This window comes from Providencia sp. PROV114 (assembly GCF_032704305.1).
GTDB lineage: Bacteria > Pseudomonadota > Gammaproteobacteria > Enterobacterales > Enterobacteriaceae > Providencia > Providencia rettgeri.
In genome coordinates this window covers 1,384,112-1,499,454 of sequence record NZ_CP120528.1, presented here as the reverse complement: position 1 = coordinate 1,499,454, position 115,343 = coordinate 1,384,112, and the positions used below count along the sequence as shown (strand labels likewise).

Here is a 115,343-nt window from a genome sequence, read left to right as displayed (position 1 = left end):
CAAAACAAAGGACATATAAGCCATTGAATCGACAAATATTAGCTTGAAATCCCGTTTGCTCGTCATTTAATAATTCCGCATTAATTCCGAGATCATAAATATCTTTATTACTTAATTTTTCAATACCCTGTATATTCCGCCAATTTTTATGATAAGCGCCTTGTGCTAGTAGAGCTAATATATAATCTTTTGATTGTGCCTGAGTGCCTAAAAAATCTTTTCTTAATACATCTTTAGGCCATAGCTCTGTTATACATGATTTAATATCTTGATGTTGGTGCCGTAGATAAATATTTAAATTTTCTCTAACAAAAATATACTCATCTTTTTTTGATAGTATTTGTTGTGTAGATAATGACATGATTTCTCCCTAACAAGTGTATTTGTTGGAAGAATATTGAAATACAAATAACCAAGGTGGGAAATAATCAACTTTATTAGTAACAAATAAAAAGCCATTGATAACAATGGCTTTAGAATTTAATATATATTACTAGATGTAATTATGTCTAATATTTATTACAGACTTTCAGTGAAAGTACGGGTAATAACATCACGTTGTTGTTCAGGCGTTAATGAATTAAAACGCACGGCATAACCAGAAACACGAATTGTTAATTGCGGATATTTTTCTGGATTTTTAACTGCATCTTCTAATGTTTCACGGCTTAATACGTTAACATTTAAGTGCTGACCGCCTTCAACACGTACGGTAGGTTTCATTTCTAAAGGAACTTCGCGATACTCAAAAGCACCTAATTCATCTTTAGCAACAATTTGCCCTTCGTTGTAATCGGCTTTCGCACAAACACAACGAGCTTCATTTTTTTCATCATCCAGTAACCAAAACGAATTCAACAATGCTGCATTATCAGTTTTAGTAATTTGAATACCTGTAATCATGTCGACCTCCACGTTCGAGCTAGATTGCATTCGATTTGTGTAATAAATCGAAGCTACATTAACCATCAATCTTATGAAAACTTGTAATTGGATATTTGGTCTAACCAATGTATATAGTTATTTTATACCAGCTAGATCCCCTACTTTCTTTGATATTTATCAATTATTCCACTTAGCAACTAATTCAATCACCCCAACTTTATGATTTAAATCAAAATTAACAATTCATTTTTTTAACTATTTGTATAAATTTTCAATTTTTTTTAAAATTAATAGTCAATATCAGGGCTTTATCTCTCTCTCATGAACCAGTAAGCTTATAGCTATCAACTGGTTCATATAATTGTTCCTTCCTAAATTCATTGTTATGGAATATTTCATGTCAAACTCCATTACGTGGCACGATGTTATTGGCCCTGAAAAATCAAAACCCTATTTCAAAGAGACACTCGCTTATGTAGCAGAACAGCGCAAAAATGGTAAAATTATCTACCCTGCTCAAGACGACGTTTTTAATGCATTTAGGTATACCGAACTTGCCGATATTAAAGTCGTTATCCTAGGACAAGACCCTTATCATGGCCCAGGACAAGCCCACGGCCTCTCTTTTTCCGTACTCCCTGGTATTAAGCCACCACCGTCATTAGTGAATATGTATAAAGAATTAGAAAAGGATATCGCTGGCTTTCAAAGACCTAATCATGGATATTTGCTCAGTTGGGCTCAACAGGGTGTTTTACTCCTTAACACCGTTCTCACCGTAGAACAAGGCAATGCTCACTCCCATGCCCATTTAGGTTGGGAAACCTTCACGGACAAAGTTATTGAAGCAATCAATGAAAATACACAAGGCGTTATTTTTCTACTGTGGGGTTCCCATGCACAGAAAAAAGGTAAAATAATTGATACAAAGCGCCACCATGTACTCAAGGCTCCTCACCCTTCCCCACTTTCTGCTCATCGAGGATTTTTAGGTTGTGGCCATTTCTCACAAACTAATACTATTTTAGAACAACAAGGTAAAACACCTATTGATTGGAACCCTGTAATAGATGAGCCAAATCTGCAACCATAGATGATTTTTTGGCACTAAGTCATAAAAAAGGGAAATCAATTGATAGATTTCCCTTTAGTAATATTCTCTTGGGGGCATTTGCCTCCATTTAAATAACGATGCTCTTTATTTAGAGACAATCACCATTGCAGGTCTTAGTAAACGGTTGTTTAATGTATACCCTTTCTGCATAACTTCAATCACATGATTAGCTTGGTGATCTGGTGACTCAATCATCGTTATCGCTTGATGAACGTCAGGGTTAAATGGCACATTGATATCACTGACAGGCTCGATCCCAAACTTAGCCACTGCATCTAAAAAAGTTTTTAGCGTTAAATTTAGCCCTTCTAACATCGCTTTAGACTCTTCACTTTCGTGATCTGCTGCATCTATCGCACGTTCTAAGTTATCAATCACTGGTAGTAATTCATTTGAGAATTTTTCCAGTGCGAACTTATGTGCTTTTTCGATATCTTGCTCAGTTCTGCGGCGAATATTTTCAATTTCTGCGTGTGCACGCAACATCGCTTCACGTTCAGTTTTTTGTGAGGCTTCTAACTGTTGTTCAAGCTCAGCAATACGCGTGGCTAACGCTTGTTCGTCTGCTTGTAATTCATCAGCTTGTTGAACGCTGGCTTCTTGCTCAGCTTGCACTTTTTGTGATTCATTTTGTTCAAAAGCTTGCTCATCATGCATGTTTTGGTCTTTACTACTCATGAATATCTCCGCGTATTTAGCATTAATCCCATATATGAGAGTATTATGGGGATCTAATACAGGGATTCAAGGGAAGTCATACAATCAGAGGCCAAAAAAGTATGCGAAAGGACAATAATACACCACTACTACATTTTAAAACGATAGGCATTGTCGGGCACCCTAGGCACCCTGAAGCATTGGCAACTCATGAATTAATATACCATTGGTTAATTTCAAAAAACTATCAGGCCATTATCGATAAACAAGTTGCTAAAGATTTAAAATTAGTCAATGCCAACACTGGAACATTAACTGAAATAGGCCAACAGGCTGATTTAGTTGTTGTTGTTGGGGGAGATGGCAATATGCTCGGCGCTGCTCGTATATTATCTCGGTATAATAATAAAGTTATTGGTGTAAATCGTGGTAATCTCGGTTTTCTTACCGATTTAGACCCGGATAATGCATTACAACAACTTTCACGTGTTCTTGAAGGTGAATACCGCGAAGAAAGGCGTTTTTTACTAGAAGCACAAGTCATTAAAGCTAACCAAAAAGCACGTAAAAGCACCGCAATTAATGAAATTGTTCTACACCCTGGTAAAGTTGCTCATATGATCGAGTTCGAGGTCTATATTGATGAAAAATTTGCCTTTTCTCAACGTTCTGATGGTTTAATCATTGCCACACCAACAGGTTCTACAGCTTATTCACTTTCCGCTGGAGGCCCTATTTTAACCCCGAATTTGGATGCTATTGTATTGGTTCCAATGTTTCCACATACCTTATCCTCTAGACCTCTGGTGATTAGCAGTGACAGCAGTATTCGGCTGAAGTTTTTACGAACAAATATTGATTATGAAGTCAGCTGTGATAGCCAAATCATGCTCCCTATTCAGGACGGTGAAGAAGTCATTGTCAAACGTAGTAATAAAAATCTTAATTTGGTTCATCCACAAGATTATAATTATTTCAACACGTTAAGTTCAAAATTAGGATGGGCTAAAAAAACTTTTTAATTTTTTCAATCTGCCTCTTTACTGTATAAAAAAACAGTCATACACTGTATTAAAACACAGGTGTGTATTTTTACAGGAGAGCGCCGATGCTTACCCAACTAACAATCAATAATTTTGCAATCGTACGTGAATTAGAAATTGATTTCCGTAATGGCATGACAACCATAACCGGTGAAACAGGTGCGGGTAAGTCCATTGCTATTGATGCACTTGGCCTGTGTTTAGGCAATCGGGGTGAAGCCAATATGGTGCGCCCCGGTGCACAACGTGCCGACCTCTGTGCTCGCTTTTCCTTAATGGATGCTCAACTGGCTGCCAATTGGCTTACTGAGCACCAACTCGATAACCAAAATGAATGCCTATTACGCCGCACTATCTCTCCTGATGGCCGTTCACGTGGTTTCATTAATGGCGTTTCAGTTCCTTTATCGCAACTTAGAGAGTTAGGAACATTACTGATCCAAATCCATGGTCAGCACGCACACCAACTCTTACTAGATAGCGCCCATCAAAAATCCCTGCTTGATGCCTATTCAAACCAGCAAGAGCTAATTGCTCAAATGAAAAAAGCATGGCAAACATGGCACGATTCCTGCCAACAATTAGCTGTATTTCAAAAACAAATGCAAGAACGTGAATCTCGACAACAGTTGCTAGAATATCATCTAAAAGAACTGAACGAATTCCTCCCTGTTCAAGGGGAATTTGAAGAGATAGACCAAGAATATAAACAACTCGCTAATCATGGGCAATTTTTAGCTATTGGCCAAACAACAACGCAAATACTATCTGAAAATGATGATTCGAATGTTATTAGCTTATTAAATATGGCAAAAAATGAATTATCTGATCTAGTCGCTCTCAACCCTAAATTTTCAGAGCTACTTGATATGCTTGAAGAAGCATCGATACAAGTCAGCGAAGTCAGTGATGAAATAAAGCATTATTGTGACCAATATGAGCTTGACCCTAATCGCTTGTTTGAACTAGAAAAACGCATTTCTAAACAAATTAACTTAGCGCGTAAACACCATGTCACTCCCGAAGCTTTACCCGAATTATTTCAGCAATTACTGAGCGAACAAGAACTAATAGCCAGCCAAAATGAAGACTCTGAAACGTTAAATGCGCAAGTACAAGTAAATCATCATATTGCTCTCGAATGTGCGGAACGTTTACACCATGTACGTTTACATTATGCTCAAGAATTAAGTACATTAATTACCAATAGCATGCACCAACTTTCAATGCCTCATGGTCTGTTTACTATTGATGTAAAATTTACTCCAGATCAACTACAAATTGATGGTGCCTGTAAAGTAGAGTTCAATGTGACGACTAACCCAGGGCAGCCACACCAAGCACTTGCGAAAGTGGCATCGGGCGGTGAGTTATCACGTATAGCACTAGCAATCCAAGTGATTACAGCTAAAAAAATGGATACGCCCGCATTAATATTTGATGAAGTCGATGTCGGTATTAGTGGACCAACAGCAGCAATTGTAGGGAAGTTACTACGTGAATTAGGTGAATCAACGCAAGTTATGTGCGTTACACATTTACCCCAAGTGGCAGGGTGCGGTCATCACCACTTTTATGTCAGTAAAGAGACAAATGGTGTAGAAACAGAAACTCGTATGCAATTATTGGATAAAAAATCTAGATTACAAGAGCTTGCGCGTCTTCTTGCTGGATCTGCGGTAACAAAAAATACGCTAGCCAATGCAAAAGAGTTGCTTGCAGCATAATTTTTGACAACTTTTTTACGCTCATGTGGTCTTAGAGTCGATAAGGAAGGTTTTAAATTGTATCAATGTCGATTATCATTGATGTTCTGACTCCAAAAGGAATGAGATATCCATGCGTTATAAATTGTTAACTGCTGCCGCGCTATCACTCGCATTAATGTCTACGGGCTGTTCAATGATGGAACGTCTTGTCTATCACCCAGACATTAACCAAGGTAATTACCTCACAGCGAAAGATGTCGCTAAGATCCAAAAAGGAATGACACAGCAACAGGTTGCTTATACTTTGGGCACCCCAATGTTATCTGACCCGTTTGGTACTCAGACTTGGTATTATGTTTTCCGCCAAGAACTTGGGCATGACCCAGTTCAGCAAGAAACTTTGACTCTTATCTTTGATCGTAATGGTATTCTTACTGACATCAAAAATGAGAAAAATCTTGCCGCGCAGGAATCAATGGAAGCTGCTGAAACAAAAGCATCAGAAACTAAAACAGCTGACTAACCATAAACACTAAGAACCACCTAGTGTGACAATAACAACCTGTTTTCTGAAGGACTTATTCAGGCAGGTTGTTATTATGAGTATCTTTATTAAAAATTTATTAAAAGCATTTTGCACAAATAAATTTAAAGACAAAAACCGAGCTTTTGCTCGGTTCGCTACATAAAATTAATTTACTTATTTTTAACTTCTTTAGATTTTTCAGCTCTTTTACGCCGTAACTCTTTTGGGTCTGCAATCAAAGGTCGATAAATCTCAACTCGATCTCCATCTTGCACTAAATCTGTCAATTTAGCGGGGCGACTATAAATACCAATCTTATTTTTTTTAAGATCAATATCATCCCTAAGGGCAAGGATACCAGAAGCAAGTATCGCTTCTTCTATTGTCGTCCCCTCTTTCACTTTGACTGATAGCAAAAATTGCTTTTCAGGAAGCGCATATGTCACTTCAATATTCAGCTCAGACACTGTATACATCCTTTGCTCTTAAAGTGAAAGCTTGAACCATATTATTTGCTAGTTCCTTGAAAACTTTGCCAAACGCAAGCTCTATCAATTTATTTGTAAACTCAAAATCAAGATGAAACTCGATTTTACAAGCGTCTGCACTTAAAGGAATAAATTTCCAACCACCAGCTAATTTACTAAATGGCCCTTCAACAAGTTGCATGTGTATGCATTTATTATCCTCTAGCACATTTTTTGTGACAAAAGTTTTGCTAATACCTGCTTTTGACACTTCAACAGAAGCGGTCATTTCTTCAGAGCTATGACTAATAATTCGGCTACCTACACACCCCGGCAAAAAGCTTGGATATGAAATAACGTCATTAACGAGTTTATACATTTGTTCTGCGCTAAAAGGGACCAACGCAGAGCGACTAATCTGTGGCATATCAATTCCTATCCCCAAAAACTGAGCGTATAATACCATCTTTGATTGGTTAAACAAAAAACAAAACCCACATAGGGCAAGATTTGCACAATCAAAAAAATATCAGCTTAGAAAGATTTCTTTCAACTCAGCTTACAGTATAATGATTGCACTATGACAAAGAAAAAACCATATAAACCCGGTTCAGCAACAATTGCTATGAACAAGCGTGCTCGCCACGAATATTCTATCGAAGAGGAGTTCGAGGCGGGTCTATCCCTACAAGGTTGGGAAGTTAAATCACTCCGTGCAGGCAAAGCCAACATTGGAGATAGCTACGTTCTATTACGGGACGGTGAAGCTTATTTATTCGGTGCAAACTTCACACCACTGACTGTTGCATCATCGCATGTTGTATGCGACCCAACGCGTAGCCGTAAATTACTTTTAAATCAACGCGAATTAGATACACTCTACGGTAAAGTTAATCGTGAAGGTTATACCGTTATTGCACTTTCTCTCTACTGGAAAAATGCATGGTGTAAAGTTAAAATTGGTGTTGCCAGAGGTAAAAAATCTCACGACAAACGTTCTGATATTAAAGAACGTGAATGGCAACTCGATAAAGCACGTATAATGAAACATTCTAACCGCTAACCTCTAGCTTTATAGAGTATTTTTCTGTTATACTGAGCTCAACAACTTGGGGCTGATTCTGGATTCGACGGGATTTGCGAAACCCAAGGTGCATGCCGAGGGGCGGTTGGCCTCGTAAAAAGCCGCAAAAAAATAGTCGCAAACGACGAAAACTACGCTTTAGCAGCTTAATAACCTGCTTAGAGCCCTCTCTCCCTAGCCTCCGCTCTTAGGACGGGGATCAAGAGAGGTCAAACCCAAAAGAGATCGCGTGGATGCCTTGCCTGGGGTTGAAGCGTTAAATTTAATCAGGATAGTTTGTTAGTGGCGTGTCTGTCCGCAGCTGGCAAATGAATTTAAAGACTAGACTAAGCATGTAGTACCGAGGATGTAGAAATTTCGGACGCGGGTTCAACTCCCGCCAGCGCAGGAACGTACCGCATGACGACATTAAAACTCTCCCATTACCTTTACCAACGTGCTAATACGTGGTGGTTTCGTAAAACCATCCCGACCACAAACACTCGCTATGACATGCGTTTAAGCCTCAAACTAAGCAACTGCATACAGCTCGATCATTAGCCTTAATCCTCAATAGTCAATATAATCACTGGCAAGTCCAATATTCAGGAAGCCCGAAAATGACCAAGGAACACATTGCCTTTTTTCAGCAGCAACTCAAGTTATTAGTCAACAGATGGTGGCAGCGTGAAATGGATGATTTTCATGGCAACCTTGATAAGGGAATTGATGAGCTCAATGATTTACAGCACGTCGCAACGGGGCTTATTGAGTTTCATCACAAACGTATTATTAAAAAAGAGTATAGAGATAATGCCAAAAACCAGAGAATAGCTACCACGTTATTAGATGAAATCCAAGAGCAACAATCGGATGTCACCTCTAACTTAACCAAAACAAGACTATCAGCAACTGGCTCTTATGGTTGACCAAGCGTCTTTGCAGCACTATCAACGACTCAATACGTATTTATCAAACCCAACACCTGACTGGCTAACCACCCCCGTAACCTTTGAGGCTGAATCAATCATTGATGATAAGCCACGTTACCCCTTATCTAAACTGATTAGCGACTATCAAGAAGAAAGCCAACAAAAAGGACACAGCCAAAAGACCAAAAACAAGTATGCTCAATGCCTCGCCTTAGCAATTATTTTCCATTGCACGTTTTGTGTTGCGCATCGTCCATTGGGACACCTGATGAAAATCCCTATCATCACCTCGCTCAATGGCGTTACGAACTTCATTCATAAGCGTTACCGAACGGACTAGCAATGCTCTTACAATACGCATTTTCGATAAGTCTGACTGAGCCGACTTTATCTTTTCAAGCTGCTTTTCATGTTTAATTTGCCTAGCTGAAATCATGCCTGCGATAATGATTGCCAAAATACTGCCAATCGCTTGAATCCAAGCAGGAATAATTGACTTAACCAGATCTTTTTCCGCAAAGTCAATATAGGTAACAGCCTTAGTAACAAGTAATAAAATAACAGCGAAAGAAAACAGATAAATGATTTTTTTCATAATGATTGTTTGCTAAATCTCCACACTATCCAGTACCCCTAAATTTAATCATACATACAACTTTAGTTAATTTGTCATACTCAACTATCCTGTCAGCAACATCTGAATGAAATGCAAGGAATGAAACTCAACGTAAGTGTAGATGAATTCAGATAAATCTCTTTTATGCTAAACACTTCAAGATTATTTCACATTCAATTTGCTTTTGTTTGTGATAATTCGTTATCTTAACGCAAATTACTTAACATTGAAGTGGGTAACCTCACTCGCGGCTTATTGTACCTTCGGTTACCACGGTGGACACAAAGGAAATAAGATGAGCTTAATGGATAATGCACTACGACCTTTTTTATCCCATAATCGCTACCAGCTTGCTGTACAAGGTTGCCAGACCCACTTAGATGTTGAGCACTTCACGGGACGTGAAGCCATTAGCGAAACGTACCGTTATCAGATTACTTTTACTTCCACAGAGAAAAACCTGCAAGCGCCACAATTTCTACGCCGCAGTGCTGATTTTACCTTTTCATCGCCTACCCTGCCATTGGCTATGCTGAACACATTGAATGAGCCGCAAAAACGTGTTCATGGCGTGATCACCCACTTCAAGCGGCTGTCTGGCTCCGCTGATGAAGCACAATACCAAATTGTGATTGAGCCGTTTGTTGCGTTGCTGCGTCATCAGATGCGCTCCCATCGCTTTTTCCTCAATAAATCCGTGCCCGATGTCATTGACCTTATCTTGCGTGAACACAAAATGCAGGGCTGGGAGTTTGAGTTTCATTTGCAGCGCCAATACCCTAAGCGGGAGCAAATTAACCAAATCAATGAGAGTGATTGGCAGTTTATTGAACGCCTGCTAAGTGAAGTGGGGATTTTCTATTCGTTCAGTTTGCAACCGGATACCAAAACCGAAGTTATTCATTTTGGGGATAGCCAACGAGCCTATGTGTATGACCTCAAGCTACCTCTCAATAGCCCATCAGGGATGAATGACGAGGGTGTAGAAAGTGTCTGGGGGTTATCACTACGTCATCAAGTGGTTGAGCGCAGTGTCACCACCAAAGATTATAATCACCGCCAAGCGATGCAAACCTTGCAATCCATTGAAACGGATATGACTCGAGGTGAGGGAGAGGACATCCACTACGGTGATGTCTATCATTATAAACCTCGTCATCTTGAGCGCGGTGAGAAGTACCAACCAGAAACGGAAACCGCTCACTTTTGGTCACGCCTTGACCATGAGCGTTTTCTGGCTCGTCAAACTCAGCTGCACGGTAAAAGTAATTCACCGATGCTAACGCCATTATTGGTGCTCAAAATTACCGATAACCAACTGCCTTCAACATTACCGTCTGACTTTCAATCTGAAATACTGATTACTCGATTGCGATTTTCAGGTAGCCGCAGCAGTGCCTTAGTCGTGCAATTTGAAGCAACGTCGTACACCGAAGCTCTGTGCTGGCGTCCGACCTTGAAGCCTCGCCCTGTGATTGCAGGGACATTGATGGCACGCGTCACCAGTGCTAAACCTCACGATATCTACGCCCACCAGAATGAGCATGGCTTTTATTGGGTTAAATTCGATGCGGATCGTGATGAAAAACCGACGGGGTATGAAAGTATGCCTGTGCGGCTAGCGAAACCGTACGCGGGCGATACCTACGGGATGCACTTTCCGTTAATCCAAGGGACAGAAGTTGCCATTGCCTTCCATGAGGGTGACCCAGACCGACCGTACATTGCCCATGCCTTGCATGACTCGCATCGTCCCGACCACATCACCGACAAAAATAATACCCGCAATGTCATTCGTACTCCGGCAAATAATAAGCTACGCATGGAAGACAAACGCGGGGAAGAACACATCAAATTCAGCACCGAATACGGGGGGAAATCGCAACTCAATTTAGGGCATCTGGTTAATCAAGGGCGTGAAAAGCGCGGTGATGGCTTTGAGCTGCGAACCGACAGCTGGGGCGCTATTCGAGCAGGAAAAGGGCTGTTTATCAGCACAGATTTACGCACGAAAGCCTCGTCTGAACAACTGGATATGCGCGAAGCCAAGCAACAGCTTGATGATGCGCTGAATTTAGTCAGTTCGCTACGCGAAGCGGCAGAGGTGGCAAAAGCTGAATTGGCCGATTTAAATGCCCAACAAACTTTACTGACCCAATCAATTAATGAACTGCAACAAGCGGCAATGTTGCTCAGTGCGCCTGCGGGTATCGCATTAACCTCCCCGAAAACCGTACAGGCGAGCAGTGGTGAAAATATCACCCTAACCGCTAATAAACAGGCAGATATCTCAGTCGGTAAAAAAATCACCTTAGCGGCAGGCAAGGCAATCAGCTTATTTGCTCACACCCTAGGAATTAAGGCCTTTGCCGCAAAAGGCAAAGTGGAAATTCAAGCGCAAAGTGATGAGATGCACCTGACCTCACTCAAAGACATGACCGTCACCAGTACGGGTGGAAAAACCGTGGTCGCCGCTAAAGACGAACTGCTACTGACCTGTGGCGGTGCCTATATTCGCTTAAAAGGTGGGCAGATTGAGTACGGCAGCCCCAGCAACCAAACCGTCAAAGCAACTAACTGGGTGGTTGAAGGACCTGCCTCCATGGATGTGACCCATCCGCAATTCCCACAATCGATGCCAAAACAGACCTTGCGCTTTCAACTGAGTTCATCACCACAGAGTCCGATGAAGGCACGCGCTTTTGAGCCGTATGAGCTGTATGCCAATGGAGCACTGATTTTAAAAGGTATGAGTGATGCGCAAGGTAATGTCCAAATTGACCATGATATTCCCACAGATAGCTATCAACTATACCTACTCAGTGGCGATCGTTATGACATTACAGTGCCACCACCTGCTGAAGATGATGACAGTAACGAGCCTACAGTCAATATTGGATTTAGACCAAGCGCACCTAGCCAAGAGCGTGAAAATGCACGTATTGGCGATGTTTGGGGTCAAAACCTTTCAGAGTTTTTAACCGCATTCAAAAAGGATAAGTAATATGTCTGGAGGTAATTGGAGTCAATTCCCGCTAGGAGTTCAACTCCCAACATCAGCAACGCCACCGATGATTGATATACCAGTATCAAGTTGCATGGTGGCACATATGACGCCAAGCTGGATACCTGAACGCACGAAATACCCCATGAGTTTATTTACCTATGCACCATTAATTAATGGACAACAAACCTTTGCCGCCGTTGCGGAAGCCATTCGAAAATCGAAAAAAAGTATTGATATTATTACATGGGGCTTTCAACCCTCTATGTATTTTGAACGTAGTTCGAATGCCCGAGAAGGTCAATATCCGATGATTGGCGAGTTGTTAGAGCAAAAGGCCAATGAAGGTGTGCAAGTGCGTGTACTTGTGTGGTTTGATCATGTGGGAAAACATTTTGAGAAAAGCTTTCCCGGTTGGGGGAAACAAGTGATATCGCCATCCCAACTCAATGATTTTCTTGTCTTTGGTGCAAAGCTCGATTATCAAACCCAAAAACAATATCAGTTTGATATCGCTTGGAACCGTAAAGTTCATATGGGCCTTGTCAAAAACTTGTCAGTACGGACTCGTGATATTGCAATGAGTATACCTAATTCGCGATTAAAAGATGTTACGGCGCGAACCAATCATCAATTTTCGAGTCAAGAAACTGAGCTAAGTGCTCGCTGGGCTGCTTTAGCGGCTGGTTCAACGCATCATCAAAAAGCGGTTTTAATCGATTATGAAGAGCCTGAAAATGCGATTGGTTTTGTGATGGGGCACAATATGCACTCGGAATATTGGGATCAAGATGCACATGCCATCACTCGTCATAAGGAAGAGTCATGGCTTGGTCGCGATGGCGTAACGGCGTGGCAGGATACCTCAAACTGTGTGTATGGTGAGCTACTGTATGATTTAAATGATAACTTTGTTTCAGCGTGGAAAAAAACAGACGGGTTCTTCGCCAGTAAAGGTGACGATGTAGATCAGCTTGCACAGAGAGAAGGCCGTTCACGATGTGACTATATCCCGACACCTGAGCATATCAAAAAACTCAACGCCCATTACACCTTTTTAGCGAATAATCCTTTAGTTCCTACGGGCGGGAAAATTTGCCGTACCCAGCCACAACACGATGAATACGATATACTAAAAGCCTATGATCATGGTGTTAAACATGCCCGTAACTACATCTATTTTGAGAACCAATATTTTCGTTTGTCATCTATCGCGACCAATTTACGGGATATGGTTGAAGAACGAAACCGACGTTTTTTACAAGCTGCCGAAACTGACAGCAAATTACAAGGCATTAAACCGCCTCCGTTCTATCTTTTTGTTGTCACTAATTCAACGGAAAAACCCTCTGTAGGGAGTTCGAATGAGGTAGGCGGCTATCAAACTTATAAGATGCTAGAACAACTTGGTCGTCGAGATTTAATGAAAGAGCACGTTTACGATCAATCGTACAAACCTAAATCGGGTTATTGGGGGGTCTATATCCCAGATGAAAACATCAAAAGCCCTGATGATATCCAACCCGAAAAAATAGAGGGACTAGAGACAATGATCTGTACCCTTGTTTCTCCTGATTCGGATAGATGGCAGCAAGTGTATGTCCACAGTAAATTAACCTTAGTCGATGATACTTTTTTAATCCAAGGCTCTGCTAATATTAATTTACGTAGTATGGCATTTGACAGTGAAATAGCCGTGATATTGCAAGATACCGATGATTTTCCAATTGTAAGACCGTTAAGAGAAAAGTTATGGGGATTACACAAAAGAACAGGGGGTGTTTCAAGTGATCTGACGAGCGAATTTGAATCATGGAATGATCTTATAACCAAAAATAAATTAAATAAAAAAAACGAAAAAAAGCCAAAAGGCTCAATAATTTCTTTTGAAGATAAAACTATCAGCCTAAAAAATGCGGATTAATGGATGAGTGTAGAGATAAAAATCACTTTATTATTGGGATTTATTTTGCTAATGGGCTGTAAGCCTATTGATAAAAAGGACGTTACTGTGACTCAAAAAAACGAACCCGATTTAACCTTTATCTGTGTGTATGAAAAAGACACGCTACCGCCCGTTGATCCAGAAGCCGATATTTGGTTTAAACAAGCCCGTGAACTTGAAAAAGTGAATAAATATCAACGCGATTATGCCAAGATTGGTGAGCTCTACCGTAAAGCCGCAGAGCGAAACCATCCTAAAGCCATGCTGAACTTAAGTAACTTAATCAGTTATGGCAAAATCCCCCCAATTGGAGGGAAAGGCCCTGCTCAGGAGGTATGGAACATTATCCGAAAAATGGCTAAATTAAACATCAGCTATGGTTATTACCAAATGGGGCATTATCTGGACACTGGTTATGGTGTAGCCGCAGACAGAACAAAAGCATTAGCTTATTTTAGGCAGGCTGCCGATTTAGGCAGCCCAGAAGGACAATATGTTATTGGTGATATTTTCCTTTCAAAAAGATTGGACAATATGCAAATTAATCCAGCGTATCATCCTGAAATAGGTAAAAAAATGCTAGACTGTGCCGCTAAACAAGGGAATGGAGAAGCCGCATATCAATTAGCTACATATTACCAAGACGTAGACAATAACTTAAGTACAGCTTTGAGCTATTATCAGATAGCGGTAAAAAATGGATCTAGAACATCAGCATCGACTTTTATGGAGGCATTTAAGCCGGATATAAAAGAAAGTTCTATTTACTATCTACCAATAACCCCAGATCTTAATCGTTCAGTTCGTTATGAAGCTATTGTAAGTGAAATTAGAAATAACCCCGAGGCACGCTTTCCCGATATCGATAAAATCGTTCCACTTCCCCCTGCCGAACTCCCTGAATGGGATGGCACGTTTGAATATAAAAAACAGGCAGAGGGGCAATAACCAAGATGAATCTCTCCTTTTTATCTCATCATCAATCCGTTGCTCGCGGCATATTTAAATGCGGTGCATTGATTTGTAGCATGTTGATGCTGAGTGCTTGCAACCCAATGGATAAAAATGAAGAGCCGCCAATTCAAAAAACCGAACCCGATTTAACCTTCACCTGCGTGTATGAAAAAGACACATTACCACCCGTTGATCCGGAAGCGGATATTTGGTTTAAACAAGCCCGTGAGCTTGAAAAAGTGAATAAACATCAACGAGATTATACCAAAATTGGTGATCTCTACCGCAAAGCCGCGGAGCGTAATCACCCCAAAGCCATGCTTAACTTAAGCAATTTAATCAGTTATGGCAAAGTGCCACCAATAGCAGGAAAAGGTCCCGCACAAGAGGTGTGGGATATTATTCAAAAAATGGCTAAATTGAATATCAGCTATGGTTATTACCAAATGGGGCATTATCTAGACACGGGTTATGGTGTAGCTGCTGATAGAACGAAAGCGTTAGCGTATTTTCGTCAAGCTGCGGATTTGGGTAATCCAGAGGCTCAATATGTGATTGGAGATATACTTGTTTCTCAACGCTTATCGGACAGAGATAACCCTGCCTATCAACCCGAAATAGGAAAAAGTATGTTGGATTGCGCAGCTAAACAAGGCAATGGGGAAGCTGCGCGTCGATTTGCTACATACTCTTTTAATGTGGAAAATAATGTTGATACTACCTTAATATACTATCAACTAGCAGTTAAAAATGGTTTGCGTAGTGCTGCATCTAGGTTAAATCAAGTTTTTGACCCAAATACAACTCCAAAAGATTATTACTATCTAGGTGTAAAACCAGATCTTGAACGTTCTTCTCGTTATGAAGCTATTGCTGATGAGATTAGAAATAACCCCGAAGCACGCTTTCCTGATATCGATAAAATTGTTCCTCTTCCGCCAGCTGAACTCCCTGAATGGGATGGTACGTTTGAATATAAAAAACAGGCAGAGGGGCAATAACCAAGATGAATCTCTCCTTTTTATCTCATCATCAATCCGTTGCTCGCGGCATATTTAAATGCGGTGCATTGATTTGTAGCATGTTGATGCTGAGTGCTTGCAACCCAATGGATAAAAATGAAGAGCCGCCAATTCAAAAAACCGAACCCGATTTAACCTTCACCTGTGTATATGAAAAAGACACATTGCCTCCCGTTGACCCTGAAGCGGATGTTTGGTTTAAACAAGCCCGTGAGCTTGAGAAAATTAATAAATATCAACGTGATTATGCCAAAATTGGCGAGCTTTACCGCAAAGCGGCCGAGCGTAATCACCCCAAAGCCATGCTTAACTTAAGCAATTTAATCAGTTACGGCAAAGTCCCACCGATTAAAGGTAAAGGAGCAGCTCAAGAGGTTTGGGATATTATTCAAAAAATGGCCAAATTAGACATCAGCTATGGTTATTACCAAATGGGACACTACCTCGATACAGGCTATGGAGTCGTCGCTGATCGTACTAAAGCTTTAGCATATTTTCGTCAAGCTGCGGATTTGGGTAGCCCCGAGGCTCAAAATGCCATTGGAAATATTTTTATCTCGAAGCGTTTATCAGACAGAGATAACCCAGCTTATCGCCCTGAAATTGGAAAAAAAATGCTTGAATGTGCAAGCAAGCAAGGAAATGGAGAAGCTGCGTATAATTTAGCGTTTTACTTACATACAGTTGACAGAGATTTCAATGGAGCTTTAAAAAACTATCAGATATCCATTCAAAATGGATACTGGATGGGAGCATCTATATTAAGCCAGTCATTTGATCCTAGCACAACTCAAAAAGATTATTATTATCTTGGTGTTAAACCTGATGCCGCTCGCTCAGCCCGTTATGAAGCAATTGTCAAAGAAATGGATGCTTCTGACGAAACCGCCAAGTTCCCCGATATCGATAAAATCGTTCCACTTCCCCCTGCCGAACTCCCTGAATGGGATGGTACGTTTGAATATAAAAAACAACAGGATAACCAATAAAAGGATCTTAACATGCGCGCACTTGTTCGATTAGGTGACAAAACTACTCATTGCGGCGAAGTGATTTCCGCTTCTGGCTCGATGATGTACGGTAAACCGATAGCTTTAGTGGGTGACAAAGTCAGTTGTCCTAAAAAAGGACATGGTGTCAATGCCATTTTACCCGGCTCAACGCGTATTTTAATATCCGGTCGCCAAGCGGCATTGAATGGCTTTCAAACCGAATGTGGCTGTACCCTCATTGCGAGCCTTTCCTCGTCAGGTGAACAGTCATGATGAGTTGGAAAATCCCCTCTTTAGAGCATCCACCAGAGCCTCCATTACCGCGTGTGGGGCTTTGGTTGTTTTTGGTTGTTCTCATTGGTATTGCTGGATTTGGTATTGGCGTGTATTTATCTTCAATTACCGTATTGTCTAGCGAAATCAGTAACAATCAAATAATCGCTTTATTTGTTGTTCTTCCGGTGATCATTATCTTGTTCATCCGATTACTTATTTATTCAATCACGGCTTATCGTCATCAACTTTTTACGAATATGTTAGATGACGCCCACAATGAATGGCGTTATTGGGCGGGTAAGCACCTTGGATTATTAACGCATTCACGATTAACTCAAATCGATGAAGAGAAACAAGAGGGTGTGCCGTTATCTTCTTTACCAATTAATAAAGATAATATATTGACACTAAACGCCTTGAAATCCCTTTCGTTATGGGAAAAACAAGAAACAGCGATACAAAAATTGCTTACCCCAATCGCGACGTTTTATCATCAACACGCCCTCACCCAGCCGATAACACTGTATTGGCAAGCAAAAGAAAGTGGGGCTAATTGGACGGAACTTATTGAGCAGGAAGCGGCTCGCCTATCATTGCCACTTGAATCTGTTGAAATATTGCCATACAAATCACTCAGTGAATGGCTGTTAGCGCTGTATGAAAACGCCTTTGAACCCAAATTATACGCTATTTTAGCATTTCAGTTAGATTCCACGGCAAGTGAAGAAGCTGCTAGCCTATTACTCGCCCCTCAAGGATTCTACGAGAGTCTAAGAGCACCTATCAAAGCGAAGCTATTACGCCCGATATCCACCGAGGAAAAATCCTTCGCTGATGCCTTGAAAACACAATGTGAATTTCAATTACCGGGTCACCAATTAAATTCAGTGTGGCATAGCGGGATCACAGATAAAAACAAGAGCCAATGTATTGAAAGCTATGTACAGCAAGATATTCATTGTCTCTTAAACCAGTTTTATGATGTCGATAACTTTTTCGGTAAGGGTGGGGTTGCTCGGCATAGTACCATCTTGTCCTTGGTCAGCGATAATCCCGAAAACCAACTAATAGTCAGCCAAGAACACGATAACTTATTGTTACAACAAATAATATGTTAATAAGCTAATAAGAGGTGATTGTTATGAGTGATAAAATTCGTCATGCCATTGAGTACTGGGCTAGCCGCCCGACATGGTTTAGTTCCCATCCCATGGATGTCAAAGAGCTTAGACAAGCTATCAGGAACCTAAAAAAAAATATCACCGCCTCCGACTTTACTAGAAATAAAAGAAGCGATTCATTTTTATGTCGATGATGCACCGACTCTATTAGGCACCCCCTCAGATTTATCACAAGCAGTCCATGAATTTGCTGTCAAGATCTACAATAAGCTTTAAAGGTATAATTCTATTTTCGACATAATTAACTATGCTGTTCCACCTCGTCACCATATTGGTTCTAGCATTCTACTAGAACCTGCTAACATAAATCATTATCACCACAGTAAAAAAAATCTCAGATATATATTATCCCCTTGAATAGCTATCATTTTCTTTTATTTCAAGGAGTAACATGCATCAGATCTCTCACTTTAAAACCCTTCAATCGACTCTACCGGCTTCATGAGCAATAACGCTCAATAGATAACTCATCTACTCTAGCGCCACCTAGATTTGCCCAAAATGCTATTGTTGAAAGTACATCTTTTTCGCTTGTTGCGACAAAAAGAGTTATGAAAGATGTTTGGTTCCATAAACCACTTGCTTTATAAACCGATTTTTTCATTTTCACCCCAACTAACTACATCTAATAACCTTATGAATAAACGGCCTTATCTCCGCTATAAAATATGTAGTTATATGATGGGAACGATTTTATTTTTTCCAAGTGTGTACGTTTCATACTTTCATCACCTCACACCAATGATTTAATTTATCTCTAAAAAATTCCCGATGTGCTTCAGGTACTTTTTCAATTTCAACCTGTACTCGCTCTCTGTAGATTTTTCGATTTTTCAGTTGCCTAATTAGACTGTTAGCGAATAAATCAAGCTGCTCCAGTTCGCGATATTCTTCTGGCCATAAAGCAGAATTCTGGGGAAGTCCATTAGGTAAATATTTACCTGACATAAACTTGTTTTAAAGTAGCGAGGGATACAACCTCTGTTATTAGAAGATGAAATACTCATTTCATGAAGAATGCGGTAATCCAAGTAACATCTATATCATTTTGTTGAAATAAATTGAACATATCAATCAAATAACTCCCCTTTACTAATAACCACTACCTGCAATAATCCCATCTCGATATAATACACAAAGGAAACTATAACATGACTAAATTACACTTATTATTAGTAATTGCTGTATTTGGAAGTGCAGCTGGAAATGCCTTAGCCTCTACGAATGATGAGGGCTATTATGGTGCTGCAAGGCTCTCGAAGGTATGGCAAAAAGCAGATAATATGGATACCAGTAGTAGACCTGGTATTGGTCAATTTGTCTCGGGTGATGATAAAGATGATTTTTATAATGGCTCTTTAGCTGCTGGCTATCAATTTGGTAATGGTTGGCGTACAGAAGCAGAATATACTTTCAATAAAAAGGCAGAATATACAAGTGGATCAACCACTTTTCCGACCAGCTTGAATCACCATAAAACAGAGTCCCAACGATTAATGCTAAATGCTTACCGTGATTATGAAATTTATCAGGGAGTTTCTATTTATGGAACCGTTGGTGTTGGTATCGCAAAAGTAAAATCGTCTGGATGGCAAGGAAATGTTTCACGTCAATACGCAAGTAACACTGATACAAACTTGGTATATTCTCTCGGTGGCGGCGTCAGCTATGAACCTATTAATAAACTCAATTTTGACTTAGGCTACCGTTATGTGGATCTAGGTAAAATCGAAAGTGGCATGAACCGATTTGCTAATGCTCGAGGCTTACAAGACGAGCAAATGAAAGCACACCTTAAATCTCAAGAAGTTGTATTTGGTGTCAGATACTTATTTTAGTATTTTTATAGTGTTATCTCATTGGTATTGTCTCAAAAATAGCTAACTCTTGTTAGCTATTTTTAATTGTGGTGGACACGCTCAATTTTTGCCATTATTGCTCGGCTACTGCTTTATATAACGTAGGTATCTTTCACGAATAGCTGTCTATGAAAACAACAAGCCGTGTTTTTCTTTTTAAGAAATTCAGATTAGGTGCGCTATTGGCTTTTTCTAGACGCGTAATGTTCATTGAAGTACCTACAGCGCCGAACTCAGAATAAAATAAAAAGTGTCTAAAAATACAGGAAAAAATATAATAATAGCTATACCTCAAGATATCATTTTGATATTTTTTGAAAAGAGAAATGATGTAGACCTTTTCGCATTAAGATAAGGCCAAACATAACTTTATGATGCATAACCTGAAATAAACTATGAAAACATCTTTACTATCAAATAAGACCACGTTAATCGTAATAATAGGATGGCTATTACTTTATTACGTAACAGGTGAAATCTCCGAAATACTGACACCAGAGAACTCAGATATTTCTGTTGTTTGGTTTCCTGCGGGGGTCGCAACAACCGCTTTTTTATGTATGCACAAACGCCAATGGCTACCATTACTGATTGGCTTCATTGTATTAAACTTAATTCTGAATGGCTTTGATAGTGAGCAAATCACCCTTTCACTTATATACGCCGCTCTGGCAGTACTTTCTTGTATTGCTATTGCTTGGATTGTCCGTAGGTATGCTCAACGAGGAGATGATCTGCAACTAATATTGTTATGGCTATCGGCAACAATAATTGTCAGTTTTGCAGATGCAGTTCTATTTTCTATCAGTTTGTATTGGCTTGATAATACATCACTTAATGATATTTTTTGGGATGGTTTTATTGCTGATATTACTGGCAACATCTTTGCCACAACAGTGATTATGGGGCTAATTAATACCCATTTCAAAAGGGTGGTGCCTTCTTTCAAAATTAATATAGTTTGGGGAAGTATTGTTTTTATTCTTCTTATTATTAGCACTATATTAATATTCAATGATACTGCGATACAGATATACCATTCCTATTTTCATCATCATCGTAATACTGCTAAATTATCGCTACTCTGTATCCCTATTTTGCTTGCTGTTACCCTGTCTATGCTGTGGGGAAACAGAGGGGGATCAATAGCACTATTAATACTTGCCACTATTACAATCTATTACACTCGTAATCAGCATGGGCCTTTTTATCTTCATGGCCTATTTCGCCATGAGTCACTGTGGTTAATACAGGGATATTTGACCGTCATATCATTATTAATGGTTTTTTTACGAGTTGTCGCTCGAAGTACTCATAGAATTGATGACACACAAGGAGCTTATAAACCGCAGCACCTAGTATATCAACTTAATCTAGATAATGGTGCTATAGAATGGGGAAATACAGATTGTTCATATCCGAAGGCTGATTTAACAACCCTTTCCGATCTAAGGCAAATTATGGAATCTATTCATCCTGACGACCGAGAAAAACTCGCTCGACATTGGGAGCAAGAGCAAGCTCATACCACTCTTCCAATAATAACCTTTTGTCTGAAAGATAAAGAAGGTCGTTGGTGGAATATAGAAGATCGTGGAAGTGTTATTTTTAGTCATAACAAGCCAGTAATGATTGTTGGGAATTGGTTTATTTTGGGTGAAGTATCCTAAAATTGATGTAATAACAAAGGATAAGTGATGCTACAAATTGCATTATTACTTTTCGGTGCCGAATTTATCAGAGGAAAAGCACATTACCTCTGGGGGATTGGGCTCCTTTGGTGTTTTATTGGTATATTTATTTTCATTGATGGTGTTGATGGTATTCTTTTTTTTCCAATACATTTGTTTGGTATTCTATTGTTACTTGAAAGTCTGATCACATTAAGTGTCGCTTCAAGCGGAATTGGAACACAAAAAACGATACTTTTCTTTAAAGGTGGTCTATTTTTGTTCTGTGCATTGGTTATCTTGATTAATCAAACATATAGCAATGTATTATTGTCAGCAATGTTCGGTTTTGTTTTTTTTATTACCGGATTATTTGTTGTTGCATCAGCTTGGATCGTACGTTTTCCTGGATGGCAATTAATCCTATTATGGGGCGTAATTGAAATGCTGTTTGCCTTTTTTCTGTTTACCCATCACCAAGCAACAATTTCTTTTTTTATCGGTTTTTTGATGATAGGAAGTGGATTTGGATGCCTGAAGTTAGCATTTCGAGCCCGTCATATCCAACGAGGAACATCCATATTTGAACTGATGCGTCCTTTACCTGTGTCGTTTAAGAAAAAAGGGGCAATGCGACCCATAACAGAGACCCCACAATCTTCCACTATAAGTAGAGAAACTGAACAAGATACTATTTTGACTGTTCATATCTGGACCCCCGAAGGCTCCGCAAACCAACGCCCTGTACCACGGCCAATTATTAATCGTTATATTGCGGCTGTTGATTCTGAAGGAGTAATCTCGACGGGGCATGCATCTCTAGAACTCTACCCGCACCTCTATATCAGCTTATACCCTGAAGAAGATATTGATCGTTCTCCATCAGAGTTTTTCAGGCTACTAAAAGCAACCGCTGATAATAATGTTCCGGGGCGTTTCTTGCCTAATTATCAAACTGAAGCATCCGAATGGTGTGAATCTGACAGACAGATTGTTTTCAATGTTTATAACTATGCTTCTTTATTGAGTTTTTGGGAAAAATATCGCCAATACCCTATTTATAACCTAACATACCAAAACTGCTCCAGCAGTGTTGCATATGGTTTGGAGGCTGCATTAGATGGTGTTTTGTCTATGCAAAAGAGAAGTGATTTTATCGGGATTTTAAATGTACTTTGCATGCCAGAGTTATGGATTGCGGCTCAAATTCGTCGGCGTGCACTGATGATGGCATGGACCCCTGGATTAATTATGGATTATGCACGTGCTTTGCGGGCTATTGTACACCCAGTTCCAGTCCCTTGGTATAAACGCTTACTTAGGCGTTGAGTTTCATAGCCATTAGACATTTTTATCTCAAACATAGTTTAAAATTGTCATTTTGGAATGTTTGCTAAATAAGTTAAAGAGGTTTTTATGCTGAAAGTGTACGCAATCTTAATGGTGTCTATCATAGCTGAAACAACCGCGACAACCATGATGAAGGCGTCTGATGGGTTTACTAAGTTGGTACCCAGTATTATTGTCGTTATTGGTTATGCCATTTCTTTTTATGGATTATCCCAAGTTGTAAAAAGTATGAATATTGGTATCGCCTATGCGATATGGGCTGGAGCGGGAATATTTCTTGTTTCAGCATTATCATTTTTTGTTTATAAACAGAAACTTGATTTTCCAGCATTAATTGGTCTAGCATGCATTGCGCTGGGAATTGTTATTATCCAGCTGTTCTCTAAATCAATTACTCATTGAGTGTCGAAATTATTCAACAAGAATGGATTAAATAACGACATTAAGTTGCACACGTAACAAGATACATACCGACATTGAAACATTTTTTGTTACACCACGCTGGTGGTGTAACATCACTAGGAGAGGTATCCTCTCCTTTTAACTGATTCTATCAAGCAGTATAGCTTTCCGGTTCACTCCCCCTCGTCGCTTTTGCTTATCCGTATTACAAAGAAAAAATCATTATTACAGCCTCTGTGCCGAAATATATTTCATAAAGGTTATAGATTATACCAACTCATTAACCTCAGACCATCCATCGCAGAGATTATGATGAGCAACGATATTGCGTAAAATCAATCCATTGACCGCAGCTATCATGGCTACGTTTTGCGGCATCAATAAATGCCATCCCCTGTAGGCCAGTTTCAATACCTGGTAATAACGGTGATGCACGGCTTCCCTCGCGTAAACGAGTTGCCGCCTCACGATAAACCTGAGCAAAACCCTCTAAATATCCTTCGGGATGCCCGGCTGGAACCCTTGACATCGCACGGTTTTCCTCCCATTGAGACATTGATCCCCGTGTCACACAATACATTGGCGAATCAAACGGTTTTAACCATAACTGGTTAGGATTTTCTTGGGAAAATGAAAGACTCCCTTGGCTGCCATATATGCGTAGTCGCAGCCTGTTTTCTTCACCACAGGCCACTTGGCTCGCCCATAGACGCCCTTTTGCTCCGTTGTGATAACGCATTTGCACACGCACATCATCATCTAGCACTCTTTCAGGGATCATTGATGTGAGTTCCGCACAAATGGCCTCTGGCAACATCCCTGTGACAAATGAAGCTAACTGCCACGCATGAGTACCGATATCGCCGATACAGCCCGCTCCCGCTTTTTGTGGATCGGTACGCCAACTCGCTTGCTTGTTTTCAGTTTCCTCTAATCGTGTTGCTAGCCATTGCTGCAAATACTCCACTTCAATATAACGAATTTCGCCTAGTTCCCCTGCTAATATCCGGCTGCGCGCTTCGCGAATTAGCGGATAAGCACTGTAATTATGCGTGAGAATCAGTTGCCTACCCGTTTCTCTCACAACATCGGCAAGCTGCAAAGCTTCTGAGTATGATGTACACAATGGCTTATCACAGATCACGTCGATACCTGAGCGCAAAAATTCAACGGCAATAGGGGCATGCAAGTGATTAGGCGTGACAATCGCAACCACATCAATGCCATTACCACGTGCCGCCTCGCTTTGCGCCATTTGCTGATAGCTAGCGTAGCATCGTTCAGGCGCAAGGTGCAGCCGTTGCCCTGTACGTTGACAATTTTGCTCGTTCGAAGAAAATGCGCCTGCGACTAACTCAAACTCATCATCCATACGAGCCGCTAATCGATGCACTGCACCAATAAATGCACCTTCCCCACCTCCAACCATTCCCAGCTTTAGTCTCATCGCCTTATCCTTTATTTATCACTCACGATCCCAAGTAACGCTCTGATTTGTTGAAGATTAGTATCTACCGCTGCAAAATCATCAAAGGCATGATCAACCGCTGGAATAATATGATTGGCGATAAAATCAGCTCCCTCTTTCGCCCCGACATCTGGAGATTTAAGGCAACACTCCCATTCCATTGTGGCGATACCGGAAAAACCGTACTGGGTTAATTTGCTGAAAATAGAGACAAAATCAATCTGGCCATCCCCTAACGAACGAAAACGCCCTGCGCGCTCAACCCATGATTGATAGCCACCATAGACACCGCTACGGCCATTTGGTGAATATTCCGCATCTTTGACATGAAATGCGCGAATGCGTTGGTGATAGCAATCAATAAACGCGAGATAATCCATTTGCTGGAGCAATAAATGGCTTGGGTCGTAGAGAATATGGCAACGCGGGTGGTTATCGACAAGGCCGAGAAAACGCTCAAATGTCACGCCATCGTGTAAGTCTTCCCCTGGATGCAACTCGTAACACACATCAACGCCACACTCGTCAAACACATTCAGAATAGGCAACCAACGCAGCGCAAGTTCAGCAAATGCTTCATCAAACAGTTGTGCATTGTGAGGGGGCCAAGGGTAAAAATAAGGCCACGCCAGCGCGCCTGAGAAAGTCACGTGCGTAGTTAGCTTTAGGTGCTGCGAGGCTTTTGCCGCTTTGATGAGTTGCTCTACCGCCCACTGCTGGCGCTTTTGAGGATTACCTCTAACACTCGCTGGGGCAAAACCATCAAAAACCGTGTCATACGCTGGATGTACCGCAATTAATTGGCCTTGTATATGGGTCGATAACTCACTGACCTGAATACCATATTGCTGTAACATGGCAACCAGCTCATCGCAATAAGTTTGGCTTGTGGCGGCCAAATCTAAATCAAAGATATGTGGGTCGATCGTTGGCACTTGGATATGGGTAAAACCTAGGCTTGATGCCCATTCAGCGAGGCCTTCTAATGAGTTAAAAGGGGCTTTTTCGCCAATAAATTGTGCCAAAAAGATACCGGGGCCTTGGATTGTTTTCATGACTCACTCCCTAAAATCACGGTGCGCTGTGTACGCACAGCTTCATCCGCAGCAAGAACAATTCGCAAGCTATTGAGTGCGTCTTGTAAATGCTGTTCTAATGAAAATTGTTCCGTAATCGCTTGAACAAAATAACGTTGTTCACTTAGGCATAGCGCCAAATGGCCTGGCTCGTCTTGGCAGTCAACCCAACGGTCGGGATGCTTAAAGGCATTGTTTTTATCAAGCTCTGCATAGTGAATACGTAAAGAGTCAGTGCGCGTGTGCCCATCGACATTATCACTATTTCCCTCTCCATGGCGAGCCATTATCGAAACCGCACCTCGAGGGCCTATGACATCTTTGATAAAATACGCCGTTTCGCTGATCATTGGCCCCCAAGCCGCCTCATACCAACCCACTGAGCCATCATCAAAACGAACCTGTAATTGACCATAGTTATACATGTTGTCTGGTAATTCATCGGTCAATCTTGCGCCAATAGCGCTGACACTCACTGGTTGAGCTTGTGTCATTTGGCACATCACATCTAAATAATGAACGCCGCAGTCAACTATCGGTGATAGTGATTGCATCAAGTTACGGTGTACATTCCACATCTGACCATGGCTTTGTTGATTCAAATTCATTCTCATCACTAATGGCTTACCCAGCTCATGAGCTAGATGAATGAATTGTTGCCACGATGGGTGATGACGCAAAATATAACCGACCACCACTTGTCGATGGGCTTGTTTAGCCGCAGCAATGACACGCTTAGCCCCTTCAACCGTAGTGGCTAATGGCTTTTCAATAAACACATGACAGCCTGCCTTGAGTGCTAGCAATGCATAAGCTTCATGAGTATCAGGGTATGTGGTTAAGCAAACCGCATCTGGTTGCGTTGCTTTTAATGCCTGTTCGTAATTATCAAACGTGGCATATTCACCACCTAAATGTTCATTGAGAATGTCTTTTGAATGACCACGAGCCACCAGCCCGCAGATATCAACCCCTTCCATTCGGTGGTAAGCCTCTGCATGAGAGGCTCCCATATTGCCGCAACCAACGACTAAGACGCGTAAATTAGCCATCTTATTTCCCCTCCACTGGCTTTTCTTTATAGTTGAACGCGAAGAAGAACAATGCGGCAATCAGTAACGCACCTATCGCTGGGTACCACCAGAAACTTTGCCATTGTGGCAGAGCCGCTGCGCCTTCCGTTGTAACAATGCTATTGAACAGCATGCCACTGATTTGTGAACCAATTAACATCCCCACGCCATAGGTAAACAAAACCAACAAGCTCTGCGCCTGCCCTTTTACTTTCTCGCCAGCAACTTTGTCTGTATAGATAAAACCAATAACAAAGAAGAAGTCATAGCACATACCATGTAAGAAAATGCCGATATAAATCATCCAGCGCAGTTCTTCAGCGATCCCTAAGGCAAACATGACATAACGTAAGCACCAAGACAGCATCCCAATGAGTAACATCACTTTAATGCCAAGACGCGCAAAGAAGAAGGGTATCAATAACATAAAGAACAGTTCTGACATCTGCCCTAAAGACATCACGCCACCAACGTTAGTAAACCCTGTCGCTGCAACAAATGGCGCCGCATAGGCATAGTAAGCCGCCAATGGGATGGAGATCAGCATTGCACAAATGATGAAAACTAAGAAATGACGTTGCTTAAGCATGGCAAACGCATCCGCACATAACAAGTCGCGCATTGCTACAGGCTTACCCCGTTCTGGTGCTGGCGTGTGTGGTAATGTAAAGCTGTAAATCGCTAATACCAACGAAGCCGCTGCCGCCAAGGTAAAAATTTCTGTACTATCTGATAACCCTGTTGAACCGACAATCAACCCCGCGACAATCCAACCAAATGTACCGAATGCACGCACAACTGGGAACGCTTTCTCACTGTTCGGTAAACTATAAAAGGCAACGTTGTTACTAAGAGCAATAGTTGGCATATAGCAAAGCATATAACCAAAGATTATCCATAATAGACCGCTATGACCCCCCGTAAAGTAACTTGGGATCATCCATAATAAAGCAGCACCGATGAGATGCAGCACGCCAAGCACTTTTTGTGATGCAAAGAAACGGTCAACCACCATCCCTAGTACAAAAGGAGATAAAATAGAGGCGATGGGTCCTGTCGAATAAGCATCACCAATAATTGCTGATAAGCCATATTTCCCCATGACAACCCCTAGCGTGACATACCATGCCCCCCACACAAAAAATTGAAGGAACATCATTAACGCCAATCGCGGTACTACCCATACATGGGCAGTATTTTTACCGCCTTGAGCAAGACTATTTGTACCCATAAGACCCCCAATAATTTCTATTTTTTATTAGCCACTTTCAGGTAAAAAGGACGGCATAACCACGCCGCTTGGTTTCTGCGCATAACCTTTGGCTTGCGCAAGATGCAGTTCACAAATTCGACCGCCCCATCGCAATAGCGCTTGGCATAGTGCGCTTCGCTCTGTGGGAACTAAAACTACTGGCGTCGCACCACGATGATGTTTGTCTAACATCCAACCGAGTAAATCCAGCGCTACCTCATCACGATAGCTGCAGCCGGGTCCTAGCATCCTCGATGCGGGGTGTGCGATAGAGGCAAGATAACCTTCGATGCGCTGGTTATGCTCCCAGACTGCAATTCGCCATAACCCGCTGGTGTCATTCAAAAAATATTCAATATCCCGCTGACGACTAATACCCAATAAATCCGCTTCCAATTGTAAAATAGCCGGTAAGTCTTCGGTTCGAGCATCTCGCACAATTCCTTCGGTCAAACGAGGGAGATTTACGCCTTGCTCTGGTACTGAAATCGCCATATCTTGGTAAATTGCATAAGGTGTAAAACCGCCGCGGCGATAAAGAGAATAAGAGTCTAAATTCAGGGCACTTGAAATTAAGCGAATGGGGATATTTCCTGCTAATTCATCTGCTTTGGACAATAATTTCTTTGCAATACCCTGTCCAAATGCATTGGGATGGACATTCATAATCCCAAGACCCAAATGGGTTTCTCGTGGGTGAAAAAAACACGAGCCAAGAATATTAAGTTGTGAATCACGGGCTACCCAGTGGTAGTCGGGATCAAGTTGTTGGTATACATCAACAAATAAATGGCACTCTTCAGGCGCAGACTGAAATATTTCGCCTAAACCATGTTGCTGATACCAGACATTCGTTGAGTGATAAATCAAATGCGCGACTTCACTCCGATCAGTGTATTTCGCAAGTTGTAGTTGTATATCCATTCAATACCTCTCATGTTTTATTGTTTATAAAATGAGGCTTTTCACTAAATGGCAGCTAAACTCCAAAATGAAATCGATTACATTTTTACTGAAATCGATTTCATTTATAAAATATAGCCAAATTGTTTCTTTCAGCAACTAGCTGAATGGTTCAATAATGACCTAAAAGATAAATTTGCAATCTGCATCACAAGTTGCTTGTATCAATCGTACTTTTCATCACGATGTTGCATACTGTGCATGGCAATAGACAAAAGGAAAAGTGAACAATGTCGATAGAAAAAGTGGCGAAAATCGCAGGAGTCTCTGCCGCAACGGTTTCACGGGTATTGAATGATCAACATATTGTCAAACCGGCAACTCGCGATAAAGTTCTCGCCGCCATCGCTCAGTGTAATTATCAGCCTAATTTATTAGCACGCCAACTACGCACCTCGCGTAGTCGCATGCTATTAGTGTTGGTGTCTAATATCACTAACCCCTTTTGTTCACTGGTTGTACGAGGTATTGAAGAAGAAGCGGAACGCCACGGCTATCATATTTTGTTATGTAATTCTGAATCCAATCCAACGCGTGAATCCGCTTATCTGAGTTTACTCAGAGGTAAGGTTGTTGATGGCGTCATCACTATGGATGCAGTGAGTTGTTTGCCGGGACTTACTGATATGATTGGGGATTTTCCGTGGGTGCAGTGTGGTGAGGGGGATCCTGAATTTCGTGCGTCTTCGGTTACTATTGATAATTTACAAGCCGCTAGCGCTGGCGTTTATCATTTAGCAGCGAAAAATCGCCAACGCATTGCATTAATTAACAGTGATATGCGTTACCTCTATTCGCAGCAACGGGAACAAGGGTATCGAAAGGCCCTCGCTGAACTTGGCTTTGAGTATTGTAAAATCGAATATGTAGAAGAATTAGATTACACCGCGGGGGCGAAGGCCATGGAAAAGTTACTGCAAAATGCGCCCAAACCCGATGCCGTATTCGCGATTTCTGATGTCATTGCAGGCGGTGCAATGAGTGTTTTGCATCAGCAAGGTTGGCATATTCCGAATGATATTGCCGTGTTAGGGTTTGATGGTGTGCCCTTCGGTCAAGTAACTACGCCGCCATTAAGTACTATTGTACAGCCGATGCATCAATTTGGCATCCGTAGCGTTCAACTGCTTCTCAATAAAATTAAGCACCCGAAACTCGATGACAGCCATGAAATCCTCGAATGGCAATTAATTGAGCGTGGCTCAACTTAACTCACCTTTTTATTTCCATTCTGGAGCTGTGATATTGAAATAATACGGATAAGATAAATACTACTATTTTCTTTTCGTATTTATATTTTTTTATGGCCATAGCGATATGACCTGACTTATCAATATTAGTTAGGTCTCCTTGAATAGCGATTTGGCTAGCCATATTTATACCATAAATTATGACTTGATTTTATTCATCGCCATCAGCAATAAAAAATACCCACCACCTAAAATAGCGACAAATATTCCAGCAGCTATCTGTGTTGGATAAATAATAATTTGTCCTAGCCAATCTGCCCAAACCATTAATATACTGCCGATCAACCCACTAATAATAAGTTGTTGTTTCGCCTTTTTAGCGCCAACTAAAAAAGCCATATGGGGTGCAACTAAACCAAGAAATGCAATAGGGCCAACAGTAGAAGTGACAAAAGCACACAATAATGCAACTAAGATTAATAGCAATATAGTCGCTAATTGTGAATTTAGTCCTCTTCCCTGTGCAAATGACCGACTAATTGATAATAAAACTAGCCAACGATTTAACGTGATCGCTAATATAGCTAACACAACAATACTGATTGAAAAAATAATGGCCTGTTGCCCTTCCACACGATAAGTTGACCCTGAAAGCCATAATAATATCCGATAGCTACTCAATGTACCTTGAGCTAAAAAGAACTGAACAAAAGCTTCTAACGTTGCCGTTAGGCAGATCCCTGTCAAAATTAAGCTTGCTGGTGCGTATTGATGTCGTTTACCTAGGTACAACAATAGCCCTAATACAATCAGGCTCCCGATTAAAGCAATACCCCAAAATGAGGTTTGAATAGCAGTGCCTAATAGTAAACTAAATAGAACAAGTGCCGCTGTAGCACCTGAAGAAACCCCTAAAATATCTGGGCTGGCCAACGGGTTATAAATAATTCTTTGTAATAAAACGCCTGCAATACTCAATGCTAAGCCAGAGAATATAGCCGCTAATAAACGAGGCCATTTAATATCCCATTGAAAACTTGATGGCAGTTGCCAATAATATTGTTCACCATTCGTTTGTAAGCAAAGTGAAAATACAACTCCACTTGCTAACAATAAAATAAGAATACATACCGTGGTTTTGGAAAGTATTATTTTTGTTGGTAATAACCCTATCGATAATTGATCTTGGGCTGTCATTGCTCGGCGGCTAAACCAGATCAATAAAGGAGCGCCAATAGCAGCAGTCATTACCCCCGTAGGAACCACAATATTAAGGTAGTTTGTTAGTGCGATAGCCCCGCTGTCTGCAAGAAGCAATAAAATCGCGCCTACAACTGCACTGTTTAATAGCTCTTGCCTTGCACTCATATTCGCCATTCGCCGTACTATATTTGGGGCTAATAAACCAATAAAACTAATAACCCCTACAGTTGAAATAGTCGCCGCCACTAACCAAGATGCTAAAACAATAAAAAGTAAGAAAGTAGGTAAAACGGATAAGCCACGAGCTTTAGCCCCCTCATGACCTAATTTCAATAATGTCAAAATACGAGGTGCAAAACAGATAATAATAATGATAGGGAACAATAAAGGTAATAAACCAACCACTTTTTGCCAGCCATCTTGCGCTAGATTTCCTGCTCCCCACATAAAAATGTTTTGTGCAAATTGAGAATTTAATGTAATTAATGCAGTCGCTATAGCACCAAACAAAATATTGATGACCATTCCCGAAACAACCAACGGAATGCCTGTCATATTGCGAATACCTGCAATTAATATTACCAACCCAAATGCAAGTAATGCTCCCACCATCGCAGCTAGCGTTTGATATAACCCAATCTCATTACTAAACCAAATATTAACTACCACTAATGCTAACCAAGCACCGGATGATGAACCTAAGGTCAGTGGTGAAGTAAGATTATTTTGTGTTAATTGCTGCATCAAACTGCCCAATAAACCAAAAGTCGCGCCCACTAATAATGCCATAGCAAGGCGTGGTAATTGGCCATATAAATAAAAATAATCAGCAAACGTATCGGCTGAAGCAGGATGAATAATTAAAAATAATTGTTGACTGAGTATAACCCCAGGTTCGAGCTGAAGATTAATCAGCGCAAATACCATTAATACAAAAAATAGTATTGAGTACTGTTTAGTTGTCATTATGAGGAGCAACCTGTAATAAGCTTTCTGTTAATGCTTCCGCCATTAATTGCAAGGAGAATACACCACCATAATTCCAAACGGGACGAACACTATTTACCCGCCCTTGCTTAACAAAGGGCATCGACTGCCATAAAATAGAATCATTTAGTTTTTTTTCTTCTACAAATGGTTTGATATATAACACGTACCCGTCATTAATAAATTGTAATGAATTTATTCGTCTCTGTTCTATTCCCCAAGCACGTGCGGGAACTAAAATTGCGGGCTTTAATGCAAGCTGTTCAAGAACATAATTTAGCGTTGAGTTCTCAGTATAAAGAAAAATAGTGCTTAAACTTGAAAACCGGATAACAGCAATATCTGGTTTCGTGGAAAAAGCTCGTTCAAGCTGTGATCTTAATTCAGCAAAACGTTTATCCATTTTCATTAGATATTCATCAGCAAAAGAGGTCTTGTCAAATAAGCGAGCCAACGTTTTAAAATGCGCAATGGCTACAAGCCCTGAGTCATCTTGGCGTGCAAAATTTGATAAATAAACGACTGGCGCTATTTTTTCCAATAAAGGCAGTAAATCTTCTTGCGCGCTACTTGCAATAATAACATCAGGTTTCAATGCGGCAATTTGCTCTAAATTAGGTTCAGCCCGGGTTCCTACCTCTTTGACTGAAGAAGGAACAACAGGGTCAACAACCCATTGCTGGTAACTCTCTAATTCCGTGGCGCCAACAGGTGTGACTTCAAGGGTTAATAGCTGCTCCAGTAAATCCCAATCTAAAACCACAACACGCTGAGGCGGCGAATTGAACTCGATAATGCCACGACTGTCCGTAACAGAATAAGCCCGTGTATAAAATGAGCATAATAATGTACTTGTTAATAAAATAAGGCCAAGCAAATTGACTTTTAAGCGCATACGATAGCAACCCTATGATGTTCTGACTCTGGAAAATTAGGGTGTGGTATTAACTTAATCGGGGTATCGTAAAGTGACGATAGCCTTGCTTCATCATGAAGAAGAACACTTTTTCCCTCAAATTCTATTTTCCCTTTTTTTAATGCCACGATGTGTGTTGCATACCGTAAAGAAAGGTTGAGGTCATGAAGGATCACAATCACACCAATCCCATGAACTTTATTAAGCTCACTCAATAAATTCATTAACTGGTATTGATGGTGAATATCTAATGCAGAAGTCGGTTCATCCAGTATTAAAACTGGTGATTGTTGAGCAAGTAACATGGCAACCCATGCGCGCTGGCGCTCTCCACCAGACAAGTTGTCTGCTAAGTTCGCGGAAAACCCCTCAACCCCAGCTTTCTCCATCGCTTGTTGGATAATAATTTCATCGTCAGCTTGCCAGCGACCAAGTGCACCTCGCCACGGAAAACGCCCTAACCGCACAAGTTCTTTCACAGACAGCCCCGCTGAGGCTGGCAGTTTTTGTGGTAAATATGCGATTTTTTGCGCTAATTCTTTCGTTTTATATTGAGAAAGACTCGTGCCATTTAAATCAATTTGCCCGCTATCCGGTGCCATCTGCCCAGAAAGGAGATTAACCAGTGTAGATTTTCCTGAACCATTATGACCAAGAACCACTGTGAGTTCTGTTGTGGGTATATTTAACGAATCTATAGATAAAATAGAACGATGATCGCGAACGATATTAATATTTGCTAATCGAAACATAGAAAGGACTCAAGGCATGCCAACATTATTAGCATGCCTTTTTTAAAATTACCAAGTGTACTTTGTTTGTAACACAAATGAGCGCGATTGGCCGTAATAGCACCAGGTATCACAGGATGAAACATACTCTTTATTGAGGATGTTATTCATATTGAACTGGAACTGCCAATTGTTCGATAATTGATATATCGCGGCCATATCCCAGAGCGTCGCACTAGGAACAGAAAGGTTGCTGCTTGCTGGGTTATCCTTTGATTGACCATAATAGCGAATACCAGTTCCGAGTTTTAACGACTGGTTACTCACGATTGGAATTTCGTAGTCAGTCCAGACAGTCGCCATATGTTTGGGGATCATACCAGCCTGTTTACGTCCCTTACCACCTGTTTGATCTGTTTTCGCATTGGTATAAGTGTATGTCGCTTTAATATCCCAATTATCAGTAACACTTGCAAATAGTTCTGTTTCTATACCTTGTGAAGTGACTTTACCTGTTTGTGTTGCAACAGGGTGTTCAGGAGTTGTGACTAACGCATTTTTTTGTTCGATATCGAACCAAGCAATATTCCAATAACCATCCATAAAATAAGGTGTATATTTGATACCTGCTTCAAATTGCTCACCTTTAAGTGGTTTATATAGTTTTTGGGTTGTTGGGTCGATTGTCGATTGAACTTCAAAAGATTGAGAGTAATTTAAATAAGGTGAAATGCCATTGTCAGCAATATACATTAAACCCGCATTTAAACTCATCTGCCCATCATTTCTAGACTCATCTTCTGCTTTTTTATGTGCTTTATTTTCAGTTTTTACCCAATCATAACGTGCACCAACGACCCCAATCCATTTGCTATCAAGCTTTGTTTGGTATTGTGAATAAATACTAGCTTGTGTTTTATCAATAGTGCGATGAATGTTATTTGATGGGTCAAGTGGGGTATAGTGCCCATAAACTGGCTTCCACGGGTTAATTTTACCAAAAGCATAATTATCCTGTTCATCGCCTTTGGTTTGATGATATTGGAATTCAATACCCGCAAGTAAGGTATTTTCAAACCGCTCACTATCCCATTCACCGACGATATTGTTATCAAAACTAAAACTTTGGTTTTTACCATCGCGAAAAACAATACCTTGCCCCAATTCCTGCACGGTAGGGTCTGCATTAAAGAAAGCATAAACACTTCTGAGTGTTAGGTCGTTGTAACCATAATTTACACGCTGCGCAAAACGCCACTCATCATTAAATTGATGTTCTAATAAATAACCCACTGAGAACTGAGTCCGCTTGTATTTATCGTAATCAGGCTCACCTAAATTGGTTGATGGCTTAATTTTACCGTAATTAGAGTGAATTAATGTTCCCGCCGCTGGGAAAAAAGGATTCGTGGGCGTACCATCATCGTGCAGATACGTTCCCATTAACGTAAGTACAGTCTGATCAGACAAGTCAAATGCCGCACTTGGCGCCAGATAAATACGTTTATTATCCGTGCCTTTGAGTTCCCCATCCGATTTTTTCATCGTTCCCACTAAACGGTAGCGGGCACCTGCATCGGCTGATGCTGTAGAAAGATCAAAGCCTAGCGCTTGATGATCGTTATTACCCGCTTCTAAAAATATTTCATTTTTAGCATTAATAGATGGCTTTTTCGTTACTAAGTTAACAGCGCCTCCAGGAGTGGATTCGCCAAAGAGAACGGCTGATGACCCCTTCACGACTTCAATACTTTCCAACCCATAAGGCTCAAGCAACCAAGTATAGTAGCCATCTCGATATAACCGGCTATTATCTAAATAGGTTGCGGCATCAAAACCACGAACTTTGAACCAATCAGTATCATTATCAGCCCCGTAAGGCTGTGCAACAACCCCCGAAGTATAACGAAGTGCTTCATCAATTTTTTGCGGAGCATGTATAGTCAAATCTTGTTCCGTAATAATCGAAACAGATTTTGGCGTTTCTTGCAGCGCAGTATTCACTTTGAGTGCTTGTGCACTGACAACGAAAGAGTCTTGTTTGTCGCTATTTTGTTCATTTGCCATGGATTGGTTTTGAACAGCCAGCGCTAACAAGGTGAAAATGGCAACCTGATGTAAACGAAATAAACCTAAATTTTTCACAAAATAGTTCCAATGATAATAATAATAAGTCTCAGTATTATTCCTAAAAATAAGTCAAATTAAAATCAATTTGGCATATTTACTTATAACAAATAGTTATTAAAAAAATCAATTTAGACACAATTAACCATACATAAAGAAGGGAGATTATTAAGCGAGAATAACGAAAATGATTTCGATACTAATGTTAGGTCATTATTTAAGTTAATAAATGCAAAAAATAAGGCGGGAGTGTTCCTTCCCGCCTAGTGCTATCATTTACTTATCAGGTTGTTAGAAATATTGCACTACCAGAACAACGCATATAACACACACAAGATAACCATAATTGCGTAGGATGCGATATTGAAACCTGTCGACGTTTTAAAAGTCTCCGACGTTAGGATAATAGCCCCTTCACAGTCATCTTCTTTTGCCGTTGTCAGGCTAATTAAACCAATCACCACCGCAGTAAAGAAGAAGGTGTACATCATTTGGTCAAGGAATGGCATACCTAACGGCATCAGTTTTAAGAATAGCGCAAACGGAATTGAGAGCAGCACACCGATAATCGCACCTTTTGCATTGGTTTTCTTCCAAAATAAGCCTAGTAAGAATACCGCTAAAATACCAGGGCTAACTAACCCCGTATACTCTTGAATATATTGGAAAGCCTGTCCAATGTTACCTAATAATGGTGCGATAAAACATGCCACAATTAAGGCAACAACCGCGCTGATCCGCCCGACATTCACTAATTTATGGTCCGCGGTTGATGGAGCAATGTATTCTTTGTAGATATCCATGGTGAAAATAGTTGCCACTGAGTTCAACATGGAAGCTAAAGAAGAAACGATAGCCGCAGCTAATGCCGCGAATACGACCCCTTTAGCGCCGACAGGTAAGAATTGAGTTAACCATGGGTAGGCTTTGTCCGCTTGGGCCAGTGTTGGCATATGCTCTTGTGCCATTGTTCCTAATCCCGCCAGTAATGCAGGGTCAGAAACAATCACAAATGCAGCAATACCCGGTACAACAACAAGGATTGGGACAATCAGTTTGAGAAATGCCGCAAAAACCAAGCCTTTTTGCGCTTCATTAATTGATTTGGCCGCTAATGCACGTTGAATAATATATTGGTTGAAGCCCCAGTAATATAAATTGGCAACCCATAGTCCGCCAATTAATACGGCAATACCGGGTAAATTGCTAAATTGCGGGTTGTCTTGGCTTAAAATCATTTCAAAATGTGCAGGCGCTTCACTTGCCATACGGCTCATACCCGCGAATAAACCCGCATCACCACCAATATAGCTCACCGCCATTATTGTGGTTAAAAAACCGCCTAAAATTAAAAAGAAAACTTGTACGACATCCGTCCACGCAACCGCAGATAGCCCGCCATAAAGAGAGTAAATCACTGCAAATAATGCTAAACCAAAAATAGCATAATGCATTGGAATACCTAGGATTGTCTGTAATGCTAACGACCCTAAATAGAGAACTGAAGTTAAATTAACAAAGATAAATAATGCTAACCAGAATACGGCTAAAATCGTTTTTAACGTTTTATTAAAGCGTTTTTCAACAAATTCTGGAATGGTAAAAATACCTTTATCAATAAATACGGGCATAAAGTATTTTGCGACAATAATCAGAGTTAGTGCTGCCATCCATTCATAGGATGCGATGGCCAAACCAATTGAAAAGCCAGAGCCGGACATACCAATAAACTGCTCTGCAGAGATATTTGCCGCAATCAGTGAAGAACCTATCGCCCACCAAGGTAATGTTTTTCCTGCCAGAAAATAGTCTTTTGTACCTTTTTTTTGCCCTTTTTTATCTCGAGAAACCCAAAGACCCACACTAATAATGATAAGCACATACAGAATGAATATTCCGTAATCTAATGTGCTTAACCCAACCCCTTCAGTTTGCATAATCAAATTCCTTCGCCAAATGATCACGAAGCCAGTGTAAACGTTACCACAAAATATCACCGTTAAATGAATCACATATTTTCACAATATCCTCAACAACGTTAACTTAGTGAGTTAAATAACAGATTTTAATGCAAGTATTTAGAAAAGAACGAAGACGAATTACTCGAAAGTAATCTATTTTTTGATGATTCCGTGAAGCTCATCAAATATTAATGAGAACGTTTACATGAAATGCGGTAATTTTATGCCTATAAAATCACTAGGCGTGCAAAGGCCTAACTGAATTACGTTGAACCAGTGTCGGTGAGTAAATCAAACTTTCAACTGTCGTTTTTTCCCCTCTTGCTAAGGAAAGTGCTAACTGAGTGGCTTTTTCTGCCATCATTTGAATGGGATAACGAATCGTTGTTAAGCGTGGATGGATATAGCGGGCAATCAATACATCATCAAAACCAATAACCGAAACTTGTTCTGGCGAGTGAATTTCATTTTCATCTAATACCGCGATGGCTCCTGCGGCCATAAAATCGTTGTAACCCACGACCGCAGTGATTTCGAGTGATTTTATCAGCAAATTAGTCATCGCTTGCTCCCCACCTTCCCCATAAGGAGCACCATATTCAACATAGCTATCAGACAGCTGAATACCATTATTTTTTAACGCATCTCGATAGCCCTGCAAACGCTGTACCGCATCCTCAATTTGGTGATTTGAAGAGATGTACGCAATTTTAGTGTGCCCATGTCGAATGAGGTGTTCCGTTGCTAAATAGGCACCTTTGTAGTTATTCAATGAAATACAGCGGGTTGCAATCTCATCAATATGACGGTTGATCAGTACCATACTCGGGACTTCGTTCGCATATTGGAGTAGTTCTGCATCATCAAGGGCTTTAGAGTGAATGACCAAAGCATCACAGCGGTTGTTAATCAATAGCTCAATAGATTGGCGCTCTTCTTTTGCATTATGATAACCGTTACAAATCAAGATATGTTTACCATTTTTATGGGCTACTGCATCAACAGCTTTAACCATAACACCGAAAAATGGGTCTGACACATCGTTAACGAGTACCCCAATTGTATTTGAGCTTTGGTTCACTAACGCGCGAGCCGCCGCATTTGGGCGATACCCTAGCTTATTCATTGCCTTTTTTACGGATGCAATAGAAGCTTGGCTTGCCTTAGGTGATTGATTAATCACCCGTGAAACAGTTGCAACAGAAACACCCGCTTCTTTTGCCACATCTTTGATTGTCGCCATCGTGCACCTCTACAATTAGGATGGCTTATTAAACAATGAGCTAGAATTAAAAACAATGGCATAGCGCATATTAAAATTATTTAGCTAAGACTCATCTATGCATAATATAGAAAAATAAAACACCGCATTTCAGCGGTGTTAATCAACAGTAGGCCTAAAAAATAAATTGATAACACGTTTCACTACAATATATTTGATTAGGCTGTGAAATCGGGCTGTATCGCTCCCCCCATTCAGGGTGGTTAACTGCATCAGGTGGAAATTGCGTTTCAAATGCAACACCAGAAAAAGGCGTATACGATTTTGTTTTACCCGCAACTGAAATCAAATAATTCCCTGTATAAAGCTGCATGGTGGGCATCGTTGTAGAAATATTCATTTTTACGTCCCTCTCGGGAGCACACAGCGATGCCACCGTTTGCCGTCCATCAATACGAGCTGTATCGAGAATAAATGTGTGGTCATATCCCCCGGCAGAAACTTGGTCGTTATCTTGGAGAAAATCGCGGCCAATGAGCTTGCTTTGGCGAAAATCAAAATTACCACCAGTCACATTACGCCACTCCCCACTGGGGATCCCTGCTTTATCTGTCGGTAAATAACAATCACTGTAAATCGTAAGAGCGTGATCTAGAGCTGTTTTATCACTACCTTCACCTGCCAAATTAAAATAAGCATGATTGGTTAGGTTCACAGGGCAGCTCTTTGTAGTTTGGTGTTTATAGCGGATAATCACTTGGTTTTCATCCGTTAATTCATAACTCACCTCAACGTTCAATTCCCCAGGAAAACCTTGGTCACCATCTGGCGAAATAAGTGAAAAAATAACCTGTTGAGCACTAGGCTGTGAAACTGCCCAAACTCGATAGCTAAAATTATCTTTCCCACCATGTAAGCAATTCACCCCTTGGTTGGCTGATACTAAATAATTTTCACCATGAATAGAAAAGCGTGCATTCGTGATTCGGTTAGCCACGCGCCCCACTGTCGCCCCCAAATACACGTCTTGTTCCTTCTGTTTATCCATATTTGGCGAACCTAGGACAACGTCTCGTTTCCCACTCGCTAGTGGTAAAATACAACTTAGCCAACTTGCCCCTAAACTTGTCAGGGTAATTTCCATATCATTTTTGTTGGTTAACACGACGACTTTGGGTGAACCTAATGTCTGATTTTTTTCTTGAGTAAACATCATGTTATTTCAACTTCTCAATGTGTTGATTTGCTTTTAACGCACCACACTCGCACCTGAGCTAGGTTGGCATACATAAATATCGGCTTGTAAACCTGTCGCTTTCTGGTATTGCGCTTCTACCGCGTCAATCACTGGTTGAACACATTGCTGCTGCATCACTGCAACCACACAGCCACCAAAGCCCCCTCCAGTCATACGTACCCCGCCTTGAACACCTAAAACGGACTTAACGATATCCACTAAAGTATCAATTTCTTTAACTGTGATTTCAAAATCATCACGCATGGAAATATGTGACTGCGCCATTAATTCGCTTAGTTGCAATAAATCATTTTGCGTTAATGCTTTTGCTGCCGCCAAAGTACGCTCGTTCTCACTGATCACATGTTTAGCTCGCTTGGCAACAATAGGAGATAATTGGTGTTGCTGCTGCAAAAAATCATCAAATGTGACATCACGCAACGCTTTCACTCCAAACAAATTGGCGGCTTCTTCACATTGTTGGCGGCGTGTATTGTATTCACTCCCAACTAAGCCTCGTTGCTTATTTGAATTGATTATCATCACAACCAAATCATCAGGTATGGAAATAGGAAATAGCGCCAAGCTACGGCAATCAATAAGTAAAGCATGGCCTGCATCACCACAAGCTGAAATCAGTTGGTCCATAATACCGCAGTTACAACCAACAAATTGGTTTTCAGCTTGTTGGCCATTCAGCGCGATATCTTGTTGACTAATATCTAATTGATACAAGGCTTTAAGTGTTTGTCCAATCACAACTTCTAGTGAAGCTGAAGAGCTTAAGCCCGCTCCTTGCGGAACGTTTCCACTGACTGCAATATCGCAACCATTAAACGAAAACCCTCTTTGTAAGAGAAACTTCACTACGCCGCGTATATAGTTCGCCCACATTTTTTCAGGCAAAAATGTAATATCGCCATCCAAACTGAATTCATCACACTCATTATGGTAATCAGCCGCAACGACTCGAATGATGCGATCATCACGTTTTGCTGCTGCAGTCATCGTTTGGTAGTCAATCGCACAAGGCAAAACAAAACCATCATTGTAGTCTGTATGTTCACCGATAAGATTCACTCGCCCTGGCGCTTGAACATATATTTCAGGTTGATAACCAAAGGTTTTTTCAAACGATGTGGCAACAGTTTGCTTTAACGTTTCCATTTTTTATTATCCTTAATACGTCATTTGCTTAACCCAGCACACAGCCAAGTTAATTACAATTTGATAAATTATTTAGCGGTTTAATTTTGTTTATAATGGCAGTCACTCACCTCACGTAAACGTTGCGCGGCTTGTTCTGGCGTGATGTCTCTCTGGGTTTCCGCTAACATTTCATACCCCACCATGAACTTTTTCACTGTCGCTGAACGTAGTAATGGTGGATAAAATAAAGCATGTAATTGCCAATGTTCGATACTTTGGCTTTCATTCATAAAAGGCGCAAAGTGCCATCCCATTGAATAAGGGAAAGAGCAATGAAATAGGTTATCGTAGCGACTTGTGAGTTTTTTTAGCGCTATAGCAAGGTCTGCGCGAATGACTTCATTCATTTCATCCATGCGGCGAATATGTTGTTTTGGTAGTAACAGCGTCTCAAATGGCCAAGCCGCCCAATAAGGGACAAGTGCAATCCACTCTTGAGTTTCAACAACAATCCGTGAGCCATCTTGTTGTTCTGCTTTAATATAATCAATTAATAAATTACGGTCATGACGTTGATAATATTGCGCGAGAAAGTGGTCCTTACGTGCAATTTCATTGGGTAAAAAATCACTAGCCCAAATTTGTCCATGAGGATGAGGTTGAGAGCACCCCATTATTTCCCCTTTATTTTCAAAAACTTGAACCCAAGCATAGTGTTCACTTAATTCGGCGATTTGTTGCTGCCATGTTTCGATAACGCCTTCAAGTTCAGGCACAGACAGCTCTGGCAGTGTTTTACTGTGATCAGGAGAGAAACAGATCACTCGGCTAACACCACTCACCGATTGTGATTGAAACAACTCAGATTGATTATCAGGTTGGGCACAGGGTTGTGCTAATAATGCACCATGGTCATTTTGGAATACATAAGTCCCTTGGTAGTTAGGATTGACCTCCCCTGAAACCCTTGTATTACCTGGGCAAAGAAAGCAGTGTGCATCATACTGAGGTAAATCTTCTATTGATGACTTTTCATCTTTACCGCTCCACGGGCGTTTTGCTCGATGGGGAGACACTAACACCCATTGGCCCGTTAATGGGTTATAGCGACGATGGGGGCAATCCGAAGGGTTAAATGGCATTGTATTCATCTTATCTGTCTCCTCAATTTCATCACCATTGGGGATATTTGATTGCTATCCGCAGCCATCCACAGCCCTATCATCAATCGTTGATCCTGTTGCATTTATCTTCTCCCTCAATACTGCTTAAGCATAACTTCACCTTCAAACCTGTCGTTACCACGAATTATAGCAACGAGTTTCAATAGGATTCTGTGATCCATCTCGATTAGTGTAAACGTTTACACAAAAATATAAAGCTGTCCATTTTGAGTAAAATAATAATATTTGGCTGCAAGTTAAGTAAAAAGCCGCCCCTTAGATGGACGGCGATACAAGTAATCGAGTTTATTAACACAAATTCAGAGGTAGGTTTGCAAGCAATCAAGCCGACTATTGTAGACTTGGTTTAGTATAACGCTATAGAAGAATCAACCTTCCACGCTGACCTCTTTCTTCGTCATTACCATTACAATAATTAGCAGTAAAATTAAGAAAATGGATAGGCCTAATAGTAAGGAATAGAAACCATTCCATTGGTATTTTTCAATAACGATTGATAATGAATATCCTGCGATTGATGCCCCAATATAAGCGAATAGACTGACAAACCCTGTTAAAGCCCCAGCGGCATTTTTATGTGAAATAAAAATCAGCATAACTAATAAAAATGAACGACTCAGTGTTATATCAGCTGTTTAGATGAAATAACATGAACCCCTTTAGAGGGAGCCACAGCGGCCTCAAATAATGCTTTCGCAATATTTGTTGCGGGGCTAACTTGGCAACTAGCTGGCAGTATAGGTGATAGAAAAGAAATAATACGGATCACAACGACTTCACCCAAACGCGCTGTTTGGCGGTCACCACTAATCACATTCGGCCGAACCAAAGTTAAAGAATCAAAACCCAGTGACATTAAATCTTGTTCGAGCTGCCCTTTTACTCGGCTATAAAAAAAAGGTGACTTCGCATTTGACCCCAAAGCAGAAGTCAACACAAATGTCGGGCAGTGCCATTTTTTGGCCAGCTCTGCACAAGTTAAAGGATAAGTGTAGTCTACTTGACGAAATGCCGCTTTCGACCCTGCTGCTTTGAGAGTTGAACCCAGTGCACAAATCACCGCATCGACTTCCCATAATGCAGCCTCATCAGGCAGATGATTAAAATCTACAATAGGTGCTTGTAATTTCTCATGTTCTGCTAATGCATGTCGTGTTGGTGCTATCACCTGAGTCACACGAGAGTCTGCAAGAGCCAAGGATAAAACATGACTTCCCACAAGCCCTGTCGCGCCTAACAGTAATATTTTCATTTTATTCACCCATGCAATGAATGGAGAAATTCAATTATAGCCTTGTCAGTGGGCTTCCACTAGATTCATGCTGTTTTTTCGTACTAACTTAGTTGTTTGTGGCTCTTTTGTTGTTTGATTGTGAAAATTGCTTGATATTAGCAATCATTCTAAAGATAATCATTATCAATATCATTTCGATTATCAACAAACTTAGTATGGTAAATAATATGACAGCCCCAGTTGCAGAAAATACCGTCGAAACGGCAAAACAAACCGTTAAAACTGACGTGATAGAAAGCCAACAATTATTGGGCCCTGCCGGTAAGGTCTCAATTCAACATAATGGCGAACTTTATCAATTGAGACAAACGCGTACAGGTAAGTTGATCTTAACTAAGTAAAACCGTACCCAAAGTAAGTCGCACCAAAACTTAATTCGCAAGCCACCTAGGTCAATTATCCAGGCAGCCAGCTTAATCTAAACATAGGAAAAGGTTTCTTATGGAGTTTAAACTGACGTCTGTATTCCACATTTGTACCGCTAAATATCGAATTAGCAAGGATAGCCACTCGATACTTTACTATCGCACAGCGGTCGCTTTCATGTGCAAAACCCTAAATAGTCCTGCTGAACACAAACCAGTAGTCTGCTATTACCTCAGCTTTATACTTTCATTATGTGTTTACTCCTCTTGCTATGTTCAGACACTGCTTACATGCAATTTTTCCTGTGTCATACCGAATTCAGGTCCTCCAGACCAACGCATCATCATCAACTAATACGAATTCATTCTGCTTAATACAGATAAAAACTATATGGAGTATCACAATTATGTCCCCTGTTTTGCGAATGTCAGTCCTGACCAGCGCCATTTTAGGCGTAATAGCAAGTGCTCAAGCACAAACAACAGAGCCAACACCAAAAAAAAATCATCATGATGTGATGACCGTCTATGCCACAGGGAGCGAGCGTGACAGCTTCGAAACCCCGATGATGGTTACCGTGATTAAAAACGATTCACCTGAAACAAAAACGGCCAGCACGGTCAATGATATTTTACGCAAAGTACCAGGGATTGGCGTCACCGGCACCAGCCGAGTGAATGGGCAAGATATTTATATGCGCGGGTTTGATCGACGCGGCATTTTGACTTTAGTTGATGGTATTCGCCAAGGGACAGATACAGGCCATGTCAATGGCACGTTTATCGACCCTGCCTTGATTAAGCAAGTTGAAATCATCCGTGGCCCTTCAGCCTTGCTTTATGGCAGTGGTGCTATGGGCGGTGTGATTGCTTGGGAAACAGTTGATGCCAAAGATTTGTTGCGTGAAGGCCAAGACCACGGTTTCCGTGTCTTTACCGAAGCCGCTACAGGCGATCATAGCTTCGGTTTCGGTGGTACCGCATTTGGCCGTAGTGATAACCTTGATGGGCTATTCAGTTTTGTGACTAAAGAAACCGGTAATGTCCGCATGAGTAATGGCGATGACATGAAAAACAAAGAAACCATCGGTAACCTGCTCGCGAAAGGTACATGGCAAATTGATGATGCACAAAAGCTTTCTGGCCAAGTGCGTTATTATAATAACGATGCCAATGAGCCGAAAAATCCGCAAGAAATTAATGCGGGGAGTGACAATCTAAAAGTTAACCGCACCACCCGCCAACGTGATGCGCAGATGACTTATCAAATCAAACCGGGCTCACAGGAATGGTTAAATTTTAAAGTCACGCCTTATTACTCCGATGTTAATATCACAGCAAAAGGCCAAGGAACCCCCTATGAAGGCCGTACACAAAAAACTTATGGCATAAAAGCAGATAACCGCTCTAACTTTTATAACTTGCCATTAGCGTCACATAACCTGACTTACGGCAGTGAAGCTTATAAGCAAAAACAAACCCCTTATGCAAATACCACCCAATTCCCCGATGCGGACATCACCTTTGCATCTGGATTTTTACAAGATGAAATTAGCCTAAAAGATTTGCCTGTTTCCTTTATTGTCGGTACGCGCTATGACCACTATAAAGCCACATCCGATGGCAATGAAGATGTGAAAAAAGGCAAATGGTCATCTAAAGGGGCCGTTAGCATCACACCAACAGAGTGGTCGATGCTATTTGCGTCATATTCAGAAGCCTTCCGAGCCCCTTCTATGATGGAAATGTATAACGACGAGGTCCACTTCCAAATGGGGCCAATCGTTAATCGATGGAAACCAAACCCTAATCTGAAACCTGAATCAACCCGTACGGCAGAATATGGTTTTGGTCTGCGTTTCGATGACTTATTGATGGAAAGGGATAACCTGCAATTTAAAGCCAGCTATTTTGATACCAAAGCGAAAGATTACATCAACACATATGTGAATGTTGATAGATATGTTCTGCAAAATAACTACACCACATCAATCAATACTAAACGTGCAAAAATTTGGGGATGGGATGCCTCGATGGATTATAAAACCGACTATTTCAATTGGAGTTTGGCTTATAACCATACTGAAGGAAAAGATGAATCTAATGGAAAATCAATAACATCAATTAAACCTGATTCTGTCACCAGTAATTTGGCTGTGCCTATCGCAGACAGCGGTTTTTCAGTGGGCTGGTTAGGCGAGTTTACGCGCCATACCGACTTCAATAAAGCCTCTAAAGCTGAACAACAAGCCGGCTATGCCGTGCATGACTTCTATGTGAGTTACCAAGGTGAAGGACAACTCAAAGGGTTAGAAACCAGTGTCGTGTTAGGCAATGCTTTTGATAAAGAATACTACTCATCACAAGGCATTCCTCAAGATGGACGTAATGCCAAGCTGCTTGTCAGCTTCCAATGGTAATTCACACAATATTAAGGAGATAAACGTGAATTCAGCACTTTACGAGCGTTACCAACAAGCAAAAACAGAGAACAAAGCCAAATACGCTCGCGATCTCGCCGCCTATTTAAATGTATCTGAAGCTCAGCTCCTGCATAGTCGTGTTGGTCACGACAAAGCTGTTCGTTTAAACGTCGATGCCCCCACTTTGTTGACAGAATTAGCCACTGTTGGAAAAGTGAAAGCGATTACACGCAACGAATATGTGGTTCATGAGCAAGTTGGTCGCTATGACAATGCGACATTTAGCCCACATGGCGGCTTAATTTTAAACCCTCGAGCCCTTGATTTACGAATGTTTTTCAGCCATTGGGACGCTATCTTTGCTTTGACAGAAGATAGCAAACACGGTGAGCGCCATAGTATCCAATTCTTTGATAAACAAGGTGATGCGCTACATAAAGTTTACACCACCGATGAAACGGATATGGCGGCATGGCAAGCACTGATTGAAAAATATGCTACCCAAGATAACCCGGAACTCATCCATGAAGCAGCAGCGCCATTTACCAGCCAGCCCGTTAGTGAAGAGCTAAAACAACAGCTAGAACAAGAATGGCGCAACATGACAGATGTTCACCAATTTTTTGTTCTCCTGAAGAAAAATAACCTCAGTCGCCAGCAAGTTTTCGCCGCAGTCAGTGATGATTTGGCTTGGAAAGTGCCTAATGATTCCTTCAATCAGCTGATTAACACTGCATTCAAAGATCAAAACGAAATTATGATTTTTGTGGGCAACCGCGGATGTGTGCAAATTTTCACTGGTGAAATCAAAAAAATCATGCCATACCAAAGTGAAGGTTCAGACTTAAAGTGGCTAAATATTTTCAATCCTGATTTCACCTTGCACATGATTGAAAATGGTATCGCCGAATGCTGGGTTACACGTAAGCCAACGCAAGATGGCCATGTGACAAGCCTTGAAGTCTTCGATAACCAAGGAAATCAAATCGCACAAATGTATGGGCAGCGTACGGAAGGGACTCCAGAGCAAGAGCAATGGCGCCAACAAGTCACCGCATTACCCCGCATTTAAACCTAGGTAACTTATTATGAAACAATGGCTTCTAATCTTATCAACGCTGTTTATCTCTGTTAGTTCTTATGCAGCAGAACGTATCGTCACCTTAGGTGGTGATGTGACTGAAATTGTGTATGCACTCGGAGCACAAGAACAGCTCGTTGCCCGTGATAGCACCAGTCTTCATCCAGAGCAAGCGACCAAGCTCCCTGACGTGGGCTATATGCGTATGCTTAATGCGGAAGGCGTGTTGTCAATGCGTCCGACTTTAGTACTTGCGAGTGAGTTAGCTAAACCCTCAATGGCTCTCTCGCAAATCGAAAAAAGTGGCGTAAAAATTATTAAGGTAACAGGGAAACCCAGTTTAGAAGCCATTCCAGAAAAAATTACCACTATCGCTAATGTGGTCGGTAAAACAGAGCAAGGAAAACAATTGGTTAATCAATTTAACCAACAACTTAGCCAAGTAAATACGGCACCTATAGATAAAAAAGTCCTGTTCATTATGAGCCATGGCGGCGTTCTACCATTGGCAGCAGGAAAGCACACTGCAGCAGATAGCGTGATTAACGCAGTCGGTGCAAAAAATGCCATGAGCAGCTTCGACAGTTACCGTCCTTTATCCCAAGAGGGTTTGCTATCAAGCCAGCCTGATTTAATCATTTTTACTCAGGAAGGGGTTAAATCATTAGGCGGAATAGAAAAAGTGTGGAACTTACAAGGAATGTCAATGACCCCCGCAGGAAAAAATAAAGCGCTTTTGGTTGTTGATGATGTCGGTATGCTCACCTTCAGTTTAGGTACGCCTAAAGTCATGCAACAACTACGTGAGGCATTAGAAAAATCCCAATGAGTCGCTTTAAAAACCCATTTTTGGTGATTATCATTTTATTGTTAGCACTTGGTGGTTTAGTTCTCATCGCGTCGAATGCAGGCGCCATGAACTTTTCATTAAAAGCACTGTGGCAGGCTTCTGCCACAGACTCGGATTGGCAGATATGGCTGAATATTCGCCTTCCTCGTGTGTTAATTGCCATCTTAGTTGGTCTTGCCTTGGCGGTGTCTGGTGCCATTATGCAAGGGTTATTTCGTAATCCACTTGCCGACCCTAGCTTACTCGGTATCAGTAGTGGTGCGGCTTTATCCGTTGCCGCATTTATCGTTTTCTCTGTTTCATTACCGACTGTGATACAAGGTTATGGCCATGTTGCTGCCGCTTTTATTGGTAGCCTAACCGTTTCTTTTATTATTTTTAGCTTAAATCGTTCATCAAATGGCAACCTCGCAAAATTACTTCTCGCGGGCATCGCAATCAATGCACTGTGCATGTCATTCATCGGTGTTCTTAGTTATATCAGTAATGATCAACAGCTAAGGACATTTAGTTTATGGATGATGGGCACACTCGGTAATGTTGACTGGACGTCACTGACCATTGCCGCTTCAGTTATTCTTCCTATTTGTGTTATCTGCCTAATGCAGGGAAATAAGCTCAACATTCTGCAATTAGGGGATGAAGATGCACATTACCTTGGGCTTAATGTTGAACGCACCAAATTTATTTTATTATTCCTCAGCGCCATGTTAGTCGGTTGTGCTGTTGCAATGAGTGGGGTTATTGGTTTTGTGGGTCTCGTTGTTCCGCACCTTATTCGTATGACACTCGGCCCTGACCATCGCTGGCTCATTCCTGGTTCAGCTATCGTAGGGGCGGGGTTATTACTGATTGCTGATACGGTAGCGAGAACTGCGGTTGCGCCTGCTGAAATTCCTGTTGGCTTGCTGACAGGCTTGATTGGTGGCCCCTACTTCTTATGGCTCATTTTGCGACAGCCTGCAGGGAGAATCTAAATATGCAAACCAAACCGTTCTTATTAGAAGCACAAAATTTATCTTATAAAATCAGTGAAAAGACACTGATAGATAATGTGAGTTTATCTATTGAGCAAGGGGAATTTGTCGCGATCATTGGGCCAAATGGCGCAGGGAAATCCAGCCTATTAAAATTACTAACAGGTTATAACACCCCAACCCATGGCACGTGTTTTATTGAAGGCCGAGCGATGAGTGACTGGGATCATAACGAATTAGCGCAAAAACGTGCCGTCATGAAGCAACATAGCCACTTACAATTTGCTTTTACTGTTGAAGATGTTGTTGCTATGGGAAGAACCCCCTACGGTTCTGAATATAAAAATACCGCTATTGATGAGGCGTTAACACAAACCAGTTGCCAATCACTACGGCAGCGGGATTACCGCCAACTTTCAGGGGGGGAGCAACAACGCGTTCAATTAGCACGAGTATTAGCACAATTATGGCAACCGACAGCTCAACCCGCTTGCTTATTTCTTGATGAACCCACTTCAGCACTTGATTTATATCACCAACAGCATAGCTTACGGTTACTGCATCAACTGACACGTCAACGACCATTAGGTGTTTGCTGTGTATTGCATGACCTTAACTTAACCGCTCTGTATGCAGATAAAGTGTTATTAATTCATGATGGAAAGCTTGTTGCTCAAGGTTCCCCTATTGAAGTTTTAACAACTGAAAATTTAACTCAATGGTATCAAGCTGACCTAGGTGTTACTCAACACCCAGAAAATAACACGCCTCATGTTTATTTGCGCCATTAACTAATATCTAAAAAGTACTTTATTCAACTCACTTTAAGGGTAAAGTACTTTAATATTCTTATCTTAATAAAGAATTATTAAACCATACCGATTTTAATATGTTATCAATAACTTTTAATGGTGTTAGTCTTTACATCAATAGTATTTACTCTCTTGATGCACTTCAGTTAATAAAATAGTTATTAGCCCAAAAAAGTGTAAAATCTATATAATCCGTTAATAAACCCGTAAATTTCAAAAATAAATCTCAAGTAATTTCACTTAGAATACCTAAGCATCGCGCAGGTATTTCAAAGGGTTTACATGGAAAACAATATTATTGAAACATTAATTGAGTTAACGCATCGTGGAAATGATGATGTTAAAATTGCAGCTATTTCTGCCTTAGGAGATTATAAAGTAACCATTGAACAACAAAATGCAATCAACCGCTTACTTGAACTCTGTAAAGACCCAAATAAAGATGTCGCAGTGTCTGCAATAAAAGCGCTAAGTAAACTCTCCGACCATTTTTAATATACAAACAATATCTTTTTATCAATACTCTTCTTGAAATTAAAACTTATTAATTAAACTTATTTAACTTTCTCGATCTCTCTAGTCACTAAATATGAATAGGTAATAATGTCTACTACCTATTCATACGCTAGCTCAGCCACACTACACTCAAATTAGTTGTGTTTTTTGATATCAATAAATACCTCCTTCTAGTAGCATTTTAAACATTGAAATTACCCTCTTAAAAAATAAATGAGTTTTAATTCATTTATTAATACCTATTAGCAGGATAATGAATGGATAACAAAGTCATAAATACATTACTTGATTTAACAAAAAGAAAAAATGATGATGTAAAAATAGCCGCTATATCCGCTTTAGGCGATTGTAAAATACAGCTGAAACAACATATTACGATTAACCGCCTACTTGAATTATGTAATGACCCAAATAAAGATGTCGCAATCAGCGCAATTAAAGCAATTAGCAAGCTCTCCAATGAGGTGGTCGAATAGTGACTTGAGCATTATTACGATAAAATAATGGAAATAGTAAAGTGAAACCAATTAGTGGTCTCACTTTATGATATTTTAGTTATTATCGCTTAAATATCGTGCATGAAATGCAATATGTTCACCAATGAAACTACTAATAAAGTAGTAACTGTGATCATACCCATCACGCAGATTCAAACAATATTCAAATTGTTTTTTATCACAAATATCCGCAAATAACTCTGGTTTCAGTTGCTCTTGGTAAAAAGGATCCGCAGTACCGACATCCACTAAAATAGGTGGAATAGCCTCAGCCTTTTCGAGCAATTCAACGGTGTCATATTGAGACCAACTAACCGTATCTTCCCCCAAATAAGCCATAAACGCTTTTTGCCCCCAAGGAACCTGAGTTGGAGCAACAATCGGAGAAAATGCAGATAAACTACAATATCGACCTGTATTACGTAGGCCAATCATTAAAGCGCCGTGCCCACCCATAGAATGGCCAAAAATAGCGCGTTTTTCAGATACAGGTAAATGTGTTTCGACTAAATCAGGTAGCTCAGACACAATATAATCATACATTTTGTAATGATTACGCCACGGAGCTTGCTGCGCATTCACATAAAAACCTGCACCTTGCCCTAAATCATAGGCCTCGTCATCAGCGACTTCAGTACCGCGAGGGCTGGTATCCGGTGCAATAAGAATTACGCCATATTTTGCCGCAAATTGTTGGGCTCCCGCCTTAGTGATAAAATTTTGCTCATTACAGGTTAACCCTGATAACCAATAAATCACCGGGCAGGCGACTGTTTTCGCTTGTGGTGGTAGATAGGCTGCGAACTTCATTTCACAGCCGAGCACAGTGGATTGATGTTGATAAACATCCTGCCAGCCCCCAAAACACGCATGGCGTTCAATTCTCTCCATCAAAGACTCCTTAATCATAGTGAATAACGGTACGGATTGATTTACCTTCATGCATTAAATCGAATGCGTCATTAATACTGTCTAATGGCAATGTGTGCGTCACAAAGGGAGACAGTTCAATATCCCCCTTCATGGCATCTTCAACCATTTTTGGCAATTGGCTACGGCCTTTCACACCACCAAATGCCGTACCGCGCCATGAACGCCCTGTCACTAATTGGAATGGACGAGTTGAAATCTCTTGCCCTGCTCCTGCGACACCAATGATAATCGATTGGCCCCATCCGCGATGTGCACTTTCAAGTGCGGCACGCATGACATTCACATTACCAATACATTCAAAGGTATGGTCAACACCCCACTGGGTTTTCTCAATCAGAACCTGTTGAATCGGCTTATCAAAATCATTAGGGTTCAAACACTCTGTCGCACCAAATTGACGTGCTAATTCAAACTTAGAGGGGTTAGTATCGATAGCAATAATACGACCAGCCTTTGCTTGCCTTGCCCCTTGAATAACTGCCAGACCAATACCACCGAGCCCAAAAACAGCAACTGAGTCACCTTCTTGCACTTTAGCTGTATTATGTACCGCTCCAATACCGGTTGTCACACCACAACCTAATAAACAAACTTCTTCATGGTTAGCTTGAGGGTTAATTTTTGCCAAAGAGACTTCGGCAACAACGGTATATTCACTGAATGTTGAACAGCCCATGTAATGATAAACTGGCTGGCCATTATAAGAAAAACGTGTTGTTCCATCTGGCATCACACCTTTACCTTGTGTTTCTCTGACAGAGACGCATAAGTTTGTTTTACCTGATTCGCAAAAAACACATTTCCCACATTCTGCCGTATAAAGTGGAATGACATGGTCACCCACACTAACACTGGTAACACCTTCACCGACTTCGACAACAACACCTGCGCCTTCATGCCCTAATACCACAGGAAACAAACCTTCTGGGTCATCTCCTGACAATGTAAAAGCGTCAGTATGACAAACACCTGTATGGCTAATTTTAACTAACACTTCCCCAGCTTTTGGTGGCATGACATCAATTTCGACAATTTTTAATGGCTCACCTGGGCCAAATGCGACTGCTGCACGTGATTTCATCGTTATTCCTTCTTTATTTACCGCAAATAGGTACGAATTAATGAGATAGCATCGTCTACTGAGTCTTTTTGCAACTGTGTTGTCGCAGACTCTTGAAGCCCTTCTCGTAAATGACTTTCTAATACCCCTGCCATCAAACCATTAACTGCACCGCGAATAGCAGCAATTTGTTGTAAAATGGCAGCACATTCAACTTCATCCTCCAAGGCCGACTCCAAGGCAAACAATTGCCCTTTCAGCTTTCTAACCCGAGTAAGGACTGCTTTTTTTTCCTTTGGGGAATGTGGCATATTTAAGCCTCTTTAATATACATAGGGGGAGTATAGTATCTATAGGATTATCTGTACAGAATTGCTTATTTTTATGCCCCCAAAATACAAAATAATATTAGGTATAAAGGTTAAACAGTAAAACGTGAATATCACGTTCTACTGTCTTCAATAAGAAATAGATTAACGCTACAACAAGTTAAAGTATTTATCTGGCTGATACTGAGGGGGAAGTGGTTGAATATCTAACATATCCAATGCATTACGTTCAATACTATTACAAATAGCATTAAGCGGTAAATCATTTGCAGCAATCCCAAAAGGATCTTCGAGTTCTTCTGCTAATGCATCCCACGCTAGGAAGGTATAAGAAATAAAAACAGAAACAAATGGCGTCATAAAATGTAGGTCTACGACTAATGCAAAAGGAAGTAACGAACAAAATAGATAGACTGTTCGCTGTAAAATTAACGTATACGCAAACGGGATCGGCGTATTCGAAATACGTTCACAGCCACCAAGTACGTCCGATAATGCATTAATATCTTTATTAATGGCTTGAAAGAGTACATCGCTGATGACTTTTTTATCACGTAATTCCCCCACCTTTAGGCCAATCTGCAACAATATTCGGCTAGTGGAAAACGGACTTCGGATAACCTCATCAAAAATATTTCGAGGTAATAACCGGTACAAGTCAATGATTGGACTGGTTTTTCTTAGTTCGTGTTTAAGGCTCCAACCAAAAGCAATCAACAGATTCGCAAACTCCTTTTGAGCTAATTGGTCATTAGGTAATAACCCTTTAATATTCCTTAAAATATTTCTTTGATTAATTAATAATGAAGCCCAAAGCGTTCGCGCCTCAATCAAACGGCTGTAACAGGCATTATTACGAAAACCGAGGAAGATTGCGATGGCAATCCCCAGTAAGCTAAAAGGAGCAATCGTTAAGTGTATACCTAATCGTTCGTACCATTGAAAACTGAGTACTGCTACGATAGATATCATTATATTTAGAGAAAGCCGAAATGTTATTTTTGACAGTACAGAACCATGCCAGTCGAATAACCGAAAAAACCAGTGCTGATGAGGACGAATAACCATAAGAAGACATATTGAATTAAGAAAACGACATTAACTTATTATTTCATTGATTAATTCAATGCGCTATAGCCAAACAACAATTAAAGTGAATATCACAATAATTATGACAAGCAGCAATAGCGCTAAATTCATCCAACACGGTTTTCGTTTATAAGTAATATTTGATTTTAATATTACTTATTAAGCTAGTTTTTTGCGGCTTTTAAACGCCCAATTTCATCTTGTAACGCTTCTATCTGCTGCTCTAAATGATCCGTTTCAGTAAAACTATATCGATGATTTAATTTAGTTGGGCCTGTGGCTCCGGAATAATGGTCGTAGCAGTTATTTTGTACATTTGAAATAGCACGCTCTAACCCCATGACTCTATTTCGATTACCGTGCATTTTGGCATATTTTAGCTGTTTTTCTAATTGATAGATTTTTTTATCACAACCATAATATTTATAACCGGCTTGAGCGGATACTGGAATAATCAGTGTTGATAAAATTATTAACAGTATTTTTTTCATGTCACATTCCTAATTCAAAAAATAATTTACCTGTGGCTATTTCATCATTTTGGCACATTATTAATATAGGTAAGCTCCTAATTTAGCTTAGGCTAAACAAATATAACGAGTAATTAAAATAAACCCACCTAAAATGATAACAATCATTTATTATTAATGATGAGTATTAAGTTAAAATGTTTTTTTTACATGATTTATTACAGACAGACACATTTTTCCCTGATACTTTAATATTAAAGGATTATTCTACAAGGATGTAGCTAGTTTCCGTACCTCAGTAGGTAAGCAATACGTATTATTACCAAATGCTTCATAAAACAACATATCAATCTAATTAATCCATATCTCGTATTTAATCTCTTATCCGCATTAATATTAATTTCTACTATTTTCATCAAAAAACGCATTTAAATTTTCGAGATTTAATTTTTTCGATGATATCTGATTCAGAATAAGCCTAAACTCCCACCTCCTTTCATATTTGTTTACGACGGTTTACTGAGTAAAGATATACTCTTTGAATATAAAGAAGATAACCTCAAATGAGAATCACATGCATCACACCGAATTCGAACTCAAGTTCGCCAATGCTAACGAACAACAATTTCATACCGCATTAAAACAAGCAAGTCAGGAATATCTGCAAACTAAGCACGATCACGTGTATGCCAGCCTAGCTGACCTTGCTGCAATTGGCGTCTTGTTTATTGTTGCTGTTCTGAGTTATCTTCCAATTCTCATTACAACATCTACCACAGTTTACATATTGTCCTATTTTGTATTTGTCTTACTCATCATGCTATTAAATGTGATTGGCCAACATGACGCCTGCCATAATACCTTATTTAAATCCGGCTGGAAAAATCGGTTATTTGGGCGTTTAGTTACATTACCCTTAGGATTAGAACCGGAATTTTGGCGCACACGCCACGTTCATTATCACCACCATTATGCCAATATCGAACATTATGATTTAGACACTGAAGAAAATGGCATATTCCGCCAAACACCCTTTCAGCGTTGGCGACCTTTTATGAAATATCAACATATTTATTGGCCTTTCGTCGCATCATTGTCACTCACATGGATAGCTCTGGTGTTTGATTGGTCTGATCGAACGGGGAAAACACGCTTAAAAACACAGAAAGTTTTAGAAGGTAAACTAGGTTGGGGGTTATTTTTAGGTAGCAAGATAGGACACTTAATATTGATGCTTGGTATCCCAGTAATAGTGGCTCACCATCATGGGATCAGCTTAACTGCAATATTTATCACGTACTTGTTGAGCCAGATGGTTGCTTCCATTTTTGTAATTTATTTATTATTAGGAACACATTGGGCAGAGACACAGTTTTTTACTGCACCTGAGGATAAACAAATCACGCATGGCTGGTACCACCATAATTTTGTCACGGCTTGTGACTGGCTACCAACTCCCCATTTTTTATGGCGCTTAACTGGGGGACTAAATTATCACCTTACACATCATCTTTTCCCTAATTGGCACCATCGCCATTACCCTGCTCTAGCACACATCTTAGCCAAATTGGCCCAACAGTACGATATGCCATACCGTTGTATTGATTACAAACAACTCGTTGCAGCTCAAATACGATTTTTAAAACAAATGGGACAACCGCCACTGCAATAACAATTTTAGTAATTTAAAAAATAACAACTTTCTAAAATGCCATTTCTAAATCCATTTGTTTAGAGGTCATTATCTAAATAAACCCTTAAGGTCTATCTTTCTTGCCTATGTTACACTTTAAATAGGCAATACCCTTATTATTAATGACGAATAATTAAAACGATTGATTTAATTATTGATATAAAAGCATACAGATACCCGGCTATTATTAACAAAATGACCTTTATTTATCTTTTGTTTACTATTTATTTATTAAGAAATTATTAAATTGACCGTTACATTTATTGATGTTTTATTTAAGTTATAAAAAATATAATCAAATAAAAATTAGATTTCATTTACACACTACAATTTTAGAATGGTTGGTGCTCGCATGAAAAAAGCAGAGTATTTTATAAAAAAATTACGTACACTCATTATGAGTGACAAAACATATCTCACTAATAAATTTACTAAAAAACTCAATTACCGCCCTGACTTTAAAGCCCCAAAAAGCTTTAATGAGAAAGTGAATTTTAGAATGTTGCGAGATAAAAACCCATTATATTCACAATTTGCAGATAAACTTACGGTAAGGGAATATATCTCACGTACAATAGGAAATGAATATTTAGTTCCTATCATTGATACTTATAAAAATGTCGATGAAATTGATATAAGCAAACTGCCAGAGCGTTTTGTTTTAAAATGTAATCACGACAGTGGCAGTAGTATTATTTGTCGAAACAAAGCACAATTTAATTGGCTAAAAGCTAAAAACAAATTGGATTTTCATTTAACTAAAAATCTTTACTATATTACTCGAGAGCGTCATTATAAAACTATTCCCGCACAAATTATGTGTGAAGAATATATTGATTTATTCGCTAATAAAAACCGGAAGTTAGTACCAGAAACATGCCGGGTTCATTGTTTTTCCGGTAAGCCTGTCTATGCAGAAATTGACTATACCGACGAATTTGGTAATGAATTTATTAATATTTATGATATCAACTGGCAGTTACAACCCGTGACTTTTGGTTATCCAAACATGCTAGAACCCGTATCTGAACCGCCATTATTCAAAGAGATGTTACGGTTAGCAGAAATACTCGTCACTCCTTTTGATTATTGCCGAGCTGATTTTTTGATGTCTGATGAAAATACGTTGTATTTCAGCGAACTCACTTTCGCTCCAAATGCAGGTAGAACAAAAATATCACCGCTGTCATGGGATTTCAAATTAGGGGAGCTTTGGGAACAACGTATTGTACGTAACACTAGGCATTCCCCCATTGAAGCACAACTGGCACCTTCAACCGTGAATAAAAAGAAATAATTAGAATACAAAAAAGCTCTGCAATAATTCACAGAGCTTTTTATTTATTGGTTTTATTTGTTGATAAAATTAATTTGCTAACACACTAGCCTTGCGACGTAAGCTGGCAATTAACATATAAATTGCAGTTACTAACAGCACAATAAAGAAAAAATTCACTAAACCATTATGTTGGCCTAAAAATGTTCCGGCGGCGATAGGCCCCATTGCTGAACCGATACTGTAACTAAACAACATCACCTGAGTTGCTGCCACAATGTAGGAGGAATCTAGGCTATCACACGCCAATGTTATCGCTACCGGGTATAAGGCAAAAGTTGACATACCGAGTAACGCTAAAGCAACGATCATCACCAAATAATCACTCGAAATATAAATAACACCCATCGCAAAAACACCTAATAATGAAACCATTGCAAGCAACAAGGTTTTACTCATTAAGATAGATAATTTACTAACAACTGGCTGTATTAACATCCCACCAAGAATAATTGAGGCCATCAACACACCGACTTGGTCAGTGGTGAATTGGTCTTTTTTCAATGATAACGGCATTAGCCCATAAATAGTTCCCATAGTAATACCAGAAACCATACAGCCAATAATTGCAGGTTTACTTAAACGAGCAATTTTTTTCAATGAGAGTTTCTGATGAGAACCACTTTCTGGCTGACCTTGGCGCACTAATAACGGTGGCATTACCGCTAATAATAATAACCCTAATACCACCATAAATGGATAAGCACCATGGGTTCCAATAACACCAATAGCAAGCTGGCCAAGTGTTGTTCCGCCATACAATGACGTCATATAAAAACTTAAACGTTTAGCACGCTCTTTCGGATTATCGCCAATCAATAACCAAGACTCGACAACCACAAAAATACCCGCCACCGCAACCCCTGCAATTAAGCGGTTCGGCAACCAAGCTTCAATGGTTGGCGTCCATGGCAGTACGATAACTGTCGCGGCAAGCATCAATAAAAAACCAATAAACGCAAGACGATGGCCTATTTTGGCAATAATAGGTTCAATTAACATTGAGCCAATTAATAAACCAATATAATACGCGCTCGCTAACCAGCCGGCATATTGCGTATCAATACCAAAGCTTCCCATAGATAATGGGATTAAGCTCATTAAATAACCCGATGCAATAGCAAAAATCGTTAACCCTGCAACAGGAACGAATGCATTGTCGCGTTTGCGCATGATAGTAGTGGACTGATTCACGCCCCACTCTCCAACTAACAAAATAAATAATATGCGCTGCAACTACATCGTAGAATACGACAACATTGTGTTCCCAAGAAAGAACACATTTCGGCGATTAGTGCAGTAGTAAAAAAACAAAGATAAGACTAATTTGAGCGCAATATAGAACGTTCAATCACGAAGTTAAAATGAGAAAATCTAATGGTGACTAACAAAATAATTTATGTGAGAAAAATCACGTTTTTTTTGTAGGTAAACCCTGTTCAAAAACGGCAAGAAAAAGAAACTAATTACTTAAATAACAGTTATTTATAAAAACAACATGCAAAACCACCCCTGTTACTTTTAGATACAACTTAAACTAAATATAAGGAACCTAAAAAGTGCTTAATCACAAAAAAAATTATTTATTGTTTTCTCCTGCTGCATAAGCTGATTGATAAAGCAAATTTGCCTTGCTCAATTTACTAAAACAATTTATTTCACTTTTTTGTTTGTTATTCCCTTATTTTTTCTTTTTATTTAAAAATTAATAGAGATTCATTAAAATTTAGTGAAAACACTATAAATCGAATTAGAGGAATGCATAAAAATACTAATTCTTACTCTTCCTTGGTGCAATACGAGAATTCGGTCTGGAGGAATGGGAGGAAAGTCGGCGCCATAACGTAGTCCTACTAATTCCTAAATACTCGGCCACCGCTTTACGATCCCCATTAAATCTTGCCATTACGTCTTCTAATGGTTCATGTGATTTATCTTTTATTACGACGTCCTTGTGTTCGCTACCCTGCCTTTCTGGAGATAAACTTATTAACATTTGTGTTGTGATCGCTTTTTCTGGGTAAGCACTACAATACAGCGCGACTCGCTCCATTAAGTTTCTGAGTTCTCGAACATTGCCGGGCCATGAATACTCAAGAAAAAATTCTTTACATACAATTAGTTGCTGTACACGAAAGGAAGGTAAAGGCAATCTTAATCCTGCAAAGGCTAATTTAAGCAGCCGCTCCGCTAATACAAAAATATCATCGCCACGTTCATTGAGCGCTGGTACTCGCATTCTTAGTACCCCGAGCCGATAAAATAGATCAGCTCGAAAGCGCCCTTCTTTTACCCAACCGTCTAAATCACAGTGGGTTGCACAAATGACCCGAACATTGACTTGTAACGGTTTATACCCACCAACTCGCACTACCGAACGCTCTTCGAGCACTCGTAATAACTTTGTTTGTAATGCAATAGGCATTTCACCAATTTCATCTAAAAACAGTGTTCCCCCATTCGCCAGTTCAAATAAGCCTGCTCGGCCACCGCGGCGAGACCCCGTAAAAGCACCTTCTTCATAGCCAAATAATTCGGCTTCTAATAATGTTTCAGGTATTGCTCCGCAGTTTACGGCCACAAAAGGCATTTGTTGTTTACTTCGCTTATGTTGATTAAATAAGGTATATTCGTGATGAATGGCTTGTGCCACCATCTCTTTCCCTGTTCCACTCGCACCTTGAACCAATACCGTTGCATCAGAGCGTGCATATAACATAATGGTTTGCCTAACACGTTCCATCTGTAATGATGAACCAATCAGGTCATTAATGGTATAACGAACTTTTGCAGGGTTAGGGGGGAGATATTTGTCTTGCGAATGGTTTTCACGCCTCGACATCAGGCTTAATTCGATAGCATCTGAAAATGCTTGCCGTATGGTTTGTGTGGAATAAACAAAAACCCCTGTCATCCCCATTTCATCTGCTAAGTCCATGATTAACCCAGCGCCCACCACAACGGAGATCCCCAAAGCTTTCAGTGCCTTAAGCTGAGCTCTCGCATCCTCTGCGGTAACATAGCTACGCTGTTCAATTTGCAAACCAAAACGCTGCTGAAATTCATCTAATGATGAAAATGGCTTTTTATAATTGATGATCCCAATTTTATCGCTAATTTCTCGTGCTTTGGCTAATGCTTGCATAACATCAAACCCGCTGGTTTTCACGATAATAACCGGTACTGAAACATGGCTTTTTAAATAAGCACCATTTGAACCCGCACTAATAATGGCGTCACAATGCCCTTCCTGTAATCGTTGACGAACGGCCTCTACCGCCTGTTCAAAACCAAGATTAAGTGGTGTGATTTCCGCTTGTTCACTAAATTCTGGGCTGATATCTCGAAACAGTGTAAATAACCGGGACACTGAAACCGTCCAAATAATCGGTTTATCCATCATCGCCATACCTTCTCATCGTGTTTCATTTCCGTTTCACTTAACAATATATTGTTTCATTGAAACATTCCAACTGATTATTTTAACTTTGTTTTTTCTATCACAAACTAGAAAAATCAATATCCAATTGATTTTTAATAAATTTATATTCCCACACCTCTTAATTCAAGGTTGGCACGCCAATTGCTTTATGACTATTGTTACCCTAATCTCATTACAACTGATTAACATTTTATGAGGCCGCTATGTCATCATTTAGTGCAGGACACAAATTTCGCGAGGCTATCAAGCAAGAGTCGCCATTGCAGCTTGTTGGAACGATCAATGCCAACCACGCACTCCTTGCAAAACAAGCTGGCTATAAAGCTATTTATTTATCTGGGGGTGGCGTAGCCGCAGGATCATTAGGTATGCCTGACTTAGGTATTTCAACGTTAGATGATGTTTTAATTGATATTCGACGCATTACCGACGTCTGTGACTTACCACTAATGGTTGACGCCGATATTGGCTTTGGCCCTTCCGCTTTTAACGTTGCCCGTACCGTGAAATCCTTTTGTAAAGCAGGTGCAGCAGGGTTACATATTGAAGACCAAGTGGGTGCCAAACGTTGTGGCCACCGCCCTAATAAAGAAATTGTTTCGACACAAGAAATGGTCGACCACATCAAAGCAGCTGTTGATGCACGAACCGATGACAGTTTTGTGATTATGGCTCGAACTGATGCATTAGCGGTAGAAGGCATTGATGCCGCACTGGAACGTGCACAAGCTTACTTAGACGCAGGCGCGGACATGCTTTTCCCAGAAGCTATTACAGAACTCTCTATGTATCAAAAATTTACAAATAACACCTCTGCTCCCGTACTGGCCAATTTAACTGAATTTGGCCAAACCCCACTGTTTACTCTTGATGAATTACGCAGTGTTGGCATTGCCATCGCACTATATCCACTTTCTGCATTTCGCGCCATGAACAAAGCGGCTGAACAGGTTTATACAACATTACGTAAAGAAGGCACGCAAAAAAGTGTCATTCCGCTAATGCAAACTCGAGAAGAGCTGTATCAGAGTATTCATTATTACGATTATGAGCAAAAACTGGATGCATTATTTTCACAGAAAAAATATTAATTTTTAATTACTTATTATTACCGAAAGTTGCATTACCTCAGTCCCCTACAAGGAATAAATGATGAATGAACAACTTAACCACACTGAAACTCCTCAATTTAAACCTAAAAAATCAGTTGCACTTTCTGGTGTAGCAGCCGGAAACACGGCCCTTTGTACCGTTGGGCGTAATGGTAATGACCTGCATTATCGCGGGTTTGATATTCACGACTTGGCAACACAATGTGAATTTGAAGAAATCGCACATTTGCTCATCCATGAAAGGCTCCCTACGGCAACTGAACTCGTTGCATACAAAGAAAAACTGCAATCCCTTCGAGGGTTACCGGCAAGCGTTAAACAGACGTTAGAATCAATACCCGCTAACGCACACCCGATGGATGTCATGCGCACAGGCGTATCAATGATGGGCTGTGTTTTACCAGAAAAAGAATCGCACCCTTTTTCTGGTGCTAGAGATATCGCTGATCGCTTATTAGCATCATTAGGGTCGATATTGTTGTACTGGTACCACTTTAGCCACCATGGACGGCGTATTGAAACCCAAACAGATGATGATTCGATTGGTGCGCATTTCTTACACCTATTACACGGTAAAAAACCTCCTGCTCAATGGGAAAAATTCATGCATATTACGGCAATTTTATATGCGGAACATGAATTTAACGCATCCACATTTGCAGCAAGGGTTATTGCTGGGACAGGTACGGATTTTTACTCAGCGATGACAGGGGCAATTGCCGCGCTGCGTGGTCCAAAACATGGCGGCGCAAATGAAGTTTCTTTAGAAATTCAGCAACGTTATGCCTCGATGGACGAAGCGGAACACGATATTACCGCACGCATTAAAAATAGTAAGGTTATCATTGGTTTTGGCCATCCAGTTTATACCCTCGCAGACCCTCGTCATCCCATTATCAAATCTGTTGCTTTACAGTTATCAGAGCAAAGTTTAAACCGGCATCTTTATACCGTTGCGGATCGCATTGAGTCCGTGATGAAACGTGAGAAAAACATGTTTCCCAACTTAGATTGGTTTTCGGCTGTGGCTTATCACCTGATGGGCATCCCCACCGCTATGTTTACCCCGTTATTTGTTATGGCGCGTACCGCTGGCTGGTCAGCCCATATTATTGAACAACGACAAGATAATAAAATTATTCGTCCTTCAGCCAACTACATTGGGCCTGAAAATCAATTATTTACTCCTATAGAACAGCGTTAAAAGGTAACCTAATGACAACACAAACCGTGCGTTCGCAACAAATTGAATTTGATAAAGTGATCAGCGATATTGTTGATTATGTAATGGATTACCCGATTATTTCTGACCTCGCCTATGATACAGCTTATCATTGCCTGCTCGACACGCTGGGTTGCGGTATGGAATCCCTTGAATACCCCGCATGTAAAAAATTATTAGGACCTATTGTGCCAGGAACAATTGTGCCAAATGGAGCAAAAATCCCAGGCACACAATTTCAATTAGATCCTGTGCAAGGCGCTTTTAATCTTGGTACCATGTACCGCTGGCTCGATTTTAATGACACTTGGCTTGCTGCCGAATGGGGCCATCCATCAGATAACCTTGGCGGTATTTTGGCGACGGCTGACTGGCTTTCACGTGAAAACATTGCTAAAGGCAAAGCGCCACTAGTCATTAGAGATGTTTTGACTGCATTAATTAAAGCGCATGAAATTCAAGGTTGTATTGCGTTAGAAAACGCCTTTAACCAAGTTGGCCTTGATCATGTCATTTTAGTTAAAGTAGCCTCAACTGCGGTTGTTGCACATTTATTAGGGCTGGAAAGAGATCAAATTCTCAATGCCGTTTCCCAAGCATGGATTGATGGGCACAGCTTACGTACCTACCGCCATAGCCCCAATACAGGGTCCCGTAAATCATGGGCAGCCGGTGATGCCACATCCCGTGCAGTTCGGTTGGCTTTAATGGCTCAAAAAGGAGAAATGGGCTACCCAACGGCGCTAACCGCGAAAACATGGGGCTTCTACGATGTTTTATTTAATGGACAACCACTGCGTTTTCAACGCCCTTATGGCTCATATGTCATGGAAAATGTGTTGTTTAAGATTTCTTTCCCTGCTGAGTTTCATTCCCAAACAGCGGTAGAAGCAGCTTTACAACTCTATCAAACCCTTGAGAAATTAGGGAAATCGGCACAAGATATTGAGTCTATTGCCATTCGTACCCATGAGGCTTGTATTCGTATTATTGATAAAAAAGGCCCATTAAATAACCCGGCAGATAGAGATCATTGCATCCAATATATGGTTGCTATCCCATTAATTTTTGGTCGTTTAACCGCAGCTGATTATGAAGACAATATTGCCAAAGATGCGCGTATTGATGCATTACGTGCAAAAATGTATTGCACCGAAGATGCACAGTTTACTCGAGATTATCATGATCCTGAAAAACGTTCGATTAGCAACGGGTTAACCATCACATTGAAAGATGGGCAAGTGCTTGATGAAGTTGTTATCGAATACCCAGTTGGTCACAAACGCCGCCGCAAAGAGGGTATGCCATTGTTATTGAATAAATTTAGAATTAATTTAGCAAGGCAATTCCCAGAAGCCCAACAAATTCGAATTCTAAAAGCCTCTCTCGATAAACCCATGCTAGAAAAAATGCCCGTCAATGAATATCTGGATTTGTTTGTTATTTAAGTCTAAATAATTATTAACCAGTAATTCAATTCAGCGCCTTAATATAGAGGCGCTGAATATTCACCAGCTAGATTAGAAAATAAATTGGTAACGAGTTTGGCTTCGATACACTTGTTGAGAAAGAGCAATCGAGCTGTATCGCGTGCCCCACTCCGAATGATTAATGGCGTCTGTTGGAAACTGAGTAGCCATCACTACCCCTGAATAAGGGACATACGTTCGGGTTTTCCCTGACGTTGCAAACAGATTATTTCCACTGTACACATGTAATGCAGGCTGTGTAGTGGCGATATTGAGGCACACATCACCACTTGGTGCGCTGAGGATTGCGACTGTCTGCTCACCATCAGTTAATGCGTTGTTTAATATAAACGTATGGTCATAGCCCCCAACACGACGCTGCACATCATCTTGTAAAAAATCCCGGCCAATTCGCTTACTTTGGCGAAAATCAAAATTTGTTTCTGCAACATTATGCCATTCCCCCGTTGGAATACCGTCCATATCTGTTGGCAAATATTGGTCTGCATCAATATATAAATCATGCTCTAAAGCCGTTCTAACCGAATCCTCTCCTGCTAAGTTAAAATAGATGTGATTCGCAAGGTTAACAGGGCAAGCATCGGTAGCTTGGTAGTTATGATGGATAACCACTTGATTATCTTCTGTAAGTTCATAACTCACTTCAACGTCTAACTGGCTCGGAAAACCTTGTTCGCCAGCAGGAGACGCCAAAGAAAAAATAGCTTTCTGTGGAGTTGGTTGAAAAATACCCCATATACGGTGACTAAAATTATGTTTTCCACCATGAAGGCAATGTACTCCTTGGTTACCCGTTACCTGATAATGTTGCTTATTTAGCGTAAATTGAGAGTTATTTATACGGTTAGCTACTCGCCCGACTATCGAACCAAGATATACCCCTTGCTCCATCTGTTTCGCCATATTGGGTGAACCCAAAACAACATCTCGCTTTCCTGTTGTTAACGGAAGTATACAGCTAAGCCAACTAGCTCCTAAGCTACTGAGAATAACCTTCATACCATTTTGATTCGTAAGGGCAATTACTTTTGGAGCGCGAAATGTCTGACATTGTTCTTGAGTTAACCGCATTTTTTCCTCAATCATTCAATAATCACTATAGAGTACAAATTTGTAGAGTTTGCTACATGTTCCCTATACTTTGAACAAATACTATATTGTGCCATTATGAAACAACGTATTAATTTTCGCCTTGTTATCAACTGGGTGCAATAATTAATAAGTCATTTTTATATAATAGCTTGCAATAAAAAACCGAGCCACTTTAAAGCTCGGTTCTTATCGAAAAATAAAATAAACGTATGATTAATGCTTAACATCTTTATCATAAGGGTCAAGGTGAGTCATAACATCTAAAATTAATGGGTTTTCCATCAACTTGTTACGTACATTTACCGCAATCTCATGGCCAACAGTAATACTCATATTTCCATCAAGTTCTAGATGCACATCTACTAATAAAAAATCACCCGACTTACGTGTTTTTAAATCATGATATCCCGATAACTCACTTATATTATCTAAAACAGAACGAATTTCCTGCAAAGTTTCCTCATTCGCGCCTTTATCCATTAAGTCTTGCATCGATTGATTCGTAAATTTGAACCCCATGCGAAAAACAAAAGTCCCGACAATGAGGGCAGCAATCGGGTCAAAAATACGTAAACCGCATAAACTCCCAATAATACCGATGGCAACAACTAATGAAGAAGCGGCATCAGAGCGTGCATGCCAAGCATTTGCAACTAACATACTCGAATTCACTTTGTTCGCAACATGCAGCATATATCTAAATAAGCCTTCTTTTGCCACTAAAGCGATCAGTGCAGCGACCAAAGCTATGGTATGTACTTCAGGAATTAAATCTGGGTTGAGTAACTTTTCAATAGCAGACCAAACCATCCCCACACCAACAATTAATAAAATTATTCCTAATATTAATGAGGCACCATTTTCATAACGAAAATGGCCATAGGGGTGATCTTCATCAGGTTTTTTATGACTTTTTTTATTCGCGATTAATACGACAAAATCAGCAATTAAATCAGACAAGGTATGGATACCATCAGCAACTAGCCCTGAAGAATGTGAAATAACACCAATAATTATCTGCCAAATGGATAAGAGTGTATTAACAACGACACTGATGAGTGTACTTTTCTTCGCTGCATTAAATTTTATTTGCTGTAGCTCGAGCTCACTTTTTTTCTTGGGCGAGGCATTATTCATATTCATATGATGTATTCTTTAATGAAAAACAAAATAATTATCATTCAAATAAACCTTTTAAATCAATTGGTTAATGATATTTAAAATCAATAATCGCATAGTTCCTGTTAAAAGTCTCACTAATAATTGTAAACAAAGGGTGACTCAACAATAATTATCCTTTATTTTCAAATAATTAATTATATTTACCTTAACTCTAAGCGATAAATGCGCACGTTATAGCATTTATTACTTTCCATTTAACTTATGATATATTGAAGATAAGCCTTTGTAATTAATTTCAAATAACACGAAAATGAGGTCGCTATGTATAAAAAAATCCTAGTTCCTATTGATTTGTTAGAAGATGAGTTGAACCAAGAGATCATCAAACACGTTGAGGCACTAGCGCAACTAAGCTCAGCCGAAATTCATTTTCTATCCGTTATTCCAAGTCTTGAATTATTTTTTGGTATTGAAATTGCCGCCTTACCAGAAAGCAATAAAGATTCTGCAGAACGCTCAGTTCTCGCAATGCGTGCATTAGAAGAGGTCATTAAAGATATCAAAGTTGCTGATGAACGTATTAACTGCAAAGTTGGTATTGGTTCCGCCAAAGACGAAATTTTGGATTATGCGCAAGAAATTGGTGCCGACCTAATAGTTGTTGGCTCTCATCACCCAAGCACTTCAACCTACCTATTAGGCTCCACAGCATCCGCTATTGTGCGCCATGCGAAAACATCTGTATTTGTTATTCGCTAAATTAATTGCTATAAAAAATGCCGCTAAATGCGGCATTTTCTTGAATATTTATTTATTAACTGAATCAATTAATTTATCGTCTGTAGACCAGATGCGATATTTCACTTGCATATCTTTTGGAGCGTAAACCACAATTGGTAGCTTGCTGTTATAACGCACAAATGCATCATCACCTAACTGAGTTGTCACAAAACGGTCTTTTGCCGGCTCAGAACATCCCATCATGGTAGACGCAGGGCCTTTTACTTCGTCGAGTTTATAATAATCATATCCCCAACCTTCTAATGTCTTTTTGTCTAGGTCACCCATAAACCATTGGCGGTTACAATCTGCTTTGATCGTTTTTCCAATAACTAACTCAACCATAAAGTCATTTTCATTTTGTTGCTTGGTTAATTCAATTACATGACGAGTCATACCCGATTCAGCTTTTGGATATGGCGCGATCTTTTCCAAATCTTCCGTTGCTACTGCACAAGATGAAATTAGTGCCGCTGCCATTACAGATAAAATCGCTTTTTTCATTATTTATTCCTATTTAAGAACATAAAACTAATTTTTAAAACCAGACTTTTATACATATTAAGTCATTTACGTCGTAATTATCACTATAGATGATTCTTAATTACAAAAATAGAGATAACTCAGGTAAAGCAATGTAATACGACTTAATTCTAGTAGAAAGATCATAAAACTAATAAAAATTATGTAAATTACAAGCTATTTGGATGTACAAAATGTACGCAATGTTTATACTGAATCTGAGGCTTAATACATTCTGAGGAGGTAGTATGTTATCAGCAGATCAAGATTTAGTTTCAAAATTAATCTCTACACATCCCCGTTTTCAGACTCTTTATGAAAAACACCATCAACTCGACAAAGAAATCAGTAAATTAGAAGGTCCTTCTGGAGCTGGTTACAATGAGCATGTCGCTAAGCTAAAAAAAGAAAAATTACATCTTAAAGATGAAATGCAAAAGATAATGCTCTCGAGTCAATAGCTTATCACGATAATAATATCTGGTATTTTTCTCACATAACGAAAATCACAAACTTAGCTAACATTCTAAAAATGACGATATTATATTGATTCATTTAGTCTTAGCTAAGTGGTTTTTCACACTAATATAAGAGGGTAATTTTTTACCCTCTTTTTATTGCGTCGAAAATTCACCATTTAATTGAGCTCTATCAATAAAAACACGAATAAATCATCATTAGCTAACCATTCGCCTCTTAAAATTGTATATTAAATATATGTTTTAATTCTCTAAGGACTTTCTATGGTTGGCAAACGCATTCATCGTGAAATTAAAACGATTGAAAAAATGATAAAAATCTATGAAAAAGCCTACCCTGCGCCACTAGAATCTCCTGATTTTTATCAAAAATTATTTTCCTATGCCGTTAATAGGCTAGAAAAATGCCGGTATGGGGAAGAAAAACCAGCATGTAAACAATGTCCAATCCATTGTTACCAACCCAAAATGCGGGAACAAATGAAGCTAGTTATGCGCTGGGCTGGCCCTAAAATGTTAATCCATCACCCAATACTCGCTATACGCCATTTAATTGATGATCGTAAACCTGTTCCTGATTTACCTACCAAAGTAAATAAACGCACAGCTCGGAAGCAAGAACCTCGATAAGCGTAACCATAACTCAAACTAACCCTCTACTTAAGCAAAATACAGTATAAGGAGAAGTAATAAAATACGGGTATATTAAACAATAATAAGCGAGAAAAGTAATAACAAGAAAAAACTATTTATCAAAACATATATTTAAAATACCTATCAGAGCCATCATTCAAACCTATCTACTAAAAAATGAGACTCAAGTCACATCTTAACAGCAATTACCCTCATATTAATAAATAATATCAATCGATACGATTATAAAAAAAAATAAATTAAGTTAGCAATCAATTATTACATTAATGAAATTAATCAATAATAGTTTTAACGAATTCTAATATCACCATTAGCATAGCTAAAATTCATATTACTATACTAAAAATGATAAGTGAGCAGAAAGTAGAAAAAAAACACATTTTATGTGTAATAAACAATAATATATTAACAACCGACTAATTTTATTAATTTAGAATTTTAATCTAAACTAATTAAAATTATAGGAATAAACAGAAAAAATACCATTTTAAAACCAATAAATACCGAGCTATTTGCAGAAAAAGATCGGAAAATATATATTTGGAAACATTTATTTATATTTGGAATTACAATGTGACACAAAATTAATCGATTTATATAATTTCAAACATACTAATAACATCCATGCTTTATATCACCAGGTGGAAATTGTTGAACATTTAATTTTGAAGTTATATTTAAATACAATTAATGAAGGTATCGTCATGCAAGTAGTAAATTCACCAAATCAATACGTAATTAAACAAATAAAAGTTAATAGTAACGCAGCTCATCACATTATCGATTTAGAAACCAAAGGGCTTTTAATCGTAGAGCAAGGCTCAGTATTACTAGAAACCCCATCTAACTCTCAACATTTAAATGAAGGTGATATCTTATATCACAAACAAGGCGCTTACTCATTGCAGCTCGCTGAAACAACAAATTGTGATTTACTTTGGATTTCTTTAGATGATAAGTTTTTACGTAACTTCATCTCCAATCATGGTGCTGAGTTAAGTGGAATAGACCGCGGTGAAGGCTTACCATGTGATGTAATTAAATTTAATTCTTCTCCTCTCATTAACGAAATTAAAGCAAGCTTAAATGCATTTATCAATAATGAATACCCTGATGTTATCTTCTCACTCAGAGTAAGCGAGTTATTATTATTACTGAGCTACAGTGAACAAGGTGCTTTATTGTTATCTAATTTTAGACAGCTGAGTAGTCGCCAAGTAGAGCGTTTGCAATTATTTATGGAAAATAATTATCTTAAGGAGTGGAGATTAAGTGAGTTTGCACGTACTTTTGGCATGGGGTTAACAACCTTTAAAGAGCTGTTCAATACCGTTTATGCTACATCACCACGTTCTTGGATTAGTGAAAAACGTATTATGTATGCACACCAGTTATTAATTAACACAACAATGAGTATTGTTGAAGTTTCAATGGAAGCTGGTTTTTCAAGTCAATCTTACTTCACTCAAACTTATCGAAAAAGATTTGGATACACTCCGAGTCGGTCAAGAATAGCAGCTTAACCGCTCAGTAATATTCAAACTCATGCCCTGTCAGTTATAGAAATATAATCTGGCAGAACGGCAAGCAGCTCTCCCCCTTTTAAGTATTCACCTAAACTTCTTATACTTCTTATACTCCCTTTTAAATTAATACATCACAAAAAAGGTAATTTGCCTTTTCAGTGACAAATTACCTTTAAGATAAACTTAGACAAAAATTATATTATTTTGCTTTAATTATTTTCAAATCAATAATTGACATGGAGTTTGGTGGTACTTCACCAGGTATACCTTCAACACCATACCCTCCTTCAGGCTTAATATATACCTTAACCATGCCCCCTTCCCCTGCTCGTTCTACAAAGGAATTTAATGGAGCTGGTAACTGGCTATAAGGCAATGTGACAGGGTTTTGATCGGTGTACAATACTGTAACCTTACCATCCGTCAATTGTTCCCTCATAATAAAAGTTACATCTTTATTTTTGACGTCTTTTATCGGTGAGCCTGCTTGCATGATCTTATAGTAAGTGTTGTTATCGAGCTTACTGTATTTTTGAGCAGTAATTTGTTCAATAATCTTTTGGTTTTTCTTCGCATTTTCTGCAGCGATCGCTTTTAAATCTTTACTAGGCGGAACTCGTCCAGCCAAACCTGTATTCGTTTTTGATCCACTTCTCGCTTTTAATGCATCATTTTCATCTTGTAGTTGAGTTATCAATCGGTTCAAGTCCACAATTTGTAATTTTAAAGTTTCATCACTCGAAATGGATTTACGCGAATCTAACTCTGTTTGTAATTTTTTCAATTTCTCTTGTGCTAATGCTAATTCTTTCTGAGAAGTCGTTTTTAAATCACCAAAAAGCTTATTTGTGTCTGCCAGTTTTTGCTCAACCTCAGACTGTTTCTTTGTTTTAGCCGCTATATCACTTTCAAGTTTGTTAATTTTGTCTTCTTGAGACTTAGTCTGCTTAACAAATTGCTGATTTTGCTGCTCAAGTTTTCTCTTCTCATTTTCTTGGGCAGTAAGAGCATCATTAATTGATTTTTTCTCAGATTCTAACTTAGCTAAAGCTGATTCTTTCTGTTTCAATAGGGCAATCTGTTTATTTAAGTTTATTGTTAGCTCTTTAACTTGCTTGTCACTTGCTTGCCCTATTAGCGCTGTTTGTTTTTCAACATCTTTTTGTAACTTCAACAGGTCTGCGTTGGCTTGTTTCAGCTGCGCTTGTGCGGTGGCATAACTCTGCTCTTGCTGGCTGAGTTTTGCCTGCAAGTCCGCCTGCTGTTTTTCACTGTTCGCAAACTGTTTTGACAACGCATTTTGTGCGGCTTGCTGCTCGGCTAGCTGTTTTTTCGCCGCGGCCAGTTCGGCTTCTAACGCCACTTTCTCAGCCGCTTTCGCGGTTTGCTCCGCTAATGACGCCTGAATTCTATCTGCTTGTTGCGCTTTTTGCTGGAGCTCTGTGACCAACTGCTGGTTTTTCTCGGCTAACGCTTTCGCATCCGCTTGCTGTTTGGCTAAGGCGTCACGGGTGGTTTGGCTTTCGGTTTCCGCTTTCTTCAACCCGTCTTCTTTTTGCTTCAGCAACGCCAGTTGTTTGTTTAAATCCGCCGTCAGCGCTTTAACTTGCTGATCGCTGGCTTGGCTCATCAACGCGGTTTGTTTTTCCACATCCGCTTGGAGTTTTTGTAAGTCCGCCTTCGCTTGCTTCAGCTGCGCTTGTGCGGTGGCATAACTCTGCTCTTGCTGGCTAAGTTTTGCCAGCAAGTCCGCCTGCTGTTTTTCACTGTTCGCAAACTGTTTTGACAACGCATTTTGCGCGGCTTGCTGCTCGGCTAGCTGTTTTTTCGCCGCGGCCAGTTCGGCTTCTAACGCCACTTTCTCAGCCGCTTTCGCGGTTTGCTCCGCTAATGACGCCTGAATTTTATCTGCTTGTTGCGCTTTTTGCTGGAGCTCTGCGACCAACTGCTGGTTTTTCTCGGCTAACGCTTTCGCATCCGCTTGCTGTTTGGCTAAGGCGTCACGGGTGGTTTGGCTTTCGGTTTCCGCTCTCTTCAACCCGTCTTCTTTTTGCTTCAGCAACGCCAGTTGTTTGTTTAAATCCGCCGTCAACGCTTTAACTTGCTGATCGCTGGCTTGGCTCATCAACGCGGTTTGTTTTTCCACATCCGCTTGGAGTTTTTGTAAGTCCGCCTTCGCTTGCTTCAGCTGCGCTTGTGCGGTGGCATAACTCTGCTCTTGCTGGCTAAGTTTTGCCAGCAAGTCCGCCTGCTGTTTTTCACTGTTCGCAAACTGTTTTGACAACGCATTTTGCGCGGCTTGGTGCTCGGCTAGCTGTTTTTTCGCCGCGGCCAGTTCGGCTTCTAACGCCACTTTCTCAGCCGCTTTCGCGGTTTGCTCCGCTAATGACGCCTGAATTCTATCTGCTTGTTGCGCTTTTTGCTGGAGCTCTGCGACCAACTGCTGGTTTTTCTCGGCTAACGCTTTCGCATCCGCTTGCTGTTTGGCTAAGGCGTCACGGGTGGTTTGGCTTTCGGTTTCCGCTCTCTTCAACCCGTCTTCTTTTTGCTTCAGCAACGCCAGTTGTTTGTTTAAATCCGCCGTCAGCGCTTTAACTTGCTGATCGCTGGCTTGGCTCATCAACGCGGTTTGTTTTTCCACATCCGCTTGGAGTTTTTGTAAGTCCGCCTTCGCTTGCTTCAGCTGCGCTTGTGCGGTGGCATAACTCTGCTCTTGCTGGCTGAGTTTTGCCTGCAAGTCCGCCTGCTGTTTTTCACTGTTCGAAAACTGTTTTGACAACGCATTTTGCGCGGCTTGGTGCTCGGCTAGCTGTTTTTTCGCCGCGGCCAGTTCGGCTTCTAACGCCACTTTCTCAGCCGCTTTCGCGGTTTGCTCCGCTAATGACGCCTGAATTTTATCTGCTTGTTGCGCTTTTTGCTGGAGCTCTGCGACCAACTGCTGGTTTTTCTCGGCTAACGCTTTCGCATCCGCTTGCTGTTTGGCTAAGGCGTCACGGGTGGTTTGGCTTTCGGTTTCCGCTCTCTTCAACCCGTCTTCTTTTTGCTTCAACAACGCGAGTTGTTTGTTTAAATCCGCCGTCAGCGCTTTAACTTGCTGATCGCTGGCTTGGCTCATCAACGCGGTTTGTTTTTCCACATCCGCTTGGAGTTTTTGTAAGTCTGCCTTCGCTTGCTTCAGCTGCGCTTGTGCGGTGGCATAACTCTGCTCTTGCTGGCTAAGTTTTGCCAGCAAGTCCGCCTGCTGTTTTTCACTGTTCGCAAACTGTTTTGACAACGCATTTTGCGCGGCTTGCTGCTCGGCTAGCTGTTTTTTCGCCGCGGCCAGTTCAGCTTCTAACGCCACTTTCTCAGCCGCTTTCGCGGTTTGCTCCGCTAATGACGCCTGAATTTTATCTGCTTGTTGCGCTTTTTGCTGGAGCTCTGCGACCAACTGCTGGTTTTTCTCGGCTAACGCTTTCGCATCCGCTTGCTGTTTGGCTAAGGCGTCACGGGTGGTTTGGCTTTCGGTTTCCGCTCTCTTCAACCCGTCTTCTTTTTGCTTCAGCAACGCCAGTTGCTTGTTTAAATCCGCCGTCAGCGCTTTAACTTGCTGATCGCTGGCTTGGCTCATCAACGCGGTTTGTTTTTCCACATCCGCTTGGAGTTTTTGTAAGTCCGCCTTCGCTTGCTTCAGCTGCGCTTGTGCGGTGGCATAACTCTGCTCTTGCTGGCTGAGTTTTGCCTGCAAGTCCGCCTGCTGTTTTTCACTGTTCGCAAACTGTTTTGACAACGCATTTTGCGCGGCTTGGTGCTCGGCTAGCTGTTTTTTCGCCGCGGCCAGTTCGGCTTCTAACGCCACTTTCTCAGCCGCTTTCGCGGTTTGCTCCGCTAATGACGCCTGAATTCTATCTGCTTGTTGCGCCTTTTGCTGGAGCTCTGCGACCAACTGCTGGTTTTTCTCGGCTAACGCTTTCGCATCCGCTTGCTGTTTGGCTAAGGCGTCACGGGTGGTTTGGCTTTCGGTTTCCGCTTTCTTCAACCCGTCTTCTTTTTGCTTCAGCAACGCCAGTTGTTTGTTTAAATCCGCCGTCAGCGCTTTAACTTGCTGATCGCTGGCTTGGCTCATCAACGCGGTTTGTTTTTCCACATCCGCTTGGAGTTTTTGTAAGTCCGCCTTCGCTTGCTTCAGCTGCGCTTGTGCGGTGGCATAACTCTGCTCTTGCTGGCTGAGTTTTGCCTGCAAGTCCGCCTGCTGTTTTTCACTGTTCGCAAACTGTTTTGACAACGCATTTTGCGCGGCTTGCTGCTCGGCTAGCTGTTTTTTCGCCGCGGCCAGTTCGGCTTCTAACGCCACTTTCTCAGCCGCTTTCGCGGTTTGCTCCGCTAATGACGCCTGAATTCTATCTGCTTGTTGCGCCTTTTGCTGGAGCTCTGCGACCAACTGCTGGTTTTTCTCGGCTAACGCTTTCGCATCCGCTTGCTGTTTGGCTAAGGCGTCACGGGTGGTTTGGCTTTCGGTTTCCGCTTTCTTCAACCCGTCTTCTTTTTGCTTCAGCAACGCCAGTTGTTTGTTTAAATCCGCCGTCAGCGCTTTAACTTGCTGATCGCTGGCTTGGCTCATCAACGCGGTTTGTTTTTCCACATCCGCTTGGAGTTTTTGTAAGTCCGCCTTCGCTTGCTTCAGCTGCGCTTGTGCGGTGGCATAACTCTGCTCTTGCTGGCTGAGTTTTGCCTGCAAGTCTTCCTGTTGTTTTTCACTTTGAGCCAACTGTTTTGCTAACGTATTCTGCGTGCTTTGATATGAATTAAGCTGCTCCTGAGCCGCTTTTAATGCATTTTCTAATGCAACTTTTTGTTCTGCTTGTTCAGTTTTTTCTGCCAGGGAAGCTTGAATTTTTTCTGCTAATTGTTCTTTTTCAACCAACTGGGCTTGTAATTGCTGGTTTTGAGACTCGAGTGATTTACTTTTTTCTTGCTGAGCAACTAAAGAAGATTGAACGCCATCTTTTTCACTTTTAGCCGTTGCTAGTTCATTTTCTTTTTGTTTTAACAACTCTTTTTGCTGTAAAAGCTCAGCTGTCACTGATTTTATCTGTTCATCAGTGTTACCAACAAGTTGTAGTTGATTTTTAGCCTCTGACTCTAATTTTGCAATATCAGCTGTCAGTTGCTCAATTTTCAAATTCGCTGAGGCAAATTGCTGTTCTTTTTCTGCTAATTGCTGTTTAAGTTGGGCTTGTTCAACAACACTTTCATTTAATTGCTTTTCAAGCTGAGCAATGGTTTCTTGAGTTTGTTGATTTTCTTGGCTCAATTGCTCAAGGCTATTTTGCTTTTGCTCAATTTTTTTTTGTGCATCCGCCAATTTAGCCTTTAATGTGTCAACTAAAGACTGGTCATCTGATGAATCTACAATCGTCTGTAATTGAGCTATTTGCTCTTTATTCTTCAGAACCTCATCATTTAATTTATCAATCTCAAATTGCTTTTCGGTAATTGTATGCGTTAATTGCGCAATACTCTTATTATGATTAATGAGTTCAGAAACAAGTTGTTCATCATTGAGTAAATGATTATAGGCAATAAGTTGGCCTACTCCTTGAGCAATACCAAACTTATATAAATGAGTTAATTGTTGACGTTCAATTAATTGCGCTAACTGCTCAAGATAAGCAGAGGCATTAATACCAGTTGGCTTAGCAAATTTAGACGCATATAAGCCGAGAGGGTCAAGAACTAATTGATACTTTGCGAAATCTTTTGCTAGATAAGCAGGATCCCATTGATTGCTTTGAAAAAAATAAGGGTAAGACGACAATAAAATAGGGGCTACGCCATTTTCTGTCGTCACCGCACACACCTCAGGAAACGTCGTTTTTTCTGGCTCAGTAGGATCTGCTTTCACTACATCTGTTTTCTTTGTTGATGTAGCCGCAGATTTATTCTTCCCTGTTGCTTTACTTTTAGTTCCTTTATTAGCTTTAGCTGCCGCAGATTTTTGTTTCTCTTTTGGCGCAGGAACAGTAGATAGCGAAGAAAAGATATCATAACCTTGGTTTTGTGTATTAACTGGCAATTGCTGCTTTTGTTCTTGCACTTTGCCTTCTTTTTCCATTTGAAGGTAAGTATCAAAATCATCAATTATATTGTTAAAGCGCTCTGCTTTTGGAGCATGACTAAAAAAAGTCGTAACAAGTGCCAGTGACACACAAAGCCTAAGGTTTATTCTCATAATCCACTAATTTTCTTCAATGTTGATTCGGTAGACAATACTGAGTTATAACGAACTTTTGCGCACAACACTTTAGTTTTGGATTCGATCGCCATTTGTAATAATTCAATTGTGTCTGGGCTAGCAGTACTTTCAACTTGTCGATATAGACGGTTGATTTCGCTAACTTCTTTAAATGAACCTACTAAGCGATTGTAATCTTTAGGTGAGAGTGTTTTGAGCGCGTTTAATTCTTTAACACACGTATTTAAATGGGCAAATGATTGCTGATCAGCACCATTTTCACCATAGCTTGTTGATGCTATTGGTGTACGACTAATGGCACTATTTAAAACTTTTTGAGATTCAGGGTATGTGTTATCAGTCTGGCCTGAATTCGTATCCGCAGTTGGTTGTGTTACTGGCTGAGCGGTACTTGCATTGACTGTCTGTTTACTTGGGGTATTCGGTGTTGCTGTATTGTATGTGTCTGAGCCAAATGTACAACCTGAAAGAAGAGCTGTACCTGCTATAAGCAAAGATGCAACATGAAATTTATTTTTTAAAAACATATGGTTACCTTACCAGCACTTTTCTTCGCTATTATAATGATGTCCAAAAAACCTAGTGTAAGCTAAAAATTAGCTATTTTCTATAAGTCCGAACGTAGAAATAGAGTCATCTCATAAATTTATGATTAACTTAACTTTAGTTTTAAAATTATTTTATTGCTATATTTTCATTAATTTTATGAGCTAATTCTCACTAGTCGTCCAATAAAGGAGTAAATTAACACCTTTTTCGGAATTTTTTATTATTTTATGTCAGATAACGATTAGGTTACTTGGTAAACATTACTAGCAATTCAATACCTTTCAAGTAAACTCTTATTTTAGTTCTGTCATCTGAAACAATTGTTAACAAATAAAATGCTAGCTAACAAAAAATCTTATTTCATTTATCAAGCTGCTGACACATTTAAGCCTATGACATGAAAATAATCGCCATCACACCAAATATGGGTAACCTGCTTAATTCAATTCTACAGGTTAACAGTAATTAAAAATTATAAATAGAATCAATTTTTTATCAAAAAACGTATTTATAGACATTCAACTACGTAATAAAGCATAGCAGTTATCTGTCAGAATTACTTATATTAAATTGATACGATTCGTAACTCAAATTTATTTTTAATTAAAACATAGTGATTACATAGTCATAATCACTAAAAAAAAACTTTTCAGTGATTTCATTTTACGTTACTCATTTAACGTCTAGTAAATGGTGTTTTATTTTTTAACTAAAATGACCACTTGAATAAAACATGTGAAGAGTAATATTGATAGCTTATAAATATATGCCCGGAATTAACCGGGCATAATGCATTTAAGCTTTGCTAGGACGTAAAGCAGGGAATAAAATAACATCACGAATAGTATGGCTATTAGTGAATAACATCACCATACGGTCAATACCAATACCTAAACCGGCCGTTGGCGGTAAACCATGTTCTAATGCAGTAACATAGTCTTCATCATAGAACATTGCCTCATCATCACCTTCGTCTTTTTGACGAACTTGCTCAGCAAAACGCTCAGCTTGGTCTTCTGCATCATTTAATTCCGAGAAGCCGTTACCAATTTCACGGCCACCAATGAAGAATTCAAAACGGTCAGTAATGAATGGGTTGTCATCGTTACGGCGTGCTAATGGTGAAACTTCAGCTGGATACTCAGTAATAAATGTTGGCTGAATCAAGTGGCTTTCTGCAACTTCTTCAAAAATTTCACACTGAATACGGCCTAAGCCCCAGCTCTTTTCAATCTTAATACCGATAGACTGAGCAATCGCCACCGCTTTATCCATATCATCCAAATCAGCAACATTGGTTTCTGGGCGATATTTGCAAATCGCTTCTTTCATGGTGAGTTTGGCAAAAGGTTTACCAAAATCAAACTCTTGCTCGCCATACTGAACTACGGTATTACCTAATACTTTTTGTGTCAGTGTACGGAATAAATCTTCTGTCAACGCGATTAAGTCACGGTAATCCGCATAAGCCATATAGAGTTCCATCATAGTGAACTCTGGGTTATGACGTGGAGATAGCCCTTCATTACGGAAGTTACGGTTAATTTCAAATACTCGTTCAAAACCACCCACAACTAAGCGCTTGAGGTATAATTCAGGCGCAATACGCAAATACATATCGATATCTAATGCATTATGGTGAGTCACAAATGGACGTGCAGAAGCACCACCTGGAATGACTTGCATCATCGGTGTTTCCACTTCCATAAAACCGTAGCTAACCATAAAGTTACGTACTTCAGCGAGGATCTTCGAGCGAACAATAAAAGTATGACGAGATTCATCATTCGCAATTAAATCAAGGTAGCGCTGACGGTAACGTGTTTCTTGGTCTGATAGACCGTGGAATTTGTCAGGTAATGGACGCAATGCTTTGGTTAATAAACGAACTTCATGACAATGAATAGTTAACTCGCCAGTTTTGGTTTTAAACAAACGGCCTTTAGCACCTAAGATATCGCCTAAGTCCCATTTTTTAAACTGTTCGTTATAGATGCCTTCTGCCAAGTCATCACGCGATACATAAATTTGAATGCGTCCGCCAACGTCCTGTAGCGTGGCAAATGACGCTTTACCCATGATACGACGCGTCATCATACGGCCAGCAATCGATACTTCGATATTTAAGTCTTCAAGCTCTTCGGATGTTTTATCATCATATTGAGCATGAATTTTGTCGGAAATATCTTCACGACGAAAATCATTTGGAAATGGAATACCCTTTTCACGCAGTGCCGCTAATTTTTCTTTACGGGCTTTAAGTTCGTTATTCAAATCAGGTGCTTGTTCAACACCTTGTTGTTCCTGAGACATTTTTCCCTCACAGGCCAGCTTTTAAACTAGCTTCAATGAATTTATCCAAATCACCATCCAGTACGGCTTGCGTGTTACGCGTTTCCACACCAGTACGTAAATCTTTAATTCTTGCATCATCAAGGACATAAGAACGAATCTGGCTTCCCCAGCCAATATCAGACTTGTTCTCTTCCATCGCTTGCTTATCTGCATTTTTCTTTTGCATTTCCAGTTCGTATAGCTTCGCTTTTAACTGGCGCATAGCTTGGTCTTTATTTTTATGCTGCGAACGGTCATTCTGGCATTGCGTCACAATATTGGTTGGAATATGTGTGATACGTACCGCTGATTCCGTTTTGTTTACGTGCTGCCCACCAGCACCAGATGCACGGTACACATCGATACGCAAATCTGCTGGATTGATTTCGATATCAATATCATCATCAACTTCAGGATAAATAAACGCAGAACTAAAAGAAGTATGGCGACGCCCACCCGAGTCAAACGGGCTCTTACGAACCAAACGGTGAACACCCGTTTCCGTTCTTAACCATCCGTAGGCATAGTCACCAATAATTTTGACCGTTGCCGATTTTAGCCCGGCAACATCACCATCAGACTCTTCGATAATTTCGGTTTTAAAGCCCTTTGACTCGGCCCAACGCAAGTACATGCGTAATAACATACTTGCCCAATCTTGAGCCTCAGTACCGCCAGAACCCGCTTGTAAGTCAATGTAGCAGTCTGCGCTATCGTATTCGCCTGAGAACATACGACGAAATTCAAGTTGCTCTAACTTGCCTTGTAATTGCTCTAATTCAGCTTCTGCTTCATTGAATGTGTCTTCATCATCAGCTTCAACCGCTAGCTCTAATAAACCTTCAACATCTTCAAGGCCTTGCATCATCTGGTCAATCGTTTCAACAATTGCCTCAAGCGATGAGCGTTCTTTACCAAGGGCTTGTGCTCTCTCGGGTTCATTCCAGACATCTGGCTGTTCAAGCTCAGCGTTGACTTCTTCTAAGCGTTCTTTCTTGGCATCATAGTCAAAGATACCCCCTCAGAACCACTGTCCGTTCAGACAGGTCCTGAATCTTACTTTTTACTGGGTTTATTTCAAACGTCATTTTTCAATATCTTATGGTTAGTCAAAAATAATTTTTTATTCACAAACCGCTTAGTATAGCGGAATTTATCTCATGTTTATAGCGCCATCAAACGCTATTTACTGGTTATTCTTCTGGTTTATTACCAGCTTAATCCGGCCAAATATGCTCAATCATTAATTGTACGTTTCTTTGGCCACGATATTCGTTTACGTCTAATTTAAAGGCTATTTTAGCTTTTTTGATACTGTTGTCTGGCCACCTACGGACATCAATATTAAACATGATTGCATCTAACATTGGCCCACCATTCACAGGCTCTAGCATCAGTTTCAGATGACGTTCACCAACAAGCCTTTGCTGCAATAATTGAAACTCGCCATCAAAAATAGGTTCTGGAAATGCTTGCCCCCACGGGCCACTTTCTCGAATAAGTTCAGCCGTTTCTAAACAAAACTCATGGCGAGAAAGTTCACCATCACTCCAGATCACCCCAGCTAATTGCTCAGGTTGAACTAATTCACCCATCAATAATTCGAAATGATGTTTAAAGGCGTCAAATTGATCAACATGTAAAGTTAAACCTGCAGCCATTGCATGCCCACCAAATTTTTGCATGATACCGGGTTGTAACGTATTTAATCGTTCTAGTGCATCCCGCATATGAACACCTTGAATAGAGCGGCCAGAACCTTTTAATAAACCATCACCAGCAGGGGCAAATGCGATAACCGGACGATGATATTGTTCTTTGATCCTTGAAGCGAGTATACCGACAACACCTTGATGCCATTCAGGATGATATATGGCTAAGCCATTCGGTAACTGGTTTTCACCGTATTCGAATTGATTAAAAAGCACGAGTGCTTCTTGTTGCATACCCGCTTCAATCTCACGACGAGTTTGATTTAACCCATCTAACTCATTCGCCAGTTCCCTTGCATATGCCATATCGTCTGTCAGTAATAATTCAATACTCACTGACATATCATCTAATCGACCTGCCGCGTTTAATCTAGGACCAAGAGCAAAACCAAAATCATTTGCCACTAACCTAGATAAATCGCGGTTGGAAACCTCAACGAGGGCTTTAATTCCCGCGCAACAACGCCCTGCTCTAACACGATTTAGCCCTTGGTGAACTAAAATACGGTTATTGGTATCAAGAGGCACCACATCGGCAACGGTTCCCAATGCAACCAAATCAAGGTATTCGGCTAAATTAGGCTCTGCAAGCCCTTGTTTCGCAAACCATCCTTGCTGACGTAAATACGCACGTAAGGCTGACATTAAATAAAATGTGACACCTACCCCCGCTAATGATTTAGATGCAAAGCAACATTCATTTAAGTTCGGGTTGATTATCGCATCCGCAGCAGGCAACGTTTCCCCCGGCAGATGGTGGTCGGTAATAATTACATTCATTCCATAATGATTAGCGGCACCAACCCCTTCATGAGATGAAATGCCATTATCAACCGTTATAATGAGATTTGTTCCACGTTTACGGGCTTCTTCAACAACCAATGGCGTTAAACCATAGCCATTTTCAAAACGGTTCGGAACGATATAGTTGATATTTCTATATCCCATTGATTTTAAAGCTCGAATAGCTAATGCCGTACTTGTTGCTCCGTCGGCATCAAAATCACCAACAATAGTAATAGCTTCATGCTCAATTAGTGCGCGATAAAGTAGTGGTAATGCCTTATCAACACCCGATAATGACCTATAATCCAATAAATTAGCCGCTTTACGCTCTAACTGAGTTATGTCCGTGATGCCTCGGTGTTGGTAAATCCGTTGTAAAAGTTCAGGCAAGCCAGGAAGTTGAGCCGCAGAGCTTTGTTGCTGTCTTTGTTGTAAGAGCGTTTCTACATTCACAATAATTAACTATTTTTGGTTGAGTAATTGAACAAGGGCATCCGGTTTCATATAACCAGGTAGCATTTGCCCATCAGGTAGGATGATTGCTGGGGTTCCCGTCACTTTGAATAAATTACCCACACTCATATGCTTACTTAGGTCAATTTTGCAGTCATCAATGATCGCAACGTCCTCACCTTTAAACGCTTGAGTTAATGCCTTTTGTTGTAGGCCATTACACCAGATAGACGCCATTTTTTTCCCTACGTCACTATCTGCGCCTTGGCGTGGATAAGCCAGATAACGCACTGTGACACCTTGGCGGTTTAATTCATCAACAGACTCATGTAATTTCTTACAATAACCACAGCTAATATCGGTAAAAACGGTCACAACATACTTTTCTTGGGGAGCTTTAAAGATAATCATTTCATCTTTTAGCGCCTCTACTTTTTTCAATAACGGCTGGTTACTGATATTAACCGGGTTTTTACCGCTCATATCATAAATTGGCCCTTGCAATAAATACTTGCCGTCATCTGTGATGTATACAACGCCAGTTGATGTTTCAACCACATTCAGCCCAACAATGGGTGAAGGTTTAATCACCTCAACAACCATATTGTATTTTTCCAATGTATCACGGATAACTTTTTCTTCCGTTGCCCCATAGACTGTGGAAGTAAACGACGCAATACATGCGGCAGCCAATAATAACAATTTGCGTTTCATAGATAGTCCTTTAATCATGCATCACCCCCTTGGATGATGCTGCTCATGCAATACTCGTAACCGCTCAGTCGCAACATGAGTATAAATTTGTGTGGTTGATAGATCGCTATGACCTAACAACATTTGTACCACGCGTAAATCGGCCCCATGGTTGAGTAAATGGGTGGCAAAAGCGTGTCTTAGAACATGCGGTGAGAGTAGCTCACTGTCAATATGAGCAAGTACGGCATAATATTTTATTCGGTGCCAAAACGTTTGCCGAGTCATTTTCGTGCCACGTTTACTTGGGAATAGAATATCGCTCGTTTTGCCATTTAATAAATCAGGGCGACCTTCATCAATGTATTTCTCTAGCCAATATATTGCCTCTTCCCCCAAGGGAATCAATCTTTCTTTATCGCCTTTACCGACAACACGAATAACTCCCTGCCGCAAACTTATATCCGAGAACGTTAAACCGATTAATTCAGATACACGCAAACCACAGGCATATAACACTTCTAACATGGCTTTATCACGTAGCTCTAAAGCATCTTCGGTAGCAGGGGCGTTTAATAAATCTTCAACTTGTTTTTCACTTAAATCTTTGGGTAAACGCTGCGGAATTTTGGGTGCAGCAATGACCGCGGAGGGGTCATCCAGGCGAATTTTTTCCCGATACAAATATTGAAATAACCGACGCATCGCACTTAATAAACGTGCTGAACTGGTTGCTTTATATCCACAATCAATGCGTTCAGCAAAAAAAGATTGTAAGTCAATAGATTGAACATTTTCTAAATGCAACTGGTGAGCATCAAGCCATTTATCTAATAATTGAAGATCATTACGATAAGAAGCTAATGTATTTTCAGCAAGATCTTGTTCAAGCCAGATTGTATCAAGAAATTGTTCAATTAATGGATTAAGTTGTTTTGTTTCCACGACAGATCTACTTCCTTTCGATAATACCACACGATTCTATTATGCCTGAATGTGCCGGCTTCTGTTACAATACATCTCTTGTGATGAAAACCATAGCTGGACATAGTAATAATATATATGAAAATAGGTCTTTTTTACGGTTCTAGTACCTGTTATACCGAAATGGTTGCAGAAAAAATACGTGATATTCTCGGCGATGATTTCGTCACACTGCATAACGTTAACGATACACCGCCGGCAGAAATGGAACAGTATGATGTTCTTATTTTGGGAATACCTACGTGGGATTTTGGTGAAATACAAGAAGATTGGCTTGAAATTTGGGAAGCGCTTCCCAATCTTAACCTCGCAAATAAAATCATTGCGATGTATGGTCTTGGTGACCAAATAGATTATGGCGAGTGGTTTCTTGATGCCCTTGGCATGCTCTACCATCAACTAAAACCAACTGGTGCTAAATTCGTTGGCTTCTGGCCGACCGAAGGCTATACCTTTGATAGCCCTAAACCACTCAATGAAACCGGTGATATGTTTGTGGGGCTTGCATTAGATGAAGTTCACCAGTTTGAACAGACCGATGAACGCATCGCACAATGGTGTGTACAGATTTTTCAGGAAATTGAAGCTCTATTATAATACAAACTGATGTTTGCTTGCTCATCGATAACCCAAAGTGAGCGGCACCTAGCGGTATTTAGGCCACCAATTCGGTTGATCTTGGTAGCCTAGATATCAGGGTATTGCAGCAATAACTGGTTTAAATTACGCCAATTTTCCTCCGAAAGTGCGTCTTTAGCTACCCATAAATGGATCTTTTGCGGTTTGCCTTGTAACGCTTCTAATGTCAGCAATATACCGTAACGAGTAAGCCAAGGTGCTTTCAGTATTCGCCACTCGTTTTTCTTCCACTGAAGCTTATTGCCATTAACCAGTACAGCAACCCCTTTTATTTTACTGATATTTTTCTGACTCTTTGCCCAACTCGCAACGACAACCACTAGTAGCGGCAGCCATATCATTGAGTTACCAGGAGACCATGGAGTCAGAAGCAAAAACATCCCAATGACCCCATGAACACAGGTTGAGAACAATTGAGTTTTCCATGAAATGGAGAGATTAGATTTCCACAGGACCACGATTTTTATTTTTTTCCTGAATCAGTTTAATCATACGAAAAAGTTCGTCATCATCTGGGCGGCCATGATTCATTAACCAGTTGAATAAGTCAGGGTCCGCACATTCTAATAATCGAACAAATACCTGCTTATCTTGGGTTGTCAGGTTATCATATTCATACTCAAAAAACGGCATGATTGAAATATCTAATTCACGCATACCACGGCGGCATGCCCAATGAATTCGCGCTTTATTCTCAATATCCATTTTACTACGGCCTTTTTTGCAGTTAACTGATTAGATTGATTATTTTCCATACTCTAACAGATTATCCGCCAAGAAAACATGTTATAGACTACATAGTTGTAATTTTAGTAGTAAAATACCGTTTTTCTACAAACAGCTGATGAAAAACTATTAGATAATACAGGTTCATCATAATAACTACTTGCAATGTTATCTAGCTATTTTACCATTAGGCACCCTTATCTATCAAAGAACAATAGGTGAAATCATGACTAACCACATTGATAGTACACAGCAATTTCCTCTCGGATCTCAGTCTTTACCACTCGTTTTGATTTCACTGGAAAACTGGGAACTTATTCACCTTCACGGCGCCGACGCAGAAAAATACCTGCAAGGTCAAGTGACCGCGGATATTGCCACACTCACACAATCACACGCATTAACAGCACACTGTGATCCCAAAGGTAAGATGTGGAGTGACCTCCGCTTATTCCATCACTTAGATGGCTATTCCTATCTATTAAGAACTAGCGTTGTCGATTCACAGCTCGCTGAACTGAAAAAATATGCTGTTTTCTCGAAAGTCACTTTTGAAAAGAAACCGGACCTAAAATTAATCGGGGTCGCAGGTAAAGGCGCTAGAGAAGCGCTGGCAACACTCTTTACTACATTACCAGACGACCAAAACCAAGTGGTTACTGACGGCGCTTCTACCATATTGCATTTTGCATTACCCACAGAGCGTTTTCTGGTGATCACAAGCGAAGAAACGGCACAAAAAATGGCTCAAACCTTGAGTGCTATTCAGGTCAATGATGAACAATGGCTAGCCCTTGATATCGAAGCTGGGTTTGCAGTTATCGATCAACAAAACAGTGCTCAACATTTACCTCAAGCAACCAATTTACAAGCCCTACCTCATGGTATTAGCTTTAAAAAAGGCTGTTATACCGGTCAAGAAATGGTTGCCCGTGCAAAATTCCGCGGTGCAAATAAACGTGCGATGTATACCTTAAAAGACACAGGCACTACCATTCCTGCTATTGGTGAAGGTGTGGAATGGCAGCTTGGTGATAAATGGCGCCGTACAGGAACCGTGCTAGCGGCAATTCGCTTAGGTAGTGGCGAAATCTATGTACAAGTCATTATGAATAACGATATGGAAGCCGATAGCGTTTTCCGCGTTATGGGTGATGAGCAAAGTCATCTAACTATCGCACCATTACCTTATTCATTAGAAGAGAATTAATTGGAGTTTTTATGTCATCTGCATTAGGTAGCAAGCCCGTAGAGGTGGTTAATTTTGGGGCTTTTACCGAAGTCGTCCAATTTTTGATGGAATTAGATAAACTCAAAAGTGTTTATCGTAAAAATAAGTTATTGAACCGTGAACGCCAAGAAAATACAGCAGAACACAGTTGGCAATTTGCGGTTGCAGCCATGAGTTTTGCACCCTATGTACAAGGCGTTAATATCGAACATGCGATAAAACTTGCCCTTGTGCATGACATTGTTGAAATTGACGCAGGTGATGTATTGGTATTTGATAATGCCGCTCGTGATGCTATTCATGAAGAAGAAGTTAAAGCGGCTAAGCGTATTTTTAACTTACTGCCTAGCCCGCAAAATGAAACATTGCTAGCTTTATGGAATGAATATGATGCATTAGAAACCCCGGAATCTGTATATGCGAATGCCATTGACCGAGCAATGCCAATGCTGATGAACCTGCACAATCAAGGGCAAAGCTGGGTCGAAAACCACATTCGTCTGGAACAAGTTCTCAGTAAATGTGATTATATTCAACAGATCCTACCTGAATTTTATCAACAACTTAAATTACAATTGGAGCTAGCTCAGCAAAAAGGCTGGTTGCTGTAATTGTCGCCCAAAGCGGCTGAAAAGCCGCTTCATTTAACGTTTTACACTCATCTAATCTAATATCTATTGCCCATAGTAAGATATACCTTTCACTAATTCATTATTTTAATTTAAATAATAAACCACTTTATATTTTTTAATAATTATTAATCTCGACTTATATAGAAATACCAATATTAATAACTTGCTAATTATTAATATCACTCCTATCTTTATCATTGAACATTTGCCTGTGAGGTTTAAAATGCAAAAATTCAATGAATATTCAAATCCTTACCTTTTACTACTAGATGTCCATTCACCCGCTATAGTTCAATTCAATAAATCAACTCGTCAAACAATCCCAATTATCGAAGAACTCGGTGGAACCCCTGACGGCATTGCTATTGACCCTGCTAATCGATTAATTTATTGGAGCAATATGGGGGATGATTATGAAGCTGACGATGGCTCCATCAATGTGATGAATTTTGATGGCACTGGCAGAAAAATGCTATTAGGCAATGGAAAAATAAGAACGCCAAAACAATTACATCTTGATTTAGTGAATCAACGATTATATTGGTGTGACCGTGAAGGAGGTATGGTTTCATCGTGTAATATCGATGGTTCTAATTTATTCGTCCATGTAGCAAGACCCCGAGATAAACACAATAAAGTAGATATCTTAGACCAATGTGTTGGCATTACTGTTGATGTCGCAAATAATTGGCTCTACTGGACTCAAAAAGGAACCCCTAAAGGTAATTTAGGTCGTATCTTTAGGGTGCCATTAACGCCTAAAACCCAACAATCAGCCAATCAACGAAACGATATTCAATTGCTCCTTCAAGACCTACCCGAACCTATTGATTTATTGCTTGATGAAGAAACCCATATTTTATATTGGACAGATAGAGGCGCTGAGCCCGATGGTAATAGCTTAAATTGTGCCAATATTACTGCTGATGGATTAAGCCATTACAAGGTAATAAGCCGTGGTTTTAAAGAAGCAATTGGGCTGACATATGATAAACCAGCAAAACTGATGTATGTCGCCGACCTTAATGGAGGGGTTTACCAAGTCGTTATGGAAACAGGTGAAGTGGAAAAGCTATACCAAGGTAAAAATTATACGGGGATTTCACAATATTTAGGTTAGAAATATCCATAAATAAAGGCTTGATTTCAGTAAACTATCGAAATCAAGCCTAAAACATATTTAATTCACACTATTTAATGAAAGGTGTGATTTATTCCTACATATAATCTTCAATCGGTACGCACGAACAGTGTAGGTGACGATCCCCATACACATCATCAAGGCGTTTTACCGCAGGCCAATATTTATTCGCTTTCGTTTGTTCAGTAGGGAATACGGCAAGCTCACGGCTATAACTATGAGGCCACTCCCCTGCTAACTCTGTTTGCACATGAGGCGAATTCACTAATGGGTTATCTTCTAACGTCCATTGGCCTTTCACTACTTGGTCAATTTCATCACGGATAGCTAACATAGCATCAATGAACCGATCAATTTCCGTAATACTTTCAGACTCTGTCGGCTCAATCATTAATGTTCCCGCCACAGGGAAAGACATGGTTGGTGCATGGAAACCATAATCAATCAAACGCTTAGCAATATCCAGTTCACTGATACCCGTGTCTTTTTTAATCGGACGTAAATCGACAATACACTCATGAGCCACATAGCCTTCTTGCCCTGTATATAAAATGTCATAACGACCAGAAAGACGCTTAGCAATATAGTTAGCATTTAAAATGGCAACTTGGCTGGCTTTGCGTAAGCCATAAGAGCCCATCATACGAATATACATCCAGCTAATTGGCAAAATTGATGCACTACCAAATGGGGCGGCTGATACCGCACCTTGGTCAGTTAACATTTCTTGCTCAACCACAGAGTGCCCCGGTACGAACGGTGCTAAGTGCTTTTTCACACCAATAGGCCCCATACCTGGGCCACCACCGCCATGAGGAATACAGAATGTTTTATGTAAATTTAGGTGAGAAACATCCGCACCAATAAAGCCTGGAGTTGTTAACCCAACCTGAGCATTCATATTTGCGCCATCAAGGTATACTTGGCCGCCATATTGGTGAATAATTTCACACACTTCACGAATACTTTCTTCATATACCCCGTGGGTTGATGGGTAAGTTACCATCACACAAGAAAGAGCTTCGCTATGTTGCTGGGCTTTTTCACGTAAATCAGTTAAGTCGATATTACCTTCATCATCACAACGCACTACCACCACTTCCATACCTGCCATATGCGCAGAAGCTGGATTAGTACCGTGAGCAGAAGCTGGGATCAAACAAATATTTCTCTCCCCTTCATTGCGACTTTCATGGTAACGACGAATAGCTAATAAACCTGCATATTCACCTTGAGCCCCTGAGTTAGGTTGCATACAAACCGCATCATAACCGGTCAATTGTACTAACCAATGAGAAAGCTGTTCTATCATTTGATGATAACCTTGCGCCTGCTCAGGTGGACAAAACGGATGTAGCTCGCCAAATTCAGGCCAGGTAATTGGGATCATTTCCGCAGCCGCATTAAGCTTCATGGTACAAGAACCGAGTGGGATCATAGCTTGGTTTAATGCTAAATCTTTGCGCTCTAAGCTATGCATGTAGCGCATCATTTCGGTTTCACTGTGGTAACGATGAAAGTTGGGATGTACTAAAATTTCATCATCACGTCTCATCGTGTTTGGAATTGCTTGTTCTGTCGCGGAAACTGACTGATCTAGTTTTTCAAAATCCAGCTTAGTTTCGACACCGGTGATCACTGCAAACAATTCATTTAAATCTTGGCGGGTCGTGATTTCACTAAAAGTCACACCGACTGCACCACGAATGTCAGTGCGTAAATTCACTTTGGCTTTTTCAGCACGCGCTAGCACTGCTGTTTTGTCTGCGACTTCAATGCAAAGTGTATCAAACCAAGTTTTATGGCGTGATACGAAACCTGCATCTGCTAATGCCTTGACAAAAATAGAGCTAAAGCGATGAATGCGCTCTGCAATTATTTTCAGCCCTTTTGGTCCATGATAAACCGCATACATGGCTGCAATATTGGCTAACAGCACTTGGGATGTACAAATATTCGAGTTCGCTTTTTCACGGCGAATATGCTGCTCACGGGTTTGCATCGCCATACGTAGTGCAGTATTACCTGCCGCATCACGAGACACACCGATAATACGTCCCGGCATTGCCCGTTTAAATTCGTCACGACACGCAAAAAATGCTGCATGAGGTCCACCATAACCCATGGGAACACCAAAACGTTGCGCTGAACCGAAGACAATATCCGCCCCTTGCTTACCCGGTGCGGTCAGTAATACTAGTGCCATCATATCTGCAGCAACACAGCTGACAATTTTACGCTCTTTTAGCTGAGCAAAGAGCGCGCTGTAGTCATGGACATTACCTGTCGAGCCAACCTGCTGAAGTAACACACCAAAAACACCTTCGTGTTCCAATGCTTTCTCTGCGCTATCCACAATCACTTCAAAACCAAAAGTACCCGCACGCGTGCGAACGACATCTAGCGTTTGCGGATGAACATCATCTGCTACAAAAAAGCGTTCTGCATCTTTCAGTTTGCTGATCCGTTTTGCCATTGCCATAGCTTCAGCCGCAGCAGTGGCTTCATCTAATAACGACGCAGAGGCAAGGTCTAAACCAGTAAGGTCGATAGTTACCTGTTGAAAATTCAATAATGATTCTAAACGACCTTGTGACACCTCCGGTTGGTATGGCGTATAAGCGGTATACCAACCCGGGTTTTCTAATAAATTACGCAAAATAACCGGCGGAAGCACTGCAGGCGCATACCCCATACCAATGTAGCTTTTGTAGCGCTTATTGAGTGACGCTATCGCTTTTAATTCAGCTAAGGCTTCTTGCTCAGTTGCTCCCCCACCCACTCTTGGTGGCTCTGCAAGCAAAATGGCTTTAGGGACAATTTTGTCCATCAAAGTATCTAATGACGTTGCACCCACGGTGTCTAACATGGTTTTTAATTGTTGTTCTGATGAACCAATGTGGCGCGAAATGAATTCTGAACGGTTTTCTAATTGACTCAGTGACATCGACATATCTGTGTTCCCATCCTTTGTCTGCTATGCATAAGTTGTAGGGCGGTTATTACGGAACTTGCGAGATAACGCTTAAAATCAATGATATTGCTGCTTGTTTCTTGTTTCTTGTTTCTTGTTTCTTGTTTCTTGTTTCTTGTTTCTTACTAATTATATTTTATCAATCCTCTAAATAGCTCATCTCATGGCTATCACTAAAAAGTGTTTATTCTAAATAGGTTGCGTTGTGGCTAGGCGGCAAACGTAGACAATCTTGGGGGACATACACAAGTATGTGACCCGAGTTGTTGAGTGCATCCACCCATAAAACAAGCGTATTAATAAATCCTATAAATAGTTCATCTTGTGGCTAGGCAGCAAACGAATAAGACCCTAGGAGCATACATCAGTATGTGACTAGGGCGAATGAGCGAAGCCAACGCCGCCACAAGAAGAAATATGACTAGGATTTTATTCTTCGGCTTCGATCATAGAGGTATAACCCGCCGCATCAATTAAATCCGCCAGCTCTGCGGTATCGGATGCTTTAATGCGGAAAATCCAGCCTTCTTGGTATGGCTGTTCGTTCACAAGTTCTGGCGCATCATTCAGTTCGCCATTAACCGCCACAATTTCGCCACTCAGAGGAGCGTAAATATCGGATGCCGCTTTAACTGACTCGACGACTGCAACGTCATCACCTGCACTTACCACAGTACCTACTTCGGGTAAATCAACAAACACCATGTCACCTAACGTTTCTTGTGCATGTTCGGTGATACCAACCGTAAACTCACCATTACCTTCATCGCGCAGCCACTCATGTTCACGGGTGTACATTAATTCTTTAGGTGTATTGCTCATCATTAGCCTCTCAATTTTTAAATTTATTAATTAGATTCGCCCAAATTACACTAAGCATTTTCCTTCACGGACAAAGCCCGGTTTAACGACTTCAACTGGCATCTCTCTTTGTCTGATTTCAACAATTGCTTTGCCTTGAATTCCGTTCGGGACACGCGCTAACGCAATACTAAAGCCAAGGGTTGGCGAGAAAGAGCCACTGGTTATCACCCCTTCTTGTAGTTTCCCAAGTTCATCAGTAAAGCGGACAACTTGCCCCGCACGCAGTATACCTTTTTCACGCATCACAATACCGACAAGTTTTTCAGTACCTTGTTCGCGTAATTTTTCCAATGCTTCACGGCCAATAAATTGGCGATCTTCAGGTTTCCAAGCGATCGTCCAGCCCATATTCGCGGCAAGGGGAGAAATGCTTTCATCCATATCTTGCCCATATAGGTTCATACCGGCTTCAAGGCGTAAGGTATCACGTGCCCCTAAGCCCGCAGGGTGAACTCCAGACTTAAGCAGTTTATGCCAAAATTCAACGACCTGCTCTTTAGGCAGGGCAATTTCATAACCTTTTTCACCAGTATACCCAGTGGTTGCGATGAACAAATCCCCTGCTTGAACACCATAAAATGGTTTCATTCCTTCAATAGCACTGTTTTGTTCCGCACTGAGTAATGAATGAACTTTTTCTGGCGCTTGTGGCCCTTGAACAGCCAATAGTGCTAAATCATCGCGAACACGAATTTCAACCGCATAGCCTTTAGCATGCTGCTCAATCCAAGCGAGGTCTTTATCACGTGTTGCTGAGTTGACGACGAGACGATAAAAGTCATCAGCGAGGTAATACACAATCAGGTCATCAATAACACCACCAGAAGCATTCAGCATACCTGTATATAAGGCTTTACCTTGCTCTGTAAGTTTATTGATATCGTTGGCGAGAAGATAACGCAGAAAATCACGACAGCCTTCGCCGTGTAAATCAACAATAGTCATATGGGAAACATCAAACATCCCTGCTTCGGTTCTGACAAAATTATGTTCATTGATCTGTGAACCATAATGCAACGGCATCATCCAACCATGAAAATCGACCATTTTTGCACCGCAGGCTATATGTTCATCATATAGTGTTGTTTGCTTTACCATGAATACCCTCTTTACATTATTAATATGACAGGGTGATTGCGTGGTGAAAATTACCCATCTGCAACAAAATCACGTGATAATTTTAACCCGACGCAAACGATAACTTTTTAAAAACCTACCACTGTTTGCGGTTCTATTCTATAAAAAAAAATAGGGCTACCATTCCTCTGTATTACTGATTGCGCTCTGATTTTGCCAGCGATTTTTGTTAAATAATTGAGAATGATCACTCAAAACCCTTACATTTAGAGTCTAATGGTGCAAAATATCACCAAAACTAGAATTTGAATGATGCCTTGATAAATAAAACCCACCACAGCAATATAAATAAAACTAATGCGAAAAATGAATGTAATTAGTTTTTTTCAGTCAGGAAATAAAAGAAGAGCTCTACTACTCATATTAAAACGAGGTCATTAGGATTATTTCTTATACAGAAATCAGTGGTGACCCTATGTGTATTGAGATAAATAAAGAAAAGGCACAATATTTATCAATTGTGCCTTTACAGAAAGGAATTTAGAGAGCGTCTTCAACTTGGAGTTGTTCCAGCCACTTAGGCATATCAAACAGCCCCATCGCATGGTTCAATAATTGAGGTTTAACCCCCGGTAAGCTATCCGCTAATACTAACCCAATATCACGCAGCAACTTCTTCGCAGGGTTATTACCATCGAATAATTCACGGAAGCCTTGCATACCAGCTAACATCAACGCTGCACTGTGCTTACGGCTACGCTCATAGTCACGCAAGTATAAATATTGACCAAAATCTTTGCCTTCACGGTGCAAACGTTTAATTTCACCAATCAGCATAGCGACATCCATAAAACCAAGGTTAACCCCTTGGCCCGCTAATGGATGGATGGTATGAGCCGCATCCCCTAACAACGCTAAACGTTGCGCCGCAAATTGCCTTGCATAGCGTCCAGTTAATGGAATAGTTAATCGATCACTTTCCACTTGGCAAAGACCAAGACGAATATCAAATGCAACTGCCAATTCTTTATTAAAATCAGTAGGTTCTAAAGACTGGCGCCTTGCTGCTTCGGTGGCTGGCTGAGACCAGACAATCGAGCAAAGATGCGGGTCACTTAATGGTAAAAACGCCAAAATACCTTTACCATCAAAAGCTTGGCGAGCAACACCTTCGTGAGGTTTTTCAGTTCGGACCGTAGCAACTAACGCGGTATGTTCATAATCCCAAAAGGTTAATGGGATATCCGCATGACTACGCAACCACGAGTTTGCCCCGTCAGCCCCCACAATTAACCGTGCTGTTAACATGTTTTCATCATCTAACGTAATAAAAACATCATTTTCTCCCCACACTACTTTTTTAATCGTTGCGGGTGCTAATAATGTCACATCGCGAAGCTGCGACGCCTTTTGCCATAGTGCATCACGTACGACATTATTTTCAACAATATGCCCTAAATGCGTTAAGTTGCGCTCTTGAGCGGTAAAAGTAATACGCCCAAAACTATCGTTATCCCAAACTTCCATGCCATTATATGCAGAAGCTCGCATTCCTTTAATCGTTGACCAAACACCTAAATAGGACAGTAACTTTTCACTTGCCGCATTAATAGCTGATACCCTTAATGCGTGCGGTTCTGCTGCACTAAATGGTACCTTAGGTGGATGATTCTCAATTACTGCAACACGTAGCCCACTCCCCTCAAGCCCACAAGCGAGTGCTAACCCAACCATACCACCACCGGCGATAACCACATCAAATGATTGCATATTCTTTATTCCTCTTTATTTCGTGGTTATTGGTGTGCAACCCAACCCAATGTTTGGCGAGCCAAAACATCACGAGCTGGCGGTAACATTTCCATTGCCATTAAACCTAAGTTACGCCCGACAATAAGCGGTAAACAGCGATTCGCAAATAAACGAACCAAACCGTCGGTTATCGTAACCGTTTTGTCTCTATCTAGCGCCCGAGCTTGCTGGTATTGGCTTAGGAGTGAATAACGTCCAATATCTTGCCCCTTCGCGTCTGCATTTACCACCATGTGAGCCAATTGCATCACATCACGGATACCTAAATTAAAACCTTGCCCCGCAATAGGATGCAAAGTCTGAGCGGCATTTCCAACTAACACAACTCGATGACTGACTGGGTTAAGTGCTTTACGCAATACCAGTGGATAGCAATGGCGCTTACCTGCCATGACGATTTCACCTAACCGCCAGCCAAACGCTTGCTGTAATTTATCCATAAATGTCGCATCATCCCAAGCCCTGATGGTGTCTGCTTGCTCTTGTTGATGACACCAAACCAATGAACTACGGCCTTGTGACATCGGCAATAGTGCTAATGGGCCAAATTCAGTAAAACGTTCAAAAGCTTGGCCCTGCGGGTCAATGGCGGTTTTCACATTCGCGATAATAGCCACCTGCCCATAGTCATCCTGTTGCCATTGCATATGGCAGGCTTTACCTATCGCGGAATGGCTACCATCAGCAGCAATCAGTAATTCCCCGGTTACCTTATCGCCATTATCCAAGGTGACCGTAACGATATCTTGTTCACGATGAACATTTTCTACTTTTGCAGGGCAATAAAGGGTAACTCCAGGGGCTTTACGTAACAACGAAAACAGGCGGGCGCCAGCTTCGTGCAATTCAATGACATTGCCTAGAGCGTCGATATGATAATCATCGGCAGCAATGTTTACAAAACCAGCATGGCCTCTATCAGACACATGAACGTGATTAATGGGGGTCACACAATCTGCTAAAGCAGGCCAGACACCTATTTTTGCTAACGATTGGCAAGTACCGTGGGCTAACGCAATCGCACGTGCGTCGAACCCGGGATGTTTACCATCTGGCAAAGCTGCCTCGATTAATGAAACCGATAATTTTCCTTGGCTAAGGGATGATATCGCCAGTGCTAATGTTGCACCCGCCATACCGCCCCCCACGATGATCACATTCATGCGTTGTTTATTACCTTTCTATGATGACTGACATCTACCCTAAATTGTGCGTTGCTGCTGCCATTAGGGCTTCAATTTCATCAGGGTCTTTCACGACTAAGTCTGTTAAGTTTTCATTTCCGTTTTCGGTGATCACAATATCATCTTCGATACGTACACCAATTCCGCGATATTGCGGTGGCACATCGGCATCTGGAGCAATATACAAACCAGGCTCGACAGTTAATACCATTCCAACTTCAAGCACACGATCCCGGTCTGTACCGTAAAAACCTACGTCATGTACATCTAACCCTAACCAATGACTTAAACCATGCATAAAGAATGGCTGATATGCTTTGTTTTCGATCAATTGATCCACATCGCCTTGTAAAATTCCAAGTGCAACGAGGCCTTCAGTTTTGATACGAACAATTTCACGAGTCACCTCATGGATGCTGGTTCCCGGACGATATAGCTCTAACGCGGTATTTAATGCTTTGAGGACGATATCGTAAATTTCTCGTTGTGCTTGGCTAAATTTACCATTAACTGGGAAAGTACGTGTGATATCCCCTGCATAACCTTCAAACTCTGCACCCGCATCAATTAAGACTAATTCGCCATCCTTCATTAGGCTCTCATTTTCGGTGTAATGCAAAATACAGGCATTTTCACCACTGCCCACAATAGAGTTGTACGAAGGAAAACGTGCACCATGGCGAGTAAATTCGTGCTCTAACTCACCACAAAGTTGATATTCATACATATTAGGTCGGCAAGTTTCCATGGCTCTGACGTGTGCTAGAGCAGAAATTCGCCCAGCCATACGCAGGGTGTTAATTTCTTCTTCCGACTTAAATAAGCGCATTTCATGGACAATCGGCCGCCAATCTACCAATGTTTGTGGTGCTCGTAAGTTACGACGGCTGCCTTTACGTAAAATATCTAAGGCATCAAATAGCAATTTATCGGCATAGGCAAACTCACCCTGAGCATGATAAACCACGTCGAGGCCATTTAATAATTGATAAAGCTGCTCTTCTATTTCATTGAAAGGTAACGCTTTATCAATACCTAACTTCTCAGGAGCAGCATCTTGCCCAAGGCGGCGACCAAACCAAATCTCAGCAGTTAAATCACGAACACGGTTAAAAAGAACAGTATGGCTATGTTTTTCATCGCTCTTAATCAGGACTAATACAGCTTCAGGCTCACTAAACCCCGTCAAATAAAGGAAATCACTGTGTTGACGGTACGGGTATTCGCAATCCGCATTACGCTGCGCAGGAGGCGCTGAAAAAATAATTGCTGCACTGCCTGATTGCATTTGAGCCAATAATGCATTGCGACGAGAAATAAATTCCTGTTTATTCATACCGTTTTTGCCTTATTATCAGAATAATTAGATTGCTGAATATATTGCTTGTGTTTAACCAATCACATACAACATACACTGGCGAAATGACTTAAAACTGGATACATCCCGTTTTCAAGCACTTAATTTTATCAGTAATAAATTATTCATCGACAAAGTTAAGTGGCTTTGAAAACGCACATTAATAGAAATTAATGAAGAACGGGCTTATCATTTTCCACTGTCGTTGGGCCTTTAGTTGGCTCAATCAATGCAATGTAACATAATTGTACCGCCACCCTGACATACTCAATCACTTCTTCTAGCGCTTGCTCAAGTTCTTCTTGGTCTTCGTCTTCATCATAACCAAGCATACCAATATTGCGTAAATCGGTGATAACTTCGCTTATCTCTTTTTTATCAGCCAATTTCGGTTGTGTAACTCCAAGCCCTAATAAAAAGTGATTAACCCAACCAGCCAGTGCATCAGCATGGTCAAAAACAGAAGCGTCTTCGTCAGGGAATAGCATGGCAAATGCAAACTCGCTGTCATCAAGTGCTTCAAATGTGGTATCAAAAAGTTCTCGCAGTGGCTGTGCAACAGTTTGAGGGAAAGCTAAACCATCGTTAGCAAGGTCATGGACTAACGTTTGCCAGCTATGGTCACGGCCCCCACCACAGATCAACCCGGTTATTAGACCATGGATTTCCGCAGCAGTAAGTGCGATTGAGTGCTGTTGCAGGAGTTTGTCCAGTGATTCATAGTTTGGTAAAGATTTTTGTATAGACATCTGAATTCGTCATGTTAGCTTATGATTCGTGATATGCTACCATCAAGGATAGCCGCTAGACCAGTATGCTTTTGTCTTATCTATTAATTGCGCCAAATATGATGTATTTACGGCGAGTATTATTCAGTATGGAGGTATCATGTCCGCACAACCTGTCGACATCCAGATTTTCGGGCGCTCAATGCGAGTCAACTGCCCATCAGAACAAAAAGAAGCCCTTCTTGAGTCGGCTAAAGAATTAGAACAGCGCTTGCAAAATCTGAAAGATAGAAGCGGTGTCACCAATATGGAACAGCTTATTTTTATCGTAGCATTGAACGTCTGTCACGAATTAGCACAAGAAAAGACAAAAACGCGTGATTATGCTTATAATATGGAAGAGAAAATAAAAATGTTGCAGCACACAATCGAACAAGCGTTGCACGATCAGGTGAAAATTACTGAGAGGCAGGTATTGCCCCTAGAGTAAATCTGCTTATTAATCAGACACTAGTAGAAAAAAATATACAAAATTAAGGTTGCATTTTAAATCTAGTTTCGTACAATGAAATCACTGAGTAACGATAAGTTCTCAAACCAAATTTCTCTGAGATGCGCGTGAGTGGGCGAGTCCCCTGAGCCGATATTTCAACTAAATAGAATGTGGTTATGGCGCTGGTGAGCATGCCTGATTCGCTCAGGAAGCCTAAAGGTTGCTAAACTGCGTTCACCTTGAACCAAGGGTTCAAGGGTTACAGCCTACAACGGCATCTTGGAGACCCTCAATTAAGTTTCTGCTTATTTTTCATTTGTTTTCTACATAACCGTTCATCTTACGATATACTCTAAGTAATATAATTACTGGATTAACTGTTTTTATCGTATTTATAACAGGTTATCACATGCAAGATTCTCTCTCGACACAACGCCAGCTGGTACGTCAAACTATCCGTCAGGCACGCCGCCAACTAAGCCTTGAACAACAACAAAGTGCCGCTGAGCAAGTCATGCATAACGCATTACACCACCCGAAAATTGTACAAGCCAATAATATTGCTCTGTTTCTTTCTTTTGATGGGGAAATTAACACAAAGCCGCTTATTCATGCACTTTGGGCTCAAGGTAAGCAAGTGTACCTTCCTGTTTTACATCCTTTTAGTCGTCACCATTTGCTGTTTCTTCACTATCGTCCAGATAGCCAACTTGTTAAAAACCGATTTCATATTGATGAGCCACCACTTGATGTCAGAGATGTGCTACCACTCGAAAAACTGGATATCATGCTTATCCCATTAGTGGCATTTGATACTCAAGGGCAACGGTTAGGTATGGGAGGTGGGTTCTATGATAGAACTCTAGCAAATTGGCAACAAACCGGTTTTTATCCAATTGGCCTTGCCCATAATTGCCAGCAAGTCGAAAAGCTCCCTATCGCACACTGGGATATTCCCTTACCCGAAATTATTACGCCGCAAAAAATATGGCGCTGGTCATAAATACCCGCGCCATTATTTCACTCAATTTTTAGCGTAGTTTAGAATAATAAACGCGCACGAATGGTGCCTGGCAAGTCTTTTAATTTCTGAAGCGCTTCATCTGTTTGGTTTGGCGTTTGCATTAATACGTCAATAACCACATAACCTACATTACCTGATGTACGTAAATACTGGCCGACAACGTTAATATTATTTTCCGTGAATACTTGGTTAATACTATTCAGAATACCTGGACGGTTTTCATGAATATGCAAGAAACGGTTTGTATCTTCAGTATGCACTGGCAGAGAAACTTCAGGGAAATTAACCGCAGATAAGGTTGAACCATTATCTGAGTATTTCGCCAACTTACTTGCCACTTCTAGTCCAATATTTTCTTGAGCTTCTTCTGTAGACCCCCCAATGTGCGGCGTTAAAATCACATTGTCGAACTTAATCAATTCAGAGATAAATGGGTCATTAGGGTCATTATTTGCAGCAGGCTCGCTTGGGAAGACATCCACCGCTGCACCGGATAAATGCTTGCTTTCTAACGCTTCAGCCAGTGAAGGAATATCAACCACCGTTCCGCGTGATGCGTTAATGAAAATAGAGCCGGGTTTCATACGGTCAAATTGTTCTTTAGCAAACATATTTTTCGTACTTGGTGTTTCAGGTACATGTAAGCTCACAACATCGCTCATATTCAGCAGTTCAGTTAAAGAACGAACTTGTGTTGCGTTACCTAAAGGTAGTTTGTTTTCAATATCATAAAAGAAAACATTCATACCGATACCTTCAGCTAAGATCCCTAACTGAGTACCAATGTGACCATATCCAACAATACCAAGGCGCTTACCACGCGCTTCAAAACAGCCTTTAGCTTGTTTTTCCCAAATACCGCGGTGTGCTTGCATATTGGCTTCAGGAATGCGACGCAGTAAAAGTAATAACTGGCCTAATACCATTTCTGCAACAGAACGTGTATTCGAAAATGGTGCGTTAAAAACAGGAATACCGCGCTTTGCAGCGGCATCTAAATCAACTTGATTGGTGCCGATACAAAAGCAACCTACTGCAACGAGTTTTTCTGCTGCAGCGAAAATTTCTTCAGTAAGATGAGTACGGGAACGGATACCTACAAAACGTGCATCTTTAATCGCTTCTTTTAATTCTTCGTCGGATAACGCACTTTTGTGATATTCAATATTGGTGTAGCCCGCGGCTTTTAAGTTATCAACCGCACTTTGGTGCACACCTTCTAGCAGTAAAAATTTAATTTTGTCTTTTTGCAAAGATACCTTAACCATTTCCCTACCCTATCGTGAACGTACTTAAGATTTATAACAGATGAACATATGTGTTTGCCTAACATAGCTCAAGAGAGATGACATCTATCTACCTTGAGCTATGAGCGTATACCAACATAGCAAAAAATAGCGCAGTAGCAATACAACCGTTTGCTTAATGGGTACTAAAAAGCGCGAAGAAAAAGAAGTTAAATGGTAGAAAATCAGGGGCGGTAACACAAAATAAGGATTTTTCCTGCACAATGCCTATTTGTGTGAGATATATCACCAAAATAGCTCGATATAAAAAAAAATAAAATAAATTTCAAATTGATGATATTTATAAAACTGGTTAATTAATTTAGCGTTTATCAGCTCATAAACTAATTGCAAAATATTAGTAAAACAAAAAAGCCAGTGAGTATAATGCCACTGGCTTATTAGAATAATTGAATACGATATAGATTATAACTTGATGGTTTTAACGCCTTCGTTTGCAGTTCCCATCAAAACGACGTCTGCGCCACGATTCGCGAACAACCCAACAGTCACGACACCCGCAATTCCGTTGATGGTATTTTCGAGTGCCACAGGGTCAACGATATTTAAATTATGGACATCTAAAATGACATTGCCGTTATCTGTAATTACATTTTGACGGTACTCTGGTGTACCACCCAGTTTAACCAATTCACGTGCCACATAGCTACGTGCCATTGGGATCACTTCGACAGGCAGTGGGAATTTACCCAACACATCAACTAGCTTAGATTGGTCAACGATACAGACAAAGGTTTTTGCAATTGCAGAAACAATTTTTTCACGTGTTAATGCGGCACCACCTCCTTTGATCATATTCATGTGGTGGTCAACCTCATCAGCACCATCAACATAAACATCTAATGAATCTACTTCATTACAATCAAATACCGTAATACCCAATGATTTTAATTTTTGAGTTGATGCTTCTGAACTTGATACTGCGCCTTCTATTTGACCTTTCATTGTTGCTAATGCATCAATGAAGTGTGAAGCCGTTGAACCCGTTCCAACACCAACGATAGTGCCCGGTTTTACGTAATCAAGTGCTGCCCAACCTACCGCTTTTTTTAATTCGTCCTGAGTCATGCTCATGCCTTTTAAGATTTAATTGAGTCGTGATTAAGGTTATTAATAACTAGTATATACCGGACACCCAATAAGTTGCAGCCTTGTTCGTTGTATTTGTGTCATGGTTATTGGGATTTACGCCACAACAATAATATTTTTAAGTGTTGCGTGTAAAAATATGGCATAGTGCTTGGTAGAATAACAACAAGGAGATCTTTTTGATGAAGCGCCCTGACTATCGCGCATTACAAGCACTGGATGCCGTTATCCGTGAACGCGGCTTTGAGCGCGCAGCTCAAAAGCTCTGCATCACGCAATCTGCTGTTTCACAACGCATAAAGCAGTTAGAAAATCTGTTTGGGCAGCCATTACTTGTGCGTACCGTTCCGCCACACCCAACTGAACAAGGGCAAAAATTACTAGCACTGCTTCATCAAGTCGAATTATTAGAAGAGCAATGGTTAGGTGATGAAAATAGTGGCTCCACCCCGTTGTTACTTTCACTTGCCGTCAACGCCGACAGCTTGGCAACTTGGTTTCTTCCAGCCCTAAACCCTGTATTAGGCAATAGCCCTATTCGGTTAAATATTCAGGTTGAAGATGAAACACGAACCCAAGAACGTTTAAGACGCGGTGAAGTGGTAGGCGCTATCAGTATTCAACCTCAAGCCTTACCTGGTTGCTTAGTCGATAAACTTGGCGCACTGGACTATATTTTTGTCGCATCACCCGGCTTTGCGGCAAAATATTTTCCCGATGGCGTTACTCGCTCTTCGTTATTAAAAGCACCTGCGGTTGCTTTCGACCATTTAGATGATATGCACCAAGCCTTTGTTCAACAAAACTTTGGCTTATCGCCGGGTAGTGTCCCATGCCATATCGTGAACTCCTCGGAGGCCTTTGTGCAGTTAGCGAAACAAGGTTCGACCTGCTGTATGATCCCACATTTGCAGATAGCCAGTGAATTGGCGAATGGTGAATTGGTTGATTTAACTCCAGGGTTATGCCAACGACGCATGCTTTACTGGCACCGCTTCGCACCTGAAAGCCGCACAATGAAAAATGTGACTGACGCCCTATTAAAAACTGGGCGCCAGATGTTAAAACAAGAAGATGAACCAGCAGCAAAAAGCTAGCGTTTTAATTCAAATACCACATCGACTTGGTCATTAAAATCAATACTCTGTTGTTCATAGGTTTCATCAATCTTGAGGTCTTGAGCAACAGAGGCTTTCATTGCCCCGCCGTAATTTCTTGCAGCGATTGGATATGGCACCGCCGCTGGCGCATTATAGTTAATGCTATACACTGGGCCTAACTGAACATTAAAGCCTTTCGCTAAGATATTGGCTTGTTCCGTCGCATTTTTAATCGCTTGAGACCGTGCTTCATCACGATACTGTTGCGGGTTAGCCACACCAAACTGTACTGAATTTATTTCATTGAGACCCGCAGCTAAAGCGCCGTCTAACAAGACATTAAGTTGGTCTAATTTCTTCACTTTCACTTCAACAGAACGTGTTGCCGTGTAGCCTTCGATAGTTGATTTTTGTTTCACACTGCTATAATCATATTTAGGCTGAGTTCGGACATTTGCTGCGTTAATATCTTGTTTTTCAATACCATTTTTCTTAAGAAACTCAAAATACTCTGCAACTCGCTTATCGACCCCAGCTTTTGCCGCTGCCGCATCTTTTGCAGTAACTTCCACCAAAATATTCAGCGTCGCCATGTCTGGAGCCGCCTTCACGATTGCGTTACCCGAAGTAGTAATGTGTGGACCATTCGGTAACGGGTCAGCCAATGATATGGTCGGAACCGTAGCACCTGCTACCATCGCAGCTAAAACTAAAGATTTTAATTTCACAGAACCTCCCAAGACAATTATTTATCGCTAAAAAAGGGATAATTAGTAATAAACTATCCCTGAGCTCAATTTAACAGTAACACATGGAACAAAAAGTACAGTCAGAATAATGAGAAATTGAACGTTATTGCTTGTCTGTTGAAGATATATTGTTATTGAGAAAGAAAACCGAGCCCTTTAAGCCCCTGTATAGCGAGTTGAAATGCAATAAACCACATCACGCTACCGACAAAAACATTAATAATGCGCTGTGAACGCGGTTTATTTAACACGGGTGAAAACCAAGCAGCAAGTATCGCTAATGCAAAAAACCAAACAAAAGAAGCTGTTAGAGCACCCGCCGTAAACCAAGGTCTCAGCTGGCTTTCTAATTGCCCCCCCACACTGCCCAAGACAACGAAGGTGTCTAAATAAACATGAGGATTTAGCCAAGTGACAGCAAACAATGTGACAATCACTTTCCATCTCGTGATAGCCCGGTTTTCCGTTTGAAGTATGACCTCATCAGGGCTGAGAGCAGTACGAAACGCACCATAGCCATACCACATAAGAAATGCTACGCCAGCCCATGTAATCAACTGCATTAATATTTCAGACTGGCTTAATAAAGCGCTCCCACCAAAAACACCCGCGACAATTAAAGCGGTATCACTTAATGCACATAATAATGCGCTCATTAAATGAAACTGCTTTCGACTGCCTTGCTGCAAGACAAAAGCATTCTGTGGACCTAAAGGTAATATCATTGCAGCACCTAGCAGTGCACCCTGTAAATAGATTGAAAACATGCATTAATTCCGGTTTTTTATTCAATTAATATGCATGAATATTAATGAGAAAAAATCATTAGTGGAAATGATTAAGTCTAATAGGTCATAAGCATCACTTATAACTAAAAACAATTCAGTAAGAAAAATAGAGATGTGAGAAATGAAAAGAGCCCATCAAAGACAGGCTCTTATTTTTAATGATACTGCTAAATATTACTCTGCAGGATCTTGTTTGATAGACGTATTTTGTTTATGAACATGAACATCCATTTGTGGGAATGGAATGCCAATATTATGTTTATCCAATGCTCGCTTAAACTCCTCAAGCAAATCCCAATACACCGGCCATGCATCACCATTGGTGGTCCAAAAACGTACTAAATAATTTAATGAGGATGGCGCCATATCATGTAAACGGATAGTCACGCCTTTAGCATGCTGAATACGGCTATCCGCAGCGACGATATCCCCTAATACTTTTTTCACCACATCAATATCAGAATCGTAAGCAACACCAACAATAATATCTTGGCGGCGATTAGGCTCACGACTGGTATTAATAATGTTATCGGCAATTATCTTTCCATTAGGAATAACAATAATACGGTCATCTGCCGTTCTTAGCGTCGTTGAAAATATTTGTACATTTTGCACTGTGCCTTCAACTGCACCAATCGAGACATATTCTCCCGCTTTTAGTGGTCTAAATACCACCAGCAAAACACCTGCTGCAAAGTTACCCAGTGAGTTCTGTAACGCTAAGCCAACCGCTAAACCGGCCGCACCCATGACCGCAATCACAGAGGCAGTTTGTACGCCAATTTTCCCTAATACAGCAATTAAGGTGAACGCAACAATGGTATAGCGTGCAATCGCCGATAAAAAGTCACTGACTGTTGAATCAATTCCCTTCATGGTCATCACGCGATGTAAACCACGTCCGACCCATTTTGCAATCATCATCCCGACAATCAAGATAACGATAGCAGACACGATATTCACAACATACTGAACTAACAGATCTTGGTTTGCCACAAACCAATTCGTTGCATCATTCAACGCGCCTGTAACATCATCAGTATTCATATATATGCCCTTTAGGATCCAATTATCAATATTAATCCCAGCCAATTAATCTTTAACAAAGCGTTTAATGGCTGGCCGCACACTGCAAATAATAGCGGTGATTTATTGAAACACAAAACAAATCACTAAATAAAATTATTTTATCTATTTTCCATAACAAAAATACGATAATCTTTTAACATTAATAAGAAGTCATCAATACCGCAAAATGCAACACTTTCATTATCATAATAACTCATGCCTTCTTCCAACCCTTCTGTTTCAAATGATAGTTGGTTGGCACGGATCATCACTTCTTCATCATCAAGCAATAATGTATATTCGTGACCAATAAGCTCCCATTGTTTTTCACTACCTTTAATTTTTTCATAATTTTCTTCAATAGCATCTAACAGACTAAGGTCATTTTTAACCTCTTCGTTAAGCCAATATCCAATAGCCTCATGATCCATCGAGAATTTAGCGGAGATAGCTCCGGTGATATCTTGGAAAAATTGGTAGTCCATATGCAGTCCCTCACTCTTGCGTTGTTGAAGCTAGTATAACGCGAGTCAAACCGCTTTGTTGAGAGGTATTACCACCAGAAAAAATAAAACGGAGTAAAGCATCGGTTTCAACACATAAATCATATGATTCATTTACTATTAAATAGGCAAATAACTAAAATAGTCATAGTTCAAGCATAGGGGCCATAATGATCAATCGCTTAGACCATATAGTGCTAACCACAACCAACCTTGATGCCTGCATTGACTTCTACCAACGCGTATTAAAAATGGAAGTTGTTACCTTTGGTGAACAGCGCCACGCGCTAAGTTTCGGGCAACAAAAAATCAATATCCACCAATATGGAAAAGAATTCGAACCCAAAGCGCACTTGCCTGTGCCAGGCTCACTCGATTTATGCTTTATTAGTGATATACCGCTGTGTGACGTACAAAAACAGATTGAACAACAAGGTGTAAAAATTATCGAAGGACCAGTAAATCGTACTGGGGCAACTGGGGCGATCAGATCAATTTACATACGTGATATCGATTTAAATTTAATCGAAATTTCTGAATATATTTAACTAACTTATTAAGTTGAAGCAAAAAAGGCTCCTAAATCAGGAGCCTTCATGACTAATATTACCTGATTACACGGCTGTTTGGAAAATCACGCCATCCGCTTTTTCGGTATATTGCGATAATTGGTCAAAGTTCAGGTAACGGTAGGTATCCGCTGCTGTTTCATCGACCTTATCCATAAATTGCAGATATTCTGACGGTGTTGGTAAACGACCTAATAAGGAAGCGACCGCAGCCAGTTCTGCTGATGCGAGATAAACATTCGCACCTGTCCCTAAACGGTTCGGGAAGTTACGCGTCGAAGTGGAAACAACCGTTGCACCATCTGCCACACGTGCTTGGTTACCCATGCACAGAGAGCAACCAGGGACTTCAATACGCGCTCCACTCTTACCAAAAACGCTGTAATAACCTTCTTCGGTTAACTGTGCTGCGTCCATCTTAGTTGGAGGCGCAACCCATAAACGTGTTGGTAATTGGCCTTTGTGGGAATCCAATAACTTACCTGCTGCACGGAAGTGACCGATGTTTGTCATACAAGAACCGATGAAAACTTCATCAATTTTCTCGTTTTGAACATCAGATAATAAACGTGCGTCATCTGGGTCATTTGGTGCACACAGAATTGGCTCTTTAATATCATTGAGGTCAATTTCAATCACTGCTGCGTATTCCGCATCTGCATCACCTTCTAGCAGCTGTGGGTCCGCTAACCAGCTTTCCATTCCTTTGATACGGCGTTCGATAGTACGACGATCGCCATAACCTTCAGCTATCATCCATTTTAATAGAACGATATTCGATTGCAGGTATTCGATAATTGGCGCTTTATCCAATTTGATAGTACAACCCGCCGCTGAACGCTCAGCTGACGCATCCGCTAATTCAAACGCTTGTTCAACTTTGAGCTCAGGTAAGCCTTCAATTTCTAAGATACGGCCAGAGAAAATGTTTTTCTTACCTTTTTTCTCTACGGTCAGAAGGCCGTCTTTAATTGCATACAGTGGAATTGCATGAACGAGGTCACGTAATGTGATACCCGGCTGCATTTCACCTTTAAAGCGAACCAATACTGACTCAGGCATATCCAGAGGCATCACCCCTGTTGCTGCAGCAAATGCGACTAAACCTGAACCCGCAGGGAATGAAATACCAATTGGGAAACGCGTATGTGAGTCACCACCTGTACCGACGGTATCTGGCAGTAACATACGGTTTAACCATGAGTGGATAATACCATCGCCTGGACGCAGAGAAACACCGCCACGGTTCATGATGAAATCAGGTAAGGTGTGGTGTGTTGTCACATCAACAGGTTTTGGATATGCCGCGGTATGGCAGAATGACTGCATGACTAAATCTGCAGAGAAACCCAAGCAAGCCAAGTCTTTGAGTTCATCACGGGTCATTGGGCCAGTTGTATCTTGTGAACCTACAGAAGTCATTTTTGGCTCACAATATTCGCCAGGGCGAATACCTGGACGACCACAAGCACGACCAACCATTTTTTGTGCTAATGAGAAACCACGATTGCTTTGTGCAACGGATTTCGCGTGACGGAACACATCTGTTGCTTCTAAGCCCAGAGATTCACGTGCTTTACTGGTTAAACCACGGCCGATAATCAGTGGAATACGACCACCTGCACGAACTTCGTCAATCAGCACATCTGTTTTTAATTCAAATGTTTCTAGCAGCTCGCCCGTTTCATGGTTACGAACTTCACCTTTAAATGGATAGATGTCAATCACATCGCCCATATTCAGTTTAGAAACGTCCACTTCAATCGGTAATGCACCCGCATCTTCCATTGTATTAAAGAAGATTGGTGCAATTTTGCCACCTAATACCACCCCACCACCACGTTTATTTGGTACAAATGGGATATCGTCCCCCATAAACCACAGCACGGAGTTAGTCGCTGATTTACGAGAAGAACCGGTACCGACTACGTCACCCACGTAAGCTAATGGGAAACCTTTTTTATTCAGCGCATCGATTTGCTTGATTGGGCCAACATTGCCCGCATCGTCTGGTTCAATACCATCGCGCGCGTTTTTCAGCATTGCTAACGCGTGTAATGGGATATCTGGACGTGACCATGCATCAGGTGCTGGCGATAAGTCATCTGTGTTAGTTTCACCAGTCACTTTGAACACAGTAACTGTCATTTTTTCTGCTAGCGCAGGGCGCTCTTTGAACCACTCGGCATCTGCCCATGATTCAATAACTTGTTTCGCGTGAACATTTCCCGCTTTCGCTTTTTCTTCTACGTCATAGAAGTTATCAAACATCAGTAAGGTGTGGGAAAGTGCTTTAGCGGCGATTGGTGCTAGTTTTTCGTCATCCAACGCTTCAATCAGTGCGTGGATGTTATATCCGCCCTGCATGGTACCTAACAGTTCAATGGCTTTTTCAGGGGAGATAAGAGGGGAGGAAGTTTCGCCTTTCGCTATCGCGGCTAAAAATCCAGCTTTTACGTACGCTGCTTCGTCAACACCAGGGGGGACGCGGTTGGTCAGCAGATCTAACAGGAAATCTTCTTCACCTTTGGGTGGGTTTTTGAGTAACTCTACCAGTGCAGCTACTTGTGACGCATCTAATGGCTTAGGGACAATCCCTTGAGCGGCACGCTCGGCTACGTGCTTACGGTATTCTTCTAGCACGACGTTCTCCTCGCTTCTTTGTTATTTATATACCCGGCTGTCTGCACCATACTGACAAAATTATCATCCGGTGCCAGGTCAGAGGAATTTGCTCGCATAATCTCAATGGCGGTAAAATTATGCCCAGCTTCGGGCGATCAGCATAGCAGAATTTAAACGTAATGTTAATTCATTCACAAGAAAGCAACATTTAACTACTAACTTTACGCCTTAACACTTCATTACTGGTTAGTTTTCAGCTTAAGATACTATTAACCATCGTAAAACGCCGAAAAAACCATACTTTTTATAATGCATTTTAAAATTTAAAGCACCCTAATTAGTGCCTTTTTTCATCAGCTATCACAAATTATATTTTTTATCGCAATTTTATTTATATTACTAATTGATAAGGTAAATCATTGCGATTGGTTTTAATTTTTTTAAATATTTTAATTGATTTTATTGTCCTTTTAGGCCAATTAAATTACCAAATGGATCTTCCAGTTGGCACATTCGATTGTTACTATCTATTAACATTGGCCCGCGATACAGTTTTGCCCCTAGTTGAGTGAAACGCTTAAAAGCCAAATCAAAATTATCGACTTGCCAATACAATACCGTCCCTTTTTTACCTTCGCTCACTTTGGCATCGGCTTGAACCACTTCTATCGTGAAGTCTCCGACATGCAGTAAGGTGAAATCAAATTCAGGCAAGTATTCTGCCTTTGCTTGTGGAAAAGCTTGCTGATACCAAGCCAAACCCGCTTGAACATCAGGTACATGAATTAAAATTGCAGTAGGTTTTAGTTCCATAGCGCTTTCTTATTGATATGTATTATTTTGTTTTATCTACACGAATGATTGAAAGTTAGTAGATGTAGATAAGGTGAAAACAATAGCCAAACCAGCATTTGCCTACACCTTTAGCATCATCAAGTCAGATCATATTGCGTGTTTTTCTGATAAATAACGAAGAATGGCTGATATATTTTTTAAGTTATATTTTATGAGTAATTCATTTTCTTTAGCTTTACATAGCATCTCATAATCAGCCTCTAACTGCCCAATATCTAACTGAGCCGGCTCATTGTAAATATCATAAATAGATTCAGAAGGCACATTCCAATAAAAATCTGCTTCTAAGTCTATATTATCCATTCCCTGTACTTTCATTTCTTTGAAAATGGCTACTATAGCCTCTTCCAGTAGACTCAGTTCTATTTTCATATTTTAACCTTTACCATTCTTAATTTCATTTATGTTCTTTTCAAATGTTTTAATTTCTTTTTCTAAATGCTTAATTCGCCCATCAATAATGCGTTGCCTAACCGTATTATTGGGCGCATTCTTAAGGTGTCCTTGGTTATCAAAAGCATCTGGATTACGTCGATAAGCGGCTAATTTCTCTTTATGTAATCTTACTTGCCCCCTCAAAGACTGTATTGAACGCCTATCTGATGTACTTAAGTTATTATCAGGCTCCCATCCGTCAGGGCTTCCTGAGCCAGTCCCGCCTAGCGCTATTCTATCAGAATCTGATAACTCCGTTCCCACATTTGGATTTTTTGCTGCTTTATCTAAATCATTTGAGCAACTCATGCCAAAAGAGCAATCAAACGTTTCCGCTAGGCCATCACGAATATTGCCTAATGTCTTTTCGACACCTTTTACTATGTTGCTGTTTGCCGTTTGTGTGACTTGCGTATTTAAACCAACACCATGAGGTAATGTAGGAACATTCGGAGAGGGAATAGCAAACATGCTACTTTGGGCTATTTTCAGCTTATTTAATTCATTTACATTAAACTGAATTTTATCCGTAATACTTTTATGTTGTTTTTTAATTTCGAGCAATTGATTTCTAGCATCACGGTCAGCTCGCTTATTAACCGCATCTATATAGAGATCTATATCATCAAAAGGAAACCTCGGTATACCCGGTATATTATCGTCAAAATCCTCTGCGAGGAGCCTGTCCCTATCTTCAATTGTGCGAAATTTAAAGGTTGCTGAAATTTTTAAATCTGAGGAGTCTGAAGATTGAAAATGCCATTTGTATGTACAAGGATATTTTTGTGGATCAATGATAAATTTCCAGCCAGGCGATTTTTCAATCTCCGCAATATCCTTTCTTAAAGTAATTAAATTATTTTCAATTAATGTTTGTTTAGATTTTAAATCATCCTTAATTTTAATCGAAGGATTTTTAAAGATATCGACTTTGTGATTACCAACATCATCATGGATATCAGCTAGTTTTATATTATCATAAAGATTTTCATGTAAAATACATTTTAATTTTTCATACCTCCCTGTTAAATCAATATCTTCATGAGTATTATCATAGTTATTAAAATAATCATTAAAATGTTCTCTTGGATTGTTTCCCCATACAGTTATTGTACCGAGGTGTGTCACATCATCCATAAACTAACTTCCTTATTAGTTATAAAAAATAGAATAAAGAAATTAGAATTTAATATTTTTATAGTCAACTAACCGTTATTATTAATAAAGATTCGGTCATTTAAAATTAAACACATATTACTTATAAAATGATTAATATTGATTTCAATAAATAATTGAACGGAACATGTAATTATTTATTTATATTCACAAAAACAAAAAAAGCCAACGTGTTTCCACATTGGCTTCTCTATATGCATTAGCGATAAACCGCCTACTAGAGAGGCTATTTACCACGACGAATCAGAAAATTATTTTTTCTTTTTCGCTTTTGCGTTTGGTAAATCAGTAATGCTACCTTCGTAAATTTCAGCAGCCATACCGATTGATTCGTACAGTGTTGGGTGAGCATGGATAGTCAATGCTAAATCTTCAGCATCACAGCCCATTTCAATTGCTAGGCCGATTTCACCCAGTAATTCACCACCGTTCACACCGACAACCGCACCACCGATAACACGGTTAGATTGCTTGTCGAAAATCAGCTTAGTCATACCTTCAGAGCAGTCAGATGCGATTGCACGACCTGATGCTGCCCATGGGAAAGTCGCAACTTCATAGCTGATGTTTTGTTCTTTCGCTTCTTTCTCAGTTAAACCAACCCAAGCAACTTCTGGTTCAGTATAAGCGATAGATGGGATAACTTTCGGGTCAAAGTAATGTTTCAGACCAGAGATAACCTCTGCAGCAACGTGACCTTCGTGAACACCTTTGTGAGCCAACATTGGTTGACCAACGATATCACCGATAGCGAAAATATGCGGAACGTTAGTACGCATTTGTTTATCGACATGGATAAACCCACGATCGTCAACTTCAACGCCTGCTTTGCCTGCATCTAAGTTTTTACCGTTAGGAACACGGCCAATTGCCACTAGT

Annotated in this window: 106 protein-coding genes and 2 other RNA genes (2 of these 108 running past the window's edge); 46 read left to right on the top strand and 62 right to left on the bottom strand. The window is 40.5% G+C overall.

From position 1 onward, the window contains the following. On the bottom strand, positions 1–361 hold the 5' portion of the coding sequence (locus tag P3L37_RS06475) for an ankyrin repeat domain-containing protein (RefSeq protein ID WP_109911443.1). It extends 1,085 nt beyond the left edge of the window; only the first 361 of its 1,446 coding nucleotides appear in the window; the start codon lies at positions 359–361; the stop codon falls past the left edge of the window. 158 nt (positions 362–519) lie between these two features. Further along, complete coding sequence (grcA, locus tag P3L37_RS06470; RefSeq protein ID WP_004912835.1) at positions 520–903, bottom strand: autonomous glycyl radical cofactor GrcA; 384 nt, start codon at positions 901–903, stop codon at positions 520–522. Between the two features lie 379 nt (positions 904–1,282). Here grcA and ung point away from each other — a divergent pair, with 379 nt between their 5' ends. Further along, positions 1,283–1,978 carry a uracil-DNA glycosylase gene (gene ung, locus P3L37_RS06465; RefSeq protein ID WP_004912838.1) on the top strand — a complete coding sequence of 232 codons (696 nt, stop codon included), beginning with the start codon at positions 1,283–1,285 and terminating at the stop codon, positions 1,976–1,978. A gap of 105 nt (positions 1,979–2,083) precedes the next feature. Here the strand turns inward: ung and grpE are convergent, their stop codons facing one another. After that, positions 2,084–2,677, bottom strand: a complete 594-nt coding sequence (grpE, locus tag P3L37_RS06460; RefSeq protein WP_004912841.1) for a nucleotide exchange factor GrpE — start codon at positions 2,675–2,677, stop codon at positions 2,084–2,086. Positions 2,678–2,778: 101 nt separating this feature from the next. Here grpE and nadK point away from each other — a divergent pair, with 101 nt between their 5' ends. The 3 genes from nadK to bamE all read left to right on the top strand — a co-directional run bounded on the left by nadK (position 2,779) and on the right by bamE (position 5,931). Next, positions 2,779–3,678 carry an NAD(+) kinase gene (gene nadK / locus P3L37_RS06455; RefSeq protein WP_110732043.1) on the top strand — a complete coding sequence of 300 codons (900 nt, stop codon included), beginning with the start codon at positions 2,779–2,781 and terminating at the stop codon, positions 3,676–3,678. 86 nt (positions 3,679–3,764) lie between these two features. Next, entirely contained in the window at positions 3,765–5,426 is a 1,662-nt protein-coding gene (gene recN, locus P3L37_RS06450; RefSeq protein ID WP_004912847.1) for a DNA repair protein RecN, read from the top strand. A 112-nt stretch (positions 5,427–5,538) separates the two neighbouring features. After that, positions 5,539–5,931: an outer membrane protein assembly factor BamE gene (bamE, locus tag P3L37_RS06445; protein WP_004265001.1), complete on the top strand. Its 393-nt coding sequence runs from the start codon at positions 5,539–5,541 to the stop codon at positions 5,929–5,931. Between the two features lie 173 nt (positions 5,932–6,104). Here the strand turns inward: bamE and P3L37_RS06440 are convergent, their stop codons facing one another. Beyond that, positions 6,105–6,410, bottom strand: a complete 306-nt coding sequence (locus tag P3L37_RS06440; RefSeq protein WP_181937050.1) for an RnfH family protein — start codon at positions 6,408–6,410, stop codon at positions 6,105–6,107. Beyond that, positions 6,394–6,828: a type II toxin-antitoxin system RatA family toxin gene (locus P3L37_RS06435; protein ID WP_004912851.1), complete on the bottom strand. Its 435-nt coding sequence runs from the start codon at positions 6,826–6,828 to the stop codon at positions 6,394–6,396. The genes P3L37_RS06440 and P3L37_RS06435 overlap by 17 nt, the downstream gene beginning before the upstream one ends. A 153-nt stretch (positions 6,829–6,981) precedes the next feature. On the opposite strand from P3L37_RS06435, the gene smpB reads away from it, so the two are divergent. From smpB to P3L37_RS06415, 4 genes are all read left to right on the top strand, one after another. Next, a complete protein-coding gene (gene smpB / locus P3L37_RS06430) occupies positions 6,982–7,464 on the top strand; it encodes an SsrA-binding protein SmpB (RefSeq protein WP_004265004.1) in 483 nt (160 codons plus the stop codon). Between the two features lie 48 nt (positions 7,465–7,512). Next, positions 7,513–7,870: a transfer-messenger RNA gene (ssrA, locus tag P3L37_RS06425) on the top strand. Between the two features lie 14 nt (positions 7,871–7,884). Continuing rightward, positions 7,885–8,025, top strand: coding sequence for a hypothetical protein (locus P3L37_RS06420; protein WP_162598881.1), 141 nt, complete (start codon positions 7,885–7,887; stop codon positions 8,023–8,025). Between the two features lie 59 nt (positions 8,026–8,084). Beyond that, entirely contained in the window at positions 8,085–8,393 is a 309-nt protein-coding gene (locus tag P3L37_RS06415) for a hypothetical protein (RefSeq protein ID WP_109913297.1), read from the top strand. Positions 8,394–8,607: 214 nt separating this feature from the next. Here the strand turns inward: P3L37_RS06415 and P3L37_RS06410 are convergent, their stop codons facing one another. Further along, complete coding sequence (locus tag P3L37_RS06410) at positions 8,608–8,991, bottom strand: hypothetical protein (protein WP_226537935.1); 384 nt, start codon at positions 8,989–8,991, stop codon at positions 8,608–8,610. A gap of 316 nt (positions 8,992–9,307) precedes the next feature. On the opposite strand from P3L37_RS06410, the gene P3L37_RS06405 reads away from it, so the two are divergent. The 7 genes from P3L37_RS06405 to P3L37_RS06375 are packed head-to-tail and all read left to right on the top strand — an operon-like array spanning position 9,308 to position 18,323. Beyond that, positions 9,308–12,016: a DUF2345 domain-containing protein gene (locus P3L37_RS06405; protein ID WP_109913296.1), complete on the top strand. Its 2,709-nt coding sequence runs from the start codon at positions 9,308–9,310 to the stop codon at positions 12,014–12,016. Position 12,017: 1 nt separating this feature from the next. Continuing rightward, the gene (locus P3L37_RS06400) at positions 12,018–13,940 is read left to right on the top strand and encodes a phospholipase D-like domain-containing protein (RefSeq protein ID WP_109913295.1); all 1,923 of its coding nucleotides are present in this window, start codon (positions 12,018–12,020) and stop codon (positions 13,938–13,940) included. A 3-nt stretch (positions 13,941–13,943) separates the two neighbouring features. Next, positions 13,944–14,909 carry a DUF6396 domain-containing protein gene (locus P3L37_RS06395; protein WP_109913294.1) on the top strand — a complete coding sequence of 322 codons (966 nt, stop codon included), beginning with the start codon at positions 13,944–13,946 and terminating at the stop codon, positions 14,907–14,909. 5 nt (positions 14,910–14,914) lie between these two features. Further along, positions 14,915–15,916: a DUF6396 domain-containing protein gene (locus P3L37_RS06390; RefSeq protein ID WP_222960435.1), complete on the top strand. Its 1,002-nt coding sequence runs from the start codon at positions 14,915–14,917 to the stop codon at positions 15,914–15,916. 5 nt (positions 15,917–15,921) lie between these two features. Continuing rightward, a complete protein-coding gene (locus P3L37_RS06385; protein WP_272667339.1) occupies positions 15,922–16,926 on the top strand; it encodes a DUF6396 domain-containing protein in 1,005 nt (334 codons plus the stop codon). A 12-nt stretch (positions 16,927–16,938) separates the two neighbouring features. Continuing rightward, the gene (locus P3L37_RS06380) at positions 16,939–17,202 is read left to right on the top strand and encodes a PAAR domain-containing protein (protein ID WP_006662121.1); all 264 of its coding nucleotides are present in this window, start codon (positions 16,939–16,941) and stop codon (positions 17,200–17,202) included. Next, the gene (locus P3L37_RS06375) at positions 17,199–18,323 is read left to right on the top strand and encodes a hypothetical protein (protein ID WP_109913151.1); all 1,125 of its coding nucleotides are present in this window, start codon (positions 17,199–17,201) and stop codon (positions 18,321–18,323) included. The genes P3L37_RS06380 and P3L37_RS06375 overlap by 4 nt, the downstream gene beginning before the upstream one ends. 502 nt (positions 18,324–18,825) lie before the next feature. Here P3L37_RS06375 and P3L37_RS06370 read toward each other — a convergent pair. Together P3L37_RS06370 and P3L37_RS06365 are read right to left on the bottom strand one after the other, a co-directional pair. Further along, the gene (locus tag P3L37_RS06370; RefSeq protein WP_164528577.1) at positions 18,826–18,990 is read right to left on the bottom strand and encodes a hypothetical protein; all 165 of its coding nucleotides are present in this window, start codon (positions 18,988–18,990) and stop codon (positions 18,826–18,828) included. A gap of 113 nt (positions 18,991–19,103) precedes the next feature. Beyond that, positions 19,104–19,334, bottom strand: a complete 231-nt coding sequence (locus P3L37_RS06365; RefSeq protein ID WP_109913150.1) for a hypothetical protein — start codon at positions 19,332–19,334, stop codon at positions 19,104–19,106. 203 nt (positions 19,335–19,537) lie between these two features. Here P3L37_RS06365 and P3L37_RS06360 point away from each other — a divergent pair, with 203 nt between their 5' ends. The 4 genes from P3L37_RS06360 (at position 19,538) to P3L37_RS06345 (ending at position 23,667) form a co-directional block, all read left to right on the top strand. Then, positions 19,538–20,224, top strand: coding sequence for an outer membrane protein (locus P3L37_RS06360; RefSeq protein WP_004912887.1), 687 nt, complete (start codon positions 19,538–19,540; stop codon positions 20,222–20,224). Between the two features lie 416 nt (positions 20,225–20,640). Beyond that, the gene (locus P3L37_RS06355) at positions 20,641–21,915 is read left to right on the top strand and encodes an MASE1 domain-containing protein (protein ID WP_109913149.1); all 1,275 of its coding nucleotides are present in this window, start codon (positions 20,641–20,643) and stop codon (positions 21,913–21,915) included. 27 nt (positions 21,916–21,942) lie between these two features. Beyond that, positions 21,943–23,244, top strand: coding sequence for an HdeD family acid-resistance protein (locus P3L37_RS06350; protein WP_004912893.1), 1,302 nt, complete (start codon positions 21,943–21,945; stop codon positions 23,242–23,244). 90 nt (positions 23,245–23,334) lie between these two features. Then, positions 23,335–23,667, top strand: coding sequence for a DMT family transporter (locus P3L37_RS06345; RefSeq protein ID WP_371021498.1), 333 nt, complete (start codon positions 23,335–23,337; stop codon positions 23,665–23,667). Between the two features lie 307 nt (positions 23,668–23,974). On the opposite strand, the gene P3L37_RS06340 is transcribed toward P3L37_RS06345, so the two are convergent. The 5 genes from P3L37_RS06340 to P3L37_RS06320 are packed head-to-tail and all read right to left on the bottom strand — an operon-like array spanning position 23,975 to position 29,460. After that, positions 23,975–25,114 carry a Gfo/Idh/MocA family protein gene (locus tag P3L37_RS06340; RefSeq protein ID WP_110732084.1) on the bottom strand — a complete coding sequence of 380 codons (1,140 nt, stop codon included), beginning with the start codon at positions 25,112–25,114 and terminating at the stop codon, positions 23,975–23,977. Between the two features lie 11 nt (positions 25,115–25,125). Continuing rightward, entirely contained in the window at positions 25,126–26,190 is a 1,065-nt protein-coding gene (locus tag P3L37_RS06335; protein ID WP_110732085.1) for a sugar phosphate isomerase/epimerase family protein, read from the bottom strand. After that, a complete protein-coding gene (locus tag P3L37_RS06330; RefSeq protein WP_004912903.1) occupies positions 26,187–27,263 on the bottom strand; it encodes a Gfo/Idh/MocA family protein in 1,077 nt (358 codons plus the stop codon). The genes P3L37_RS06335 and P3L37_RS06330 overlap by 4 nt, the downstream gene beginning before the upstream one ends. A gap of 1 nt (position 27,264) precedes the next feature. After that, entirely contained in the window at positions 27,265–28,515 is a 1,251-nt protein-coding gene (locus tag P3L37_RS06325; protein ID WP_004912906.1) for an MFS transporter, read from the bottom strand. Positions 28,516–28,542: 27 nt separating this feature from the next. Next, positions 28,543–29,460: a GNAT family N-acetyltransferase gene (locus P3L37_RS06320; RefSeq protein WP_110732086.1), complete on the bottom strand. Its 918-nt coding sequence runs from the start codon at positions 29,458–29,460 to the stop codon at positions 28,543–28,545. A gap of 269 nt (positions 29,461–29,729) precedes the next feature. Here P3L37_RS06320 and P3L37_RS06315 point away from each other — a divergent pair, with 269 nt between their 5' ends. After that, complete coding sequence (locus P3L37_RS06315) at positions 29,730–30,710, top strand: LacI family DNA-binding transcriptional regulator (protein WP_004912912.1); 981 nt, start codon at positions 29,730–29,732, stop codon at positions 30,708–30,710. Between the two features lies 1 nt (position 30,711). Here the strand turns inward: P3L37_RS06315 and P3L37_RS06310 are convergent, their stop codons facing one another. The 12 genes from P3L37_RS06310 to P3L37_RS06255 form a co-directional block, all read right to left on the bottom strand. Continuing rightward, the gene (locus P3L37_RS06310; protein WP_162598875.1) at positions 30,712–30,873 is read right to left on the bottom strand and encodes a hypothetical protein; all 162 of its coding nucleotides are present in this window, start codon (positions 30,871–30,873) and stop codon (positions 30,712–30,714) included. A 14-nt stretch (positions 30,874–30,887) separates the two neighbouring features. Beyond that, positions 30,888–32,858, bottom strand: coding sequence for a Fe(3+)-hydroxamate ABC transporter permease FhuB (gene fhuB / locus P3L37_RS06305; RefSeq protein WP_110732087.1), 1,971 nt, complete (start codon positions 32,856–32,858; stop codon positions 30,888–30,890). Beyond that, a complete protein-coding gene (locus P3L37_RS06300) occupies positions 32,848–33,774 on the bottom strand; it encodes an iron-siderophore ABC transporter substrate-binding protein (RefSeq protein ID WP_117162494.1) in 927 nt (308 codons plus the stop codon). The genes fhuB and P3L37_RS06300 overlap by 11 nt, the downstream gene beginning before the upstream one ends. Next, positions 33,765–34,547: an ABC transporter ATP-binding protein gene (locus tag P3L37_RS06295; protein WP_109913142.1), complete on the bottom strand. Its 783-nt coding sequence runs from the start codon at positions 34,545–34,547 to the stop codon at positions 33,765–33,767. The genes P3L37_RS06300 and P3L37_RS06295 overlap by 10 nt, the downstream gene beginning before the upstream one ends. 48 nt (positions 34,548–34,595) lie before the next feature. Next, positions 34,596–36,671 (bottom strand): TonB-dependent siderophore receptor, encoded by a 2,076-nt coding sequence (locus P3L37_RS06290; RefSeq protein WP_109913141.1) that lies wholly within the window; start codon positions 36,669–36,671, stop codon positions 34,596–34,598. A 287-nt stretch (positions 36,672–36,958) separates the two neighbouring features. Then, positions 36,959–38,590: a sodium/sugar symporter gene (locus P3L37_RS06285; RefSeq protein ID WP_036958441.1), complete on the bottom strand. Its 1,632-nt coding sequence runs from the start codon at positions 38,588–38,590 to the stop codon at positions 36,959–36,961. A 262-nt stretch (positions 38,591–38,852) separates the two neighbouring features. Next, entirely contained in the window at positions 38,853–39,857 is a 1,005-nt protein-coding gene (locus P3L37_RS06280; RefSeq protein ID WP_109913140.1) for a substrate-binding domain-containing protein, read from the bottom strand. Positions 39,858–40,011: 154 nt separating this feature from the next. Further along, positions 40,012–41,052, bottom strand: coding sequence for a galactose-1-epimerase (gene galM / locus P3L37_RS06275; protein ID WP_109913139.1), 1,041 nt, complete (start codon positions 41,050–41,052; stop codon positions 40,012–40,014). Positions 41,053–41,085: 33 nt separating this feature from the next. After that, positions 41,086–42,240, bottom strand: coding sequence for a galactokinase (gene galK, locus P3L37_RS06270; RefSeq protein ID WP_109913138.1), 1,155 nt, complete (start codon positions 42,238–42,240; stop codon positions 41,086–41,088). An 80-nt stretch (positions 42,241–42,320) separates the two neighbouring features. After that, positions 42,321–43,373, bottom strand: a complete 1,053-nt coding sequence (locus P3L37_RS06265) for a UDP-glucose--hexose-1-phosphate uridylyltransferase (protein WP_117162496.1) — start codon at positions 43,371–43,373, stop codon at positions 42,321–42,323. A 401-nt stretch (positions 43,374–43,774) separates the two neighbouring features. After that, positions 43,775–44,002, bottom strand: a complete 228-nt coding sequence (locus P3L37_RS06260; protein WP_004912936.1) for a hypothetical protein — start codon at positions 44,000–44,002, stop codon at positions 43,775–43,777. A gap of 26 nt (positions 44,003–44,028) precedes the next feature. Then, entirely contained in the window at positions 44,029–44,658 is a 630-nt protein-coding gene (locus P3L37_RS06255) for an NAD(P)H-binding protein (protein WP_004912939.1), read from the bottom strand. Positions 44,659–44,867: 209 nt separating this feature from the next. Here P3L37_RS06255 and hemP point away from each other — a divergent pair, with 209 nt between their 5' ends. The 8 genes from hemP (at position 44,868) to P3L37_RS06215 (ending at position 52,200) form a co-directional block, all read left to right on the top strand. Next, a complete protein-coding gene (gene hemP, locus P3L37_RS06250) occupies positions 44,868–45,041 on the top strand; it encodes a hemin uptake protein HemP (protein WP_004912942.1) in 174 nt (57 codons plus the stop codon). A gap of 431 nt (positions 45,042–45,472) precedes the next feature. Then, positions 45,473–47,485 carry a TonB-dependent hemoglobin/transferrin/lactoferrin family receptor gene (locus P3L37_RS06245; RefSeq protein WP_117162497.1) on the top strand — a complete coding sequence of 671 codons (2,013 nt, stop codon included), beginning with the start codon at positions 45,473–45,475 and terminating at the stop codon, positions 47,483–47,485. A 25-nt stretch (positions 47,486–47,510) separates the two neighbouring features. Further along, the gene (locus P3L37_RS06240) at positions 47,511–48,560 is read left to right on the top strand and encodes a hemin-degrading factor (RefSeq protein ID WP_004912947.1); all 1,050 of its coding nucleotides are present in this window, start codon (positions 47,511–47,513) and stop codon (positions 48,558–48,560) included. Positions 48,561–48,576: 16 nt separating this feature from the next. Then, positions 48,577–49,398 (top strand): hemin ABC transporter substrate-binding protein, encoded by an 822-nt coding sequence (locus P3L37_RS06235; protein WP_004912949.1) that lies wholly within the window; start codon positions 48,577–48,579, stop codon positions 49,396–49,398. Then, the gene (locus P3L37_RS06230; protein ID WP_004912953.1) at positions 49,395–50,396 is read left to right on the top strand and encodes a FecCD family ABC transporter permease; all 1,002 of its coding nucleotides are present in this window, start codon (positions 49,395–49,397) and stop codon (positions 50,394–50,396) included. Before P3L37_RS06235 ends, P3L37_RS06230 begins: the two co-directional genes overlap by 4 nt. A 2-nt stretch (positions 50,397–50,398) precedes the next feature. Continuing rightward, positions 50,399–51,187, top strand: coding sequence for a heme ABC transporter ATP-binding protein (locus tag P3L37_RS06225; protein ID WP_004912955.1), 789 nt, complete (start codon positions 50,399–50,401; stop codon positions 51,185–51,187). Between the two features lie 303 nt (positions 51,188–51,490). Beyond that, complete coding sequence (locus P3L37_RS06220) at positions 51,491–51,703, top strand: HEAT repeat domain-containing protein (protein ID WP_272667338.1); 213 nt, start codon at positions 51,491–51,493, stop codon at positions 51,701–51,703. A gap of 278 nt (positions 51,704–51,981) precedes the next feature. After that, positions 51,982–52,200 (top strand): HEAT repeat domain-containing protein, encoded by a 219-nt coding sequence (locus tag P3L37_RS06215; RefSeq protein WP_004912961.1) that lies wholly within the window; start codon positions 51,982–51,984, stop codon positions 52,198–52,200. A gap of 75 nt (positions 52,201–52,275) precedes the next feature. Here the strand turns inward: P3L37_RS06215 and fghA are convergent, their stop codons facing one another. The 5 genes from fghA to P3L37_RS06190 form a co-directional block, all read right to left on the bottom strand. Continuing rightward, entirely contained in the window at positions 52,276–53,112 is an 837-nt protein-coding gene (gene fghA, locus P3L37_RS06210; protein ID WP_109913134.1) for an S-formylglutathione hydrolase, read from the bottom strand. Positions 53,113–53,122: 10 nt separating this feature from the next. Further along, positions 53,123–54,235 carry an S-(hydroxymethyl)glutathione dehydrogenase/class III alcohol dehydrogenase gene (locus P3L37_RS06205; RefSeq protein ID WP_004912967.1) on the bottom strand — a complete coding sequence of 371 codons (1,113 nt, stop codon included), beginning with the start codon at positions 54,233–54,235 and terminating at the stop codon, positions 53,123–53,125. A gap of 17 nt (positions 54,236–54,252) precedes the next feature. After that, complete coding sequence (gene frmR, locus P3L37_RS06200; RefSeq protein WP_109913133.1) at positions 54,253–54,525, bottom strand: formaldehyde-responsive transcriptional repressor FrmR; 273 nt, start codon at positions 54,523–54,525, stop codon at positions 54,253–54,255. Between the two features lie 168 nt (positions 54,526–54,693). Then, complete coding sequence (locus tag P3L37_RS06195) at positions 54,694–55,611, bottom strand: bestrophin family protein (protein WP_110732092.1); 918 nt, start codon at positions 55,609–55,611, stop codon at positions 54,694–54,696. Positions 55,612–55,796: 185 nt separating this feature from the next. Next, on the bottom strand, positions 55,797–56,123 hold the full coding sequence (locus P3L37_RS06190; protein ID WP_272667337.1) for a DUF1090 family protein: 327 nt from the start codon (positions 56,121–56,123) through the stop codon (positions 55,797–55,799). Between the two features lie 553 nt (positions 56,124–56,676). Here P3L37_RS06190 and P3L37_RS06185 point away from each other — a divergent pair. Both P3L37_RS06185 and P3L37_RS06180 read left to right on the top strand, forming a co-directional pair. Further along, a complete protein-coding gene (locus P3L37_RS06185) occupies positions 56,677–57,774 on the top strand; it encodes a fatty acid desaturase family protein (protein WP_109913131.1) in 1,098 nt (365 codons plus the stop codon). A 373-nt stretch (positions 57,775–58,147) separates the two neighbouring features. Next, positions 58,148–59,092: an ATP-grasp fold amidoligase family protein gene (locus P3L37_RS06180; RefSeq protein WP_109913350.1), complete on the top strand. Its 945-nt coding sequence runs from the start codon at positions 58,148–58,150 to the stop codon at positions 59,090–59,092. A 69-nt stretch (positions 59,093–59,161) separates the two neighbouring features. On the opposite strand, the gene P3L37_RS06175 is transcribed toward P3L37_RS06180, so the two are convergent. Beyond that, positions 59,162–60,304: an MFS transporter gene (locus P3L37_RS06175; protein WP_004912983.1), complete on the bottom strand. Its 1,143-nt coding sequence runs from the start codon at positions 60,302–60,304 to the stop codon at positions 59,162–59,164. Positions 60,305–60,902: 598 nt separating this feature from the next. Then, the gene (gene prpR, locus P3L37_RS06170) at positions 60,903–62,531 is read right to left on the bottom strand and encodes a propionate catabolism operon regulatory protein PrpR (RefSeq protein ID WP_109913309.1); all 1,629 of its coding nucleotides are present in this window, start codon (positions 62,529–62,531) and stop codon (positions 60,903–60,905) included. 245 nt (positions 62,532–62,776) lie between these two features. Here prpR and prpB point away from each other — a divergent pair, with 245 nt between their 5' ends. The 3 genes from prpB to P3L37_RS06155 all read left to right on the top strand — a co-directional run bounded on the left by prpB (position 62,777) and on the right by P3L37_RS06155 (position 66,355). After that, a complete protein-coding gene (gene prpB, locus P3L37_RS06165; protein WP_110732093.1) occupies positions 62,777–63,664 on the top strand; it encodes a methylisocitrate lyase in 888 nt (295 codons plus the stop codon). A 61-nt stretch (positions 63,665–63,725) separates the two neighbouring features. Continuing rightward, the gene (gene prpC, locus P3L37_RS06160; protein ID WP_109913306.1) at positions 63,726–64,889 is read left to right on the top strand and encodes a 2-methylcitrate synthase; all 1,164 of its coding nucleotides are present in this window, start codon (positions 63,726–63,728) and stop codon (positions 64,887–64,889) included. An 11-nt stretch (positions 64,890–64,900) separates the two neighbouring features. After that, entirely contained in the window at positions 64,901–66,355 is a 1,455-nt protein-coding gene (locus P3L37_RS06155) for a bifunctional 2-methylcitrate dehydratase/aconitate hydratase (protein ID WP_109913307.1), read from the top strand. Positions 66,356–66,427: 72 nt separating this feature from the next. Here P3L37_RS06155 and P3L37_RS06150 read toward each other — a convergent pair whose 3' ends face one another. Further along, the gene (locus P3L37_RS06150; RefSeq protein WP_109913308.1) at positions 66,428–67,468 is read right to left on the bottom strand and encodes a galactose-1-epimerase; all 1,041 of its coding nucleotides are present in this window, start codon (positions 67,466–67,468) and stop codon (positions 66,428–66,430) included. A 234-nt stretch (positions 67,469–67,702) separates the two neighbouring features. Further along, positions 67,703–68,632: a cation diffusion facilitator family transporter gene (locus P3L37_RS06145; protein WP_004912996.1), complete on the bottom strand. Its 930-nt coding sequence runs from the start codon at positions 68,630–68,632 to the stop codon at positions 67,703–67,705. Positions 68,633–68,932: 300 nt separating this feature from the next. On the opposite strand from P3L37_RS06145, the gene P3L37_RS06140 reads away from it, so the two are divergent. Further along, the gene (locus tag P3L37_RS06140) at positions 68,933–69,370 is read left to right on the top strand and encodes a universal stress protein (RefSeq protein ID WP_004912997.1); all 438 of its coding nucleotides are present in this window, start codon (positions 68,933–68,935) and stop codon (positions 69,368–69,370) included. Between the two features lie 48 nt (positions 69,371–69,418). Here the strand turns inward: P3L37_RS06140 and eco are convergent, their stop codons facing one another. Next, positions 69,419–69,895 (bottom strand): serine protease inhibitor ecotin, encoded by a 477-nt coding sequence (gene eco, locus P3L37_RS06135; protein ID WP_004913002.1) that lies wholly within the window; start codon positions 69,893–69,895, stop codon positions 69,419–69,421. Between the two features lie 266 nt (positions 69,896–70,161). Between eco and P3L37_RS06130 the strand changes: the two genes are divergently transcribed. The 3 genes from P3L37_RS06130 to P3L37_RS06120 all read left to right on the top strand — a co-directional run bounded on the left by P3L37_RS06130 (position 70,162) and on the right by P3L37_RS06120 (position 72,569). Next, a complete protein-coding gene (locus tag P3L37_RS06130) occupies positions 70,162–70,374 on the top strand; it encodes a DUF465 domain-containing protein (protein WP_004261774.1) in 213 nt (70 codons plus the stop codon). A 282-nt stretch (positions 70,375–70,656) separates the two neighbouring features. After that, entirely contained in the window at positions 70,657–71,022 is a 366-nt protein-coding gene (locus tag P3L37_RS06125; RefSeq protein WP_004913005.1) for a nitrous oxide-stimulated promoter family protein, read from the top strand. A 728-nt stretch (positions 71,023–71,750) separates the two neighbouring features. Further along, positions 71,751–72,569: a helix-turn-helix transcriptional regulator gene (locus tag P3L37_RS06120; RefSeq protein ID WP_110732284.1), complete on the top strand. Its 819-nt coding sequence runs from the start codon at positions 71,751–71,753 to the stop codon at positions 72,567–72,569. Between the two features lie 202 nt (positions 72,570–72,771). Here the strand turns inward: P3L37_RS06120 and P3L37_RS06115 are convergent, their stop codons facing one another. The 7 genes from P3L37_RS06115 to xerD all read right to left on the bottom strand — a co-directional run bounded on the left by P3L37_RS06115 (position 72,772) and on the right by xerD (position 86,279). Then, positions 72,772–78,759 carry a hypothetical protein gene (locus tag P3L37_RS06115; protein ID WP_316927674.1) on the bottom strand — a complete coding sequence of 1,996 codons (5,988 nt, stop codon included), beginning with the start codon at positions 78,757–78,759 and terminating at the stop codon, positions 72,772–72,774. Between the two features lie 20 nt (positions 78,760–78,779). Then, positions 78,780–79,334, bottom strand: a complete 555-nt coding sequence (locus P3L37_RS06110) for a hypothetical protein (RefSeq protein ID WP_109912911.1) — start codon at positions 79,332–79,334, stop codon at positions 78,780–78,782. Between the two features lie 817 nt (positions 79,335–80,151). Then, positions 80,152–81,669 carry a lysine--tRNA ligase gene (lysS, locus tag P3L37_RS06105; protein WP_109912912.1) on the bottom strand — a complete coding sequence of 506 codons (1,518 nt, stop codon included), beginning with the start codon at positions 81,667–81,669 and terminating at the stop codon, positions 80,152–80,154. 7 nt (positions 81,670–81,676) lie between these two features. Beyond that, positions 81,677–82,778, bottom strand: a protein-coding gene (gene prfB / locus P3L37_RS06100) for a peptide chain release factor 2 (protein ID WP_109912913.1) whose coding sequence is annotated in 2 segments (ribosomal slippage) — positions 81,677–82,699 and positions 82,701–82,778 — 1,101 coding nt in all. Because the reading frame shifts where the segments join, the coding sequence is not laid out codon by codon here. 129 nt (positions 82,779–82,907) lie between these two features. Continuing rightward, the gene (recJ, locus tag P3L37_RS06095) at positions 82,908–84,641 is read right to left on the bottom strand and encodes a single-stranded-DNA-specific exonuclease RecJ (RefSeq protein WP_110732096.1); all 1,734 of its coding nucleotides are present in this window, start codon (positions 84,639–84,641) and stop codon (positions 82,908–82,910) included. A 9-nt stretch (positions 84,642–84,650) separates the two neighbouring features. Further along, a complete protein-coding gene (gene dsbC, locus P3L37_RS06090; RefSeq protein WP_109912946.1) occupies positions 84,651–85,355 on the bottom strand; it encodes a bifunctional protein-disulfide isomerase/oxidoreductase DsbC in 705 nt (234 codons plus the stop codon). A gap of 21 nt (positions 85,356–85,376) precedes the next feature. Then, a complete protein-coding gene (gene xerD / locus P3L37_RS06085; protein ID WP_109912915.1) occupies positions 85,377–86,279 on the bottom strand; it encodes a site-specific tyrosine recombinase XerD in 903 nt (300 codons plus the stop codon). Positions 86,280–86,396: 117 nt separating this feature from the next. Here xerD and fldB point away from each other — a divergent pair, with 117 nt between their 5' ends. After that, positions 86,397–86,915, top strand: coding sequence for a flavodoxin FldB (fldB, locus tag P3L37_RS06080; RefSeq protein WP_004913034.1), 519 nt, complete (start codon positions 86,397–86,399; stop codon positions 86,913–86,915). An 89-nt stretch (positions 86,916–87,004) separates the two neighbouring features. On the opposite strand, the gene P3L37_RS06075 is transcribed toward fldB, so the two are convergent. Together P3L37_RS06075 and sdhE are read right to left on the bottom strand one after the other, a co-directional pair. Beyond that, positions 87,005–87,415, bottom strand: a complete 411-nt coding sequence (locus P3L37_RS06075) for a protein YgfX (RefSeq protein ID WP_042851636.1) — start codon at positions 87,413–87,415, stop codon at positions 87,005–87,007. Further along, positions 87,396–87,662 carry an FAD assembly factor SdhE gene (gene sdhE / locus P3L37_RS06070; RefSeq protein ID WP_004913039.1) on the bottom strand — a complete coding sequence of 89 codons (267 nt, stop codon included), beginning with the start codon at positions 87,660–87,662 and terminating at the stop codon, positions 87,396–87,398. Before sdhE ends, P3L37_RS06075 begins: the two co-directional genes overlap by 20 nt. A gap of 247 nt (positions 87,663–87,909) precedes the next feature. On the opposite strand from sdhE, the gene ygfZ reads away from it, so the two are divergent. From ygfZ to P3L37_RS06055, 3 genes are all read left to right on the top strand, one after another. Then, on the top strand, positions 87,910–88,893 hold the full coding sequence (gene ygfZ / locus P3L37_RS06065; protein WP_272667421.1) for a tRNA-modifying protein YgfZ: 984 nt from the start codon (positions 87,910–87,912) through the stop codon (positions 88,891–88,893). 11 nt (positions 88,894–88,904) lie between these two features. Continuing rightward, positions 88,905–89,525 (top strand): HD domain-containing protein, encoded by a 621-nt coding sequence (locus P3L37_RS06060; RefSeq protein ID WP_109912916.1) that lies wholly within the window; start codon positions 88,905–88,907, stop codon positions 89,523–89,525. Between the two features lie 244 nt (positions 89,526–89,769). Beyond that, positions 89,770–90,666, top strand: a complete 897-nt coding sequence (locus P3L37_RS06055; protein ID WP_164528562.1) for a YncE family protein — start codon at positions 89,770–89,772, stop codon at positions 90,664–90,666. 97 nt (positions 90,667–90,763) lie between these two features. On the opposite strand, the gene gcvP is transcribed toward P3L37_RS06055, so the two are convergent. The 7 genes from gcvP to P3L37_RS06020 form a co-directional block, all read right to left on the bottom strand. Beyond that, complete coding sequence (gcvP, locus tag P3L37_RS06050) at positions 90,764–93,640, bottom strand: aminomethyl-transferring glycine dehydrogenase (RefSeq protein ID WP_004913047.1); 2,877 nt, start codon at positions 93,638–93,640, stop codon at positions 90,764–90,766. Positions 93,641–94,090: 450 nt separating this feature from the next. Next, the gene (gcvH, locus tag P3L37_RS06045; RefSeq protein ID WP_109912918.1) at positions 94,091–94,483 is read right to left on the bottom strand and encodes a glycine cleavage system protein GcvH; all 393 of its coding nucleotides are present in this window, start codon (positions 94,481–94,483) and stop codon (positions 94,091–94,093) included. A 45-nt stretch (positions 94,484–94,528) separates the two neighbouring features. Beyond that, positions 94,529–95,623 carry a glycine cleavage system aminomethyltransferase GcvT gene (gcvT, locus tag P3L37_RS06040; RefSeq protein WP_004913055.1) on the bottom strand — a complete coding sequence of 365 codons (1,095 nt, stop codon included), beginning with the start codon at positions 95,621–95,623 and terminating at the stop codon, positions 94,529–94,531. Between the two features lie 519 nt (positions 95,624–96,142). Beyond that, complete coding sequence (ubiI, locus tag P3L37_RS06035) at positions 96,143–97,372, bottom strand: FAD-dependent 2-octaprenylphenol hydroxylase (protein ID WP_110732098.1); 1,230 nt, start codon at positions 97,370–97,372, stop codon at positions 96,143–96,145. A gap of 26 nt (positions 97,373–97,398) precedes the next feature. Further along, entirely contained in the window at positions 97,399–98,577 is a 1,179-nt protein-coding gene (gene ubiH / locus P3L37_RS06030; protein ID WP_109912922.1) for a 2-octaprenyl-6-methoxyphenyl hydroxylase, read from the bottom strand. Positions 98,578–98,611: 34 nt separating this feature from the next. Further along, positions 98,612–99,934 carry a Xaa-Pro aminopeptidase gene (gene pepP, locus P3L37_RS06025; RefSeq protein WP_109912923.1) on the bottom strand — a complete coding sequence of 441 codons (1,323 nt, stop codon included), beginning with the start codon at positions 99,932–99,934 and terminating at the stop codon, positions 98,612–98,614. A 191-nt stretch (positions 99,935–100,125) separates the two neighbouring features. Beyond that, on the bottom strand, positions 100,126–100,704 hold the full coding sequence (locus P3L37_RS06020) for a YecA family protein (protein WP_109912924.1): 579 nt from the start codon (positions 100,702–100,704) through the stop codon (positions 100,126–100,128). Positions 100,705–100,843: 139 nt separating this feature from the next. Here P3L37_RS06020 and zapA point away from each other — a divergent pair, with 139 nt between their 5' ends. The 3 genes from zapA (at position 100,844) to P3L37_RS06005 (ending at position 102,179) form a co-directional block, all read left to right on the top strand. Continuing rightward, positions 100,844–101,173 (top strand): cell division protein ZapA, encoded by a 330-nt coding sequence (gene zapA / locus P3L37_RS06015; protein ID WP_004913067.1) that lies wholly within the window; start codon positions 100,844–100,846, stop codon positions 101,171–101,173. A 111-nt stretch (positions 101,174–101,284) separates the two neighbouring features. Next, positions 101,285–101,466: non-coding RNA, 6S RNA (ssrS, locus tag P3L37_RS06010), on the top strand. A gap of 119 nt (positions 101,467–101,585) precedes the next feature. Continuing rightward, positions 101,586–102,179: a 5-formyltetrahydrofolate cyclo-ligase gene (locus tag P3L37_RS06005; RefSeq protein WP_004913070.1), complete on the top strand. Its 594-nt coding sequence runs from the start codon at positions 101,586–101,588 to the stop codon at positions 102,177–102,179. Positions 102,180–102,217: 38 nt separating this feature from the next. On the opposite strand, the gene serA is transcribed toward P3L37_RS06005, so the two are convergent. Further along, entirely contained in the window at positions 102,218–103,468 is a 1,251-nt protein-coding gene (gene serA / locus P3L37_RS06000) for a phosphoglycerate dehydrogenase (protein WP_004913072.1), read from the bottom strand. 444 nt (positions 103,469–103,912) lie between these two features. Continuing rightward, on the bottom strand, positions 103,913–104,575 hold the full coding sequence (gene rpiA, locus P3L37_RS05995; RefSeq protein ID WP_102137421.1) for a ribose-5-phosphate isomerase RpiA: 663 nt from the start codon (positions 104,573–104,575) through the stop codon (positions 103,913–103,915). Positions 104,576–104,778: 203 nt separating this feature from the next. On the opposite strand from rpiA, the gene P3L37_RS05990 reads away from it, so the two are divergent. Continuing rightward, positions 104,779–105,693, top strand: a complete 915-nt coding sequence (locus tag P3L37_RS05990) for a LysR family transcriptional regulator ArgP (protein WP_004913077.1) — start codon at positions 104,779–104,781, stop codon at positions 105,691–105,693. Here the strand turns inward: P3L37_RS05990 and P3L37_RS05985 are convergent. From P3L37_RS05985 to P3L37_RS05970, 4 genes are all read right to left on the bottom strand, one after another. Then, positions 105,690–106,424 carry an oxidative stress defense protein gene (locus P3L37_RS05985; protein WP_004913082.1) on the bottom strand — a complete coding sequence of 245 codons (735 nt, stop codon included), beginning with the start codon at positions 106,422–106,424 and terminating at the stop codon, positions 105,690–105,692. The two genes, P3L37_RS05990 and P3L37_RS05985, sit on opposite strands and share 4 nt — an antisense overlap. Before the next feature lie 152 nt (positions 106,425–106,576). After that, positions 106,577–107,212 carry an arginine exporter ArgO gene (gene argO / locus P3L37_RS05980; protein WP_109912925.1) on the bottom strand — a complete coding sequence of 212 codons (636 nt, stop codon included), beginning with the start codon at positions 107,210–107,212 and terminating at the stop codon, positions 106,577–106,579. 195 nt (positions 107,213–107,407) lie between these two features. Next, on the bottom strand, positions 107,408–108,280 hold the full coding sequence (gene mscS, locus P3L37_RS05975; RefSeq protein ID WP_004913087.1) for a small-conductance mechanosensitive channel MscS: 873 nt from the start codon (positions 108,278–108,280) through the stop codon (positions 107,408–107,410). Between the two features lie 140 nt (positions 108,281–108,420). After that, positions 108,421–108,786, bottom strand: coding sequence for a YacL family protein (locus P3L37_RS05970; protein ID WP_115166888.1), 366 nt, complete (start codon positions 108,784–108,786; stop codon positions 108,421–108,423). Positions 108,787–108,974: 188 nt separating this feature from the next. Here P3L37_RS05970 and P3L37_RS05965 point away from each other — a divergent pair, with 188 nt between their 5' ends. Further along, on the top strand, positions 108,975–109,352 hold the full coding sequence (locus P3L37_RS05965; RefSeq protein ID WP_109912927.1) for a VOC family protein: 378 nt from the start codon (positions 108,975–108,977) through the stop codon (positions 109,350–109,352). A gap of 66 nt (positions 109,353–109,418) precedes the next feature. Here P3L37_RS05965 and acnB read toward each other — a convergent pair whose 3' ends face one another. From acnB to lpdA, 5 genes are all read right to left on the bottom strand, one after another. Then, positions 109,419–112,016: a bifunctional aconitate hydratase 2/2-methylisocitrate dehydratase gene (acnB, locus tag P3L37_RS05960; RefSeq protein ID WP_109912928.1), complete on the bottom strand. Its 2,598-nt coding sequence runs from the start codon at positions 112,014–112,016 to the stop codon at positions 109,419–109,421. A 441-nt stretch (positions 112,017–112,457) separates the two neighbouring features. After that, positions 112,458–112,811, bottom strand: coding sequence for a VOC family protein (locus tag P3L37_RS05955; protein ID WP_109912929.1), 354 nt, complete (start codon positions 112,809–112,811; stop codon positions 112,458–112,460). 129 nt (positions 112,812–112,940) lie between these two features. Continuing rightward, complete coding sequence (locus P3L37_RS05950; protein ID WP_109912930.1) at positions 112,941–113,225, bottom strand: hypothetical protein; 285 nt, start codon at positions 113,223–113,225, stop codon at positions 112,941–112,943. 3 nt (positions 113,226–113,228) lie between these two features. After that, positions 113,229–114,425 (bottom strand): hypothetical protein, encoded by a 1,197-nt coding sequence (locus P3L37_RS05945; protein WP_109912931.1) that lies wholly within the window; start codon positions 114,423–114,425, stop codon positions 113,229–113,231. A gap of 290 nt (positions 114,426–114,715) precedes the next feature. Further along, a protein-coding gene (gene lpdA, locus P3L37_RS05940) for a dihydrolipoyl dehydrogenase (protein ID WP_004913111.1) crosses the window boundary here: on the bottom strand, positions 114,716–115,343 show its final stretch. Its footprint extends 800 nt past the window's final position; 628 of the gene's 1,428 nt are visible here — the last part of the coding sequence; its start codon lies off the right edge, out of view; it ends in the stop codon at positions 114,716–114,718.

What these genes read in the sequence shown, in the direction of transcription:
- P3L37_RS06280 (WP_109913140.1), bottom strand. Translation starts at nt 39,857, where the DNA reads ATGGCGACAATCAAAGATGTGGCAAAAGAAGCGGGTGTTTCTGTTGCA.
- P3L37_RS06215 (WP_004912961.1), top strand. Translation starts at nt 51,982, where the DNA reads ATGGATAACAAAGTCATAAATACATTACTTGATTTAACAAAAAGAAAA.
- P3L37_RS06350 (WP_004912893.1), top strand. Translation starts at nt 21,943, where the DNA reads ATGCTACAAATTGCATTATTACTTTTCGGTGCCGAATTTATCAGAGGA.
- P3L37_RS06155 (WP_109913307.1), top strand. Translation starts at nt 64,901, where the DNA reads ATGACAACACAAACCGTGCGTTCGCAACAAATTGAATTTGATAAAGTG.
- prpB (WP_110732093.1), top strand. Translation starts at nt 62,777, where the DNA reads ATGTCATCATTTAGTGCAGGACACAAATTTCGCGAGGCTATCAAGCAA.
- P3L37_RS06395 (WP_109913294.1), top strand. Translation starts at nt 13,944, where the DNA reads ATGAGTGTAGAGATAAAAATCACTTTATTATTGGGATTTATTTTGCTA.
- P3L37_RS05950 (WP_109912930.1), bottom strand. Translation starts at nt 113,225, where the DNA reads ATGAAAATAGAACTGAGTCTACTGGAAGAGGCTATAGTAGCCATTTTC.
- serA (WP_004913072.1), bottom strand. Translation starts at nt 103,468, where the DNA reads ATGGTTAAGGTATCTTTGCAAAAAGACAAAATTAAATTTTTACTGCTA.
- P3L37_RS06330 (WP_004912903.1), bottom strand. Translation starts at nt 27,263, where the DNA reads ATGGCTAATTTACGCGTCTTAGTCGTTGGTTGCGGCAATATGGGAGCC.
- ung (WP_004912838.1), top strand. Translation starts at nt 1,283, where the DNA reads ATGTCAAACTCCATTACGTGGCACGATGTTATTGGCCCTGAAAAATCA.
- P3L37_RS06145 (WP_004912996.1), bottom strand. Translation starts at nt 68,632, where the DNA reads ATGAATATGAATAATGCCTCGCCCAAGAAAAAAAGTGAGCTCGAGCTA.
- P3L37_RS06375 (WP_109913151.1), top strand. Translation starts at nt 17,199, where the DNA reads ATGATGAGTTGGAAAATCCCCTCTTTAGAGCATCCACCAGAGCCTCCA.
- P3L37_RS06335 (WP_110732085.1), bottom strand. Translation starts at nt 26,190, where the DNA reads ATGAAAACAATCCAAGGCCCCGGTATCTTTTTGGCACAATTTATTGGC.
- P3L37_RS05990 (WP_004913077.1), top strand. Translation starts at nt 104,779, where the DNA reads ATGAAGCGCCCTGACTATCGCGCATTACAAGCACTGGATGCCGTTATC.
- P3L37_RS06385 (WP_272667339.1), top strand. Translation starts at nt 15,922, where the DNA reads ATGAATCTCTCCTTTTTATCTCATCATCAATCCGTTGCTCGCGGCATA.
- P3L37_RS06005 (WP_004913070.1), top strand. Translation starts at nt 101,586, where the DNA reads ATGCAAGATTCTCTCTCGACACAACGCCAGCTGGTACGTCAAACTATC.
- sdhE (WP_004913039.1), bottom strand. Translation starts at nt 87,662, where the DNA reads ATGGATATTGAGAATAAAGCGCGAATTCATTGGGCATGCCGCCGTGGT.
- P3L37_RS06370 (WP_164528577.1), bottom strand. Translation starts at nt 18,990, where the DNA reads ATGAAAAAATCGGTTTATAAAGCAAGTGGTTTATGGAACCAAACATCT.
- P3L37_RS06180 (WP_109913350.1), top strand. Translation starts at nt 58,148, where the DNA reads ATGAAAAAAGCAGAGTATTTTATAAAAAAATTACGTACACTCATTATG.
- P3L37_RS06110 (WP_109912911.1), bottom strand. Translation starts at nt 79,334, where the DNA reads ATGTTTTTAAAAAATAAATTTCATGTTGCATCTTTGCTTATAGCAGGT.
- argO (WP_109912925.1), bottom strand. Translation starts at nt 107,212, where the DNA reads ATGTTTTCAATCTATTTACAGGGTGCACTGCTAGGTGCTGCAATGATA.
- P3L37_RS06060 (WP_109912916.1), top strand. Translation starts at nt 88,905, where the DNA reads ATGTCATCTGCATTAGGTAGCAAGCCCGTAGAGGTGGTTAATTTTGGG.
- P3L37_RS06285 (WP_036958441.1), bottom strand. Translation starts at nt 38,590, where the DNA reads ATGCAAACTGAAGGGGTTGGGTTAAGCACATTAGATTACGGAATATTC.
- P3L37_RS06400 (WP_109913295.1), top strand. Translation starts at nt 12,018, where the DNA reads ATGTCTGGAGGTAATTGGAGTCAATTCCCGCTAGGAGTTCAACTCCCA.
- zapA (WP_004913067.1), top strand. Translation starts at nt 100,844, where the DNA reads ATGTCCGCACAACCTGTCGACATCCAGATTTTCGGGCGCTCAATGCGA.
- P3L37_RS06205 (WP_004912967.1), bottom strand. Translation starts at nt 54,235, where the DNA reads ATGAAATCACGTGCAGCAGTCGCATTTGGCCCAGGTGAGCCATTAAAA.
- fldB (WP_004913034.1), top strand. Translation starts at nt 86,397, where the DNA reads ATGAAAATAGGTCTTTTTTACGGTTCTAGTACCTGTTATACCGAAATG.
- P3L37_RS06360 (WP_004912887.1), top strand. Translation starts at nt 19,538, where the DNA reads ATGACTAAATTACACTTATTATTAGTAATTGCTGTATTTGGAAGTGCA.
- P3L37_RS06190 (WP_272667337.1), bottom strand. Translation starts at nt 56,123, where the DNA reads ATGAAAAAAATACTGTTAATAATTTTATCAACACTGATTATTCCAGTA.
- P3L37_RS05965 (WP_109912927.1), top strand. Translation starts at nt 108,975, where the DNA reads ATGATCAATCGCTTAGACCATATAGTGCTAACCACAACCAACCTTGAT.
- recN (WP_004912847.1), top strand. Translation starts at nt 3,765, where the DNA reads ATGCTTACCCAACTAACAATCAATAATTTTGCAATCGTACGTGAATTA.
- galK (WP_109913138.1), bottom strand. Translation starts at nt 42,240, where the DNA reads ATGGAAACGTTAAAGCAAACTGTTGCCACATCGTTTGAAAAAACCTTT.
- ubiH (WP_109912922.1), bottom strand. Translation starts at nt 98,577, where the DNA reads ATGAATGTGATCATCGTGGGGGGCGGTATGGCGGGTGCAACATTAGCA.
- galM (WP_109913139.1), bottom strand. Translation starts at nt 41,052, where the DNA reads ATGATGTTTACTCAAGAAAAAAATCAGACATTAGGTTCACCCAAAGTC.
- P3L37_RS06260 (WP_004912936.1), bottom strand. Translation starts at nt 44,002, where the DNA reads ATGCTGATTTTTATTTCACATAAAAATGCCGCTGGGGCTTTAACAGGG.
- P3L37_RS06340 (WP_110732084.1), bottom strand. Translation starts at nt 25,114, where the DNA reads ATGAGACTAAAGCTGGGAATGGTTGGAGGTGGGGAAGGTGCATTTATT.
- gcvT (WP_004913055.1), bottom strand. Translation starts at nt 95,623, where the DNA reads ATGGTAAAGCAAACAACACTATATGATGAACATATAGCCTGCGGTGCA.
- P3L37_RS06410 (WP_226537935.1), bottom strand. Translation starts at nt 8,991, where the DNA reads ATGAAAAAAATCATTTATCTGTTTTCTTTCGCTGTTATTTTATTACTT.
- lysS (WP_109912912.1), bottom strand. Translation starts at nt 81,669, where the DNA reads ATGTCTCAGGAACAACAAGGTGTTGAACAAGCACCTGATTTGAATAAC.
- P3L37_RS06405 (WP_109913296.1), top strand. Translation starts at nt 9,308, where the DNA reads ATGAGCTTAATGGATAATGCACTACGACCTTTTTTATCCCATAATCGC.
- P3L37_RS06310 (WP_162598875.1), bottom strand. Translation starts at nt 30,873, where the DNA reads ATGGCTAGCCAAATCGCTATTCAAGGAGACCTAACTAATATTGATAAG.
- P3L37_RS06420 (WP_162598881.1), top strand. Translation starts at nt 7,885, where the DNA reads ATGACGACATTAAAACTCTCCCATTACCTTTACCAACGTGCTAATACG.
- P3L37_RS06175 (WP_004912983.1), bottom strand. Translation starts at nt 60,304, where the DNA reads ATGCGCAAACGCGACAATGCATTCGTTCCTGTTGCAGGGTTAACGATT.
- fhuB (WP_110732087.1), bottom strand. Translation starts at nt 32,858, where the DNA reads ATGACAACTAAACAGTACTCAATACTATTTTTTGTATTAATGGTATTT.
- prpC (WP_109913306.1), top strand. Translation starts at nt 63,726, where the DNA reads ATGAATGAACAACTTAACCACACTGAAACTCCTCAATTTAAACCTAAA.
- eco (WP_004913002.1), bottom strand. Translation starts at nt 69,895, where the DNA reads ATGAAAAAAGCGATTTTATCTGTAATGGCAGCGGCACTAATTTCATCT.
- frmR (WP_109913133.1), bottom strand. Translation starts at nt 54,525, where the DNA reads ATGCCACATTCCCCAAAGGAAAAAAAAGCAGTCCTTACTCGGGTTAGA.
- P3L37_RS06020 (WP_109912924.1), bottom strand. Translation starts at nt 100,704, where the DNA reads ATGTCTATACAAAAATCTTTACCAAACTATGAATCACTGGACAAACTC.
- P3L37_RS06365 (WP_109913150.1), bottom strand. Translation starts at nt 19,334, where the DNA reads ATGTCAGGTAAATATTTACCTAATGGACTTCCCCAGAATTCTGCTTTA.
- P3L37_RS06235 (WP_004912949.1), top strand. Translation starts at nt 48,577, where the DNA reads ATGAAACAATGGCTTCTAATCTTATCAACGCTGTTTATCTCTGTTAGT.
- ygfZ (WP_272667421.1), top strand. Translation starts at nt 87,910, where the DNA reads ATGACTAACCACATTGATAGTACACAGCAATTTCCTCTCGGATCTCAG.
- pepP (WP_109912923.1), bottom strand. Translation starts at nt 99,934, where the DNA reads ATGAATAAACAGGAATTTATTTCTCGTCGCAATGCATTATTGGCTCAA.
- mscS (WP_004913087.1), bottom strand. Translation starts at nt 108,280, where the DNA reads ATGAATACTGATGATGTTACAGGCGCGTTGAATGATGCAACGAATTGG.
- grcA (WP_004912835.1), bottom strand. Translation starts at nt 903, where the DNA reads ATGATTACAGGTATTCAAATTACTAAAACTGATAATGCAGCATTGTTG.
- P3L37_RS06435 (WP_004912851.1), bottom strand. Translation starts at nt 6,828, where the DNA reads ATGCCACAGATTAGTCGCTCTGCGTTGGTCCCTTTTAGCGCAGAACAA.
- P3L37_RS06320 (WP_110732086.1), bottom strand. Translation starts at nt 29,460, where the DNA reads ATGGATATACAACTACAACTTGCGAAATACACTGATCGGAGTGAAGTC.
- P3L37_RS06245 (WP_117162497.1), top strand. Translation starts at nt 45,473, where the DNA reads ATGTCCCCTGTTTTGCGAATGTCAGTCCTGACCAGCGCCATTTTAGGC.
- P3L37_RS06265 (WP_117162496.1), bottom strand. Translation starts at nt 43,373, where the DNA reads ATGAATACAATGCCATTTAACCCTTCGGATTGCCCCCATCGTCGCTAT.
- P3L37_RS06255 (WP_004912939.1), bottom strand. Translation starts at nt 44,658, where the DNA reads ATGAAAATATTACTGTTAGGCGCGACAGGGCTTGTGGGAAGTCATGTT.
- P3L37_RS06380 (WP_006662121.1), top strand. Translation starts at nt 16,939, where the DNA reads ATGCGCGCACTTGTTCGATTAGGTGACAAAACTACTCATTGCGGCGAA.
- P3L37_RS06185 (WP_109913131.1), top strand. Translation starts at nt 56,677, where the DNA reads ATGCATCACACCGAATTCGAACTCAAGTTCGCCAATGCTAACGAACAA.
- P3L37_RS06415 (WP_109913297.1), top strand. Translation starts at nt 8,085, where the DNA reads ATGACCAAGGAACACATTGCCTTTTTTCAGCAGCAACTCAAGTTATTA.
- P3L37_RS06130 (WP_004261774.1), top strand. Translation starts at nt 70,162, where the DNA reads ATGTTATCAGCAGATCAAGATTTAGTTTCAAAATTAATCTCTACACAT.
- bamE (WP_004265001.1), top strand. Translation starts at nt 5,539, where the DNA reads ATGCGTTATAAATTGTTAACTGCTGCCGCGCTATCACTCGCATTAATG.
- P3L37_RS06125 (WP_004913005.1), top strand. Translation starts at nt 70,657, where the DNA reads ATGGTTGGCAAACGCATTCATCGTGAAATTAAAACGATTGAAAAAATG.
- P3L37_RS06355 (WP_109913149.1), top strand. Translation starts at nt 20,641, where the DNA reads ATGAAAACATCTTTACTATCAAATAAGACCACGTTAATCGTAATAATA.
- P3L37_RS06220 (WP_272667338.1), top strand. Translation starts at nt 51,491, where the DNA reads ATGGAAAACAATATTATTGAAACATTAATTGAGTTAACGCATCGTGGA.
- P3L37_RS06230 (WP_004912953.1), top strand. Translation starts at nt 49,395, where the DNA reads ATGAGTCGCTTTAAAAACCCATTTTTGGTGATTATCATTTTATTGTTA.
- P3L37_RS06195 (WP_110732092.1), bottom strand. Translation starts at nt 55,611, where the DNA reads ATGGTTATTCGTCCTCATCAGCACTGGTTTTTTCGGTTATTCGACTGG.
- P3L37_RS06055 (WP_164528562.1), top strand. Translation starts at nt 89,770, where the DNA reads ATGCAAAAATTCAATGAATATTCAAATCCTTACCTTTTACTACTAGAT.
- fghA (WP_109913134.1), bottom strand. Translation starts at nt 53,112, where the DNA reads ATGGAGAGAATTGAACGCCATGCGTGTTTTGGGGGCTGGCAGGATGTT.
- prpR (WP_109913309.1), bottom strand. Translation starts at nt 62,531, where the DNA reads ATGGATAAACCGATTATTTGGACGGTTTCAGTGTCCCGGTTATTTACA.
- P3L37_RS06390 (WP_222960435.1), top strand. Translation starts at nt 14,915, where the DNA reads ATGAATCTCTCCTTTTTATCTCATCATCAATCCGTTGCTCGCGGCATA.
- P3L37_RS05955 (WP_109912929.1), bottom strand. Translation starts at nt 112,811, where the DNA reads ATGGAACTAAAACCTACTGCAATTTTAATTCATGTACCTGATGTTCAA.
- gcvP (WP_004913047.1), bottom strand. Translation starts at nt 93,640, where the DNA reads ATGTCGATGTCACTGAGTCAATTAGAAAACCGTTCAGAATTCATTTCG.
- P3L37_RS06140 (WP_004912997.1), top strand. Translation starts at nt 68,933, where the DNA reads ATGTATAAAAAAATCCTAGTTCCTATTGATTTGTTAGAAGATGAGTTG.
- P3L37_RS06325 (WP_004912906.1), bottom strand. Translation starts at nt 28,515, where the DNA reads ATGGGTACAAATAGTCTTGCTCAAGGCGGTAAAAATACTGCCCATGTA.
- P3L37_RS06225 (WP_004912955.1), top strand. Translation starts at nt 50,399, where the DNA reads ATGCAAACCAAACCGTTCTTATTAGAAGCACAAAATTTATCTTATAAA.
- P3L37_RS06120 (WP_110732284.1), top strand. Translation starts at nt 71,751, where the DNA reads ATGCAAGTAGTAAATTCACCAAATCAATACGTAATTAAACAAATAAAA.
- ubiI (WP_110732098.1), bottom strand. Translation starts at nt 97,372, where the DNA reads ATGCAATCATTTGATGTGGTTATCGCCGGTGGTGGTATGGTTGGGTTA.
- gcvH (WP_109912918.1), bottom strand. Translation starts at nt 94,483, where the DNA reads ATGAGCAATACACCTAAAGAATTAATGTACACCCGTGAACATGAGTGG.
- grpE (WP_004912841.1), bottom strand. Translation starts at nt 2,677, where the DNA reads ATGAGTAGTAAAGACCAAAACATGCATGATGAGCAAGCTTTTGAACAA.
- P3L37_RS06295 (WP_109913142.1), bottom strand. Translation starts at nt 34,547, where the DNA reads ATGTTTCGATTAGCAAATATTAATATCGTTCGCGATCATCGTTCTATT.
- P3L37_RS06300 (WP_117162494.1), bottom strand. Translation starts at nt 33,774, where the DNA reads ATGCGCTTAAAAGTCAATTTGCTTGGCCTTATTTTATTAACAAGTACA.
- P3L37_RS06150 (WP_109913308.1), bottom strand. Translation starts at nt 67,468, where the DNA reads ATGCGGTTAACTCAAGAACAATGTCAGACATTTCGCGCTCCAAAAGTA.
- P3L37_RS06315 (WP_004912912.1), top strand. Translation starts at nt 29,730, where the DNA reads ATGTCGATAGAAAAAGTGGCGAAAATCGCAGGAGTCTCTGCCGCAACG.
- rpiA (WP_102137421.1), bottom strand. Translation starts at nt 104,575, where the DNA reads ATGACTCAGGACGAATTAAAAAAAGCGGTAGGTTGGGCAGCACTTGAT.
- hemP (WP_004912942.1), top strand. Translation starts at nt 44,868, where the DNA reads ATGACAGCCCCAGTTGCAGAAAATACCGTCGAAACGGCAAAACAAACC.
- P3L37_RS06440 (WP_181937050.1), bottom strand. Translation starts at nt 6,410, where the DNA reads ATGTATACAGTGTCTGAGCTGAATATTGAAGTGACATATGCGCTTCCT.
- dsbC (WP_109912946.1), bottom strand. Translation starts at nt 85,355, where the DNA reads ATGAAACGCAAATTGTTATTATTGGCTGCCGCATGTATTGCGTCGTTT.
- nadK (WP_110732043.1), top strand. Translation starts at nt 2,779, where the DNA reads ATGCGAAAGGACAATAATACACCACTACTACATTTTAAAACGATAGGC.
- P3L37_RS05970 (WP_115166888.1), bottom strand. Translation starts at nt 108,786, where the DNA reads ATGGACTACCAATTTTTCCAAGATATCACCGGAGCTATCTCCGCTAAA.
- smpB (WP_004265004.1), top strand. Translation starts at nt 6,982, where the DNA reads ATGACAAAGAAAAAACCATATAAACCCGGTTCAGCAACAATTGCTATG.
- P3L37_RS05945 (WP_109912931.1), bottom strand. Translation starts at nt 114,425, where the DNA reads ATGGATGATGTGACACACCTCGGTACAATAACTGTATGGGGAAACAAT.